The organism is Pantoea cypripedii (assembly GCF_002095535.1).
GTDB lineage: Bacteria > Pseudomonadota > Gammaproteobacteria > Enterobacterales > Enterobacteriaceae > Pantoea > Pantoea cypripedii.
On record NZ_MLJI01000003.1, the window covers coordinates 172221 to 286906 of the forward strand.

106 protein-coding genes and 2 pseudogenes (2 of these 108 cut by a window edge) are annotated in these 114686 nt (G+C 53.5%); 63 read left to right on the forward strand and 45 right to left on the reverse strand.

The window, feature by feature from the left end; all coding sequences use genetic code 11:
- From HA50_RS28855 to HA50_RS28865, 3 genes are all read right to left on the reverse strand, one after another.
- A protein-coding gene (locus tag HA50_RS28855) for a helix-turn-helix domain-containing protein (protein ID WP_084880733.1) crosses the window boundary here: on the reverse strand, positions 1–739 show its 5' portion. Its footprint begins 197 nt before the window's first position; only the first 739 of its 936 coding nucleotides appear in the window; the start codon lies at positions 737–739; its stop codon lies beyond the left edge, outside the window.
- A 119-nt stretch (positions 740–858) separates the two neighbouring features.
- Positions 859–2256 carry an amidase gene (locus HA50_RS28860; RefSeq protein ID WP_244193716.1) on the reverse strand — a complete coding sequence of 466 codons (1398 nt, stop codon included), beginning with the start codon at positions 2254–2256 and terminating at the stop codon, positions 859–861.
- Positions 2257–2360: 104 nt separating this feature from the next.
- Positions 2361–3263: a LysR family transcriptional regulator gene (locus tag HA50_RS28865; RefSeq protein ID WP_084880738.1), complete on the reverse strand. Its 903-nt coding sequence runs from the start codon at positions 3261–3263 to the stop codon at positions 2361–2363.
- A 99-nt stretch (positions 3264–3362) separates the two neighbouring features.
- Here HA50_RS28865 and HA50_RS28870 point away from each other — a divergent pair, with 99 nt between their 5' ends.
- The 7 genes from HA50_RS28870 (at position 3363) to HA50_RS28900 (ending at position 10370) form a co-directional block, all read left to right on the forward strand.
- Positions 3363–3752, forward strand: coding sequence for a carboxymuconolactone decarboxylase family protein (locus HA50_RS28870; RefSeq protein WP_084880740.1), 390 nt, complete (start codon positions 3363–3365; stop codon positions 3750–3752).
- A 326-nt stretch (positions 3753–4078) separates the two neighbouring features.
- Positions 4079–5254, forward strand: a complete 1176-nt coding sequence (locus HA50_RS28875; RefSeq protein ID WP_084880743.1) for an SfnB family sulfur acquisition oxidoreductase — start codon at positions 4079–4081, stop codon at positions 5252–5254.
- Between the two features lie 9 nt (positions 5255–5263).
- Entirely contained in the window at positions 5264–6454 is a 1191-nt protein-coding gene (locus tag HA50_RS28880; protein WP_084880745.1) for an SfnB family sulfur acquisition oxidoreductase, read from the forward strand.
- The gene (locus HA50_RS28885; protein WP_084880748.1) at positions 6451–7812 is read left to right on the forward strand and encodes an LLM class flavin-dependent oxidoreductase; all 1362 of its coding nucleotides are present in this window, start codon (positions 6451–6453) and stop codon (positions 7810–7812) included. The genes HA50_RS28880 and HA50_RS28885 overlap by 4 nt, the downstream gene beginning before the upstream one ends.
- Before the next feature lie 23 nt (positions 7813–7835).
- On the forward strand, positions 7836–8633 hold the full coding sequence (locus HA50_RS28890) for a MetQ/NlpA family ABC transporter substrate-binding protein (RefSeq protein ID WP_084880750.1): 798 nt from the start codon (positions 7836–7838) through the stop codon (positions 8631–8633).
- A gap of 2 nt (positions 8634–8635) precedes the next feature.
- Positions 8636–9736, forward strand: a complete 1101-nt coding sequence (locus HA50_RS28895; protein ID WP_084880753.1) for a methionine ABC transporter ATP-binding protein — start codon at positions 8636–8638, stop codon at positions 9734–9736.
- Complete coding sequence (locus HA50_RS28900; protein ID WP_084880755.1) at positions 9720–10370, forward strand: methionine ABC transporter permease; 651 nt, start codon at positions 9720–9722, stop codon at positions 10368–10370. The genes HA50_RS28895 and HA50_RS28900 overlap by 17 nt, the downstream gene beginning before the upstream one ends.
- Here HA50_RS28900 and HA50_RS28905 read toward each other — a convergent pair.
- Positions 10367–11269 (reverse strand): LysR family transcriptional regulator, encoded by a 903-nt coding sequence (locus tag HA50_RS28905; protein WP_084880757.1) that lies wholly within the window; start codon positions 11267–11269, stop codon positions 10367–10369. The genes HA50_RS28900 and HA50_RS28905 overlap by 4 nt on opposite strands.
- A 100-nt stretch (positions 11270–11369) precedes the next feature.
- Between HA50_RS28905 and HA50_RS28910 the strand changes: the two genes are divergently transcribed.
- From HA50_RS28910 to HA50_RS28930, 5 genes are all read left to right on the forward strand, one after another.
- Complete coding sequence (locus tag HA50_RS28910) at positions 11370–12434, forward strand: SDR family oxidoreductase (RefSeq protein ID WP_084880760.1); 1065 nt, start codon at positions 11370–11372, stop codon at positions 12432–12434.
- 280 nt (positions 12435–12714) lie between these two features.
- On the forward strand, positions 12715–12870 hold the full coding sequence (locus HA50_RS28915; protein ID WP_084880763.1) for a Hok/Gef family protein: 156 nt from the start codon (positions 12715–12717) through the stop codon (positions 12868–12870).
- Positions 12871–13225: 355 nt separating this feature from the next.
- Positions 13226–14152 (forward strand): DUF7916 family protein, encoded by a 927-nt coding sequence (locus tag HA50_RS28920; protein WP_084881213.1) that lies wholly within the window; start codon positions 13226–13228, stop codon positions 14150–14152.
- Between the two features lie 320 nt (positions 14153–14472).
- Positions 14473–16392, forward strand: a complete 1920-nt coding sequence (locus HA50_RS28925) for a hypothetical protein (RefSeq protein WP_084880765.1) — start codon at positions 14473–14475, stop codon at positions 16390–16392.
- A gap of 66 nt (positions 16393–16458) precedes the next feature.
- Positions 16459–16836: a type III secretion system chaperone family protein gene (locus HA50_RS28930; RefSeq protein ID WP_084880767.1), complete on the forward strand. Its 378-nt coding sequence runs from the start codon at positions 16459–16461 to the stop codon at positions 16834–16836.
- Positions 16837–16917: 81 nt separating this feature from the next.
- Here the strand turns inward: HA50_RS28930 and HA50_RS28935 are convergent, their stop codons facing one another.
- From HA50_RS28935 to HA50_RS28950, 4 genes are read right to left on the reverse strand one after another with little or no spacing between them, the layout of a single operon-like run.
- Positions 16918–17547 (reverse strand): NrsF family protein, encoded by a 630-nt coding sequence (locus tag HA50_RS28935; RefSeq protein ID WP_084880769.1) that lies wholly within the window; start codon positions 17545–17547, stop codon positions 16918–16920.
- Positions 17540–18091 carry a sigma-70 family RNA polymerase sigma factor gene (locus tag HA50_RS28940; protein ID WP_084880772.1) on the reverse strand — a complete coding sequence of 184 codons (552 nt, stop codon included), beginning with the start codon at positions 18089–18091 and terminating at the stop codon, positions 17540–17542. The genes HA50_RS28935 and HA50_RS28940 overlap by 8 nt, the downstream gene beginning before the upstream one ends.
- A gap of 16 nt (positions 18092–18107) precedes the next feature.
- On the reverse strand, positions 18108–19340 hold the full coding sequence (locus HA50_RS28945; RefSeq protein ID WP_084880774.1) for a protein-disulfide reductase DsbD family protein: 1233 nt from the start codon (positions 19338–19340) through the stop codon (positions 18108–18110).
- Positions 19341–19355: 15 nt separating this feature from the next.
- Entirely contained in the window at positions 19356–19934 is a 579-nt protein-coding gene (locus HA50_RS28950) for a peroxiredoxin (protein ID WP_084880776.1), read from the reverse strand.
- Between the two features lie 192 nt (positions 19935–20126).
- Here HA50_RS28950 and HA50_RS28955 point away from each other — a divergent pair, with 192 nt between their 5' ends.
- The 3 genes from HA50_RS28955 (at position 20127) to HA50_RS28965 (ending at position 24925) form a co-directional block, all read left to right on the forward strand.
- Positions 20127–20870, forward strand: coding sequence for a hypothetical protein (locus HA50_RS28955; RefSeq protein ID WP_084880779.1), 744 nt, complete (start codon positions 20127–20129; stop codon positions 20868–20870).
- The gene (locus tag HA50_RS28960) at positions 20857–21225 is read left to right on the forward strand and encodes a hypothetical protein (RefSeq protein ID WP_084880781.1); all 369 of its coding nucleotides are present in this window, start codon (positions 20857–20859) and stop codon (positions 21223–21225) included. Before HA50_RS28955 ends, HA50_RS28960 begins: the two co-directional genes overlap by 14 nt.
- Before the next feature lie 193 nt (positions 21226–21418).
- Positions 21419–24925 carry a dermonecrotic toxin domain-containing protein gene (locus HA50_RS28965; RefSeq protein ID WP_139811092.1) on the forward strand — a complete coding sequence of 1169 codons (3507 nt, stop codon included), beginning with the start codon at positions 21419–21421 and terminating at the stop codon, positions 24923–24925.
- A gap of 27 nt (positions 24926–24952) precedes the next feature.
- Here HA50_RS28965 and HA50_RS28970 read toward each other — a convergent pair whose 3' ends face one another.
- A complete protein-coding gene (locus HA50_RS28970; protein ID WP_084880786.1) occupies positions 24953–25615 on the reverse strand; it encodes a TetR/AcrR family transcriptional regulator in 663 nt (220 codons plus the stop codon).
- An 80-nt stretch (positions 25616–25695) separates the two neighbouring features.
- Between HA50_RS28970 and HA50_RS28975 the strand changes: the two genes are divergently transcribed.
- Both HA50_RS28975 and HA50_RS28980 read left to right on the forward strand, forming a co-directional pair.
- Positions 25696–27210, forward strand: a complete 1515-nt coding sequence (locus tag HA50_RS28975) for an MDR family MFS transporter (protein WP_084880789.1) — start codon at positions 25696–25698, stop codon at positions 27208–27210.
- A 121-nt stretch (positions 27211–27331) separates the two neighbouring features.
- Entirely contained in the window at positions 27332–28690 is a 1359-nt protein-coding gene (locus HA50_RS28980) for an 8-oxoguanine deaminase (protein ID WP_084880791.1), read from the forward strand.
- A gap of 119 nt (positions 28691–28809) precedes the next feature.
- On the opposite strand, the gene HA50_RS28985 is transcribed toward HA50_RS28980, so the two are convergent.
- Positions 28810–30228: an amidohydrolase family protein gene (locus HA50_RS28985; RefSeq protein WP_084880793.1), complete on the reverse strand. Its 1419-nt coding sequence runs from the start codon at positions 30226–30228 to the stop codon at positions 28810–28812.
- A gap of 8 nt (positions 30229–30236) precedes the next feature.
- Entirely contained in the window at positions 30237–31205 is a 969-nt protein-coding gene (locus tag HA50_RS28990) for an ABC transporter substrate-binding protein (RefSeq protein WP_084880795.1), read from the reverse strand.
- 582 nt (positions 31206–31787) lie between these two features.
- Here HA50_RS28990 and HA50_RS28995 point away from each other — a divergent pair.
- From HA50_RS28995 to HA50_RS29005, 3 genes are all read left to right on the forward strand, one after another.
- Positions 31788–32768 (forward strand): isopenicillin N synthase family dioxygenase, encoded by a 981-nt coding sequence (locus HA50_RS28995; protein ID WP_084880797.1) that lies wholly within the window; start codon positions 31788–31790, stop codon positions 32766–32768.
- Between the two features lie 272 nt (positions 32769–33040).
- Positions 33041–33577 carry a C40 family peptidase gene (locus tag HA50_RS29000; protein ID WP_084880800.1) on the forward strand — a complete coding sequence of 179 codons (537 nt, stop codon included), beginning with the start codon at positions 33041–33043 and terminating at the stop codon, positions 33575–33577.
- A 136-nt stretch (positions 33578–33713) separates the two neighbouring features.
- Complete coding sequence (locus tag HA50_RS29005) at positions 33714–34787, forward strand: GGDEF domain-containing protein (protein WP_084881214.1); 1074 nt, start codon at positions 33714–33716, stop codon at positions 34785–34787.
- Positions 34788–34790: 3 nt separating this feature from the next.
- On the opposite strand, the gene HA50_RS29010 is transcribed toward HA50_RS29005, so the two are convergent.
- The 6 genes from HA50_RS29010 to HA50_RS29035 all read right to left on the reverse strand — a co-directional run bounded on the left by HA50_RS29010 (position 34791) and on the right by HA50_RS29035 (position 42495).
- Positions 34791–35978, reverse strand: coding sequence for an OmpP1/FadL family transporter (locus HA50_RS29010; RefSeq protein ID WP_084880803.1), 1188 nt, complete (start codon positions 35976–35978; stop codon positions 34791–34793).
- A gap of 16 nt (positions 35979–35994) precedes the next feature.
- Entirely contained in the window at positions 35995–36294 is a 300-nt protein-coding gene (locus HA50_RS29015; protein ID WP_084880805.1) for a YicS family protein, read from the reverse strand.
- Between the two features lie 14 nt (positions 36295–36308).
- Entirely contained in the window at positions 36309–37583 is a 1275-nt protein-coding gene (locus tag HA50_RS29020) for an anaerobic sulfatase maturase (RefSeq protein WP_084880807.1), read from the reverse strand.
- Positions 37584–37617: 34 nt separating this feature from the next.
- Positions 37618–38625, reverse strand: coding sequence for an HAD family hydrolase (locus HA50_RS29025; protein ID WP_084880810.1), 1008 nt, complete (start codon positions 38623–38625; stop codon positions 37618–37620).
- A gap of 58 nt (positions 38626–38683) precedes the next feature.
- A complete protein-coding gene (locus HA50_RS29030; protein WP_084880813.1) occupies positions 38684–40378 on the reverse strand; it encodes an arylsulfatase in 1695 nt (564 codons plus the stop codon).
- Between the two features lie 143 nt (positions 40379–40521).
- Positions 40522–42495, reverse strand: coding sequence for an alkyl/aryl-sulfatase (locus HA50_RS29035; protein ID WP_084880818.1), 1974 nt, complete (start codon positions 42493–42495; stop codon positions 40522–40524).
- A 438-nt stretch (positions 42496–42933) separates the two neighbouring features.
- On the opposite strand from HA50_RS29035, the gene HA50_RS29040 reads away from it, so the two are divergent.
- Positions 42934–43200 carry a YdgH/BhsA/McbA family protein gene (locus tag HA50_RS29040; RefSeq protein ID WP_084880820.1) on the forward strand — a complete coding sequence of 89 codons (267 nt, stop codon included), beginning with the start codon at positions 42934–42936 and terminating at the stop codon, positions 43198–43200.
- A 41-nt stretch (positions 43201–43241) separates the two neighbouring features.
- On the opposite strand, the gene fhuE is transcribed toward HA50_RS29040, so the two are convergent.
- The gene (fhuE, locus tag HA50_RS29045) at positions 43242–45440 is read right to left on the reverse strand and encodes a ferric-rhodotorulic acid/ferric-coprogen receptor FhuE (RefSeq protein ID WP_084880823.1); all 2199 of its coding nucleotides are present in this window, start codon (positions 45438–45440) and stop codon (positions 43242–43244) included.
- A 434-nt stretch (positions 45441–45874) separates the two neighbouring features.
- On the opposite strand from fhuE, the gene HA50_RS29050 reads away from it, so the two are divergent.
- Positions 45875–46969, forward strand: a complete 1095-nt coding sequence (locus tag HA50_RS29050; RefSeq protein WP_084880825.1) for a YncE family protein — start codon at positions 45875–45877, stop codon at positions 46967–46969.
- 86 nt (positions 46970–47055) lie between these two features.
- Here HA50_RS29050 and HA50_RS29055 read toward each other — a convergent pair whose 3' ends face one another.
- Positions 47056–48675 (reverse strand): hypothetical protein, encoded by a 1620-nt coding sequence (locus HA50_RS29055; RefSeq protein WP_139811093.1) that lies wholly within the window; start codon positions 48673–48675, stop codon positions 47056–47058.
- A 206-nt stretch (positions 48676–48881) separates the two neighbouring features.
- A complete protein-coding gene (locus HA50_RS29060) occupies positions 48882–49061 on the reverse strand; it encodes a hypothetical protein (RefSeq protein ID WP_244193717.1) in 180 nt (59 codons plus the stop codon).
- Positions 49062–49073: 12 nt separating this feature from the next.
- On the opposite strand from HA50_RS29060, the gene HA50_RS29065 reads away from it, so the two are divergent.
- The 10 genes from HA50_RS29065 to HA50_RS29105 all read left to right on the forward strand — a co-directional run bounded on the left by HA50_RS29065 (position 49074) and on the right by HA50_RS29105 (position 55707).
- Entirely contained in the window at positions 49074–49502 is a 429-nt protein-coding gene (locus HA50_RS29065) for a PTS mannitol transporter subunit IIA (RefSeq protein ID WP_084880831.1), read from the forward strand.
- A 27-nt stretch (positions 49503–49529) separates the two neighbouring features.
- Positions 49530–50471: a sugar phosphate isomerase/epimerase family protein gene (locus HA50_RS29070; protein ID WP_084880834.1), complete on the forward strand. Its 942-nt coding sequence runs from the start codon at positions 49530–49532 to the stop codon at positions 50469–50471.
- A gap of 164 nt (positions 50472–50635) precedes the next feature.
- On the forward strand, positions 50636–50851 hold the full coding sequence (locus HA50_RS29075; RefSeq protein ID WP_084880837.1) for a YdgH/BhsA/McbA-like domain containing protein: 216 nt from the start codon (positions 50636–50638) through the stop codon (positions 50849–50851).
- 194 nt (positions 50852–51045) lie between these two features.
- Positions 51046–51255 (forward strand): YdgH/BhsA/McbA-like domain containing protein, encoded by a 210-nt coding sequence (locus HA50_RS29080; RefSeq protein ID WP_013508023.1) that lies wholly within the window; start codon positions 51046–51048, stop codon positions 51253–51255.
- 83 nt (positions 51256–51338) lie between these two features.
- Positions 51339–51485 (forward strand): hypothetical protein, encoded by a 147-nt coding sequence (locus tag HA50_RS31590; protein ID WP_167379277.1) that lies wholly within the window; start codon positions 51339–51341, stop codon positions 51483–51485.
- Between the two features lie 82 nt (positions 51486–51567).
- The gene (gene pagP / locus HA50_RS29085) at positions 51568–52125 is read left to right on the forward strand and encodes a lipid IV(A) palmitoyltransferase PagP (protein WP_084880839.1); all 558 of its coding nucleotides are present in this window, start codon (positions 51568–51570) and stop codon (positions 52123–52125) included.
- A 15-nt stretch (positions 52126–52140) separates the two neighbouring features.
- Positions 52141–53667: an alpha/beta hydrolase gene (locus HA50_RS29090; protein WP_084880842.1), complete on the forward strand. Its 1527-nt coding sequence runs from the start codon at positions 52141–52143 to the stop codon at positions 53665–53667.
- Positions 53668–53830: 163 nt separating this feature from the next.
- Entirely contained in the window at positions 53831–54367 is a 537-nt protein-coding gene (locus HA50_RS29095) for a tetratricopeptide repeat protein (RefSeq protein ID WP_084880845.1), read from the forward strand.
- 54 nt (positions 54368–54421) lie between these two features.
- Positions 54422–54910 carry a sigma-70 family RNA polymerase sigma factor gene (locus HA50_RS29100; protein WP_244193733.1) on the forward strand — a complete coding sequence of 163 codons (489 nt, stop codon included), beginning with the start codon at positions 54422–54424 and terminating at the stop codon, positions 54908–54910.
- Positions 54907–55707: an anti-sigma factor family protein gene (locus tag HA50_RS29105; RefSeq protein WP_084880849.1), complete on the forward strand. Its 801-nt coding sequence runs from the start codon at positions 54907–54909 to the stop codon at positions 55705–55707. The genes HA50_RS29100 and HA50_RS29105 overlap by 4 nt, the downstream gene beginning before the upstream one ends.
- Positions 55708–55710: 3 nt before the next feature.
- Here the strand turns inward: HA50_RS29105 and HA50_RS29110 are convergent, their stop codons facing one another.
- The 4 genes and pseudogenes from HA50_RS29110 to HA50_RS29125 all read right to left on the reverse strand — a co-directional run bounded on the left by HA50_RS29110 (position 55711) and on the right by HA50_RS29125 (position 59333).
- Entirely contained in the window at positions 55711–56472 is a 762-nt protein-coding gene (locus HA50_RS29110; protein WP_084880852.1) for a dimethylarginine dimethylaminohydrolase family protein, read from the reverse strand.
- Between the two features lie 55 nt (positions 56473–56527).
- The gene (locus HA50_RS29115; RefSeq protein WP_084880855.1) at positions 56528–58243 is read right to left on the reverse strand and encodes an ABC-F family ATP-binding cassette domain-containing protein; all 1716 of its coding nucleotides are present in this window, start codon (positions 58241–58243) and stop codon (positions 56528–56530) included.
- A gap of 437 nt (positions 58244–58680) precedes the next feature.
- Positions 58681–58974: pseudogene (locus tag HA50_RS29120) on the reverse strand (Hcp family type VI secretion system effector); the annotation flags it as partial.
- A gap of 41 nt (positions 58975–59015) precedes the next feature.
- Positions 59016–59333, reverse strand: coding sequence for a hypothetical protein (locus HA50_RS29125; RefSeq protein WP_084880859.1), 318 nt, complete (start codon positions 59331–59333; stop codon positions 59016–59018).
- A gap of 186 nt (positions 59334–59519) precedes the next feature.
- On the opposite strand from HA50_RS29125, the gene HA50_RS29130 reads away from it, so the two are divergent.
- Positions 59520–60461 (forward strand): bifunctional helix-turn-helix transcriptional regulator/GNAT family N-acetyltransferase, encoded by a 942-nt coding sequence (locus HA50_RS29130; RefSeq protein WP_084880861.1) that lies wholly within the window; start codon positions 59520–59522, stop codon positions 60459–60461.
- On the opposite strand, the gene HA50_RS29135 is transcribed toward HA50_RS29130, so the two are convergent.
- Complete coding sequence (locus tag HA50_RS29135; protein WP_084880862.1) at positions 60454–61203, reverse strand: DeoR/GlpR family DNA-binding transcription regulator; 750 nt, start codon at positions 61201–61203, stop codon at positions 60454–60456. The two genes, HA50_RS29130 and HA50_RS29135, sit on opposite strands and share 8 nt — an antisense overlap.
- 81 nt (positions 61204–61284) lie before the next feature.
- Between HA50_RS29135 and HA50_RS29140 the strand changes: the two genes are divergently transcribed.
- The 4 genes from HA50_RS29140 to HA50_RS29155 all read left to right on the forward strand — a co-directional run bounded on the left by HA50_RS29140 (position 61285) and on the right by HA50_RS29155 (position 63959).
- Positions 61285–61884 carry an NUDIX hydrolase gene (locus tag HA50_RS29140; protein ID WP_084880863.1) on the forward strand — a complete coding sequence of 200 codons (600 nt, stop codon included), beginning with the start codon at positions 61285–61287 and terminating at the stop codon, positions 61882–61884.
- Entirely contained in the window at positions 61878–62237 is a 360-nt protein-coding gene (locus HA50_RS29145) for an NUDIX hydrolase (protein WP_084880864.1), read from the forward strand. Before HA50_RS29140 ends, HA50_RS29145 begins: the two co-directional genes overlap by 7 nt.
- Positions 62238–62456: 219 nt before the next feature.
- Positions 62457–63107, forward strand: coding sequence for a LysE family translocator (locus tag HA50_RS29150; protein WP_084880865.1), 651 nt, complete (start codon positions 62457–62459; stop codon positions 63105–63107).
- 24 nt (positions 63108–63131) lie between these two features.
- Complete coding sequence (locus tag HA50_RS29155; RefSeq protein ID WP_084880866.1) at positions 63132–63959, forward strand: substrate-binding domain-containing protein; 828 nt, start codon at positions 63132–63134, stop codon at positions 63957–63959.
- A 36-nt stretch (positions 63960–63995) separates the two neighbouring features.
- Here HA50_RS29155 and HA50_RS29160 read toward each other — a convergent pair whose 3' ends face one another.
- Together HA50_RS29160 and HA50_RS29165 are read right to left on the reverse strand one after the other, a co-directional pair.
- Positions 63996–64781, reverse strand: a complete 786-nt coding sequence (locus HA50_RS29160; RefSeq protein WP_084880867.1) for an SDR family oxidoreductase — start codon at positions 64779–64781, stop codon at positions 63996–63998.
- Positions 64782–64833: 52 nt separating this feature from the next.
- Positions 64834–65730 (reverse strand): GntR family transcriptional regulator, encoded by an 897-nt coding sequence (locus tag HA50_RS29165; RefSeq protein ID WP_084880868.1) that lies wholly within the window; start codon positions 65728–65730, stop codon positions 64834–64836.
- Positions 65731–65915: 185 nt separating this feature from the next.
- Between HA50_RS29165 and HA50_RS29170 the strand changes: the two genes are divergently transcribed.
- The 7 genes from HA50_RS29170 to HA50_RS29200 are packed head-to-tail and all read left to right on the forward strand — an operon-like array spanning position 65916 to position 72602.
- A complete protein-coding gene (locus HA50_RS29170; protein ID WP_084880869.1) occupies positions 65916–66728 on the forward strand; it encodes an ABC transporter substrate-binding protein in 813 nt (270 codons plus the stop codon).
- A 30-nt stretch (positions 66729–66758) separates the two neighbouring features.
- Positions 66759–67484 (forward strand): amino acid ABC transporter permease, encoded by a 726-nt coding sequence (locus HA50_RS29175; protein WP_084880870.1) that lies wholly within the window; start codon positions 66759–66761, stop codon positions 67482–67484.
- On the forward strand, positions 67481–68227 hold the full coding sequence (locus HA50_RS29180; RefSeq protein ID WP_084880871.1) for an amino acid ABC transporter ATP-binding protein: 747 nt from the start codon (positions 67481–67483) through the stop codon (positions 68225–68227). The genes HA50_RS29175 and HA50_RS29180 overlap by 4 nt, the downstream gene beginning before the upstream one ends.
- Before the next feature lie 13 nt (positions 68228–68240).
- Positions 68241–69416 (forward strand): M20 family metallopeptidase, encoded by a 1176-nt coding sequence (locus HA50_RS29185; RefSeq protein WP_084880872.1) that lies wholly within the window; start codon positions 68241–68243, stop codon positions 69414–69416.
- Complete coding sequence (locus HA50_RS29190) at positions 69413–70513, forward strand: mandelate racemase/muconate lactonizing enzyme family protein (protein WP_084880873.1); 1101 nt, start codon at positions 69413–69415, stop codon at positions 70511–70513. Before HA50_RS29185 ends, HA50_RS29190 begins: the two co-directional genes overlap by 4 nt.
- Positions 70500–71669 (forward strand): M24 family metallopeptidase, encoded by a 1170-nt coding sequence (locus HA50_RS29195; RefSeq protein ID WP_084880874.1) that lies wholly within the window; start codon positions 70500–70502, stop codon positions 71667–71669. The genes HA50_RS29190 and HA50_RS29195 overlap by 14 nt, the downstream gene beginning before the upstream one ends.
- A gap of 9 nt (positions 71670–71678) precedes the next feature.
- The gene (locus HA50_RS29200) at positions 71679–72602 is read left to right on the forward strand and encodes a dihydrodipicolinate synthase family protein (RefSeq protein WP_084880875.1); all 924 of its coding nucleotides are present in this window, start codon (positions 71679–71681) and stop codon (positions 72600–72602) included.
- Here the strand turns inward: HA50_RS29200 and HA50_RS29205 are convergent.
- Positions 72586–73662 carry a glutamine amidotransferase-related protein gene (locus tag HA50_RS29205; protein WP_084880876.1) on the reverse strand — a complete coding sequence of 359 codons (1077 nt, stop codon included), beginning with the start codon at positions 73660–73662 and terminating at the stop codon, positions 72586–72588. The genes HA50_RS29200 and HA50_RS29205 overlap by 17 nt on opposite strands.
- Positions 73663–73730: 68 nt before the next feature.
- Here HA50_RS29205 and HA50_RS29210 point away from each other — a divergent pair, with 68 nt between their 5' ends.
- A complete protein-coding gene (locus tag HA50_RS29210; RefSeq protein WP_084880877.1) occupies positions 73731–74939 on the forward strand; it encodes a pyridoxal phosphate-dependent aminotransferase in 1209 nt (402 codons plus the stop codon).
- 332 nt (positions 74940–75271) lie between these two features.
- A complete protein-coding gene (fdhA, locus tag HA50_RS29215) occupies positions 75272–76471 on the forward strand; it encodes a formaldehyde dehydrogenase, glutathione-independent (protein WP_084880878.1) in 1200 nt (399 codons plus the stop codon).
- 132 nt (positions 76472–76603) lie between these two features.
- Here the strand turns inward: fdhA and HA50_RS29220 are convergent, their stop codons facing one another.
- Entirely contained in the window at positions 76604–77440 is an 837-nt protein-coding gene (locus HA50_RS29220) for an oxidoreductase (RefSeq protein ID WP_084880879.1), read from the reverse strand.
- 107 nt (positions 77441–77547) lie between these two features.
- Between HA50_RS29220 and HA50_RS29225 the strand changes: the two genes are divergently transcribed.
- On the forward strand, positions 77548–78483 hold the full coding sequence (locus HA50_RS29225) for an AraC family transcriptional regulator (protein ID WP_084880880.1): 936 nt from the start codon (positions 77548–77550) through the stop codon (positions 78481–78483).
- Between the two features lie 79 nt (positions 78484–78562).
- Here the strand turns inward: HA50_RS29225 and HA50_RS29230 are convergent, their stop codons facing one another.
- The 6 genes from HA50_RS29230 to HA50_RS29255 form a co-directional block, all read right to left on the reverse strand.
- Positions 78563–79678 (reverse strand): M20 family metallopeptidase, encoded by a 1116-nt coding sequence (locus HA50_RS29230; protein ID WP_084880881.1) that lies wholly within the window; start codon positions 79676–79678, stop codon positions 78563–78565.
- A complete protein-coding gene (locus HA50_RS29235; RefSeq protein WP_084880882.1) occupies positions 79675–80433 on the reverse strand; it encodes a glutamine amidotransferase in 759 nt (252 codons plus the stop codon). Before HA50_RS29235 ends, HA50_RS29230 begins: the two co-directional genes overlap by 4 nt.
- 11 nt (positions 80434–80444) lie before the next feature.
- Entirely contained in the window at positions 80445–81524 is a 1080-nt protein-coding gene (locus HA50_RS29240) for a phosphotriesterase family protein (protein ID WP_084880883.1), read from the reverse strand.
- 3 nt (positions 81525–81527) lie between these two features.
- Complete coding sequence (locus HA50_RS29245; RefSeq protein ID WP_084880884.1) at positions 81528–82538, reverse strand: ABC transporter permease; 1011 nt, start codon at positions 82536–82538, stop codon at positions 81528–81530.
- Between the two features lie 10 nt (positions 82539–82548).
- Positions 82549–83295, reverse strand: coding sequence for an ATP-binding cassette domain-containing protein (locus HA50_RS29250; RefSeq protein ID WP_167379281.1), 747 nt, complete (start codon positions 83293–83295; stop codon positions 82549–82551).
- A 353-nt stretch (positions 83296–83648) separates the two neighbouring features.
- Complete coding sequence (locus tag HA50_RS29255; protein ID WP_084880886.1) at positions 83649–84671, reverse strand: LacI family DNA-binding transcriptional regulator; 1023 nt, start codon at positions 84669–84671, stop codon at positions 83649–83651.
- Between the two features lie 368 nt (positions 84672–85039).
- Between HA50_RS29255 and HA50_RS29260 the strand changes: the two genes are divergently transcribed.
- Positions 85040–85924, forward strand: coding sequence for an ABC transporter substrate-binding protein (locus HA50_RS29260; RefSeq protein WP_415860492.1), 885 nt, complete (start codon positions 85040–85042; stop codon positions 85922–85924).
- 15 nt (positions 85925–85939) lie between these two features.
- Here HA50_RS29260 and HA50_RS29265 read toward each other — a convergent pair whose 3' ends face one another.
- A complete protein-coding gene (locus HA50_RS29265; RefSeq protein WP_084880888.1) occupies positions 85940–86809 on the reverse strand; it encodes a PfkB family carbohydrate kinase in 870 nt (289 codons plus the stop codon).
- 24 nt (positions 86810–86833) lie between these two features.
- On the opposite strand from HA50_RS29265, the gene HA50_RS29270 reads away from it, so the two are divergent.
- Positions 86834–87679 carry a BtpA family protein gene (locus tag HA50_RS29270; protein WP_084881215.1) on the forward strand — a complete coding sequence of 282 codons (846 nt, stop codon included), beginning with the start codon at positions 86834–86836 and terminating at the stop codon, positions 87677–87679.
- Positions 87679–88320 (forward strand): TenA family protein, encoded by a 642-nt coding sequence (locus tag HA50_RS29275; RefSeq protein ID WP_244989295.1) that lies wholly within the window; start codon positions 87679–87681, stop codon positions 88318–88320. Before HA50_RS29270 ends, HA50_RS29275 begins: the two co-directional genes overlap by 1 nt.
- On the opposite strand, the gene HA50_RS29280 is transcribed toward HA50_RS29275, so the two are convergent.
- Positions 88317–88823 carry a phenolic acid decarboxylase gene (locus tag HA50_RS29280; protein ID WP_084880890.1) on the reverse strand — a complete coding sequence of 169 codons (507 nt, stop codon included), beginning with the start codon at positions 88821–88823 and terminating at the stop codon, positions 88317–88319. The two genes, HA50_RS29275 and HA50_RS29280, sit on opposite strands and share 4 nt — an antisense overlap.
- 99 nt (positions 88824–88922) lie before the next feature.
- Between HA50_RS29280 and HA50_RS29285 the strand changes: the two genes are divergently transcribed.
- Positions 88923–89825 (forward strand): LysR family transcriptional regulator, encoded by a 903-nt coding sequence (locus HA50_RS29285; RefSeq protein ID WP_084880891.1) that lies wholly within the window; start codon positions 88923–88925, stop codon positions 89823–89825.
- Here HA50_RS29285 and HA50_RS29290 read toward each other — a convergent pair.
- A complete protein-coding gene (locus HA50_RS29290; protein ID WP_084880892.1) occupies positions 89796–90311 on the reverse strand; it encodes a GNAT family N-acetyltransferase in 516 nt (171 codons plus the stop codon). The two genes, HA50_RS29285 and HA50_RS29290, sit on opposite strands and share 30 nt — an antisense overlap.
- Positions 90312–90408: 97 nt before the next feature.
- Between HA50_RS29290 and HA50_RS29295 the strand changes: the two genes are divergently transcribed.
- The gene (locus HA50_RS29295; protein ID WP_084880893.1) at positions 90409–91293 is read left to right on the forward strand and encodes a LysR family transcriptional regulator; all 885 of its coding nucleotides are present in this window, start codon (positions 90409–90411) and stop codon (positions 91291–91293) included.
- 543 nt (positions 91294–91836) lie between these two features.
- Here the strand turns inward: HA50_RS29295 and HA50_RS29300 are convergent.
- The 4 genes from HA50_RS29300 to HA50_RS29315 form a co-directional block, all read right to left on the reverse strand.
- Positions 91837–92172, reverse strand: a complete 336-nt coding sequence (locus HA50_RS29300; RefSeq protein ID WP_084880894.1) for a hypothetical protein — start codon at positions 92170–92172, stop codon at positions 91837–91839.
- 248 nt (positions 92173–92420) lie between these two features.
- Positions 92421–94520 (reverse strand): FUSC family protein, encoded by a 2100-nt coding sequence (locus tag HA50_RS29305; RefSeq protein ID WP_084880895.1) that lies wholly within the window; start codon positions 94518–94520, stop codon positions 92421–92423.
- Between the two features lie 355 nt (positions 94521–94875).
- Entirely contained in the window at positions 94876–95589 is a 714-nt protein-coding gene (locus HA50_RS29310) for a substrate-binding domain-containing protein (RefSeq protein WP_084880896.1), read from the reverse strand.
- A complete protein-coding gene (locus HA50_RS29315) occupies positions 95558–96628 on the reverse strand; it encodes an ABC transporter substrate-binding protein (protein ID WP_084880897.1) in 1071 nt (356 codons plus the stop codon). Before HA50_RS29315 ends, HA50_RS29310 begins: the two co-directional genes overlap by 32 nt.
- A 175-nt stretch (positions 96629–96803) precedes the next feature.
- On the opposite strand from HA50_RS29315, the pseudogene HA50_RS29320 reads away from it, so the two are divergent.
- The 5 genes and pseudogenes from HA50_RS29320 (at position 96804) to efeB (ending at position 104422) form a co-directional block, all read left to right on the forward strand.
- Positions 96804–98929, forward strand: a pseudogene (locus HA50_RS29320) (TonB-dependent receptor).
- Between the two features lie 13 nt (positions 98930–98942).
- Positions 98943–99962 (forward strand): ABC transporter substrate-binding protein, encoded by a 1020-nt coding sequence (locus tag HA50_RS29325; protein ID WP_084880898.1) that lies wholly within the window; start codon positions 98943–98945, stop codon positions 99960–99962.
- 353 nt (positions 99963–100315) lie between these two features.
- Complete coding sequence (gene efeU, locus HA50_RS29330) at positions 100316–101908, forward strand: iron uptake transporter permease EfeU (RefSeq protein WP_084880899.1); 1593 nt, start codon at positions 100316–100318, stop codon at positions 101906–101908.
- A gap of 30 nt (positions 101909–101938) precedes the next feature.
- A complete protein-coding gene (efeO, locus tag HA50_RS29335) occupies positions 101939–103153 on the forward strand; it encodes an iron uptake system protein EfeO (RefSeq protein WP_084880900.1) in 1215 nt (404 codons plus the stop codon).
- A 3-nt stretch (positions 103154–103156) separates the two neighbouring features.
- Entirely contained in the window at positions 103157–104422 is a 1266-nt protein-coding gene (gene efeB, locus HA50_RS29340) for an iron uptake transporter deferrochelatase/peroxidase subunit (protein ID WP_084880901.1), read from the forward strand.
- A gap of 51 nt (positions 104423–104473) precedes the next feature.
- Here the strand turns inward: efeB and HA50_RS29345 are convergent, their stop codons facing one another.
- Positions 104474–104779 carry a YdgH/BhsA/McbA family protein gene (locus HA50_RS29345; RefSeq protein WP_084880902.1) on the reverse strand — a complete coding sequence of 102 codons (306 nt, stop codon included), beginning with the start codon at positions 104777–104779 and terminating at the stop codon, positions 104474–104476.
- A 540-nt stretch (positions 104780–105319) separates the two neighbouring features.
- Between HA50_RS29345 and zinT the strand changes: the two genes are divergently transcribed.
- Positions 105320–105967, forward strand: a complete 648-nt coding sequence (gene zinT / locus HA50_RS29350) for a metal-binding protein ZinT (RefSeq protein ID WP_084880903.1) — start codon at positions 105320–105322, stop codon at positions 105965–105967.
- On the opposite strand, the gene HA50_RS29355 is transcribed toward zinT, so the two are convergent.
- Entirely contained in the window at positions 105964–106872 is a 909-nt protein-coding gene (locus HA50_RS29355; protein WP_084880904.1) for an alpha/beta hydrolase, read from the reverse strand. The genes zinT and HA50_RS29355 overlap by 4 nt on opposite strands.
- Before the next feature lie 290 nt (positions 106873–107162).
- Here HA50_RS29355 and HA50_RS29360 point away from each other — a divergent pair, with 290 nt between their 5' ends.
- The 4 genes from HA50_RS29360 to HA50_RS29375 all read left to right on the forward strand — a co-directional run bounded on the left by HA50_RS29360 (position 107163) and on the right by HA50_RS29375 (position 111813).
- Positions 107163–107729 (forward strand): sugar dehydrogenase complex small subunit, encoded by a 567-nt coding sequence (locus HA50_RS29360; protein ID WP_084880905.1) that lies wholly within the window; start codon positions 107163–107165, stop codon positions 107727–107729.
- A gap of 30 nt (positions 107730–107759) precedes the next feature.
- Positions 107760–109415: a GMC family oxidoreductase gene (locus HA50_RS29365; protein WP_084880906.1), complete on the forward strand. Its 1656-nt coding sequence runs from the start codon at positions 107760–107762 to the stop codon at positions 109413–109415.
- Complete coding sequence (locus tag HA50_RS29370; RefSeq protein WP_084880907.1) at positions 109412–110812, forward strand: c-type cytochrome; 1401 nt, start codon at positions 109412–109414, stop codon at positions 110810–110812. Before HA50_RS29365 ends, HA50_RS29370 begins: the two co-directional genes overlap by 4 nt.
- Before the next feature lie 89 nt (positions 110813–110901).
- Positions 110902–111813 (forward strand): LysR family transcriptional regulator, encoded by a 912-nt coding sequence (locus tag HA50_RS29375; RefSeq protein WP_084880908.1) that lies wholly within the window; start codon positions 110902–110904, stop codon positions 111811–111813.
- A gap of 5 nt (positions 111814–111818) precedes the next feature.
- Here the strand turns inward: HA50_RS29375 and HA50_RS29380 are convergent, their stop codons facing one another.
- Entirely contained in the window at positions 111819–112994 is a 1176-nt protein-coding gene (locus HA50_RS29380; RefSeq protein WP_084880909.1) for an MFS transporter, read from the reverse strand.
- A 442-nt stretch (positions 112995–113436) separates the two neighbouring features.
- Between HA50_RS29380 and HA50_RS29385 the strand changes: the two genes are divergently transcribed.
- Positions 113437–114686, forward strand: partial view of an MFS transporter gene (locus HA50_RS29385; RefSeq protein WP_084880910.1) — the 5' portion only. Its footprint extends 64 nt past the window's final position; only the first 1250 of its 1314 coding nucleotides appear in the window; the start codon lies at positions 113437–113439; its stop codon lies beyond the right edge, outside the window.

Here is a 114686-nt window from a genome sequence, read left to right on the forward strand (position 1 = left end):
GGGCGGCAAATACCCGGCTGACGGTGCGTGGCGAAACATGATGTGCATTGGCGATTTGCGCTACGGACAAATCATGCTCGTGCAGATTCAGCCGCAAAAAACTCACCATGCGCGAGAAAAGATCCGGTCTTAACGCATCATCGCTTTTCTGCAAATTGAGGCTGACGGAAATCATATTCAGCAACGTGTTGGCGAATTGTTCCGTGAGAAAGGCATTCTCGCGCTCGGCGTTAAAGGAGAAGGTTTCGGTGAGCATTTGCCTGAGCGACAGCATGCCCGGACGGGTGAGGTCCAGCGCTTTTCCCGCCAGCCGGGCGATGGCCGGGGCCTCTTTTTCAATCATCGGACGGGGCAAATGGACGATATTGATCGCGACATTGTCCATCGCGAAATCAAACGGCGTGGCAGCATCATAAATCACCACATCCCCGGCACTGACGTGTGAATGATTGTCGTTCTGACTGAGCGTGCCGGAACCGCTACAGATATAGCCAAGATAGAAATCGTGATTAGGATGGCGGCGAATGCATTCACGGGTGCGTTGCCACACCAGCGCGGTACGGGAAATATGGTTGGCGATATCCACATGTCCCAGCATCGAGTAACCAAAACTCCCGGAAAATTCCCCGCTATGGGTTTGTCTGGCTTCAGCTTTGATCAGTCGTGAACATACCGCATCACGCCAGGCATCAAAGCGATGACGGTTTTCCAGGTTATCGGTGGTGAAATTTTCTTTCATGACAACGTCCCCTAAACATGGCGAAAAGGGCGGCAGTGGGAGAAATAAAGCAATTTTTGGGCCATGAAAGCGACAAAAAAAGCCGCCGCGTCGGGGCGCGGCGGGAAACCGGGAGAGTTTTACAGAGCCGGATGTTTTTTATGCCAGTCGGTAACCTGTTGATAAGCCCACGCGCCCTGAATCATGGTGGCTTCTGCAAAGTGGGCGGCTACCAGCTGGAAGCCGATAGGCGCACCGGCCGCGGTCATGCCGCAGGGCAGCGTGATGGTGGGGTGGCCGCTGGCATCGAATGCACTGGTATAGCGCAGCACGCCGTTAAACAGTGCCTGATCGGTGCCAAAACGGGTCATGGTGTCCCAGGTTAATCCGGCGAAGGCGGTGGCGGGGGCCAGAATGAGATCGACTTTGCTGAACAGGGCAGAGATATCCCCGCGCAGTGCCGCACGGCTAAGCAGCAGGCGTTGATATTCCAGCGCCGTGACCTGATGTCCGAGGTCCAGTAACCCCGCGAGGCCCGGACCGTATTTCTCTTTCTGCGCCGGGTAGGTTTCTTCATGCGCCAGCGCGGTTTCTACCGCGCACAGGGCGCTCCATTCAGCGGCGGCTTTCTCAGTATCCGGCATGGTGATATCGACAAAGGTGGCACCAAGTTCGCTTAGCGTGGCAATGGCCGACTGCAACGCGGCGCGGGTGTCATCATCCACCTGATCCAGCGACCAGGCTTTATCAAGGCCGATACGCAGTTTGCTGACGCCGCGGGTCATCAGTGCCAGGTAGTCCGGCACGGGTTCACTGCTGGAGGTGGGGTCTTTCTCATCCCGTCCGGCAATCGCCTGCAACATCGCGGCGGCATCTGCGGCGGAGCGTGCCATCGGGCCAATATGGTCGAGCGACGCGGCCAGTTCACAGGCACCGTGCCGGGTGACACGGCTCCAGGTGGGTTTGATGCCGGTCAGGCCGTTGGCGTTCGACGGGAAGCGGATCGAGCCGCCGGTATCGGTCCCTATCGCGCCGTAGCACAGACCCGCAGCGGTGGCGACGCCGGAGCCACTGGAGGAGACGCCGGTCCACAATGCCTCACCCCATGGATTGGTCGGGCGGGTGATCTCCGGATGGTGATCGGCGAAGGCGCTTTCGGTTTGCGTCAGTTTGCCCATGATCACCGCGCCGGCCGCACGGAAACGCTCCACCACCGTTGAGTCTTCCGCCGGATAGTGATCTTTGTGGATGATCATGCCGTGGCTGGTGGGCGCGTCTTTGGTCCAGATCAGATCTTTCAGTGCGATGGGCACCCCATGCAGCGGGCCACGTAGCGTGCCGCTGGCAATCTCGCTATCCGCTTCGGCGGCCTGTTTTAACGCGCTTTCACGCATCAGGTGAAAATAGCTGTGCAGCGTTTTGTCCAGCGTATCGATACGCGCCAGCAGGGCGGTGGTGACCTCAACCGAGGTGATTTCACGCGACTGAATCAGGCGGCCAATTTCCAGCAAACTTTTGTAGTGCAGGTTGTTCATCATGCGCTTCCTCGCAGAAAAATGTGGATGAACAACAACGTAAAGCAGACGTGTCAGCCTGGCTTTGTTAAGCCGGACAACCGCTGTGCCAGGAGTGACAGGAGATGTCAGGTAAGAATCAGCGATTGGCTGAGGTGTTGACGCAAATGTTCAACGTAATAGCGAATTTTTGGCAACTGCTGCCGATCCGCAAAGGTGAGGAGATGCACGGGTTTACCGGGCGTGGTTATGTGGCTGAACAATTCAATTAATCTTCCGGATCTTACATCCTCAGCCAGCAACACTTCGGGTTGCATGATAATGCCCGCGCCGTTCAGTGCAGCCTGGCGTAGCGCTTCGCCATTGTTCAGCGACATCACCAGCTTGACTGGCACCGAGAGCGATTTGCCTTCCTCAATAAACTGCCAGGCACTACTGGCGAGGGGATGAGCATAGCCAAGGCAGCGGTGCTCAATAAGCTGCGAGGGATGTTGCGGCACGCCGTAAGTGGCCAGATAGCCGGGTGATGCACAGACCAGGGAACGATAGTGTGCTAAGGGGCGGCCAATCAGGGAATTAACCTGTTCAGGCTCGCCGATTTTCAGCATGACATCAATACCTTCCTCTGCCATGGCGACGGCTCTGTCACTCAGGCGCATATCCAGCGTGACGTCGGGCCAGGCTTGAAGAAACTGTGCATTCAGCGCTGATAATACATGGACTCCCAGGGTGACCGGGCTGGCAATCCGCAGCAGTCCGCGCGGGCGTTGGTGCAGGCTGGAAGCGAGAGATTCCGCCTCATCGATATCCGTCAGAATTTGCTGGCAGCGCTGATAGTAGTCGTGACCAAAATCGGTCAGGCTTTGGCGTCGGGTGGTGCGGTTCAGCAAACGAACACCGAGATAGTTCTCCAGCCCCTTGATGTGCAGACCAACCATCGTACTGCTGATGCGCATCTCCTCGGCAACCGCGGTGAAACTGCCTCTATCCACCACGCGCACAAAAACCGCCATACTTTCCAGCTTGTTCATGATTACAAAGTTTCCTTTGATAGTGATGCAAGTTTTTTGCTGTTTTTCGAAGTTTAGCATTGAGTTTAAATCAAGGCTTCACGCTACCGGAGAAGAATGATGATCACGCAACCTGAATTACGTCAGCGCGGCCTGGCGCTGTTTAATGAACTGTATGGCAATGGCGCCGGAGAGGCGCTGCGACAGGATATGGCGGATATCTGCCCGGATTTCACTGACATCAGCATTGAATGGGCGATGGGAGGCATTATGAGTCGTGCGGGCCTTGATCCCATTACGCGTGAGCTGGTGGTGATTGCTTCCTGCGTCACGCTGGGGCATACGGTGCCGCAGCTCAAAGCTCATACCCAGGCAGCGCTCAATGCCGGAGCCAGCCGTGAGCAGATTATTGAAACCATTTTGCAATTGCTGTTTTATGCCGGAGGGGCAGCGGTGCGTAATGCGCTGGTGCATGTGCGGGAAATCCTCAATAGCCCGCAAGATAAATAAACTTGCGGGTATGGTAGCGGCGCGATTTATCGCGCTGTTGTTTTTGTGCGTAAACTTAAGGGCGCGCGATAAATCGCGCCGCTACAGTTTTATGTGAAGTTGATATATATGTTCTGCCATTACTTAGCGATATTTCTTCTTAAGAAAAAGATTATCGTTATTACTATTAAGATGCACGTATCTGCTCCTGGAATAAAAGTTATCTCAATAATGAAAACCCTTGTGCGGATATAGCATAACCGCGCTATTTACTTGTTTTATACCCGCTGCTTATTATCGCTTCCATCCGGTTATTTCCCCCAGATTCGCCAAAAGTGAAATAAATCATGACGAAAATATTGAGTAATGACGCTGAAGCGCTTGATGCTGCACGCCATCTGGCGGAGCAGGCTAAAGCGGGCGCGGTTGAGCGCGATCAGCAACGTATTTATCCCACTGCCTTGTTGAATCAATTCACCCAGCTGGGACTGGGCAGTATCAGTGTGCCGCGCCAGTTCGGCGGGGCCGGTTTATTATTCCGGACCGTGGCGGAAGTATTCCGCCTGATTTCTGCCAGCGATCCGTCGCTGGGACAAATTCCACAAAATCATTTCGGCCTGATTCAATTCATCCTCGGTGAAGGAACACCAGAACAGCAGCAACGTTTGTTAAGTGCCGTGGTCAGTGGCAAGCGGCTGGGCAACGGTGGACCAGAAAAAAATACCCGTCATACCCGTGATGTGCAGGCACAACTAGTGACAACGTCACAGGGATTGCAACTGACTGGCGAGAAATTCTACTCCACCGGGGCGTTATTCGCCGACATCCTGGTGACGACCGCGATTCATGATCAACGGCCGGTGATGGCGTTTATCCCGCAGCCCGCCACAGGGGTGGAGATTGTCGATGACTGGTCGGGGATGGGGCAACGCACCACCGCCAGCGGGACGGTCCGATTGCAGCAAGTGGCGGTGGATCCCCAACTGGTGATGCCGTTGCCAGCGCCGGAAAAACCTACGTTGCGCGGCGCAGTCTCACAACTGATTCAGGCGGCTATTGATGCCGGTATCGCCCAGGGGGCGCTGGATGATGCGCTGGTGTTTGTACGCAGCAGCTCTCGTCCGTGGGTGGATGCCGGTGTCACCCGCAATGCAGACGATCCCTACATCATTGCCGATGTTGGCCGCCTCAGTACCGAGCTGACGGCGGCAAATGCCTTGCTGGCACGCGCTGCACAGGTGCTGGATAGCATCGATCAACAATCGCTGACGGCGGAAAATTGTGCACAGGCATCGATAGCGGTCGCTGAAGCCAAAGTGCTGACCACCGAAGTTGCGCTGCGCGCCAGTGAAAAGTTGCTCGAATGGGGTGGCAGCCGCGCCACTTTGCTGCGGCATGGCCTCGATCGCCACTGGCGTAATGCGCGCACTCACACCCTGCACGATCCGGTGCGCTGGAAAACCCATGCCATTGGCAACTACTACCTCAATGCCGTGCTACCGGCACGCCATGCCTGGATTTAAGGAACAACCATGACGCAGGTTCAGCCCAAACAGCCCGCTGCGCGCCTTGCTGATGCGCAACAGGCACTGGCGACAGCGCAGCAACTGGCAGCGCAATATCGGCGCGATGCCGCGCTGCGTGACCGCGAACGCCAGTTGCCCCATGCTGAGTTACAGCAGTTTTTTGCTGCTGGCCTGGGGGCGATTACTGTGCCCCGGGCCTATGGTGGTATAGCCATCCCCTCGGGATTACTGGCGCAGATTGTTGCCATTGTCAGCGAGGCGGATGCTGCCATCGGCCAGGTGCCGCAAAATCACTTCTACGCGCTGGAGGTGCTGCGCGTTAACGGCAGCCCGACGCAGCAGCAGCGCTTGTATGACGAAGTGCTGGCGGGCGTGCATTTGGGTAATGCGCTGGCGGAGTTTAGCTCCCCAACGGCGCATCAGCGCAGCACGCGCATCGCGGCTGGGCGGCTCAATGGTAACAAGTTTTACGCCACCGGCGCGTTATTTGCCGACCGTATCCCCACCGCTGCGCGCGGTGATGACGATAAAGAACAACTGGTGTTTGTCCCGCGCCATCAGGCGGGCGTCAGCGTTATTGATGACTGGAGCGGCTTTGGTCAACGCACCACCGGCAGCGGCAGCGTGCAGTTTGTGGATGTTGCGGTCAGTGCCGACGATGTGGTGCCATTCCAGACCGCTTTTGAACGACCCACGACGGTTGGCCCCTTTGCCCAGATCCTGCATGCGGCCATTGATCAGGGCATCGCGCGCGCAGCTTTTAACGACATGCTGGATTTTCTGCGGCAGCGGGCGCGTCCGTGGCCGGACAGCGGTGTTGAACGTGCCGTTGACGATCCGCTGACGCTGGATCGCACCGGACGCCTCGCGGCACGCTTATCCGCCGGTGATGCGCTGCTTGCGCTGGCGGGCGATGCTGTCGATAGCGCACAACAGCAACCTACGGCAGAAAGCGTGGCCACGGCCTCAATCGAGGTGGCGAAAGCACGCGCGTGGACCACGGAAGTGGCGCTGGAAGCCGGTAATTTGTTGTTTGAACTGGGTGGCTCGCGGGCCAGTCTGCGTGAACACAATCTTGATCGTCACTGGCGCAATGCGCGCACCCATACCCTGCATGACCCGGTGCGCTGGAAATATCCGGCGATTGGTAACTACCTGCTGAATGGCGTGTTACCGCCGCGTCGGGGGACATTATGAGCCACAAGCAGATTCTGCTGAACGCTTTCAATATGAACTGCGTCGGCCACATCCATCACGGCATGTGGACGCATCCGCAGGATCGTTCCATTGATTTCAATTCACTGACCTACTGGACCGATCTCGCCCGTCTGCTGGAGCGCGGCTTATTCGATGGCATTTTTATCGCCGACATCCTTGGCGTCTACGACGTTTATCAGCAGAGTATTGATCTCACGGCCAGCGAGTCGATCCAGTTGCCGGTGAACGACCCGCTGATGCTGGTTTCCGCGATGGCGAGCGTCACGCAACATCTGGGTTTCGGCGTCACCGCCAACCTGAGCTATGAAGCGCCATACGCTTTTGCCCGCCGTCTCTCAACGCTCGATCATCTGACGCAGGGGCGCATCGGCTGGAACATTGTCACCGGCTATCTCGATAGCGCCGCCCGCGCGATGGGCCAGCGCCAGTTACTGGACCACGATCGCCGTTACGATCAGGCCGATGAGTTTCTGGATGTGGTGTATCAGCTGTGGGAAGGCAGCTGGCAGGACGATGCGCTGGTGGTGGATCGGCAACGACGGTTGTATGCCGATGCGCAGAAAATTCATCAGGTAAACCATCAGGGCGAGTTTTACCAGGTACAGGGTTATCACCTGAGCAGCCCGTCGCCACAACGTACGCCGTTGTTATTTCAGGCGGGTAGCTCGGCGCGGGGTATGCAGTTCGCGGCACGCCATGCCGAATGCAGTTTTGTTAACGCCAGCTCCCCGGCAGCGATGCGTCAGCAAACCCAGCGGCTGCGTCAGGCGGCAGTGGATGCCGGGCGACTGGCTGAGGATATGCGCATTTTTATGGGGGTCAGCGTGATTGTCGCCCCCACCGAACGCGAAGCGCAGGAGAAACATCGCAGCTACCTCGCCTATGCCAGCCCGGAGGCGGGGATCGCTCACTTCTCCAGCTCGATTGGCATGGATCTGGCCGCTTTTGGGCTTGATGAGCCGATCACCAGCGGCGACACGCGGGCGATTGAGTCGGTAAGTAAAGCCTACAGCGGCTGGACGCGTCGGCGGCTGCTGGAACAACACGCGATGGGCAGCCGTTATCCGCTGGTGATTGGCACCCCGGCACAGGTGGCTGAGCAACTGATCAACTGGATCGACGAGGGGGATATTGATGGTTTTAACCTGACGCGCATCCTCAATCCACAAAGTTATCAGGACGTTATTGATTTAGTGGTGCCGGAACTTCAGCAGCGTGGACGCTATAAAACCGCCTATCAGCCTGGTTCACTGCGTAAAAAGATTTTTCAGCATCAGGACCGTCTGCCCGATCGCCATCCGGCGGCACGCTGGCGGCCTGATACCAACCTTCGTTAATTCATGAACCTCAGGGAATTGCTATGAAAATTGCGTTAAAACTGGCCGCCGCGTTGCTGGCTGTGAGTTCCGTGGCGAGTGCTGCTAATTACAGCGGCCCGTTAAAGGTCGGCACTACGGCAGCCTTTGCGCCGCCGCTGGAAACCGCCGTTGCTGAAGCGAAAAAACAGGGGCTTGATGTGCAGCTGGTAGAGTTTACCGACTGGACCGCACCGAATGTCAGCGTGGAAAATGGCGATATCGATGTCAATTTATTCCAGCACAAACCTTTCCTCGAAAATGCCAACAAAGAGGGCGGTTTCCATCTGGTGCCTTACGCGCCCGCCATCATCAATAACATCGGCCTGTACTCAAAAAAACATACCTCGCTGGACCAAATCCCGCAGGGCGGCACGGTCGCCATTGCCAATGACCCGATTAACGGCGCACGCGGTCTGCTGCTGTTGCAGAAGGCCGGGTTGATTACCTTAAAACCCGGCGTCGGCCTCAAAGCCACCGTTGATGATATCGCCAGCAACCCAAAAGATTTGAAGATTATCGAAGTCGAGGCGGTGCAGCTGTCGCGCTCACTGGATGAAGTTGACCTCGCGCAGGGCTATCCGCACTACCTGCGCCTGGCGAAAACCATCGATCCGGAAAAAGCCTTGCTGTTTGATGGCCTGGAACACCCGGAGTATGTCATTCAGTTCGTGATTCGTGATGGTCATCAGGACGACCCGCGTCTGGCGAAATTCGTTGATATTTACCAGCATTCGCCGGTGGTGCGCGCCAAACTGGACAGTTTCTACGGCAAGCTGTACCAGCCTGGCTGGAGCCAGTAAGCATGGTCAGCCTGACGTTGCCCGGCGAACAGGATGCCTTGCTGGAACAGACGCGCGAGGGATCGGGAAAGGCGCATGTGCAGATCCGCGAGTTAAGTAAACGCTACGCCGGGCAGACGCAGGAGGCGTTGAAAAACATCAACCTGCAAGTTAAGCGGGGGGAGATTTTCGGCATTATTGGTCGCAGCGGAGCCGGTAAATCCACGCTGATTCGTTGCCTCAATCGACTGGAAGCGCCGACGGTCGGGCAGGTGGTGATTGACGGCATTGATATCGGCACGTTGAGCGATCGGGAGTTGGTGCAGTGGCGACGCCGTACCGGCATGATCTTCCAGCATTTCAATTTATTGTCGGCGAAAACGGTACGGGAAAACATCGAGCTGCCGATGAAGGTGGCCGGGGTGCCCGCGGCACAACGTCAGCGCAAAGTGGATGAATTGCTGGCACTGGTGGGGCTGGAACAACGCCAGCACGCCTGGCCCGCGCAACTTTCGGGCGGGCAAAAGCAGCGCGTCGGCATTGCCCGCGCGCTGGTGCATGATCCGGAATTGCTGCTGTGCGATGAGGCGACCTCGGCACTGGACCCGGAAACCACCCGCGCCATTCTGGCGTTGCTAAAGAAAATCAATCAGCAACGTCATATCACCATTGTGCTGATCACCCACGAAATGGACGTGGTGCACGATCTTTGCCATCAGGTGGCGGTGATCGATCAGGGTGAGATTATCGAACGTGGTCCGGTGTGGCAGGTGTATAGCGATCCACAGCAAGAAACCACCCGCCAGCTGCTCAACCCACAACATCAGGCGCTGCCGGAAAATCTGGTGCCGCTGCTTACGCCGCAACGCCAGCAGACCGATTCACGTTTGCTGGTACGGCTGCGCTATACCGGGCAGGGCGCGTTCCCGGATATCGGTGCACTCAGCCAGCGTGTCGCGGGGGAAGTGACCTTGCTGTTTAGCGCTATTGAATGGGTGGAAAACAAGCCCACCGGCCAGCTGCTGGTGCTGCTTGATGCACGTCATGACACAGCGGACGCGCAGCAGGCACTGAGCGGCATTGCCGACCAACTGGAGATTGCAGGTTATGTCACTGGGCTTTGAACGTTTATGGACCGGGTTACTGGATACGCTGTTAATGGTCGGCGTATCGTCGCTGTTTGCGCTGGCGCTGGGTTTACCGATGGCGGTGATTCTGGTAGTGACGGGGCGCGGTGATCTGTTCCCCAATCCGCTGCTGAATCGTCTGCTTGGCTGGTTGGTGAATCTGTTCCGCTCTATCCCGTTTCTGATTCTGATGGTAGCGCTGATCCCGTTTACCCGCTGGGTGGTTGGCACCACCTATGGCGTGTGGGCGGCGACGGTGCCACTGACGCTGGCGGCAACACCTTTTTTCGCGCGGATTGCCGAGGTCAGCCTGCGTGAAGTGGATAAAGGGCTGACTGAAGCGGCGCAGGCGATGGGGTTTCATCGCTGGCACATTGTCTGGCACGTCTTGTTGCCGGAAGCGCGCCCTGGCATCGTCAGCGGTTTTACCATCACCCTGGTGACCATGATTAACGCCTCCGCGATGGCAGGCGCGATTGGTGCAGGCGGTTTGGGTGATCTCGCCTATCGCTACGGTTATCAGCGCTTTGATATGCAGGTGATGCTGACGGTGATTGTGGTGCTGGTGGCACTGGTCACGCTGCTGCAATTCTTTGGCGATCGCTTATCCCGACGGCTGAATCATCGTTAACGAATGGGCAACTGACTGAGCGCGTTGAGTAACGCATCCACCTTCGGCAACAATTGTTTGCGGCGCGGCCAGACCAGGGTTAGCGCCAGCCCATCGGGTTGATGTTCGGGCAGGATAATTTCCAGCTCTCCGCGCGCCAGCTGCTCACGCACCAGCCATGAAGGCATTTGCCCGACGCCCAGCCCGGCACAGACCGCCTGTACCTGCGCATCCACATCACCCAGCGCCATGCGATGCGGTACGTTGCGCCATTGCAGATGGCCGTCCTCCGCTTGCAGCAGCCAGGGTTTGGTGCTGCCATCAACGCGTTCATACATAATGGCCCGATGCTGCATCAGTCCGGCGACATCGGTGGGTCGTCCGATACGTGCCAGATAATCTGGCGCGGCGCAGAATACCATCCGCTCACGTCCCATCTGACGACAACCAAGCGAGGCAGGCAGATCCGGGGTGTCACCGATGCGCACCGCTACATCAATCCCTTCTTCGAACAAATCGACAAAACGATCGGAGAAACTCAGGCTGAGTTCCAGCTCCTGATGTTGCAGGCAGAAGGGTAACAGCTGCGGCATCACCGCCAGTCGGCCATAGGTGTTGGGCACTGCCAGCCGCAACCGGCCGGAAGGAATGCTGCGCTGGGCTGCCAGCACCGCTTCAGCCTCCGCCAGTTCCTCCATAATACGAATACAGGTTTGATAGTAAGCGGAACCGGCGTCCGTCAGTTTCAGGCTGCGCGTGGTGCGTTCCAGCAGACGCGAGCCAAGGCGCATCTCCAGGCGGGTGACGCTTTTGCTGATCGCTGAACCGGTGAGGTGCAGCCGTTCCGCTGCTGCGGCAAAGCTGCCACTTTCCACGCTGGCAACAAACGGGACGATGTCCTTCAGTCGTTGATCGTGCATCTATTCATGAACTCAGGTTAGGAATGATGTGAATTAATGCCAGAGATGGGAATTAAATTCTCTATTACGCTAATGATTACGCAAACAGAGGAGAATTGAAATGCAAAAGCAGGCGTTAATTGTCGGGATCAGCGGCGTGATTGGTCGTGCGCTGGCGGAGAAATTGATCAGCGAGGGCTGGCAGGTGACGGGCCTGTCACGCGGACGTGGGGCAGTGCCGGAGGGATGTCGCAGCCTGACGGCAGATCTGACCGATGCGGAAGCGGTCCATACGGCGCTGGCCGGGGTGAAACCGGATGCGCTGTTTTTTAGCGTCTGGTCACGTCAGGAGAATGAAAAAGAGAACATTCGCGTTAATGGCGGCATGGTGCACAACGTGATTAACGCGCTGGGCGATCGTTTGCAGGGGGCGCATGTGGCGCTGGTCACCGGACTGAAACACTATCTCGGTCCATTCGAAGCCTATGGCAAAGGGGTGGTACCGGTCACGCCTTTCCGTGAGGAACAAGGGCGCCAGCCAGTCGATAATTTCTATTACGCGCAGGAAGATGAAGTCTTCGCCGGGGCGGAGAAATTTGGCTATCGCTGGAGCGTGCATCGTCCCCATACCATCATCGGCTATGCCCTGGGTAACGCGATGAACATGGGCCAGACGCTGGCAGTGTATGCCACGCTGTGCCGGGAAAAGGGCTGGCCCTTTATTTTCCCCGGCTCGACGGAGCAATGGAACGGTCTCGCGGATGTGACCGATGCTGGTTTGCTGGCGGAGCAACTGCTGTGGGCGGCGACATCTCCTGCTGCGGCTAATCAGGATTTTAATGCGGTCAATGGTGATGTGTTCCGCTGGAACTGGTTATGGCCGCGATTGGCGAGTTATTTCGGTATCGAAGCGGCAGCGTATCCGGCGCAGATGATGCCGCTGGAAGGGCGGATGCAGGATGCAGCGCCAGCATGGCGTGAGATCGCGCAGCGTGATGGCTTACTCGAAGCCGATATCAACAAACTTGCCTCGTGGTGGCACACCGATGCCGATCTGGGCCGTCCGATGGAGGCTTTCACAGATATGAGCAAGAGCCGTAAGGCCGGGTTTACCGGGTATCGCAGCACGCTGGATTCGTTTACTCAGCTGTTCGATAAACTTAAGGCAGAGCGGGTTATTCCATAACGTTGCATAAGAATCTGTCACGGATCTCAGAACGCAGAAAAAAACGCGGGTTAGCGTAACGCATGGGATAAAAATTTGGGATAAGTCAGGCGGTTGGATTAGAATCGCGACGGGTGCTTGAGGCTTTCTGCCTTAAGCATTTGCCAACGGCAGAAAGAGAAAAGCCCCAGTTAACATATGACGTCTTGCAGGACGTTTAATATTAAGCTGAGGCCACTTCTAAATGCTACACACATATAGAGTAGCCTCTTACGGACCTTCGGGTCAAGGAGAGTAGGCTATGAAGCAGCATAGGGCGTTTCTTGTCGCGCTGATCGTTATCTGTACCACCGTTTTAATGGCGGTGCTGGTTTTGAGGAAAGACCTTTCTGAGGTCCGAATCCGAGCTGGCAATACGGAGGTCGCTGTCTTCACAGCCTGTGAATCTGTCAAGTAAGAGACCCGGCGGGGAGTGTTACCCTCCAACTCTTTAGGTTGTTGCGGCTGGCCTCAATGCACCCGTTCTTCAACATTCGTTCCCTTTACGTTATCGCTGCCCAGCGTTTCCCTGGTTATTCGATAAAAAGAAGGCGGAGCAGGTGATGCCAGGATAAACAGAATAATTTTTCAGATTCGTCTCTACATTATTTGTCTCATATTGCTGATGTGTTAAATACATATCAAAATAATAAGTTATGGAAGGAGGAACTGGCTGGATTGTCAGGGCGTAATAACATAATGTAGTCATCAGGAAAGGCCGTGGCACATTAATGAATTGTAATCAGGATAATTATTTTTTAAAAGGGAATGTTATGAAAAAGAGAATGCTTGATTGTAGTGCGTCTGATCTCCGTAATATGAATAAAGAATCCTTGCTGTACGCTATTCGTGCCAGCGAAGGAAGGGTGTTAGTGAGCGAAAGTATTGGTATTGTTGAATCTCTTCTTAATAATGTGACTAATGCTGAGCTGGCTGCTTCAATGGGAGCAGATATGTTGCTCATCAATATGTTTGACGTAAATAATCCGACAATCAAAGGGATGCCTAATGGCATAACTTCGGAAAATATTTTGTCAGAGTTACAACGTCTGACAGGAAGAATTATTGGTGTTAATCTTGAAGCAGTAGATCCCGAGCATGCACAAAATCATAATGATTTTTGGGCAATGAAAGCTGGGAGACTGGCGACAGCCGAAAATGCCAGGAAACTTGTTCAGATGGGTGCTAAGTTTCTGGTTCTGACCGGGAACCCTAATAATGGTGTAAGTAACCGTGCATTGGGTCTTGCATTGACAGAGATTCGTGATGCTGTAGGGGATGATATTATCCTTATAACAGGAAAAATGCATGGTGCAGGCGTGGTCAGGGAAAGTGGGGCCAGTATCATTACGCAGAATGATATTATGCATTTTGCTAAAGATGGTGCTGATATCATATTGCTTCCTGCTCCGGGTACAGTGCCAGGAATGAGTCAGGAGGTGGTCAGCGAATTGATTGCATGTGTTCATCAATCCAAAAAGTTAGCAATGACTGCCATTGGTACTTCCCAGGAAGGGGCTGATACCGATACTGTGAGAAGGATCGCGCTCATGAGTAAAATGGCAGGTGCAGATCTCCATCATATCGGTGATACAGGTTTTACAGGATTAGCGCTGCCAGAAAACATCATGGCATATAGTATTGCCATTCGTGGCGTAAGGCATACTTATACGCGGATGTCACGTTCTGTTAACAGATAACAGCTAAATTAATTTAATAAGCTGTCTAAAAAAAAGCGAGACTTTAAAGTCTCGCTTTTTTATTAAAATCCAATGATGATTTTTAACATTCATAGGTGATTCATACTGGGTGAATGTCACAGAACAGCAACATGACTCTAAATTAATATCGATAACAGGATGGCATCATCGAGTTATTTCTCTGATGTGTATAAAAACATAAAAAATAGGACAAATTCGAAAGTTATCATCTTCAGTATGGGTAACCTACCTCATAGCGACATGTTTTATTGGATGAAATATGTTGCTTCTTTTGAGTGATTAATTTCGAAGGTGATGATATGCCGATTAATAATACACAGTCCTCAATTTATGTACCCTGCTCTAATGGTATTGAAAATAATTTAAGTGTGAAGTTAAATAAAGAAAATGGTCTGGAAGTTGACGGAGCATTTAATACGGCGGAGGCTAAGTTTAAAGATGATATGCCTAAGATTTTGGTTGTTGGTTATTCTCCCACAGGAGGAGGCCATACCGCCAGAACATTAAACATAGTTGAAGAAGCCTTAAACAGTGGTTCCTTGCCTGAGGGTAGTCTGGTATTTATCCATGTTCCTCCTGTTTGGGAGGGAACGCCACGTCCACAGCTCTTAAATGCTCTGGCCGATAAACTATTGGCGAAAGGCGTGCAGGTAAAATTTGCAGAGTCCGACAAACCAGTTTATGGCTATCTCGATGCTAAAACCGGAGGTTCCGATGACCCGGAAATATTGAAAAGAATTGCGCTACACCCATTGCGTAATGATGATCAAAGTGGAAAAAATCAGTTTTTGAAAAAATACTTTTCAGCTGGAGATAAAGTTAAGTCTGCTGAACATGTTGAGAATCATACCACCGGTGGAAAAGTCGAAAACCTGAAAAGAATATCAGCCAACGATCTGATGAAAAGTTATGCAGGGAATAAGAATCTGCATGTTTTATCTGATATGGACCCTGCATTACAAAAAGCATCTTATAATACGGGTGTTCCATCTTCTAAACGTGTTGACCAACAAAATCATGCAATCCTGCTTGATCCGACAAATAAAAATAACAATCAGTTATCAAAATCAGTGCTTGCAAAAGTGCTTGATGCACGAGGTGGACAGATTTCTCATATTGCGCTGGGAGGGAAAAATACGCTGAGAGAAGTGTTGCGGGCTGCAAATAAGCTTGGAATTGATGACAAAACCTCACTCAAGGGAGGCAAGGCAGCTATCAATAAAGTATTATTCTCTGCAGCAAAACATCCTGATACAAAGGTACAGGATATTGTTAAGGGGTCAGTATTGATTGGTCAGGGAGTGAAGGCTCCTGATGATATCAATAAAGTTGTCTACGTTTATGCGCATAAAAAAATGCCGATCATTGCCGAACATATTAAGCAAGGGATAAATGCCGGAGAAAAAGATTATAATGATAAAGCCTTTGTGTTTTGTGGTAAAGACGCCACGCCAGGACACAATGCAATGCACCTCGCATATTTAGCTGACGCAGATGGCATGACGACTTCAGGGGCAGGAACCTGTGGTGAATTCGCTTATCTGCATCGTGAAGCAGGAGCGCAGTCGAATCTGCTTATTTTGCCTATTGAAGGTCATAATGAACAAGAGGCAATCGCAGACTCATTATGTCAGGAGTTCCCGAACAATATGTTACGCTTAAGTCCTGGTGAAAAACTGGAGCAGGGAACAAAGATCGATCAATTGGTAGCAAGGAAGCAAAACACTAAAAACGACAGTACGAAGAGTTATCATGACGTAATAAAAGCGATAAGCCAGGAAAGTACCTATGTAAATCAGGCGCATGATATATTATTTGGTGTCAATGATATGGCTGGACAAGACAAGATCTATCAAACCATCGAGAGGGGAATGTATAACGATCCGGATATGAAAGCGACTCGGCATTATCTCAAATTGTATTTTCAGTTGGAGAGTTATTTATCTCAGGACGTGGTTCAATATCCAATTAGTATTAAGTTTAAAGAAGCTGGGGCGCCGGGAGTTACTTTTAAAAACTTTAATGAGGTTAAAGACCTCCTCAAAGATGATGGTCAATTGAAAAACCTGTTGGGGATGTCAGATAAAGTGAAAGTAAAAGAACTTCCCATGTTAGAGGAGTTAAGAGGGCTTGTGACTTCGACTGATAGCACCTCACTATCGGAAAAATTCAAAGATTTAAATGTTAAGATGGGTCATCATATGGTGACAGGATTTTGATTTAACGTTTTGACTTTATAAGTCCCCCATTTCTCTAGCAGATGTGGGGGTATCAGGGAGGTCCTTATGAATCATAATTTCATGGGGGTAATTGACGATTTTTTTGCTAAGCAAGAAAAAAACTGTTTGGTCGATTGTCATTCCCCCATCAGGATTGTAATGAAAAATAACACAATCATTAATATAGATATAAGTGAGGAAATGATAGTGTTATGGGCGGCGATCGCTGATTATAATATGTCAGAAATCGAACGAGTCGCCCAAATGTTCGACGAGACTCGACTGGGTTTTGAGAATAAAACGGGTGAGGTTTCTGAGTTGAACATTATTGATGGGGAAATTGTCTTAAGTTCCTGCATCAAAATGGAAAATATCCTATGTATTAATGCTTTCTCCGAAAGAATTTCGGCTTTCTCTCAATGTAATAATGAATTGATGTATTAAATATACTGGATAGCATTCTCTTATTGTGTGTATGTTATGGAGGAGGAGCAGCCCATCACCGGACTGCTCCGGGTTATTCAACTAGCTCAGCTCAACCCAGCGTTTCCCCAGCAGTACCGTTAACGCCACAATGGTGACAATCGCTGCCAGATGCATCACAAAGTCCTCTTTATGCAGATGCACCGGATGGCAAAAGGCCAGCAAGGTGACTGCCATGCAGGCAACCCCAAAGCCCGCCATCGACAGACTGCGCACCGGATGTAGCGCACGGGTACGGCGCAGGCTGGCAATCATCATCACTATCATCGGCGTGCTGACCACCAGCAAAAATGTGTAGCAGTTGGTGCCATCGCCCACATGCAATGGCGGTTCGACGCGTGGAATGTTAAGAATACTCAACCCCAGCCACAGCAAACCCAGAGGCAACAAGGCTTTCCAGCTGATGCTGTGACGTCCGGCAATGCTCATCGTAAAGGCGCTACGAATAGCCAGCGTACCGAGCAAAAAGGCCAGTGCCAGTTGTAGCATTGCCCAATGTGCACCCGGTTGTGACCAGTCAGTCAGGCTGCGTTGCACCAGAAAACTTGCCAGCACGCCGCAGGGCAATGCGCCAGCCAGCCAGCTCAGCACCCGCCAGCCCGTGGCGCGCGGACGTTTAACCGGCTGCGCCGATTGGCTGAGTTTTTCAATCAACAGGTTGTGATCAGTCATGATGTGCTCCAAAGCGGCGTAGATTGATCAGCGCACGATGCAACAGCGATTTCACCGCTGCGACGCTCAGATTGTTATGCGCTGCCGCCTCTGTCAGGCTCATTTCGCGTAAATGGACATGTTCGACAATCTCCCGCTGGCGTGAAGGCAACTGTCGCAAATATCCCGCCAGCTCCTCCTGTGTATCCTGACGTTGCGTATCCGCCGGGGCGGAAGCTTCCGTCAGATGTTCCTCTGCCACTTCCCAACGCTGATGACGCCCCCGACGGCGCAATGCATCCACGGCGCGCGCTGAGATGATCGCCATCAGCCAGGGCAGGAAGGGATAAGCGGGATCATAGGTATGACGGACCCGATGCACTGTCAGCAGCACATCCTGAATCACGTCTTCGATCAGCACGTCGTCAGCGAGCTGTTTTCGTACCTGCGAACGAATCACCGGCACCAGCGCTTGCAGCAAGCGTGTATACGCCAGCTGATCGCCTGCCTGCGCCCGTTCCATCAGTGCAGGCCAGCTGTTGCGCCCGGTATCGCTTGTATCCATATTCCGCCTTGTTGGGTCAGGCTTTTTTGTTCGCCGCCTGAGTCAGCGCGTCAACCACGATGCCGGGGGTTAACACCTGCGGCAACACTTTTGGCGGTCCGCCATCGGCTGGATACACCAGGTACATCGGCAGACCACCCTGACCAAACTGTCCCAGTGCATCATCGACATCAGGATTAAATTTGGTTGAGTCGGCCACCATATACAGCGTACCGGTTTTCGCCAGTGCGTCTTTAACCGCCTGGGTCGAAAGCGTGGTTTTCTGATTAACCTGACAGGTTATACACCAGGATGCAGTGAAATCCACGAAGATGGCTTTGCCATGGCCGCGTTCTGCCGCAACGGTTTGTGGCGTCCATTTTTCCTGGGTGATGGTTGCTGCCACCTGGTCGCCCGGCAGCCCCGATCCGGATTTGATCATCCCTGGCAGCGGAGCGAGCACCGCAATAACCAGAACGGCAGTGACGGCGAACAGAATTTTATGGCCTTTTCCGGCGAAGCGCCGTTTTTGTGCCATGCCGTACAACCACCCGGCAAAGCCCAGCACCACCGAGCCAGCCAGTAAGGTTGCCAGCGCGCCACTACCTGACTGTTGCGCCAGTACCCACACCAGCCAGGCATAAGCGCCGAACATAGGAAACGCGAGGCCACGTTTCAGAACATCCATCCATGCACCGGGACGCGGCAGGAATTTTGCCAGCGCCGGAAACAGCGATACCAGCGTAAAAGGAGCGGCAAAACCCAGCGCCAGTGCAAAGAAAATCACCAGTGCAACGGCTGGGGGCTGGACCAGTGCATAGCCGATGGCGCTCGCCATAAAAGGTGCGGCGCACGGTGTGGCGACAATAATCGCCAGTGCTCCCGTCAGGGCTGAACGAACGAAAGCACCACGTCCGATGTCGATAGCGCCCACCTGCTGCACAGACAAACCGACTTCAAACACGCCAAGCAAATTGAGTGCAGCCGCGAGGATCACCAGCGCCAGCAGGGCGATAACCAGCGGTGATTGCAGCTGGAAGCCCCAGCCGACCGCTGCGCCGCCAGCACGCGCCGCCAGCAGAATCCCCGCCAGGGCCATCATGGTCACGACCACACCGAGTAAAAACGCCAGGCCTTCACGGCGCGCGCTGGCGCTGTTATCAGAATGGCGTAACAGGCCCAGTGCTTTCAGTGACACCACCGGAAACACACATGGCATAAAGTTGAGAATAATGCCGCCAATAAAGGCGGCCAGCATGGCGGTTAACATCGCTGGCCTCGTCGATTAGTTAGTCGCGGTTTGCGGATGGGAGTCGCTGTACTGTTTCACGGCGGCGAGTGCTTTCTCGATATGGGTATCCGGGTTTCTGTCAGTATAACTCAGCAGGATGTCACCATTTGGCGCGATGACATAGGAGGTACGGTCAGACAGGGTTTTGCCCTTCATCTCCATGGTGGTTTTATATTCTGCTGCGACTTTGGCACCTGGGTCGGCCGCTACCGTGAATTTATCGCGGCACTCCAGTTTGGAGAAATCGCTGACCTGGTCGGTGTTGCCGGCGGTCACGCCAATCACTGTCGCACCCATCTTTTTGAAGCTGTCAGTGGCTTCAGCAAAATCATGCGCTTCCAGGGTACAACCCTTACTGAATGCCGCCGGGAAGAAGTAGAGCACCACCGGGCCTTTCTGTAGCGCCTGTTGCAGCGAGAAGGTCAGCGGTTTACCTGCCAGGGCACCTTGCAATTCGAAGTTGGGGGCTTTGGCTCCGACGGGCAGTGCGGCCTGCGCAGTGATGGCGGTGGCGGACAGGCCCAGCACGGCAGCCAGGGTCAGGGTACGAACGAGGTTTTTCATGGGTTTCATTATCTGCTCCTGCGGGTTAGAGGGTGTTCCGGTTTTATGACTCTGTTAATCAGTTCGCTGGGAGTGCAGAGAAAGTTTCGGTCAGATGAAAAAAATTCGACATATGGGTGTTAAAGACCCGGCAATAAATGCCGATAACACGGCTGCAGCAGTTTATCAATTTTCTCGGGATATATTTTCAAAGGAGCAGGCATGCAAGGGTTGGTGGTTCTCGTCATATGTATTGCAATCACGATTTTAAGCTATAAAAAGATAGCAAATCGTTGCCGTGATAAAGGCCGTGGAAAGTTCAGAACCTTTCTAACCGCAGCAATAGCCAGTTTCTTTATCTTTGTGGTAACGATGGGCGTGGGGGTGGCTAATTTCTTTCCCAAAGATCCGAACTCAGACGTTGTCGATGTGCCGAAAGTCCCGATGATTAAATGGACAGAAGCGAAGGACATGTCACTGGTCCATACCTTGATTGCGAAGGATATGAAAGAAAACCCTGCTCTGACCCAGGAAATTCTGAAAGAAATTTCTACCTACGCCGAAAACTCTCTTGATCGGGGAATGGCCGAAAGTAATTATATTGATTATGGCGTTAGTAATAGTAAGTATATGACAGCTATAGAGAATTCAGATTGTCGCCAGCAATATAAAGCACAGCTTGCGCCTTATAAAGCATGGCGTGATGCGCAGGACTGGCGTCCTTTTTCCGAATTCCCCAGAGAGATGGTGAAGCAGGAAGTATACAGAAGAGACCAGGTAACGGCCGAATATCTCAATCAGGCAAATAAAGTCGGCAACGTCTTAAATAAATGTACTTTCGCCCTTATTAGTTCCATCCCTCATCTTTCACGACCTGATGCGAAGCCAATTTTTATACCACCTTATGAATCAGCAGGTTTGAAATGCGTAAGGGATAATGGAGGAAATTATAATGTGTGTTATTAGTAAAGTGATTTTTCCTGCATTGATGGCGCTGGTATCGGCATCTGCTTTCGCCGCACCGATTGACGGTGTGGCTGGTGAGCCATTTAAGGTTAACAACGAGGTGATCTGCCTGAAGGAAATACAACAGCAGATGACACCGTATCTTAAATCCTTCGAAGAAGAGAAGGGTGTTAAATATAAATTCATCGTCAAGGCCGGATTGAGTTACAACGACATGGCAGGGCTGCGCCTGGAAGTGAAACGGGTTGATGCCGGGCTGAATGATCATATCGCCGATATAGATTATTACTGGATTCAGGAGCGCGGCAGCATGTGTCAACCGGCTTATCTGATTCTCGATAGAACGGAAAAGTAACATCCCATAATGACAACGTGCCCCCCACGCGGTGGCACGTACCATCTCCATTCACTTACGCGATCTCCCCGTTTTTCTACCAGCTTTATAAGCTGATTCGTATCGTTTAATACGTTAAGGATTCGTGCGGTTCCATCGAGGGACGACTAAGCTAATTCTCCCGGAGAGAAAATCTCTCTTTAAAAGGAGTTTTATGATGAAAGAAGGAATCCGCTATTCATCTCTGTTAAATATCAATCTGCCGTTTACACAGGCTATATCCAGCTATAACTGGTCAATGAATAAGATCAGCCATGTTACAAATGCACCTTTTGCACCGTTGTCGCATTCGGTGGGGAAGGGGATTTCATCTCTATTCTCACATTTTTTTTCTGCGACTGATAAAAGAGCAGATGATTACCGCCATCAAACCATACCCTATGAACGTTTTATTTATTTAAGCACTGCGTTACGGCTTTTTAAAATAAAGGACAATAGGGAGTTACTGCTTCACTTATTTACCCCTTCACCTTTCCCCCCTCCCGAGAAACTGGCTGACAATAAAAACGGAACAATAATCGCGGATTTTTTGGCGGTTACCGGCGTTGCCAGAGTGACACCCCTCGCGGTAAATCCATCGGTGTTTAAGCAATTAGTCCTGGTGTTAAAGCAGGGGAATGCGCTGAAAGAGGAGGACCTAAACGGGAGTTACACCTCCACCTTTGCGCCGGAATGGGTGCTGCTTAACTTTTTTGCCTCGTTAATCCCGGCCAACAGGGAAATGTCCTCTGCGATTACCGTTGCGATAAAACAGGTATTCTGGTCGGGACTTTGTCAATTGCTGCCTCAGGCCAAATGGTTTTGCTGGCTGTACGACGCAGCCAATCCTTTGCATTGGATAACGCAGGAAACCGATATCAGTCAGATCCTGCGCATGGCAAAAATGCAACGCCATCTCGTCGGGTCAAAACCCACAAAAACGCCAGTTGTTATCCCCATGACTGACAATCAGGGGCTACGATTCCCGGCGGCTGATGCCGCTAACCCATTGGCCCGCTTTAGCGAATCCTGGTGGAACACTCCTCGCGCTACGCGAATAAGGCGATCCATTGCCATTGCCCGAACCGGGAATGAATTACAGGCACCGCCCGCAAACGTAACTGCGCCAGCTCCGTTTAAAGTGAATGCCAGAGATGAAGCAAACTGGCAGGCGGACTGGAAAACCTACGTGAATACCACCAACGAGGTGATTGATAAATTCCAGGGGATTTTTGATTTTATTGGCGAGGAGGTGAAAAAGGCGATTAAGACATGCTGCGATATCGACCTCGACCCACACCATACTTATTACCATAAATTCAGGTTTGCCAGTTCTTCACAATACACCGTTACCGGCTGGGAGCATGTCGGGCCACCGGAAAAATCCCGCACATTGACTGAAAAAGCCATGGAAAACTTTAATGCCGATGAACGGATTGATGATGATACGCTAAATGGCAGTGCCGGGATTTATAAGGATGATAATAAGGCGAAGTTCTATAACCAGACAAATGAGGTTGCGATTACACCGAGGAAATTGAAAGACGTGTTCATCAATATGGATTTCGCCAATGATTTTCAGCAGTTTCAGATTGATTACTGGAGCAAATACTCGGTTGGGACCAGACTGATGGCAAAAGGAAAGGCGATTAGCCAGGCTATGAAACAGCGGGTGGATAAAAAATTATCACCGGAGGGCCTGGACTTACTGGATAGCGCTATTTTCGGCAATGTGCTGAAGAATTCTAATATCTCCATGAAGACACTAAAGGAAGAAGTGAGTAGCAGGGCAGGCGTCACACTGACCACCTTCGATATTAATGGTTATCCCGCCAGTAATATTTTTATGCTGCGTAACCGTGAAGGGAAAATCATTGTCTATCTGCCCGCAGAAGATGGATATTATCAGGAGTTTGACTCTGAGCAGGACATGAAACAATGGTTTGTCGACCAAATTAAAGATCCACGTAAGGCAGAGGCACTGGCGAGACATTTTACCTTGCTTAATCGCCAGGATGGTATGCTGGTCACCGGGGTACTTTCCGCGATGAAAAAAATCCAGAAAGGAAACTGGGGAAGTGGGGCGATTAATATCAATCCACAGACCATCACCGTCGATGCTTTTACCTGGCTGCGGGATAGGATGAAAGATCGTATTTTTAGTGATGCCGAAGTCCTGACCACCTCAAATCATGAAGTTTTGAAACAACAAATCATTATGAATATCGAGGCCGCGAAAAGCACCGTTGGCACGTTGTTTATTGTTGCGCCAGCCTTTGGTGCCGTTGCTTATCTGGGAATGGATATCGCGGAAGCCGGTTTGGATCTGGATCAGGCGATTAACGGCGATACCTATGCACAGCGTAAAAAGGCGATTAAAAGTCTGTTTTGGGATGCCGCAGCCATCTTATTCGACGGTATCGCTGCTCTGGAAAGTATTGGTGTAAGGGAAAACAATGGCCTGCGCTTTGGTAGCAACTTTGTTTCTGATGAAGTTAATATTTTTAAATATCCACGCAATATGGAAGCAGCCGGTGAAATTAAAGCCGAAACGGCAGCCGCCGCCAATACACGTCCGATACTGAAAGACATAAAGTTAACTTTCTGGGAGAAATACTTCCTGTTACCGAGCAGCAGAATCGCGGTGATTGCTGGCAGCCTGAAAAAACTCTACAAACGCAGTCCGCAGCGTGGGGAAATGTTGAATGCGGCGATGGTAAAGGCGGTGCCCACCTTGCAAAGAGCGCTGGAAGTGCTCAACACGCCCAGAGGGAGGGAAATCCTGTCATTGCATCTTGGTTATATTGAACGCACTGAAGATTTCCGCGCAGTGGTTCGTGAATTCGATACTTTTACGCCGGAAGATCTGAATATAATCAGGAAGTACATAAAAAAAGATTCGGCAACCCATTATTATACTATTGATACCACTACGACACCGATCGGAAAAATAGCGGATACTCTGGATAAAATAAGCCAATTAAATCTTGATGAGATGCGCTCGCTGCTGCATGAAATTAAAACTCTGGAAGGATATGATTTAGGCAATCGTTTCAATCAGTATCTTGAACAACTGACTGTGAAGGATATCGCTGATGCTAAAGCACGCATTGAAGCGATGCTTGCCAGAGCGAAATGGGCACTGGCGAACGATAAAAGTTTCCGCTACGACATCATCACTGACAAGACTCACCAGAACATTATTGCCGCCTGGCATCAGAGTGATAAATGTTTCAGTGTCACGGAAGTCTTTATGACCTTAGAACCCGATGCTCAGTTGCAAACTATCCTGCATGAATATGTCCATCCGAGCATATTGGTGGATGGCAAGCCGTCCCCCGATCTGATTTATATGCTGCCCAGATTTGGTGGCAGCAGTGCGGGTTTTGTCAAAGCCAAGCGTGACAAATCCATTTTGTTCGCCAGGGGAGATTTCGACACGCAATACATTACCGGTGGGGGCGATCATGTGAAAAACGGTGAATTTGCCAAAAGATTTGATCCTGAACATCACTCTGCTGTGATAGCGGGCTTACGGGTCAGGGAAAATCATGCGCTCCGGCGTCAGGTATTTTGGGAGAATGCGGACTCATTTTCCCTGTTTGTTGCTGAAACAGGCGGTGCAATCAGCGGGACGACCAATCAGGATGGTACGCTCAATACGCCTTTCCGATCGGTATAATCCGCATTTTGTTATTAAAGCGGCCAGTTATGCTGGCCGCATTCCATTACAGAACAGGCTAAGGGTATGCTGCACAATCATGTCGCGGTTGAAAGCGGGATCGCCAGCAAAACGGGTGAACGGCACCAGCACCATACTCAGAATGGATGTCATCAGCAGCTGTGGTTCCAGGTCGGCATTGAGCAGACCTTGTTGTTGCCACCCCTCGATCAAGTTTTTCACTTTATCGCGCTCCGCATGCCCAAAGCGGTTTTTGATGTGATGGCCTAACCCGCCCTGGCCTTCGGTGACTTCCTGCATCCACAGCGGGGCGAACCAGTTATGGGTTTCAATGATGTCAGCAATCTCGCGGATAAACGCGCTAAAAGTTGTGACAGGGTCACTCGGCTCATGCATAAAGTGGCCAACGAGGCGCTGGCGCAGCGGCAGAAAACGCTCCTCAACCACCACATCCAGCAATGCCTCGCGTGACTGGAAGTAATAATTCAGCATTGCCGGGCTGACGCCCGCTTTGCGCGCAATTGCGTTGAGTGATGTCTCGCTAATGCCTTTCTCTGCGTACAGCGCCAGGGTGATATCCAGCAGATGTTCGCGCTGCTGCGCATTAATGGCGCCACCGCGTGGGCGGCCTGGACGACGCGGTTCGGATTTCGCTGATTTTGCGTCTAAAGGGACTTTCTGTGCGGTCATTTTTGCGTGCTCACTTGTTTCCTGCCAGACTACGATCAATATTAATTGTGTATTTAATTAATTTCAATATGGTGTTTCCTATGAAAACCAATTCTCTGGTACAACCCGCTGCCAGTGCCAACACCAGGCACCAGTCATTTGGCTGGTTGCTGGGCGCGCTGCTGCTGGTTATGTTGCTGTCCGCTCTGGACCAAACCATTGTTTCTACGGCTTTACCGACCATCGTCGGTGAGCTGGGCGGATTGGATCGCCTGTCGTGGATCGTCACCGCCTATATGCTGGCCTCAACCCTTGTTGTACCGCTCTACGGTAAATTTGGCGACTTGTTTGGTCGTAAGCCGGTGCTGCAAATTTCCGTGATTCTGTTCCTGGTCGGCTCAGCGTTATGCGGACTGGCACAAAACATGGAACAGCTGATTCTTACCCGTGCCTTGCAGGGACTCGGCGGGGGCGGCCTGATGGTGGTCAGTATGGCGGCGGTTGCTGATGTGATCCCGCCAGCCGATCGCGGTAAGTATCAGGGCCTGTTTGGCGGCGTATTTGGTCTGGCGACGGTCATTGGTCCGTTGCTGGGTGGATTTATTGTGCAACACGCCTCATGGCGCTGGATTTTCTATATCAATCTGCCGCTGGGCTTATTTGCGCTGCTGGTGATTAATGCGGTCTTCAAAACCGACAGTAAACGCAGGGCGCATGAAATCGACTATCCCGGTGCTTTCTTCCTGTGCCTGGCGCTGGTGGGTATTACGTTATTCACCAGTGAGGGGGGATCGGTGCATGCCTGGTCTGACCCGCAGCTGTGGTGCATTTTCGCCGTTGGTATCGTGGGGCTGATTGGCTTTGTCTATGAAGAACGTCGAGCCTGGGAACCGATCATCCCGCTTTCGTTATTCCGTAACCGCAGTTTTCTGCTCTCCAGCCTGATTGGCTTTATTGTCGGGATGTCGCTGTTTGGCAGCGTCACATTTCTACCGCTGTATTTGCAGGTGGTGAAGGCCTCGACACCGACGCAGGCCGGTTTGCAATTGTTACCGCTGATGGGTGGGTTGCTGGTTACCTCAATTATCAGTGGTCGGGTGATCAGCCACACCGGTAAGTATCGTATGTTCCCGATTGCCGGTACGCTGCTGGCGACCATTGGCATGGCGCTAATGACCACGCTGACCCTGAATACTCCGGTCTGGCATATTTACCTGTTCTCCAGCATTTTAGGCATGGGAATGGGCATGGTGATGCAGGTGCTGGTGCTGGCTGTGCAGAACACCGTCTCGCCTGACAGCATTGGCGTAGCGACGTCCTCGGTAACGCTGTTCCGTTCGGTCGGCGGCTCCATTGGGGTGGCGTTGTTTGGTGCGGTGTTCAGCCAGGTACTGAAATCCGGGCTGACAAAGCTGGTGGACAAGGGCGCTGAATTGCCGCGCAGTCTCGATCCCGAGGCGATCCACCATCTTGCTATGGATGTGCAGATCCCTTATTTGCAGGCATTTGGTGATGGGGTGCATGCGGCATTTCAGATGGCGGCAGGGGTGATGTTGCTGGCGTTTATTTTGTCGTTGTTTATGCCGGAATCACCGCTACGTAAAAAAGCCGCTTGATCGCTTTTCAGGTCGTCGTTGATGCGGCATAGTAGTGCCGCATCGCGATGCGCCTGGATCAGCAGACAGGCAATAACTGAGCTGGCTAACCCTTATGTTTAACCACTGAGAGGAGCCAGCCATGTGCGCTGCCCGTATCTGGATCAAAAACCCCCTTGCCGTATTTCTCCCCGACAACCTTGATGGCCGTGGCGGCCTGGTTATTGAAGGCTCGCGTATCAGCGAGATTCTGCGTCTGGGACAAACCCCGTCGCAGTCTTGCGACAGTGTGGTCGATGCTCGTGACCATGTGGTGTTACCCGGTCTGATTAACGCCCATCATCATTTTTATCAAACTTTAACCCGCGCCTGGCTTCCGGTGGTCAATCAACCGCTGTTTCCGTGGCTGAAGACCCTGTATCCAGTGTGGGCGCGTCTGACCCCCGAAGCGTTGCATCTGGCGAGCCAGGTGGCGATGGCCGAGCTGTTGCAGTCTGGCTGCACTACGGTGAGCGATCATCACTACCTTTTCCCCCAGGGGATGGAGCAGTCGCTTGATGTGCAGGTGGAGGTGGTACAACAGCTGGGGATGCGTGCGTTGCTGACCCGGGGTTCGATGAATCTGGGCGAAGAACAGGGTGGCCTGCCGCCGCAGCATACCATTCAGGATGCCGACACCATTTTGCAGGATAGCCTGCGCCTGATTAAGCAGTATCACCAGCGACGCGAAGGGGCACAGATTCAGATCGGCCTCGCCCCCTGTTCCCCGTTTTCCGTCACCACTGATTTGATGCGCGAAATCGCCCGCCAGGCGGAGCAGCATGATGTTCGCCTGCATACCCATCTGGGGGAGACGCTGGATGAAGAGGCGTTTTGCCAGCAAACCTTTGGTATGCGCACCGTTGATTATCTGGAACATGTGGGCTGGCTCAGCAATCGAACCTGGCTGGCGCATGGCATTCACTTCAATGAAGACGAAATCAAGCGCCTGGGTGCCGCCGGCACCGGTATCTGCCATTGTCCGGTATCCAATATGCGTCTGGCTTCAGGAATTTGTCCGACGGTAGACCTGGAAGCGGCGGGCGCGCCGGTTGGCCTGGGTGTGGATGGTTCGGCCTCGAATGATGCGTCGAATTTGATGTACGAGGCACGCCAGGCACTGTATCTGCAACGGCTGCGCTATGGTGCGGAACAGATTACCCCGCAGCGCGTACTGCGTTGGGCGACAGCCGGGTCGGCGCGCTTGCTGGGACGCACGGATATTGGTGAACTGGCGGTGGGCAAACAGGCGGATCTGGCATTATTTAAGCTGGATGAGTTGCGCTTTAGCGGCAGCCACGATCCGCTTTCTGCGTTGATTTTATGTGGCGCCGAACGGGCGGATAAAGTGATGGTGGGTGGGGAATGGCGTGTGTCAGACGGTGAGATCATCGGGCTGGATGCGGCAGAATTGATGGTGAAACATCGTGCCGCAGCAAAAGCGCTGATCGCCGGATTGTAATCATCATGGCCGTAGCGGCGCGACGCATCGCACCGGGTTGTAGCGGCGTGATTTATCACGCGGGGTTTGCCGGCACAGTGCAAATAATTGCGCGATAAATCGCGTCGCTACGCGTCAGGTTACGTTGTCACGCCTGCGCGCTGCTGAAGGGTTTTCACCGCCTCAGCGGCAGCACGCCCCAGCTCTGGCAAATCGACGCCCGGAATCACATCATCCTGCATGATTATTTTTCCCTGACAGAGCAGCGCTTTGATACGCGCCCGCCCGCCACAGGCAATCGGCCCGATGGCCATATCGTGCAAGCCAAAGTAGCGCGGATCATCGAGTTGATAGACCGCGATATCCGCCGCCATTCCCGGTGCAATCACGCCAGTGTTCAGCCCCAGCACCTGTGCGCCGCCGTGGGTGCCCCAGCGCAGCACATCTTCGATGCTGGCGGCATCGCCACCGCCTTCAAAAGTGCCACCGGCATAACGTGGTTGCGCCAGCATCCCTTTACGGGCGCGTTGCAATTGCCAGGCCGCATGGGTTTCGCTCTGCATGTCTGCGGCTTCATTGGATGCCGCGCCATCAACACCAATCGACACGGTTACCCCGGCCTGCTCCAGGGCCACCAGGTCAGCAATGCCGCTACCGAGGCGAGCGTTGCTCTGCGGACAATGGGCGATACCGCTGCCAGCCGCGCCGAGTAAGGCGATCTCTTCCGGCAGTAACTTCACCAGATGGGCGAACCACACATCGCGGCCGATCCAGTCATGTTCGGCGCAGAATTGCAGTGGTGTCATACCAAATTTGGCTTGAGCGGCATCGAGATAATCAACCGTTTCGGACAGGTGACTGTGCAGACGAATGCCAAGCTGGCGCGCCAGGCGGGCACTTTCCCGCAGCTCCTGCGGGGTGGTGGAATGCAGCGTGGTGGTGGGGGCCATCACCACCTGACGCATGGCAAAGGCATCGGGTTGATGATATTGCGTCACCAGCCGCTCAACATCGTCCATCATCGTCTCGAACTTTTCCGGGCGCAGCGCGGTGGGTAAATCGCTCTCCAGTCCACGGCTTTGGGTGGCACCGCCACGGCATAACACAAAACGCACGCCGAGCTGCTGCGCTTCCTCAAACAGGACTTGCGCGCCATCAAACGGCATCTCAGGCCAGTAAAGATAGTGGTGATCGGCAATGGTGGTGCAGCCGGAACGCACCAGCTCCACCAGACCAATGCGCGCTGCGATGCGGAAAGTTTGTTCATCAAACGCCCCGCGAAAACGGTAAGGTGTGGCGGCCAGCCAGGCACCGAGGCTTTGATTCAACCCCTGCGGCTCGCCTTTCAGCAGCGATTGAAACAGATGATGATGGGTATTGACCCAGCCCGGATAGACCACGCAATTGCGTGCGTCGATCACCTGCTCATCGTCCTGCGCCTGAAGAGAACCCAGCTCGTGGATCAGGCCGTTTTCGATACGAATATCGCGCGCGGCACTGCGGGGCTGCTGTATATCGCCGGTGAGGATGGCCTGGCAGTTTTTAATCAGAATTTTCATGCTGTCCCTTACATGGCCGCCTGACGATAGAACTGGGTGGTGAAGGCTTTTTGCCATGGCGTGGCGGCATCCAGCAACCCAGCTTTCACCATAAAATCACGCGTGGTTTGCCAGCGTTTTTCCGTCATCACCCCCAGGCCCTGTTTCGCTGCATCGCCACCATCGATTAGATGCAGCGTTTTCATCTGCGAAACGCCAAATGCCAGGATCGCATCGGTCATCTGCGGGTTTTCTTTTTTGATCAGTGCATCACCGGCAGCAGGATTGGCCAGGTAAGATTTCCAGCCCTCCATTGAGGCCTCGACAAAACGTTTCATGACATCCGGTTTTTGCTGCAACAGGTCATCGCGCGTCACCAGAATGCCGCCATAGGCGGGGTAGCCGTAATTGGCGAAGAGATAAAATTTGCTGTCCGGCTGTACTGCTTTAATTTGCTGAACTTCTGAAGTGGCGTAGGCCTGCTGGGCGGTATTTTTATCGGCGAGGAACGGCTGCATATTAAAAGTATAAGGACGCACCTGGCCATCGCTGAGTTGATATTTGCTTTTCAGCCACGGCCACCAGCTGGCCTGGCCGCTGGCGGAGACCAGCACGGTTTTGCCCTTCAACCCCGCCAAATCCTTTACATCACCGTGAGTGATAATGCCTTGCGGATCGAACTGGAAGGGGGCGGCAATGGCTTTCAGCGGGAAGTTACGCTGGATACCCTGCAACACCTGAAGATCATAGCTGACGATAACATCGGCACGGTTCGCCAGCAGCAGCGTCATATTATTCAGCTGCGGCCCGCCCGAACGCACTTCCACATCCAGACCGTATTTTTTATAGATCCCGGTGGCGACAGCCTGGTAATAACCGCCTTGCTCAGCCTGTGCTACCCAAGTGGTTTGCAGCACCAGCTTGTCTGCCGCATGGGCAAGGGAAGATGCGCCGATAAGCGCGGCGAACAGGGACAAACGGAAGGACGACATTGACATAAAAACCCCCAAAGCAAACGCAAAGTGTGTTCGTGTTCAGGGGATGATGCGGTGTATGAGCCTGCTCACGATGCATAGCACCGTCCCCTGACGAGGTACAGCCGAAGCTGTAGAGCAATGTTCCGCATGGCAGGCGCGCCACGCTAACCGCTTATACTCTGCTGTGAATTTAGCAAAGCCCATGCCATCCACAATGTTTTGTGTTTATTATTCTGATTTTATTGAATAAATCGTTTTGCGACGTCATGGATTGAAAGGATGTTTGTGAAACTTTGCTCAGTTGTGAGTCATTAGTTGCTGATTTGCATTGTTATGGTGCAACAAAACCGTATTTAACCCGCCGCGGCGTGATTGATCACGCGTCGTTGAGCCGAAGCACTGCAACAACCGCGCGATAAATCGCGCCGCAACGGGATCGTGCGATTTATGGCATAGATATTGCCAGATTGTTATTGAGTAGAAGCTGTCAGCCGTGGTCGTTGCCCGGTGGGTCATTGCTCGATCGCCCAGTGAATGGGCGCGGGGATGACCTGCCAGTTGCGGTGCAGGTCATCCGTTATCTCTTTATAACGAGGTGCACCAATGGAAAAGACAACGGCTTATACCCTGCATGAACTGGCTAAAGAATCGCGCATGGGCGCACGCGGCAGTGAAGCGGTGCGCGAAGTGCGTATCATCGATCTCGCTGATTTTGACCAACGTAAACACGAAATCGCCGACCAGCTGTGGCAGGCGGCCATCGACATCGGGTTCTTCCAGGTTTCCGGACACGACATCCCCCTCGACGATATCAACGCCGCGTTCGCCAATGCGGAGCGTTTTTTTGCGCTGCCGGAAAAAGAAAAAGCCCGCCACCCGCTCAGCCGCAATGCGGGCTGGGAATACCGTGCACAAATCCGTCCTTCTACCGGTAAACCCGATCAGAAAGAGTCATACCAGATCACGCTGCCACGTATGGATGGCCTGTGGCCGGATGATGACACCCTGCCAGGTTTTCGTGATGAGGTGATGAAGTTTGAGCGTCAGTGCTGGGCAGTGGGCATGAAGCTGCTTTCATGCTTCGCGCTGAAACTTGGCTTCCCGGAGGACTTCTTCAGCCACGCACATGAACCGTCACGCGCCACTTACCAAAGTACCTTACGTATGCTGCATTATTTTGCGATAACCGGTGAGGTGGATGGCCCGTGGCGTGCGGGTGCGCATACCGATTTCGATTGCCTGACTTTGCTGTTCCAGCGTGATGGGCAGGGCGGTTTGCAGGTGTGTCCGGGTAAAGAGATGGAGGAGCAGGTCTGGACGCCAATCGCGCCGCTGGATGGGCTGATTACCTGTAATATTGGCGATATGCTGATGCGCTGGAGCGACGATAAATTACCGTCCAATTTCCATCGCGTGGCGAATCCGTTACCCGGTGAGTCGGTTCCGGCGCGCTATAGCCTGGCATTTTTCTGCCAGGCAAATGAAGATGTCATGATCGAAGGGCCGGAAAAAAAATATCCACCGATTTCGGCGAAGGATTATCTGGCACAACGAATCAGTGCAAACTTCTCCGGCAAATATTGAGCGCACAAATAATACCGTTTCGCTTCATCAATCAGCGCTGAATTATTTTTAAGCCAAATTTGTGTGCAGGATGTGCAATTGCATCCTGCACCTGTCGATTAATTCACCATAAAGTGATTTAACTATTTACCTGCGGAAATATCCTGGTATTGTAGTGTAAGCCTGAGTAAGTGAAGTGTAAGGTACTGCAAGTCTGAGCGGTTCTGATTTTTCCGGCGTTCATTACTGCGGTATAAACCTGAAACCAACTTCAATGAGTGACACACGACACCATGAATTCCCCTGCAATGTTTAAGGCACTGGCCGCTCTGGTTTTTCTCTCTCTCGCAGGGTGCTCATCCCATTCTGCCCATCGTGACTCACAGGCCGATAATGACAGCGCGCAAAGCCAGGAAGATCTTATTCCGGTTATTGCCGCGTTACATGACCAGATGCATTCATGGCAGGGAACACCCTATCAATGGGGCGGTACGCAATTATCCGGTGTCGATTGTTCCGGCTTCGTTTGGCGCACCTTAAAAGATCGTTTCAATATTCCGATGGATCGCGTCACCACGCGTGAATTAATTCAAATGGGCGAACGGGTCCAGCCTGACCATATGCAGCCCGGCGATCTGGTATTCTTCCGCATCAATCATGAATTGCACGTTGGTTTTTATGACACCGATCAACAATTCCTGCATGCATCGGCCAGCCGTGGCGTGATGCGTTCATCTCTGAACAATCCTTACTGGAAATCGGTATTTATTCAGGCGCGTCGCTTGCACCGGGAATACAACTCCGAAATCACCCTCAACAAAACCACCTAGTCGCGATGTCTCTTCCGGCAACTTTGCGGTAAAGGAATAAACTGTATATCAGGGTCGTCAATCTGAAGGATGCCTGGTGAATAACAACCCAAGAGAACGTCGGCAGGAAATGCCACGCTGGAACGAACGTGGTGATATGGTCAGGCAGGCGCTGTCACAAAGCCTGCCCTGGTTTGCGTTTGTGAATATCAGCTTTGCTTTATTAATCGCCTTGCGTAACCGGTTATTTATCGATTTTGATGACCATGTACTCAGCCATAATGCCTTGATTCCGTTTGTCGAGCGCGGCATTTATCTGGTTATCGCCGCATCCCTGTTGCTGATACTGGTGGGGTGGCTAAGCGCGAAACAACCTTCGATCTCGCTACAAGGGTTGGGTCTGACGCTGGTGGCAGTGCTCAGCCTGATCTGGGCGTTCAGCTGCTACTGCTTCGTGGTTTTCTGGCATCTTCCGATTGCTTATCCGCTCGGCACAATTTTGTTGCTGACGGCAATGGCCGCACTCTATTTTTATCCGCAGGCATTGTTAACTTATGTCCTACCGTTGTGGCTTTCTCTCCCCCTTGCCAGTTACCAGTTAAATAATGGGATGAATACACGCTTTGCTCTCATCTGGTTGATCCTGACACTGATTTTGCTCTATGGGCGCTATATGCTGATGCGCTGGTTCAATGAAGCCTGGTGGCGCTATGAGCAGAACCAACTGCTGATTTCGCGGCTGGATATGCTGGCACATCAGGATGGATTGACCGCCACGGCCAATCGCCGTGCACTGGAAAATCACCTCAGGGAGGCGATGACACAGCAGCGACCTTTCAGCCTGATTATGCTCGATGTCGATTACTTCAAACGTTACAACGATCATTATGGTCACCAGGCTGGCGATGAATGCCTGACAGCGGTAGCGGCCGTATTGAAGGAGTCGGTGCGCACGCCGGAAGACGTGGTGGGCCGCTACGGCGGAGAGGAGTTTGTTGTGGTGTTGCTGGATGCCTCAACAGATGAGGCGGAGCGCGTTGCCGCCCGCATTCAGCAACGTCTGCAACAGCGGGCATTGGCACATGCTGCATCAGAGGTCTCAGCACAGGTTACCGTCAGCATGGGAATCGCCAGCACCACGTCAGATTGCAGCGCCGAACAATTGATCGCACACGCAGATGAGGCGCTGTATCGTGCGAAACGGCAGGGGCGCAATCGCTGGTCTTTCTGAACGTCAGAAGCGATAACTGTAATTCATGGTGAAAAAATAGATATTGGGATCCTGATATCCCCCTTTCACCAGCGGCGATGATACTGACGATGATTCCATATGCAGATATTCGAATGCAGCACCGATATTGCTGGACGGCGTGAGCTGATATTGGGCACCAATGCCATAACGCCATGCCGCCCCTGATGGCATCGTCATCGCGGTATCGTCCTGGTTTTTATAAAAGCTGCTGTCATAGGCAATACCGGCATTAAAGCGCCATTGATCATTGGGACGGAATTGCACGCCGAAGGCAGTATGCCAGGTATCGTTCAGGCGATTTTCCCGCGCCAGCGGCTGGCCGGAAACCTGAATCTGGTTGGCCCCGTAGCGGCTCCAGTCCTGCCAGCCCAAATCACCCAGTAACGACCATTGCTGATTCAAATCATGCACCGCACTCAGCATCAGCTGCGCCGGGGTATTAATTTGCGCCGCAATTGGCAGGGTATAAGAAACATTATCCAGCTGCGGGAAACGTGCCTCGCCATTAATATTGAAGTGGTATTCCGTTTTGCTGGTATAAGTCAGGCCGATACGCGTGGCTTGCGTGACTTGCATCAGCAAACCGGTACGGAAATTCAGCGCCCAGTCGTGGTCGGTGGCTTTCTCATCCTGCCCATCGACATCACGCGTTAGTGATAGAAAACCATAGTTGATGCCAAGACCCAGCCCCCAGGAAAGTCGCTCATTAATTTTCCAGGCCATCGCCGGGCTAAGTGTCATCCCCACCAGAGTGCTTTTTTTGATCAGGCGGTCACCCGCCCAGTCACCAAAATCCAGCCCAAGGCCGTAATTGCCATACAGGCCAATGCCAGCAGACCAGGCATCATTGATACGCTGATGGTAAAAAACGCTGGTACCGGGGAACCAGCCAATGGTGTTGCCCGGACTGTTGCCCTTCAGGAGGGCATCGTTATCCAGTTGGTACGGCGTGTCGCCATACAACGCTTGCAGGCCGCCCGTGATCATCCGATCGGGCAGGCGTGTCATCCCGGCGGGATTCGTCATCAATGTGGAAGCATCCTGCGCACGCGCCGCCTGGCCTGCACCCGCCAGCCCAACATCTTCCGTCGCGATTTCATACAGATAGAGGCCACTGGCGCTGACAGGTAGCGGCGACATGACAGCCACGAACAGAACAATATGGCGCATAATGGCTCCCGGTGGTTTATTTGCTCGTCAAATCGGTTGGGCAGGTCACGGCTGATATTTTTTGCTGGTAAAGCTGTTTTTTACCGCTTTTAAGCTCGTAAGCGGCGCTGGTAATGGCGTCGTGGCTAGCCGGGTTATCCATAAAATGTTTTTTCATCACGTCATCGGAAATGGTGCTGCTGACATGGCAATGGGCGCGTAAATCCTTGAGGATGGTTTGTTCGCGCAATGCCGTGGCGAGGCTGTCATAAGGTGATGCGGCCAGGTGCTGAATGGGTATCACCGCGAAAATGATCATCAGTAGAGATCGGCGCATGTTGTACTCCTTGATTACTCTTTGAGGTTGTTAAGGATGCTGGCGATTTGCTCTAAAGCGGGCATGGCTGATTTAAAGAATGTTTTGATGCCGGGACATAAATAATTAAGTCCCAGCTCACCATCGGGCGCACGCACGATGCGGTTTTTGGGGCATTCACCCCAGCACAGTTTCAGGTAAGGGCAGGTTTTACAGTAGCGGGGCAGCGTGTCTCTTTTCCCGGTGCCGAACTTGCGTTGCCGTTCGGAGAACACCAGATGCGCCAGTTTATGCGTGGTTACATTGCCCAGCCGATATTCCGGATAGACGTAATGATCGCAGGAAAAGACGTCACCATTTTTCTCTATCGCCAGGCCTTTGCCGCAAAATTCTGCGGTGATGCAAAGTTGCGACGGCAGTCCCATGGTTTGCACCACGGCGGTTTCGAACAGGTTAACCTGCACGCGTCCTAAGTCTTTGCTCATCCACTCCTGAAAGGTGACCTTGAGAAACTGTCCCCAGTCTTCGGGATCCACTGACCAGTCGGTGACGATGGAGTCGAGGTCGCCAGGTTTCGCCCGACGGGAACCGGTCACCGGAATGGTATCGTCGCACCAGAATTGGGGGGCCGTGCTTTTAAAATCGACCGGCTCGACACAGGGATTAAATTGAATATAGGTCGCCCCCAGCTCCTGGGTTAAAAACCGATACACTTCCAGTGGAAACCTGGCGTTAGTCCGGTTCACCACCACCAGGGCATTAAAAGGCACACCGTGGCGCTTTAATGCGTCGATACCTTTCATTACGCGATCAAAGGTCGGTTTTCCACTGCGAGTGACGCGGTAGCGATCATGCAGTTCGCGTGGGCCATCAATAGATACCCCCACCAGGAAACGATGTTTTTTGAGAAACGCTGCCCACTGATCATTTATCAGCACGGCATTGGTTTGCAGATCGTTCTCAATTCGCTGATTTCTGGGCTGATATTTTTTCTGTAAGGCGACAACTTTTTCAAAAAAGGCCAGCCCCATCAGCGTGGGCTCTCCGCCTTGCCACGAGAAAATAATTTCCTCGCCATCCTGGCTGGCGATGTACTGACGAATAAAATCTTCCAGTATTTCATCGGTCATGCCGCTATCGCGGTGTTGATGGAGTAAGTCTTCTTTATGCAGGTAAAAGCAATAACTGCAATCCAGGTTGCAGGTGGAGCCAGAAGGCTTAGCCATCACGTGATAACGACGTTTGTAATTCACACCCAGCTTTTCAAAGGTAAGAATAGGGGTTAGCGGGACGGTGGTGCTGTGTTTCATCTCGTTCCTCACTTAGCCTGATTGGCCTGATGTGTTATTGCGGAAACACCACTTTCCAGTCCGTTTTCATGCTGACAACCGGCCAGCCTTTTTCCCTGGCTTCATCCAGCCCTTTATCCAGCTTGCCAAAACTGGATTTGCGGTCGTAGGCATATTCACGGTCAGGGTCATCATGATGCAGATAAAGAACAAGACGGGTGCCAGGCGCAGAGGAGACATATTGCAGCATCGGCAAATCGCCATCGGAATTACCAAAGGCCAGGATTGGCATGCGGCCAATATAACGATGGATGGCAACAGGTTTATTTTCTCCATCGTCAATAAAGTTGATGGCACCTTGTTTAATCAGTTGTGGCTGGCCCTGTTTATTCCGTTCGAATTTAATGTTATCGGTTGAGCCAATCACCTGTTCTGGCGGAATACCGTAGATTTTTTCCGTCCACGGACGCATAAAATCGGCACCGCCACCGGAAACGATATAGGTTTTAAAACCGTTGGCCCGCAGGTAATCCAGCAGCTCCAGCATCGGCTGATAAACCAGTTCGGTATAAGGGCGTTTGAAACGCGGATCGCGTGCGGTGGCTAACCATTGTAAGACGTTGGCCTGATAAGCATCGGTGGTCATGCCAGCATCAGCGGCGTGTTCAATTGCCATCAACCCCTGATTTCCTGTTGCGGCGACAGCATGCAAATCGTTTTCCAGGATGCCCTTAAAAGGTTGTTGGTTTTTCCATTCAGGATGCTGTGGGGCCAGCGTTTTAATCCGATCAATCAGATAGACCAGCTGGACATAAGCTGGCTGTTCGGTCCAGAGCGTGCCGTCATTGTCGAATACAGCAATACGCGCCTCCGGTTTGACATAACCCGCGTCACCTTCATGCGTCACTTTTTGCACGAAAGCGATTATTTTTTCCCGGGCTGAGGAATTATTCCAGGAAGGCAGATCGGTTGCCGCATGGACGCTTTGAAAGGCGAAGAAAATACACAGAGTCAGGGCTATTGCCCAGGTCTGCTTACCGGCCCGACGAACGAAAATAGTCATCTCAATGCCTTAGTGAAGGAGAGAATAATGGCCCGATAATGATCGGGCCAGCGATTAATCAGTTGCCAGTCGGTAATCCCAACTGAAAACCTTCTTTATCGAGCTGATCGCGCACATTCTGGAAACGTTGATACTGGCTGATGGTGATCGGACCGGTATAGGATTCACTCTGCGCCGGACGTGGTGGATATTTGGCATAGGTTTTCATCAGGTCACCGATAGCCTGATTAAACGTCACCAGCGTCCAGGTGTGCTCGGTGTAGTTATTCATAAAGATGTCGTAGCGTTCCTGCGGGTCCTGCCAGAGATCAAAAATCTGCGGCACGGTAGCAACATAGGACGATGGGCCTTTCCAGCCTAAGTTACTGTCCACTGCCAGGCCTCCGGTTGGCATACCATTGTCACCGCGCAGATTAAATACCGCTTTGTAATGCCCAACGCGAACCGCTCCCGGCGTCAGTTCATTTTCGGTGAAGTAGAACCATGAGGTACGCGGGTCCGGGCCTGTGCCGAACAGCACCGGGGAGATGTCGTAACTGTCGAAAACAATCGGTTTACCTGCCCGGTCATTTTTTGGCAGTTCCTTAATGCCCGCAACCGAAGCGAAGGTCGCCATTAAATCCAGTCCGCCCACAATGTCGTGGTTTTTTACATCCGCTTTGATTTTGCCTGGCATCCAGGCGATGGCTGGAACGCGACTGCCACCTTCGCGGTCGGTTCCTTTGGTGCCACGGAAGGGGGTATAGCCAGCATCGGGATAGACATCCTGCCAGGCCCCGTTATCGGTGGTGAACACCACCAGGGTATTTTTGTCCAGACCCAGTGAGCGAACTTTATCCATGATATGACCGACCCGGGCGTCCATTTCGACCATCGAATCGGCATATTTCGACTTGGACATCGATTTCCCAATGAAATCGGGATCCGGCATATTCGGTTGATGGTTTTTCATAAAATTGATGCTCATGAAAAAGGGTTTGCTATCTTTCGCATGAGCGTCGAGATATTCCAGAGACGCTTTTTCTACATAGCGATCAAAGAAAGGAATGCCGACCACACCCTCTTTGCCATTAATTTCAGGGGTATTGACGTACTGACCATTTACTTTGAAATCTTCATGAGGTGCTTCACCAGCTTTACCCGATAACGCCCCACGGGTCACGCGGGCGAACATTTCGCGCAGTTTCGGATCCATATCCGGGAACCAGGTTGGATCGGCGTAGGTATAGGCATTGAGATGGTAAAGCCCGACATAGCGCATCTCGTCATAACCCTGGGCGTTAGGCAGGGCATAGTCCGATTCCCCCAGGTGCCATTTTCCGGTAAAGAAAGTATCGTAACCCGCTGTTTTCAGGACTGAAGCCAGCGTCCATTCTTCTTTTGGCAGTCCGCCACCTTGCCCCTGGAATGCCACGGTGGTCATGCCGCTGCGGTTAGGTATGCGGCCGGTTTGCATTGCCGCACGGCCTGGGGTGCTGCTTGGCTGCCCATAAAAACTGAAGAAGGTCATCCCTTCCTGGGCCATTTTATCGAGATTAGGTGTTGGCATACCCCGGCCTTCACCACCCCCATAGGCTCCGAGATCGCCGTAACCGGTGTCATCAGCAACGATTAGAATGATGTTAGGTTTATTACCCTCACTCTGATTCTCAGACACATTTTTCGCTGGTTCTTCCGCCCGGCTGGCACCGGGGAGCAATATTGAACCAGCAGCCAGTGCCAGAACGCCGACGCCTTTGTAGGATCTGTTCATCGTATGAATCCTTAGAAATAGCGGTTGATGAATAAAAATTAAATTCAACAGGGGTACTGAAATTGAGCGAAATACTGGATCGGAAATATTTATAAAAATAAGAAATGACGGGCTGCTAAATAATTCAGCAGCCCGTTAAACGATTACGGTGTCACCATATTGAACCAGAACTCGAATTTATCCATGTAACCCAGCAGTTCATCGACCTTGACAGAATTGCCGCTGATTTTGACTTCACCTTTATCCTGCGCCTGCTTCAGCGTTTCTTCCTTCAGGATGATTTTGTTCAATGTGTCGCGGTTGAGGGTAAGGGTGGCATCCGCGTGCTGCGCCTGGGCATCGGACGTGTGGTTGAGTACACCATTTTCCAGCTCCAGCTTGTATTTGCCGCCATCATCGCCCAAATCGACGTTAATCACTGCCTTCGCATTACCCGCTTTCTCGCCATTGATATGCACTGCGAGGAAATCGAAGAACATTTCCGGTGTCATCGCTTTGACCGTATCCGGGCTGGCGGTATTCGGCGTTGGCAGTTTCATTACGCCATTGCGTAACTCCTGAGCACCGGTCAGATAAAAATTACGCCACGGGCCGGATTCCGCCTGATAACCCAGCTGTTCCAGAGCATCGGCCTCCAGATCGCGGGCGGCTTTGTTTTCCGGATCAGCAAAAACCACTTTGCTGACTACCTGCGCTACCCAGCGGTAATTACCCTGATCGAAGTCGGTTTTGGCTTTTTGCAGGATATTGTCCGCGCCGCCCATATATTCAACGAATTTCTTCGCCGCTTCTTCCGGAGGCAATTCATCCAGCGTGGCCGGATTGCCATCAAACCAGCCAAGATAAAGTACGTAAGTGGCTTTAACATCGTGACTGACGGAGCCGTAATAACCCCGGTTCGCCCAGGTTTTTGCCAGTCCATCCGGCAGCTTGAAGTTGGCGGCGATTTCGTCACGCGTCAGGCCTTCATTTGCCATCCGCAGCGTCTGGTCGTTGATGTAGCGATAGAGGTCGCGCTGGGTTTTCAGCAGATTGTTGACGTTATCATTGCCCCAGGTTGGCCAGTGATGTTGGGCGATAATAATCTCAGCTTTATCGCCCCAGCGGGTAATCGCATCATTGATGTATTTTGACCAGGGCAGGGGCTCACGAATTTTTGCGCCGCGCAGCGAGTAGGTGTTGTGCAGGGTATGAGTGACATCTTCTGCCGCCTCAATCATTTTCTTCTCTTCGACATACCACAACATCTCTGATGGCGCTTCAGAACCCGGTGCCATCATAAATTCATAGGTCAGGCCGTCGATGGTGTGCTTCTCACCGGTTTTCGTGATGGTGTCCGTTGGGGCAATCAGGGTGACGGTTCCTGCTGACGTGGTGGTGCCTAGCCCGGCACCGACCTGGCCTTTCGGATCGGCTTGCAACAGGTTACCGTACATATAACTGGCACGACGGCTCATCACGTTGCCCGCCATGATATTTTCAGCCACCGCGGCCTCCATAAATCCTGCCGGGGCGTAAATTTTCACTTTGCCGGATTTCACATCCGCTTCATCGACCACACCGCGTACGCCACCGTAGTGGTCAACGTGGCTATGGGTGTAAATCACCGCCACCACCGGCTTTTTGCCACGATGTTTGTAGTAAAGATCCATCCCCACTTTGGCGGTTTCAGCGGAAACCAGCGGGTCAATAACCGTGATGCCTTTATCACCTTCGATGATGGTCATATTGGAGAGGTCAAGATTACGGATCTGGTAGACGCCATCGGTGACCTGAAACAATCCGCTGATATTGATTAACTGCGACTGACGCCAAAGACTGGGGTTAACGCTATCCGGCGATTTCTCTCCCTCTTTAATAAACGCGTATTGGCCCGGATCCCAGACCACATTTCCCGCTTCGCCTTTAATCACCGCAGCAGGTAACGCAGCGATAAAACCTTTATGGGCATCGCTAAAATCGGTTTTATCAGAGAATGGCAGTTGATTGTACAGCGCGTCATTGGTTTCTTTAGTCGCTGTGGTCGCATCTTTGCGTAAATCCTCGGCAGCAAAGGAATTAAATGCGTTGGTTAACAGCGTAGCAAGTACAAGGCAATGCAGGTATTTCCGTTTCATTGATTGACCTCAACTGGATGGACTAAAAAATTTTAATCATGTTTGAAGTCTGGTGAATTTCAGGCCAGTAAAAAGTAGAAAATCGGCCGGAAAATATCGATTTAAGATGTGTAAAATTATTAATATTTTGATGTAAACGTAGCCGATGGATTACAGTAATCAAGCGAAGCGTAAATAATTTATTTCTTTTTAAGTCAGTCAAAAAATTTAAAGACCATCGATTTAGTAAAGGCATCCCACAGCCGGTTGAGGCTATCTTGTTGCAACTCATGCAGTTTTTTCGTTATGTCGCTTCGTTAATAAATAGAGATAATTGGTTGGGTGATGTTGAAAAAAATACGGCGATGCGTATCGCGCAGTTGCAATATTTCCAACCCGGTCTAAGAATTTAATTGCTGCAATGCAGAGTCCATTCTCAATCATCTCTGAGGTGTGATAATGAAAAAAATCCTGACCGGAATGATAGCGTGTATTACCGCCTCGCTAATTTGCTTTTCAGCTTTCGCTGCAACGGAAATCAGTAAACAAGAGGCGAAAAAGCACCAGAAAGTAGGCACCGTTAGTTCCACTAAAGAACATACTTCACCGCGTGCGGTGATGGAGGAAATTTCCAAAAAGGCTGATGCAATGGGAGGTAAGTATTTTGTTATTACCTCCGGCAATGAAGGCGACAAAGTGCGTGCGACGGCAACGGTATACAAATAAAAACACTGCGCCCTGTTAATCCAGGGCGCAGCCATCAGCTATCAGAATTGATATGACACGCTGACCGAGAAATTACGTGGTTCACCGTAGACATAGTTATTCATGTAGCTGTAGTAGGTACGGTCGAACAGGTTATCGACGTTAGCCTGGACAGCCACCTGTTTGGTGACCTGATAACGCGCAAACAGATTAGCCAGTGGGTAGCTGCCCTGATAGACACGTTGGGTGCTGCCATCGGGTGCGGTGTCATCCTCAAACACGCGGTTCTGCCAGTTGATGCCGCCACCGATCGTCAGCTCTGGCAGCATAGGCAATTGGTAGCGGGTGAACAGCTTAAATTCAGTCTGCGGTTGACCGGGGTTGTAACGGCCATCGGCATCACGCGCCACGTAACGTGTTGCGCCAAAAGTCATTTGCAGATTGTCAGTCAGTGCACCGTTCAGCTCAAATTCGGCCCCTTTGCTACGCGCACCTTTGGTGGCGGTATAAGCCTGCTCGCTGCTGTTGTTGACATAGACGCCATTGATTTCCTCACCGACGTTGTTCTGTTCAATGCGGAAGATCGCCATCGTCGCGGTCAGTCGGCCATCGAACCAGGCGGATTTCAGGCCGGTTTCATAGCTTTTGCCGGTTACCGGCGTCAGGTAATGGCCGCTGGCGTCACGGTAGGTTTGTGGCTGGAAGATTGAGGTATAGCTGGCGTAAGCCGACCAGGTATCGTTGATGTCATACACCACACCTGCATACGGCGTAATGTTGTTTTTCTCCATATTGCCGCTGCTACCATTGGTGCTGTACTGCGTGTAACGCGCACCGACAATCAGCGACAACGGATCGGCCAGTGAGAAACGCGCGGCGGTGTAAGCGGATTTCTGCCGTACCACGTCATCGGCGTTTTGATACCAGTCGCTCCACTCAGGCTCCGCGATATTGCCATTCCAGTGGTTATTAAATACACCGATATCGCCAGTGGCGATGTCGTAGGCGTCTTCATCGGTGACACCATCGCTGCTATAGGTGCTGTTGTGCTGACGGCTGTAGCTAACGCCTGCCATTAACTGGTGCTGACGACCGAACAACTCAAAGGGGCCGCTGGCATAACCATCTACTGAAGTCAGTTCACGTTTACCGCGGTCCTTACTGCCGAAACCATCGGCACCTTCACCGGTAGTCTCATCCGGATAAGCCATATATCCCACATACAGCAATTTATCGCTGAAGGTGTTTTCAGCGTGTGTACCGTTCAGACGGAAACTCCAGCCATTATCAAAGTTATGCACCAGGTCGGCATACACTTTGCGCACGGTGGTGTGGTAGTAAGTCCAGTCGGCGGAAGAGTTCAGGCTGCGGCGGTAATGCGTCAGAGAACCATTGCTGTAAAACACCGGGTTGCCACCCCAGGTGGGGTCGCGGGTGTCGGCGTCCTGATAATCGTAAGCGAGCGACAGGGTGGTGTTATCGGTGAGATCCGCATCAAGGGTGCCGTACAGGAATTTGGTGTTTTTGTGATAGCGATCCAGCCAGCTGTCCTGATCCTGATAACCCGCAATCACGCGGCCACGTACCGAGCCTGATTCGTTTAATGGCGCTGAAAGATCTGCGACATAACGCTGTTTATTCCAGCTCCCGTAGCTGGCACTTACCGTTCCGGTGAAATCTTTGCTATCCGCATGTTTACGCACCATGTTGACTGACGCTGCCGGACTGCCTGCGCCGGTCATCAGGCCAGTGGCCCCGCGCACGATCTCGATACGATCGTAAATGGCAGTATCCGAAGCGGTATCCCCATAGTTCCACGAATCACCCATGGAGGTGGGAATACCGTCAAAGGTGAAGTTGGTCAGCTGGAAACCGCGTGAATAGTAATAGGCGCGTTCGCTGTCATCCTGGCTGCTGGTGATGCCGGTGGCGTTGTTCAGCACGTCATTAATGGTTTGCAGTTGCTGGTCCTGCATACGCTGCTGGGTGACAACGCTGACTGATTGCGGCACGTCACGCGGCGTCAGCAACAGTTTGGTACCGGCACGGGTGGTTTTGACCTGATAGTCCTGCTTATCCTGCGCGGTGTTGTCGCCGCTGGTGGTGGCATCCACCACCAGATCTTGCTGAGTATTGCTGCTGTTATCCGCCGCCTGAGCCGTCATCGGGTTGAGAAGGGCGTGTACTGCCATTGCCAGCAATGAAACCGTAAAGGTTTTGCGCAGGCCGGACGCGTGTATATCCCTGCAAATCAAAGACATGATATTTCCCGTCAAAAAGAGCGTGTTTGTTATCGCTTCTGTTTTTTATTTAGCCGCACCATCCTGCGGCATTTAACGCAAAGAAGCGCATTAATTGAGAAAGCCAATGATAATCATTTGCTTTAAAAATTCTAAAAAGGTTTCATTCAATTATGTAAATATTTGTATAAATTAAGGTAATCATAAGGATAGGGTGGCATTAGGCCCTGTAGTTACTGATGTTAACGTTTTTGTGGACGTTAAATTGCCTGTCAGATAGCGGGTTTCTCAGGCAAAAATAGCGTTTATGGCGTCGCCGAGGGGATTCTTCTAACCCGTTGTTTAGCGGCGATTTGCTAAGTTTTCGTTAATGCGTATGATTCTCATTCTTTCTACGATCCTTTCCGTGCGGGCTACAGCCTGCCGGAAACCGTTATCCATTGATGGAGTTCAGAATGACATCGTTTTTCAGTCCGCGTCGGGCAGCGCTTGCCGCTGCGGTGATTGCCGCATTTAGCCTGACAGCCTGTCAGGCACCCGCCCAGAAAGCACAGACACCTGCTGTCGCCGTGGCGGCAAAACCCGCTGACAACCAGGTTATCCAGCGTGTGATTGGTGATGGCTTGTATGAACTGGCTTACTCTCCGGTAGCCAATGCGTTGTATGTCGCCAGTGCGCAGAGCTTCAAAGACGTCAACGGTGGCATGTTGTATCGCCTCGATCCGACCACGCTGGCGACCAAAGGGGAAACCCATACCGATCTGAAAAACTTCGGTATGGCTATCGATAGCGAAGGTAGCGTGTTCTACACCACCAACTCGCTGGATGGCGGGGTGTCAAAAGTTGATGCACAGAGCGGCAAAGTGCTGCAACGCCTGATGCTGGGTGGTAAGAAGGATAAAGACGGTGACGTGCCGGGTGCGCGTGAGATGCTGCTGCATGGCAACGAACTTTACGTGGGCCGTGTCGCCGATCCGGGCTTTATCTCGGTGGTGGATACCAAAACCTTCAAACCCAAAACCACGATCAAAAATGTCGGTAAATGGGTAACGGGCATCATCTATTCCCCGCTGACTGAGCGCATCTACGCGGCCAATGGTGCAGGGGAAATCGCGGTCATCAATCCACGTACGCATAAAATTGAACAACGCTGGACGGCTGGCGATGGCAAAGAGTACCTGTTCCTGAATATGGCAGAAGATCCGTCCACCGGTCGCCTGTTCGTGACCGATGATTCCAAAGGCAAGACCACGCTGGTGTTTGATGAGCATAGCGGCAAGGTGATCAAGCGTATCCCAGGCGACGCGCTCGGCATCAAGTTCAACGCGAAACGCAATGAGATTTACATCAGCCAGCGTGAGTCGAAGAAAGTGCTGCAACTGGATGCCACCAGCTATGCGGTGAAAAACAGCTGGTCATTCGATACCAACCCGAACAGCCTGCTGGTGTCGCCTGATGGTGAAACGCTGTATGTTTCCCTGAAGCAGGCGTTTAACAAAGACAACTCTACTCAAGGGCCGGATAGCGTGGTGCGCATCGCGCTGAAATAACCGGGAAAAATCTGTAGCAGCGCAATAGTCTATGCTCCCGATTGCGCTGCTACTCAAGGTGACTCTTAGATTCCGGCTCCCGGCTCTCAGCTCCAGACTTTGGCTGATTGGGCAAAAGAGGCTTTCTTCTGCGAAAGGAGCATAGCAGCTGTTTCCAGGATAAGTTTTGGCGACGCCCGGCACGATTGTGGGTTTTTTAAACATTTTTCCACATGCTCAATAAGTTCATCTTCACCGGCCCGGCCACTGCAAAGCTTTTTAAGATCGTCAACCGTAGACACTGCATCCTTTGATAAGTCTATCTTCAACTCTCCGCAGGTTTTTTTACTTTTTGTCATCATACTTTCTTCAAAAGCTTCACTAAAAGGACTGGCTGTATCGTTATACATATTCAGACCAAATATATTTCCCCATATGAGGGACATGCTATGAAGGTCTTCACTTGCTCTCTGATTTGGGTTGAAAGATCTGAGTGCATTAGATAAGTAATGTACGTCGAATATGGGATCTTGTGTTATATGCCCTTCAACATATCCACGTCCGCACATATGTTGCTTTTTAAATACATCCCGGATAATAAGGGGGGCGGGGTTGAAAAATGTCTCGGTGCCGCTTTGATCGGATAATATATTGTGCGGATTGAGAAAACCATAAGAAGGAAAAGCCAATTCTTTATCCTTATGCAATTTATCTAAACATTCATGGGTTTTTTCTAATGTGCTCAGAGTGTCAATAAACTTTCCCTTTTTATTCCCGTATGCAACTGCTGCGGAATCGAGTGTCCAGGGCGTATTTTGCTTATCCTGGTCACCCATATATTGGTCCATGGTGACTAAATTGGTTCGGTCGAATAGGGTGACAACTTGAGTCTGAGTCTCCCCTTTTTCATTGGGAAGGTTAATATCGCTCACTTTAGTCCCCCTGTTCCCTTGATACAACGCTTCTATGACCTTTTTGGCGTTATTGATATTGATACGATTTTTACTATCCTCGCTATCAATTAAGGTTGCTTCAAAAACTTTCCCATTCTCATCTGTTAAGTGATAGCTTTCTATGCTGAGATCTTTTTTGTAGTTATTTTCATAGGGGGTAACTCGCAGATTCTTACTTTCAGGACTTAAATCTTTGACTATAGATTTCAGAGCTGAAATTTTTGCCTGTCTTTGGCTATTAAGTGCTTTTAGCATATTTTCGTGCTGTGCAATGAGATGTTGTGTTTTCATCGCTCGACCTTTTTTAAAGGTATAATTACTCGCTAAACAGGATAGTAATTTTCTCTCATGCTCATTTTTCATATCGGGTGTTCTCATTTCAAAGCCCCGAGTAAAATTTTGCGCCAACTGCATGGCGGAGTAGTCGTTGTTTTCCATCCCATTATCGAGCAGCGTCAGTAACGCATTAAAATGAGCGCGATGAATATGGTTACCATATTTGAATTCGGTAAGCATCGAGTTTAATTCAGCACCAGGGTTATCTTGATTCTTGTAAAATAATATATTCAATTTCTCCATGATTGTTTCGGGTGTGGTGGTTTTCTTTATCAATAAATCGTGTAGGGATTCGGGGCCCAGTACCGGAGAGGGTGATGATCTTATGGTTTGTGAGGTGTTAGATGCATTTGTGACAGGAATATGGTTTTGTTGATTATCTGGGATAGCCTGGGTTTGGGCTGGCGTACGGACAGTGGAAGAATTTATTTTGAACATGAATATTTCCGGATAAATAATTAAATAATGATTAAATGAAGTTTATTTTTACCCGGTGATTTCAGGTTGAGCAATGGGGAAATTCTTGCCAAAAATAAGTGTTTTGTGGGAGGAGAAAAAGATATGTCAGGCAGGGTGCAGAAAGACCGAAACAGCTGGCAGGCCAGAGAGGCATAGCCTGCCAGCGGGGGAAAACCAGCGTGGGGTTAGCCCGTATAACTGCGCATATTCTCAATCACTTGTTTGGCTAACTCTGCGTGATCCATTTCCCAGCGTGCCGGGCTAAACAGTTCTGCCGACCATACCCCATCAAACCCGGTGGCTTTGACCGCATCGGTCCATGCCTGCACATCAATATCGCCTTCGCCCGGCATATAAGCGCGCAACACCGTCTCAATATGTTGCAACTGAATGAAAGCGATCTTTTTCTGCAATGTCAGGCAGCAAATAAAGTCGAGGCAATGCAGATCGCTGCTGAAGAACTAGAAAAAGCGGGATATGTCAAAACCGGATTTCTCCAGGAGATGATGACGCGGGAAAAAAGTGTCTCTACTTATATTGGTGCTGGTATTGCCTTTCCACACTGCGCAAAAGAGAGCGCTGACCTGGTGATTAAAACCGGCTTTCAGGTATTTCAATTTCCCCACGGCGTCAGTTGGGGAGCAGGTAAGGTGGCTTTTATAGTGGTCGCCGTGGCTGCACAGCAGGACGAACATATTCAGGTGCTGGCTGATATTGCTGATTTATTGGGTGACGAAGTTAAAACGACGTTATTAGCCAATGCCAGAACTAAAGTCGGATTTATTGAGCAATTTGAAAAAGCCTGATTTTATCTACCAGATAAAGGAATTGTTATGAAACTCACATTATGTACCGATGTATTGGCCGATTTATCCTTTCCAGCCATGCTGGATAAAGTTAAAAGCTATGGTATCAGTGGCGTGGAAATGACCGCAGATGGCTGGTCGCCCTGTCCGCATGTCAAAACCGAAGAATTACTGGCGTCGCCGGAAAAATTGCAGCAGTTCCAGACGGAGTTGTCTCAGCGGGAAATACGCATCGTGGCGCTGAATTGTTCCGGTAACCCGCTGGCACCGGGCGAGCTGGGTGAGAAGCACACACACAGCAGTTATCGCGCGGTTGAACTGGCGGGCAAGCTGGGGGTGAAAAAGATCGTCATGATGAGCGGGCTGCTAGGCGGGGGACCGAACGACAGCGTCCCTAACTGGATCACCTCGACGGTCTCCTGGCCGGATTATATGCCGGGCGTAATCGATTATCAGTGGAATGAAGTGGCGATTCCGTGGTGGAAAAAGTTTGTCCAGCATGCGAAAAAGCACGGCGTCGAACAAATCGCCATCGAAGAATTTCCCTGCCAGCTGGTTTACAACCCTTCAACGCTGCTGCGCCTGCGTAATGCCGTGGATAATATGATCGGCATTAATCTCGACCCATCGCATCTGATTGCCATGGGGGCTGACCCGATTGCTGCTGCACGCAAGCTGGAGGGCGCTGTCTTCCATGTACACGGTAAAGATGCGCGTATTGAGCGCGGGCTGGCTGATGTTGACGGGCTGATGGAGTACCAGCCAGTCACCCATACCAAAACCCGTACCTGGAATTATGTGGCCGTGGGCTGCGGTCAGGACCTCAAATGGTGGAAAGAGTTTTTCTCGGTGTTGCGTATGACGGGCTATGACGGTGACGTGTCGCTGGAAATGGAGGATCTTACCATGAGCGTTGAAGCAGGCTTGCAAACCTCCATTGATGCGCTGAACGCCACGATCAGCCGGTAAGTAAAGCAGGTGGCCTGCGGGTGTTGTCATGGGCAGCGGCGAGGTGATAATTATCACGATCACAATGATCGCACTAATTATCAATCATGAAATGATAACTATAGTTATTATAACTTCCATCGAAGGCGTAAAGCCTTTTAACAAATAAACGAAGGAAGAAGACCATGAAAACCATTAAAACCATGTCCATCGCCGCTGTCGCTGCGCTTTCACTGATGTCATTTGGCAGCTTTGCTCAGAGCATCTCCGTCACCTCTTCAACTCTGGACGGTGCGGAAGCGAAAATCGCCGCTCAGGCAGCACAGCAGGGCGCGCAGTACAAAATCACTGAAGCCAACACCAATAACCGTGTGCATATGACCGCTGAGTTATACAAATAACAGCGAGTGATGCCCGGAAGCACCGGAAAGGGTCGCCGTGGGGTGGCCCTTTTTTTGATGGTATCAATCTTTATCAATTTTTTTGATTTGTTTCAGCAAAACGCTCAGCTTTTATCCTCCGGGTGACAGGTCTATTCTTTCTCACATCGGGGCACAACGCCTCACAACTTAAAATAATCTCTGAGGAAATGACCATGAAATCTATCAAAACTTTCGTTGCAGTTGCGGCCCTGTCACTGGTTTCTTTCGGCAGCTTCGCACAAAGCATTACCGCTTCCGCCTCAACCCTTGATGGTGCCGAAGCCAAAATTGCCGCTCAGGCCAAACAAGCGGGCGCATCTTACAAAATCACCGGTGCGCGTGTAGATAACGGTGCTTACCTGTCGGCTGAACTGACCAAATAATCATGGTCGCAAAGGGAAGTGCCGAAGAGGGCCGTCCTGGTACGGCCTTTTTCGCCCTTCACCCGTAATGAGGAGTTAATGCCATGCATCACAACCACGAAATCGCAGCCCAGGCAGCGGCATTTGTCCAGTCTCTCAAATCTCATCGCCACGCCAATATGCCTGCTATCCGTTTTCGCCATTGGCCGCAGTTCATTTCGACCGTGCGTGAATTAATGGAAAAAAACTAACTTCCTGCAATTCAGATTTGCAAATCCTTCAGATTGTTCTCAGACTTGAGGCTCAATGTGTGAGTTTTCAGAAGGATAAATCATGCGAAGTTATCTGGTGGCTTTGTATGTAACATTGTTTATCTGTGCGACTCCGGCACAGGCAGAAGGAACCATTAGTTCCGGGTGGAACTGGTTAACCAACGACATCTCCCAGACCTGGGAACAACCGCAAAATTACGATCTCTATTTGCCATTTATCGCCTGGCATGCCCGCTTCGCATACGATAAAGAAAAAACCGATAACTATAATGAAATGCCATGGGGCGGTGGTTTTGGTGTGTCCCGTTACAATGAAGAAGGTAACTGGAGCACGCTGTACGCCATGATGTTTAAAGATTCGCATAATGAGTGGCAGCCGATCGTCGGCTACGGTTGGGAAAAGGGCTGGTATCTCGATAACGCCCGCGATTTTCGCCTCGGCCTCGGTTTTACTGCCGGGATTACGGCGCGTGATGATTTCGCTAACTATGTACCGTTACCCATCGTATTACCGCTTTTCTCGGCGGGTTATAAGCGCGCAACCGTGCAGTTCACCTATATTCCAGGCACCTATAATAATGGCAATGTGCTATTCGCCTGGCTGCGTTTGGCCTTTTAACCGACGGAAGATGCTATGGCGAGAAACCATCTTAACGGCTGGCTGAAAAAAACCGGGTTAACCGTTGCCAGCCTGGCAAAAATCATCCTGGTGGGGCTGCTCGTCGTCGTCATCGTTTTCTTTATTGGTCGGATTTATCAGTCAGAACGCGGTGCGCCACTCCATCGCTGGCATACCTGGTCAGCGGATGAAATGAGTGAAAAAGAGATCGACCGCGCCAGTTTTTCTGATTATCAGGCACGGGAAGACGCCATTTTCCGCGATATGAAGCACAGCATCACCGACACGCTCAGTGACGACGAGAAAACGACGCTGAACCGTTATTACGCGCAAAGCCCGGTTTATCCCGCCCGTTTTCAGCCTGACTGGAATCGTTCTTTTATTCTGATGCCACAGGGTACCCCGCGCGGTGCGGTGGTGTTGTTACATGGCCTGACCGACTCACCCTACAGCATGCGCTATCTGGCGGAGGATTACCGACAGCAGGGCTTTGTGGCGGTAGTCCCGCGCCTGCCAGGACATGGCACCACGCCAGGTGCGCTGACCACGGTGAACTGGGAGCAATGGCTGGCCGTCGCCCGTTTGGCGGTGCGTGAAGCCACACGTCGCGCCGGACCTGACGTTCCGCTGCATCTGGTGGGCTATTCCAACGGCGGTGCGCTGGCAATGAAATACGCCCTTGATGCCCTCAACGATCCCTCGTTGCGCCAGCCCCAGCAGATTGTATTGATGTCACCGATGATCGGCGTGACGGCTTTTGCACGCTTTGCCGGGCTGGCGGGGTTGCCTTCGCTACTGCCTGGATTTGCCAAAGCGGCATGGCTGAATGTGGTGCCGGAGTTCAATCCCTATAAATACAACTCTTTTCCGGTTAAGGCGGCACGCCAGTCCTGGCTACTGACCCAGGCACTCCAGCAACAAATTTTGCAGGAAGCACGTAATCAACAGCTGGCACAACTGCCGCCCGTGCTGACGTTTCAATCGGTAATGGATTCCACGGTCAGTACCCGCGCGGTGGTGGATTCGTTGTATCGTTATCTGCCAGGTCGCGGAAATCAGCTGGTCATTTTTGATATCAACCAGGCCTCTGATTTGCGCGCGCTGTTCCGGCCAGCGTTGTACACCGCCGTGAGCAACCTGTTGCCGGCCGCACCACGTCATTACGGCACCACAGTGATCACCAATGCAACGCCAGCCACCAGCGAAACTGTCGCCCGCAACACAGCAGCGGATCAAACCACGGAAACCGTTCAGCCATTAAATATCGCGTGGCCGCCTGGCATGTATTCCCTGTCCCATGTTGCGGTGCCGTTTCCTCTCACGGATTCGCTCTATGGTCTGGAACCGACGGAAAAGAACCAATCGGGTATCAGCCTCGGCACCATCTCATTACGCGGTGAAACCAACACGCTGATCGTCGGGCTGGATACCCTGATGCGCGCCAATTCCAACCCGTTTTTTGACTATATGATGACGCGTATTAATCACCACATTGCCTGTAGCAACCAGCCTGATGTTGCCGCATGCCTGCAAAGCTGGTGACCGATCGCGAAAAAAAGAAAATTTTTCCCGAATAGAAATCGCCATTGAGGTGTTTACCACCAGACAAGGTGATTTTTCGGCGTCCTTCTCCCGGTGAACCTTGCCTCCGGTCGGTGTGAAAACACTGGCCGCCTTATTCCATGCCACTTTGCGAGGTTCAATGATGAAAACGATCAACTCTGTTCGCTGGTTGGTTCTGCCTGCCTTGTTACTGGCCCTGCACGCACCCGGTGCCTGGGCAATGGGGGATGATGACAGCAACAGTAAGACGCCGGACTGCCCGAAAGGCCAGGTATATGACAGCAAATCGAAAAGCTGCGTACCGGATAAAACCAGTTCACTCAGCGATGAGGACAAGACCAACTACGCCTACCATCTGGCCAAAAAAGGAGAGTATCAGGCAGCGCTGAATCTGCTGGATACGCTAAAAAATCCCAACACCAAAGAAGCCTGGAATTACCGGGGCTACGCCACGCGTAAGCTGGGCCGCACTGATGAAGGGATGAGCTACTATCAACGATCAATCGCCATCGATCCGCATTACGCCAAAGTGCGTGAATATCTCGGTGAAGCCTGGATGATCAAAGGCCGTCCCGATTTGGCGAAGGAGCAGCTTGCCGTCATCAAAACTTTGTGCGGCGTGAGTTGTGAAGAATATCGCGACTTGCAGGCCGCGATTAATGGACATCCTGAATCCTGATAGCGGTGTTTAGCGGAGGGTGGAAAAATCACCAGCACTGAAGTCCGACAGCATCTGGCGGCACATCTGGCGCGCTTATGGCGTTACGCCATGGTGTTGTCACGTAACCGGGATGTGGCCGAAGAGCTGGTGCAATCCACCTGTGTGCGGGCGCTGGAGCGCAGCGCGCAATTCACGCCCGGCACGCGGATTGATCGCTGGTTGTTTAGCGTGCTGCATTCAGTGTGGATCAATGAATTACGCGCCCAGCGGGTGCGTATGGGACAGGGTTTTGTCGCCAGTGATGAACTGATCGCCCCGGATCATCAGCAACCTAATGAGGAACGCATGCAGTATCTCAAGGTGATGCAGCGCGTTGGGCAGTTGCCGGAAGCACAGCGTAATGCGGTGTTTCTGGTGTATGTCGAAGGCTTTACCTACCAGGAAGCGGCTGAGACGCTGGCCGTGCCGGTGGGGACGATTATGAGCCGCCTGGCTGCGGCGCGCACCACGCTGGCCAATGCCGTCAATGCCGGGTCTTCGGCACAGGAGAAACGTTTGTGACTGCGATACGTTTTAGTTCACCTTACCCGGATGAAGCTATCGTTGCCTGGCTGGATGGCGAAATGCGCGCGGATGACGTCCAGGCATTTGAGAAGGAACTGAAACGCAGCCCGGCATTATCTGCCCGTACCGCAGAACTGATGAAAAGCAATCAACCCTTTGCCGAGGCGTTTGGTGTGATGCTGGAACAGGCCCCGGAACAACGTATGCAGCAGCAACTGGCACAGTTGCTGGCGCAAACGCCAGTGCTGCCCGAGCGACGATCGGTACAGGTGAGTCGGCGGGCGTTAATCGCGGCATCGTTGGGTTTGCTGCTGGTGGGCGGGAGTGTCGGCTATCTGCTGCGTCCAGTGACACAACCGGATGAAAGCGCAACCATCCGTGAGCTGGAAGCACAATATATGTCGTTATACAGCCCGGAAACGCTGGCGGATGTCGATAACTCACCGCAGGTACTGCAACAGGCGCTGGCACGCACCGCGCGCGACCTGGATCTCCATCTGACACTGACGCAACTCACATTGCCAGAAGCGGATCTGAAAAGCGTCAGAATGCTGCGCTATGACGATGCGTTAATCAGCCAGATTGCCTGGAATCACGCCAGCTATGGTCCGATGGCATTGTGCATTTCACGTCAGGACCCGCAGCCCTCCAGCACACTTAATCAGGAAAAACGCCACGGTATGAACCTGGTGTGGTGGCATCGTGACGGTTATCAGTTTGTGTTGATAGGACGTAATCCGGCGGAACAACTGATGAAAACCGCGACTTTGCTCAGCCGCGGTTTGGTGGTGTGACGGTCAGAAGCGCAGTGAAAGGCAGGTCAGGCCGCCGTCCATTTTACGGATCTCACTGGTATCCAGTTCGATAATTGGCATATCCAGCGTGCGCAGTTGTGCCAGGGTGGCCGGATAACCCGTCGGGGTAATTAGCGTGCCGTTAATCAGCAAAGTATTACCGGCGTAAATTTCTTCGTCGGGAATAATCAGGTGCTGATAGTGGGAGAATTGCGGCAGGCGGGCAAATTTCTCTGTCGAGATCAGGGTATTTTTACCGACATAATTGATCGCCGATTTAAGATGCAAACCTTCGTCAACCTCAACCGCCGTGACACTGTAACCATAAGGCTCCACCAGGCTGGCAAACTCGCTGATACCGGCCTCATTGGTGCGGGTCGTCAGTCCGATATAAAACGCCTTATCGATTAACATGACGTCGCCGCCTTCGAGCGTTCCGTGCTCGCTCATCACTTTCAGCGGGCGAAAATCCTTCAGCACCGCTTTGATTGACTCGACTTCGCCCGCCCGCTGTGGCGCGCCGGGATGGGTGATCACTGCCAGTTCCGGCAGGACCACGGCGGTATCTTCGACAAAGTGCGCATCGGGAAAGTCCGCTTCTGCGGGTAGCAGTGTTACCTTCAATCTGAGCGACAGCATCGCGTTCAGATAATCCCAGAACTGCCTGCGGGTGAGTTCAGCATCCGGCGCGCCGAGAGAAGCGGTAGTCAGCCCTGCCGCGCAATTGTCAGCCGGGAGTCTTGCAATGATTTGAGTAAAAGCCATCTGTCATTCCTTTAATAATGGTTGTGCCTGCCATTCAATCTAACTTGCAGGCGACTCACAGTAAATCAAGCCGCGCATGCAGCACGGCGATCTGCTGTCGCCACTCTTGCTGTAGTGCCGGTTTCTGGTGCTTTGGCTTACGGCTGAGGTCATCAGCCAGTTTTTGCTGTAAATCCAGCAAGGTTGCCAGCATCGTATCTTCATCATCGCCTGGCGTATCCACAACCTGAGATACGTCTTGTCTGCACGGCGGCACAGGTTGGTCAACCCCCAGTTTGGCTGTCATGGCGGGCAGATCCTGCCACTCGGTAAGCTGCTGTTGATCAATCAACCAGAATCGATTGCAGCTCTGCTCCATCAGTAAACGATCGTGTGTGATTAATAACACCGCACCCGCGAACTGATTTAGTGCTGCGGCCAGCTCCTCTTTGCCTGCGATATCAAGATGGTTTGTCGGTTCATCCAGTAACAACAATGAGTAGCGTGCAAGGGTCAATCCGACAAACAACAGCCGCGAGCGCTCGCCGCCACTGAGTGAATCCACCCGTTGTTGATGGCGCGCATAAGGGAAACCGGCGGCGATCAGCGCCATTTTGCGCTGGTCAGCGCTGAGAGAGACGAAAGGTACCAGCGCATCGCTTAAGGTAGCGTCATCCGCTAACTGCATCAGATTTTGATCGTAATAACCAAGCCGGACACGGGGATGAAACATGCCAGACGCTGGCTGCTGCCAGCTCTGCCACAGATGACGCAACAGGGATGATTTACCTGAACCGTTGCGGCCAGCCACGGCGATGCGATCGCCACTTTTCACCTGTAAAGCCGGTAATCTGAACAACACCGCTGCTTGCGGGGCCGGGCGCACCGTCATTTCCGGCAGTGCCAGCACGCGATCGGCATCCAGTGCTTCTCCTTGCAATTGCAAACGCCAGGGGCTGCCGTCGGTGAGGGTGGTTTGTGCTTCCCTCAGCCAGTCAACCCGTTTCTCCATCTGCTGCGCTTTGCGTGACAGACCTTCGTTATCATAGGTGCGTCCCCAAATCGCCAGCCGATGCGCGCTTTTAGCCAGCCGATCGATCTCCTTCTGCTCGCTGTGAAAACGTTGCGCGTCGGCTTCATCCTGGTCCGCCAGGGCGGCACGCGCGGCGCTACAGGGCAGGTCAAAGAACTGCAAAGTTTTATCCCGCAACATCCAGCTGCTGGTTGTCACGCGGTCCAGCAGGGTGCTGTCATGCGACACCAGCACAAAGCTGCCATTCCAGCTATTGAGGAAGGTTTCCAGCCACAGCAACGTGGGGAGATCGAGATGGTTGCTCGGTTCATCCAGCAGCAACAGATCGGGTTGCTGAATCAGCGCACGAGCCAGCAACAAACGCATATGTTGGCCACCGCTCAGGGTTGCGGCGGTTTGTGCTTGCTGGTCCACGCTGAATCCGAGGCTGTCGAGCAGAGCTTCCGCACGCCAGCGTTCACTCAGTTGCAGCGAGGGCGGCAGCTGTACCACTACGCTAGCCAGTAGCGTTGCCTGCGCAAGTGATGACGGCAGGTGTTGCTCAATTCTTGCCAGTAAGCAGTGGCTGGCCTGCACGATGTTACCCCTGCTGACATCCAGTTCGCCGCTGAGGATTTTTAGCAGAGTACTTTTGCCGCTGCCGTTTGCCCCCAGCAGACCAATGCGGTCGCCTTTTTGCAGACTAAAAGTGATGTTGTGAAAAAGGGTGCCGAAGGCATTATCAAAGCCGACAGCCTGTGCTGATAGTAAAGTGCTCATGTGCTTACTCATAAGTTGCAGGCGCAAAAAGGCCTGACGTCAAACAACGCTGACGACAACCCGGTAAGCCGGAGGGAAGGGAGTTAAATTTTCAGTGACTTCGCTCAGGACGCGGATTATCGCAGCACGATACCGGTGACGCCTGAGCACGACCAATTACTATAGAGGTGTGAGTAAATAAACAATTCACACGTCAGCATAGTAATCCTCCTTAGTTATCAGTGGGTGAAGGGATGAGCTGATATTAATCCTTGCCCGATACATAATCCAGATAAAAATGCCAATGTGACTATGATTAGGAGGATTAAATCTAGCCATCTATTTATTTAATGGGTAAATACAGTATGTCAATGCTGGGAGGAATATTTCTGCCCTGTAGCTGGGTCACGTTAATTATTCTGTAAAACATAATCCATTGCTATAGGGCCTCAATACACTTATTCGCGATTTTCCTTAATATTCCAGCTGGATTGAGATTCTGCACCTTTACCGCCACTAGCAGACTGCTCCCAATACTGTGTTTGTACCTTAGCTGCCTGGAACTGATATGCCATACCAATAAGATCAGTATGCGTTGTACCATTGAAAATGGCATTGGTAATCAATACGTCTTCTAAGGTTATGCGGCAATATTCGATTTGTGTACCGCCAGCTTTGCAAACAGAGAGTTCTACTTTGTTGATATGTTTGCCATTAGCGGTGCTGGCGCTGCTTATAAAGGCACTAAGGTTGGCGTGAATCTTTATGATATGCATAAAGAGAAACAATGAGTTTACCTTTTGCTCGCAATATACTTGCGAGCTTTCCATGCCAGATTAATAGGTGTGATGAAGTAAACAACGACTAATCCAAACACAATTACAATTACATATGCAGATGTATTTTCAGCGCTATCTTTGAAAATACCTAAAACGGCAACGAATGCCAGAACAATCATACATATGATGCCACCCCAGAAACGTTTACTGAGGTCAATAATTAATGATGATAAAGTCTGGCCTCTGTTGTGCGGCTTGGATAGTATTTGTTTTAAACGAATTAAATCCTTTTCGGAGAATCCTTTCTCTCTGAGTTCATTTTCAATAGTCATGATCCTTCAACCTTAAAATGTTCTGATAGTTCAACGTACCTTATCATATATATAGAAGTGGCACTATTTTCTGTTGCATCGGGTCTGACGCTTTTACTGCTCGATACACAACCCAGTACCCCCCTTGACAACTTCATCCGCAAAATGGTTGTATTATACAACCTTATTTCACACCGAATGCTAACCATGACCGATCCCACCCTTATCCAGACTATCCGTGCTTCATCGCGCCTGATGGTGCGCGAGCTGGGATTTATGAACACCACCCTTGCGGCGACCGAATATTCTCCCTCGGCGGTGCATACCCTGCTGGAAGTTGCCAGCCATGACGGGATGACCGCCGCGCAGCTGGTACAAATCCTTGGGCTGGAGAAATCCAGCGTGAGCCGTATGCTGGGCAAATTGATCAAAGCAGGCGAATTAACCGAAATACCGTCGGCGCAGGATGCGCGAGTGAAGCAGCTGGCACTGACCGATCAGGGAAAAATCAGCGTTGCCCGGATTAATGAATATGCCAGCAGCCAGGTGATCACCGCGCTGGCGCATCTGAGCGTGCCGCAACAGCAGGCGGTTGCACAGGGGCTGGCGGCCTATGCTGGAGCATTAAAAGCGCGCCGCGATCAGGCTGAGGTGGTGCCGGAAATCGCCATCACTACCGGTTATCAGCCGGGCTTGATCGGTCGGGTCGCGGAAATGCATGGTCGCTACTATGCGCAGCAGCATAGTTTTGGCCACTTTTTTGAAGGCAAAGTGGCAACAGGTCTGGCGGAATTTGCCGGTCGGCTGGATTCACCACGCAACCAAATCTGGGTCGCCAGCCAGCAGGGGCGTATTGTTGGCTCGGTTGCCATCGATGGTGAGGACCTGGGAAATAATCAGGCGCATCTGCGCTGGTTTATTCTCGACGATGGCTGCCGTGGGGCGGGCGTCGGCAGAAAATTACTGAGTGCCGCGATGGCGTTTTGTGATGCACAGGCATTCCCTGCGGTTCAGCTCTGGACATTCAGCGGACTGGACGCTGCCCGTCGTCTGTACGAATCCTTTGGTTTTACCCTGACACAGGAGTGGCAGGGCGACCAGTGGGGAAAATCCATGCTGGAACAGCAATTTACCCGCGTGGCTAAATAACCGTGATCTGTTTTTGCGCCAGTAATCGCGTCATCGCGTCATCAAGCGGATCATCAACGATCAGCGTGCTGGCAAGCGACAAATCGCCAATCGCAAACGCTGAAGCGGAGTTCATTTTCTCTTTCGAGACCATCACCACGGTCTCGGCAGCTCTGGCAGCCAGTGCACGCTTCACGCCAGCTTCTTCATAATCTCCTGTGGTGAGGCCAGCGGTTTTATGCACGCCGGTCACGCCCATAAAGAACAAATCGGCGTTGATGCGTGCGATCGACTCCAGCATAGCCGCGCCGACAGTCACCACCGAATGGCGGAATAAGCGCCCGCCGATAATGATTACCTCAACGCGTGGGTAGGGTAACAGCCCCATGGCAATGCTCGGGCTGTGCGTCACCACGGTAAAATCCACATCCTGCGGCAGCAGTTTGATCATTTCTTCTGTGGTGGTGCCACCATCGATAATCACCACCTGGCCGGGCTGAATCAGCCGCACGGCTTTCTGTGCAATCTGCTGTTTTGAGCCTATTTGCACGTTTTTGCGTGTTTCAAAAGGCGCAATGGCTGCTGATACCGGCAACGCCCCACCGTGCACACGTTGCAACAGCCCTTCGGCGGCTAACTCCCTTAAATCACGACGGATTGAGTCTTCAGAAACGCGGAAGCGCTGGCTCAGTTCGCTGGAAAGTACCTGCTTTTCGGCGGTCAGAATATCAAGGATTTGCTGTTTTCGCTGACTGGAGAGCATGCGTTTTTATTCCTTTTTTTTCTTGTATGTGCACGATTATGCATGATAGCGTGATTATTGTCACCTTCAGGAGAGTAAAACATGCAATCAACATCACCACGTGTGCGGCATATCCACGAACAATTGCTATCGGATAACTGGTACACGCTAAAAAAATACACCTTTGAGTTTTTGCGGGCTGATGGCAGCTGGCAGGAACAAAGCCGCGAATCATACGATCGTGGCAATGGCGCGGTAGTGCTGTTATTTAATCGCGCAAAAAGCAGCGTGGTGCTAACGCGGCAGTTTCGTTTTCCGGTGTTTATCAACGGACACAACGGCTTTTTGATTGAAGCGGCGGCGGGCTTGCTCGACAACGCGTCACCCGAAGAACGCATCATTGCCGAAGCGCAGGAAGAAACCGGTTTTCGTATTCAGCGTATCGAAAAGGTGTTTGAAGCCTTTATGAGTCCGGGGTCAGTGACCGAGAAACTCTATTTCTTTCTCGCGGAATATCAGGACAAGGATCGCCATAGTTCGGGCGGTGGCCTGGCAGAAGAGGGGGAAGACATCGAAGTGCTGGAGTGGCCTTTAGCGCGCGCGCTCAGGGCGATTGAAAGCGGTGAAATTATGGATGCGAAAACGATTATGTTGCTGCAACACCTGGCATTGCGCCTTAATACGGAGATGAAATCATGCTGATTCTGATCGCGGGCCCGGTCCGCAGCGGTACGCAGGGCGATCAGGCGCTGATCCACGCAAACCTGCGCAAAATGGAACAGGTGGCGCTGGCGGTGTATCAGAAAGGCCATACGCCGGTGATTGGTGAATGGCTGGCGTTGCCATTGGCACGGGTGGCAGGTTCGGAGAAAATTGGCGATGAAATCAGTGAACAATTTCTCTATCCGGTGGCGCATCGTCTGATTCATTGCTGTGAGGCAATTCTGCGTCTGCCGGGTGCATCGCAGGGCGCGGATAATGATGTGCAGGTGGGACTGGCCGCAGGTCTGACTATCTTCACCAGCGTTGATGATATTCCTATCCAACAAGCCTAAAATTAATCGCACGGAGCCGTAGCGGCGCGATTTATCGCGCAATTTTGTGCACGATGCTGGAAAAACCCGCGTGATAAATCACGCCGCTACCACCCGGCCCGATATTTCACTGCGGGGTTCAATTATGCCGCTATCCTGGCATCTTTTTCTCTTCTGCAGTGCTAGCTTCCTGTTGCGGGTTGGTTAAAATCAACCTTTGGCCACTGACAGGAGCGCTCCATGCTGGACATCACCCACTTTCCTCTTTTTCTCGCCTCAGTCTTTTTACTTTGCATAACCCCCGGCCCTGATCTGGCCTACGTGGTCGGGCAAAGCGTGGCGAATGGGCGACGTTCCGGGGTGATCTCAGCCGCAGGAGTGGCGTTAGGCAGTTGTACTCATGCGGTTGCCAGTGCCATTGGCCTCACTGCCTTGATTGCCGCCTCGCCGCTGCTGTTTACGGTGATTAAATATATTGGTGCTGCCTACCTGCTATTTCTCGGCAGCAAAATGGTGTGGGGGACGTTTGTCAGCCGCAGTGCCACGCACCAGGAAGGTGAGGCTGCCGTCAAAATGCCTGTCAGTGCGCGTAGCCTGTTAACTCGCGGGCTGATTACCTCGGTGACCAATCCGAAGGTGCTGCTATTTTTCATCGCCTTCTTCCCGCAATTTGTCGTGGTTGATGGCGATCACCATGCGCAATCTTTTCTGATCCTCGGCCTGACTTACGCATTGGTGGGTTTGACCACCGATACCCTGTTTGCGTTGTTAGCCGGTGGCGCCGCCAGCGCGGTGGCGAAAAACGCCGCGATGCAAAAGTTACTGGATCGGGTGGTTGGCGTCACCTTTATTGGTCTTGGAATTCGTCTGGCCTTAACCCGTCGTGGTTAAACCTGGTTACAGAAGGAGCCGTTCATGGCAGCAAAGCACACAATCATCGGTATCGTCAGCGGTGAGTTCGCCAATCCCAACAGTGTAAAAATGCTGAATGAAGTGACGCGACAATTGAATGCGCGTGGATGTTTGTCATTGTTGCTCAACGTTGATTCACGCGAGCATTACTTGCCGTTACTCAGTAAGGCTACCGAACTGGGCGTTAGTGGATTGATCTTCCTCACCTCTCTTTATCGCCAGGAGGAATTACCTTTCCCGGCGATCTGGCTGAGTGGGGAGAACGCGCTCAGGGCGGATAACTATGATGCAGGTGCTGAGATTGGCCGTCTGCTGCTGGCGCAGGGGCATCAGCGTTTTGGTTTTATGCGCGGCGAAGATTCTGCAACCGAACCGCGCCAGATGCAGGGCTTTGTCGCGAGCTTAACTGCGGCGGATAAGACCCTCGATCAGCGACTGATTGCCGGTACGAATGATCGTGAACGGGCTTATCAGGCGATGATGACATACCTGAAAAAGACACGCGCTGCTGAACGCATCAATGCGCTGTTCTGCGAAAATGACGTGCTGGCCTTCGGTGTCATGCAGGCAGTGCGCGACTTTGGTCAGGGTGTACATATTGGCGTGGTGGGTTTTGATGATGTCGACGAGGCTCGCTCTCCGACCTGGCATCTGACCAGTTGGGCGCAGCGTGGTGATTTGCTGGTGGCAGAGGCGTTAAATCGCTTGCTGGATAACAAAGCAGATGACAGCGGAGCGTGGCAGCAGGGTGAATTGCAGGTACGTCACTCGCATCATGGCAAACATGTACACGGTGAGATGTCAAAGTGCGGCTGTGCCAGCCGCCATTGAACCGGTCGGCAGTCATGCCGACCCCATGCTTATCTATCAAATCGCATCAATCATCCCGCCATCCACCCGCATGATGGTGCCGGTGATATAGCTGGCCTGTTGGCTGGCGAGAAACGCCGCAGTGGCGCCGTACTCTTCCGGTGCACCATAGCGGCCCGCCGGAATGCCCTGACGGCTTTTCTCCGCCACGGCATCCGCAGTGCTGTTCTCACGTTTCGCCTTGATGGCATCCAGCTGGCTGACGCGATCGGTAGCGATACGCCCCGGCACCAGCACGTTAACCGTCACACCGTCCGCCGCCACTTCACTCGCCAGAGTTTTTGACCAGCCAAGTAAACTCATACGCAGGGCATTGGACAGCGCCAGATTAGGGATCGGGGCAATCACGCCAGACGACGTCGAGGTGATAATACGGCCCCAGCCGTGTTGACGCATGGCGGGCAGCACTTTGTCCGTCAGCTGGATCAGTGAGGAAACCATCAGGGAAAACTGCTGCTGCCAGACACCGGCATCGGTACCCTGAGCGGTGGCAGGAGGTGGGCCACCGGAATTGTTGACCAGAATATCCACATCACCCCAATGCTGACGAATGTCATTCAACACATCATCAAAGGTTTCGGGTGCAGCCAGATCCAGCTGCCAGGCCTGCGCGGTGCCGCCTTGCTGCTGGATCAATGCCACCGTTGCAGCCAGCTTTTCCAGGTTGCGGCCGGTCACCGCGACTTTTACCCCTTCCTGCGCCAGAGACAGCGCCATCGCCCGGCCTAAACCACTTCCCGCACCACAAACCAGCGCGACCCGTTGTTGAATTTGCAAATCCATAAACTACTCCTGATTGTATTTTCAGGATCATGATGTGCAAAAATTATGCCGATTATTTACGGGGCCGCTTAATATTTACCTGGTCGTAGGCGAATTGCAGATGCTGCTGCATCAGGCTGGCGGCCAGTTCCTGCTTGTTTTCCCGTAGCGCATCAATGATCGCCACATGTTCTTCACACCATTCTTTGACGCGACGCTTGTTGTGATAGCTGCCGAATTCCATCAGGCGGCGTAAGCGGTTCTGCTGTTGAATCGCCTGTAACACAAACAGATTGCCGCTGGCTTCCGCCAGTAGCTCATGAAAGGAGGCGTCGGTTTCGAAGATGTCCTTCGCCGGGACCTGGGTGATATCCGGGTGAGTAATCAGCCACAGATGCTGTGCACGCAGCCGTTTGAGTAACTGGCGATCGACATGTAAATGCGGCGTCAGCAGGGCGGCGGGTTCAATCATCAGGCGGAAACCGTAACTGTTGCGCAACGCCACATCCGAGTTCAGCGTTTGCAGGAAGCGCCAGCCATGCCCGGCATTACGTGCAATCAGGCCATCTTCCGATAGCTTCACCAGCGTGCGCGTCAGTATTCCGCGGTCCACCTCATAGCGCTGCACAATTTCGGTCTGGGTAAAGGACTCAGGCAGCGTACCGGCAATACGATCGCGGACCAGCAATTCATACAAATTTTGATCATTACTTTTGGGTTGTTCGATACTCAGCTGTTGCAGTTCATCGGCGCTCTTTAACAGAAAGAAACCCTGATTGGGCCGGGCTTCCACTGCGCCAAGGCGGGTCAGTTCTTTCAATCCGGCGCGCACCGGCGTGCGCGAAACGCCCAGCGCATCGGCAAGATGTTGTTCACGTAAATGATGACCTGGATCGAATCTTGCTTCATATATCAGGTCAAGGATTTGCCGGGCGATCCGGCGACTGCTCGCAGTTGAGTCAGGCTGCATGGAGAACGTTCCCTGAAAGTGTATTGTTGTGGTCTGAATATACAATAACACGGGAAAAGTTTTGCAGCGAAATAAAGCAGGAACTGCACGATAAGCGTGCAAGTGCACCAGGAAGGGACGTGTTTTTGTCATCATGATTGTATTTGTTGATTCATAAAATCCAAAATATTAACCAGGAGACGACTATGTCCAGCTCGTATTTCACTAAAGGCCGCATGCGCGGATTGATGTTCACTCTGGCGCTGCTGCCACTGGCCAGCCATGCCGCAGGGGAAAGCGTCACCCCCGGCAAACTAACTTATGGCACGGCTGCCACCTTTATGCCGTTCGAATTCGTCAAAGACGGCAAGCTCACTGGCTTCGATATCGACCTGATCACGGCACTGAGTAAAGAACTCAAACTGACGCCAGCCCCAATGGCGATGGAGTTCAAAGGTCTGATCCCGGCTTTGCAGGGTAAACGCCTCGACATCATCAACTCAGCGATGTACGTCAACCCAACCCGCGCCACCCAGGTGGATTTTGTGCCTTACCTGAAGATCGGTAGCCGTGTGGTGGTGCGCAAAGGTAATCCGGCGGGTATCACCGGCCGTGATATGTCGCTGTGCGGCAAAAACGTCGCCGTCACCCTTGGCGGTATCGAAGAGAGCCAGGCGCGCGTGGACAACAAAAACTGCGTAGCTGCCAGCAAAGCCGCCATCAACGTGCTGACCTTCCCGGCAGCCACCGACTCAGCCGTCGCCGTCGCTCAGGGCCGTGCCGATGCGGAATACCTCTCTACGCCGGGCACTGTGGCGCTGTTCAGCGAGAAACCTGGCATGTTCGAAGCGGTAGGGGCGGAGTTTGAAGCCGACACCCATATCGCCTTTGCGGTACGTAAAGGCGACAGCGAAACCCGAGCACAGCTGGAGAAGGGCCTGCAAGCCCTGGTGAAAGATGGCACCTACAAGCAACTGATTGAGAAATGGAACTTCCCGGATTCCGTTGCCATTTTTTAATGCGTTTCAAGCCGTTAACCGGAGATAGCTATGTCGATTGATTTAATGTGGCAGTACTTCCTTTCCCCTGAGTTCTTGCAGGGTGCGTGGATGACACTGCTCATCACCCTCTGCTCACTGTTGTGTGGCGTGGTGCTGGGTCTGGTACTGGCCCTGCTACAGGAGGCTCCTTTCCGCGCCGGAAAAGCGCTGGCCTTTTTCTACCTGTGGCTGTTTCGTGGCACGCCAGTGCTGTTCCAGATCATCTTTGTCTACAACGTGCTGCCAGGCTTCGGCTTACGCTTCTCCGCGTTTACCTGTGCAGTGCTGGCGCTTTCACTCAATGAAGGCGCGTATATGGCTGAGATCCTGCGTTCTGGTCTGCAGGCGGTGAAAAGCGGCCAACGCACCGCCGGTATGGCGCTGGGTATGACCAACGCACAGATCATGCGCAAGATCGTATTACCGCAGGCGGCACGTATCGTACTGCCGCCGATGGGTAACCAGATGATCAGCATGCTGAAATCGAGTGCGCTGGTGTCGGTGATTGCGGTGCAGGAGCTGCTGCTGGTGGCGAATCAGGCTGCCAGCGCCAGTTTCCGCTACTTCGAAGCGCTGTGCGCTGCCGGTATTTACTATCTGCTGCTGACCACGCTGTTCATGATTTTCCAGTCATGGCTGGAGCGCACCCTCGACCCGAAACAGCGCCGCCGCAAAAGCCAGAAAGCACAATCCCATGAAATGAAGCTGCCTAAACCTGCCCGGGAGGTGTCATGAACCAGGAACGTAAACCGCTGCTGGAAATGATCGGCATCGATAAAACCTTTGGTCGTCAGACCGTACTGAAAAACTGCTCGCTGAGCGTCAATCGCGGTGAAACCGTGGTGCTGATTGGCCCGTCCGGTTCGGGCAAATCGACCCTGCTGCGCTGCGTCAATCTGCTGTCCCCGGCGGACAGCGGCGATGTGTTTTTTGCCCGGCAAAACATCAGCCGTGGCGAAGTCCCGCCGCATCAGCTGCGCCAGCGTATTGGCATGGTGTTTCAGAACTACGAGTTGTTTTCCCATCTCACTGCGGCGGAAAACATCATGCTGGCCCCGATGACGGTGCTGGGCGTCAACCGCATTGAGGCGCGCAAACAGGCCGAAATGCTGCTGGCAAAGGTGCGTATCAATGAGCGCGCCGACCACTTCCCGGATGAGCTTTCCGGCGGCCAGCAGCAGCGTGTGGCGATTGCCCGCGCGCTGGCGATGAAACCGGAACTGATGTTGTACGACGAACCGACCTCAGCACTGGATCCGGAGATGATCCGTGAAGTGCTGGATGTGATGGCAGAGCTGAGTGCCGAAGGCATGACCAGCATGGTCGTAACCCATGAAATGGGTTTTGCCCGCCGCGCTGCCAATCAAATTCTGTTTATGGAAGAGGGCGAAATTCTCGAACGCGCCAGCGCCCAGGACTTTTTTACCGGCCAGGTCAGTGAACGTGCCAAACGTTTCCTCGACCAGATCTTACATTAATAGCGGAGTACCTATGAGCAGTTACCAGGCAGACAGTGTGCGCATGAAGCGGGATCTTACCGCGCTGGTCGCCATCAATACCGAAAACCCGCCCGGTCACGAACGTGAGGCCGCCGAGTGCGTAGCAGGCTGGCTGCGCGAAGCGGGTTTTGACCTCTCGTTCAGCGAGTATGCGCCAGGGCGCACCAACGTGATTGCGTTGCTGAAGAACGGCGACGGACCCTGTTTTGCCTTTAATACCCACCTCGATACCGTCCCGGCCGGGACCGGTTGGGCGAGCGATCCCTTTACCCTGACCGAGCGTGAAGGGCGTTTATATGGTCGCGGTGCCTGTGATGCCAAAGGCCCGCTGGTGGCGATGGTAGAAGCGCTGCGCATGCTGGCGGCCAATCGTCACAGCTGGTCCGGCACGCTGATGGGCGTGTTTACGGCGGATGAAGAAGTGGCGAGTGAAGGGGCGAAGTTTTATGTGCGCGATCAGCCGCCCGCCATCGACTTTGCGGTGATTGGCGAACCGACCTCCAACGCCACCTTCTCGGCCCATAAGGGCAGCCTGCGCCCGCGTGTGCGGGTGAAAGGCGTGACGGCGCATTCCGGTACGCCGGAGCTGGGTATCAACGCGATTTACCAGTCGGCGAAACTGCTCGGGTTGATCGAGGAGGCGCATCATCAGCAGGTGCGCTGCCGCTGCCACGCGCTGGTGGGCAACGCCAGTTTGACCGTCACCCGCGTGCACGGCGGACACGCCGATAACGTGGTGCCGGATAACTGCGAGCTGCTGCTGGATCGCCGCATGGTGCCTGGCGAAGACGAAGCCGAGGTGAAAGCAGAACTGCAACAGCTGCTCGATCACGCCAGAGAACAATCCGGTGTGGAGGCGGAAATCATCGCCTGGCAACCGACCACCGGCGGCGCAACCGAAACTGACAGCAGTGAAGCCATTGTGCAGCACAGCCTGGCGGCCTGCCGTCGGCATGGTCAGCCGGAACCTGGCCCGTTTGGTTTCCAGGGCGGTTGCGATCTGGTGCATTTCCGTACCCTCGGTGCCAAAGGCGTGGTGGTCGGCCCCGGTGCGCTGGCAGTAGCGCATAAGCCGGACGAGTTTGTCCCGGTGGCGGAGTTTATCGCTGCGGCCTACATCTATCTCGATATCGCGCTGGCGATGCTGCCTGCGGAGGCTGAGGCGTGAAGGCGCAACTGTGGCGCGGCGATCTGCATTACGCCGGGGTGACGCTGCATACCGCAGCATCAGGCGCGGTGCATGCGCTCGATACCCTGTGGCTACAGCTGGAAGATCAGGGCGTGCAGGGCATCGGTGAAGTGCGGCTTAACATCGCTTATCTGCATGGCTACAGCGAACAACAGGTGCTGAACAATCTGCTGGCGACGCTGGCGCAGTGGGAATGGCAGGCCGATGCGCACAGCATGCTGGCCGCCGTGCATGCCGAGGATAGCCCGCTGCTGGCTCCGTCACGCATGGTGCTGGATATGGCACTGCATGACCTGCTGGCACGTCAGCAGGGCGTCAGTCTTGCCGCCTGGCTGGGTGCTCCGGCGGCGGCATTGGGTTTCGCCACCAACCAGACGCTGTTCTGGGGCAGCGAAGCGCAACTGCTGGACCAGGCGAAAGGATATGTCGAACGCGGTTTCACCCAGCTGAAGCTGCGCACCGGGGTGGCGGATTTCGCCACCGATTTGGCACGATTGCAGAGGCTGCGCGAGACCTTCGGCGACCAGATCTCACTGGCGATCGACGTTAACGGCCAGTGGTCGCTGGCGCAGGCTCATCAGGCGCTGCCGCAGCTGCAAGCGCTTCAGTTGAGCTATATCGAGCAGCCGCTGGCAGTCGCTGATGATCAGCATCTGGCGGAGCTGTACCCGTATGCCATCCCAATCATGCTCGACGAAAGCCTTAACAGCAGCGCGTCCATCGATCGCCTGATCGCCGCCGAAGGGGCGCTGTGGGGCCATCTCAAGCTGGTCAAATTGGGTGGACTGGCACCGACGCTGGCGGCGGCGCGTCGCCTGCAAAATGCGGCGGTTCCTTTCATGATTGGTCAGATGAACGAAGGTCATGCGGCGACGGCAGCGGCACTTCAGCTGTGTCGCGTGCTGCAACCGGCGTTCGCCGAACTTTATGGCGCTGATGGTTTAACCGATGACCCGGTCAGCGGCCTCACTTATGCCCACGGCCAGGTCACCGTGAATGATTCTCCCGGCCTGGGTGTGCAATTTTCTGCCGCCCGCGCCACTTTCCTCCAGGAGTTTAGTGATGCAACAGCTTAATAATGTGGTTCAGGGCAGCGAATCTGCCTTCAGCGCGGATGAGTATGCACTGCGTATGCAGCGCACCCGTGAGCGTCTTAGCGCCGCCGGTGTCGATGTGATGATCGTCACCGGGCCGGAAAATATCTTCTGGCTTACCGGTCAGCAAACCCCCGGTTATTACACCTTCCAGGCGCTGCTGCTGCCGGTAGAAGGGGATCCGGTGTTTGTGATTCGCCAGCTGGAATACTTCAACTTTATCGCCAACACCTTTATTTCTGACGCCGCCATCTATCAGGACGGCGATAACCCGGTGGATTTCCTTGTCGGCATGCTGCAACAGCGTGGCTGGCTGAATAAACGTATCGGGCTGGATAAACGCGGCTGGTTTCTGCCGATTGCGGTTTATGAACTGCTGCAAAGCAAGCTTGGCACCATCGCCGATACCGCCGGGGTGATCGAACCGCTGCGTGCGGTGAAGTCTGCGGCAGAAGTGGAAAAAATCGCTACCGCAGCACGTTATGTCGATGCAGGTATGCGTGCCGGTATGGCGGCGATTCGCAGCGGCAGCGATGAGAACGCGCTGGTTTCCGCAATGATGGGGGCCGCCATTGCGGCCGGTTCTGAATATGTCGGGATGGAGCCGCTGGTGTCCACCGGACCGCGCAGTGGTGTGCCGCACGGTACCTGGCGTCGCCGCGTGATGCAGGATAATGAGCCGGTATTCCTCGAAATGGCCGCCTCTCATGATCGCTACCATGCCGCGCTGATGCGTTCGGCGTGGATTGGTCGCCCACCGGCGATTGCGCTGGAGATGGAAAAAGTGTGCCAGGAAGCGTTGCAGGCGGCACTGGATGCCATCCGTCCGGGTGCCACCTGTGCCGAGCCGCATATCGCCTGCCAGAAAGTGATCGATCGCGCCGGTTTCACCGAACATTTCAAAAAGCGCACCGGTTATTCCATCGGTGTCTCTTTCGCACCGGACTGGGGCGAAGGCGGCATTCTCAGCCTGTACAGCGGTGTCACCACCGAATTACAACCGGGCATGACTTTCCATATTCCACCGGCCCTGCGCATTTACGGCGAATTCACCGTTGGCGTCAGTGAAACCGTGGTGGTCACGGAAACCGGTTATCGCCAGCTTGGCAGTCTCTCTCGTCCATTAACTTTGCTGTAAGGAATTTCCATGAAAGATATCAACGAATGCCGTGAACGCCTGCGTGGCATTTTCAACATTACCGTCACGCCGTTTGATGCCGCCGGTGCTATCGACTTCGCTGCCCTGCGGGAAAACATTGAGCGCGTCATTGGTCTTGGTTATGACGGCATTCTGATTGGCGGGACGTATGGCGAGTTTCCGGTGATGTCACTGGCTGAGCGCCGTGAATTGTTCCATCAGGTTATGGACTGCGTGCAGGACCGTATCCCGGTAATGCTGTGCAGCGCCAGCTCAGACCCGCGTGATGCGCGTGAACTGACCATTCTGGCGGGCGATCTGGGTGGTTTACCGATGGTCACTGCGCCGTACGTTAGCGAAATCACCGACGCGCAAATCCTGGCTTATTTCAAAGAGATGGCCCCGTTGTCGAAAACCGGCATCCTGGTCTACAACGCACCGGGTATTGGGATCACGCTGTCACCGGCTTTGCTGGAGCAACTGGCGGATGTCGCCGGCGTGGTGGGGATCAAACAGGGGGATCTTAACCCGACCGCCATCGACCAGATCGCCAACCGTCTGCGTGGGCGTCTGCGTCTGTTCTGCGCTTCGGACCTCGCGTTTTTAGGTCCAATGATGGCCGGTTTTGATGGTATCAGCACCACCAACAGCGGCGCACTGCCGGAGCTGGTGTTGGCCACCTTCCGCGCGGTGGAAAAAGGCGATGCGGGTACGGCGCGCGATCTTCATCAGCTGTGGTACGACTACCGTGCCCTGGCGCGTCAGCATGGTCAGCCGCAGCTGGTAAAAGCGGCAATGGCGCTGCGTGGCTTTAACGGTGGTCGCGTACGTGCGCCGCTGCTGGATATTTCTGCCGAAGCCCAGACAGCGCTGACCAGCGTGATGCGCAAACTGGCCAGCGATGCGCGTACTGGCGTTACCCTCGCTGAGTAAGCGCCACCTGTAGAAACGCGGTGATCAGCGGGTGCGGGGCGTCCGGACGCGATGCCAGTTCGGGATGGCCCTGCACCCCCTGCCAGAACTGATGATCGGGCAGGGTTATCCCCTCAACGATATCGTCGGTCTGCGCGTTGACCTGCACGCCACTGGCGCTGAGTTGTGCCAACAGCTGCGGGTTGAAGCGATAACGATGGTTGTAGTGCATGACACCGTCATGAAATGGCAGCACCCCGCAACGGTGACGACCATCGGCAAAGGCGACAAAGCTGTGCAACGCGGCATCGGGGGCGACCTCCGCCAGAATCGCCTGTTCACAGGCTGGCTGCTGGCGCACGGCAGCCGTCGCCATACTCTGCATCCCGAGGCACAGCCCGAGGGTGGGGAGTGGGCGGGTCACCGTGGCTTGCGCGACGCGGATTTGTCCCTGGACCGCCGCCATCGATGAGCCACCCGGCAGCAACACGCCGTGCAGCCCCTCCAGCTCATCCAGGCTGGCGGAAAGCGAGGCGGGTGGCAGGAAGTGGATGTCGAGCGCCAGATGTAATACGGATGCCGCATCACCCAGCGCCGCCAGCGTCGCCGGATAAGCCTGACGATGGTCCGCTTCGCGGCCAATCAGGCCGATGCATAGCGTGCTTGTGGCCTCAGTGGCTGGCGCGGCAGACCAGCGACCATAGTGGTCGGCATGCAGGGTGAGCAACGGCTGGGTGTCATCGCGCAGTACCAGCGTCTGACCGCTGTCGTGGCTGAACAACCGGATGCCGGGCAGGTCGGCAATCTCTGCGGCGCGTGCGCTGGGCAAGACGATCACTGCGCCAGCGTTCGGTAGCGAGTCGGCGCTGCTGACCTCCTGTTGCAGCGTATCGCTGCGATACAGGCCGCTGGTGACGCAGTAACCGGCGGGAATAACGTGTTGATGGCTATCGGGTACATCGCCGTTAAAGCTGGGGCGCAGGCTCCACAACGGCAACCCGTGTTGATTGGCCCACAGGCTGGCGGTGACACCGTAACGGGCCGGTAAGGGTGAATCATCGAGAATGAATATCAGTGACACGGCAATTTTCCTGCTGATGTTGGATGAATAATTGTATTAGTTGAATCATCAGATACAAAAGAGGATTTATGAATAACAGTCAAACGGCCCGGCGCATGCAGCGGGTACGACCTTCGCCAACCGCGACCATTTCTGACCAGGTACGTGAACTGGAAGCAGCAGGAAAAGCGGTGATCAATCTGGGCGAGGGTGAGCTGGATTTCGCCACCCCGGCGTCAATCAGCTATGCCGGTATCGAAGCCATTGTGCAGCAGCAAACCAAGTACACCGCCGTGGCGGGTACCGCAGCATTGAAGGCGGCGATTGCCGGTAAATTTGCCCGTGACAATCAGTTGCAGTTCGCGCCAGATGAAATCATCGCCGGTAGTGGGGCGAAACAGTTGATTTTTAATGCGCTGCTGGCGACGGTGGATGCCGGTCAGCAGGTGATCATTCCCGCCCCGTATTGGGTTTCTTATCCGGACATGGTCACGCTGGCGGAAGGCGAGCCGGTGATCGTCCCCTGCACTGAGGCGGACGGCTGGAAGCTGCAACCGGCGCAACTGGCGGCGGCCCTGACGCCGGAAACGCGCTGGGTGATCCTCAATTCACCGGGCAATCCAACCGGTGCGATTTATAGCGCCCAGGAGTTGCGGGCGCTGGCAGATGTGTTGTCCGATCATCCGCATGTGCTGATTATGGCCGATGATATTTATGAACCGCTGCGTTATGACCAGACGCCGTTCGCGACCTTTGCCGAAGTGGCACCCCAACTGGCACATCGCACCCTGACGGTGAACGGCGTGTCAAAAAGCCATGCCATGACCGGCTGGCGTCTGGGTTATGCGGCGGGTCCGCGCTGGCTGATTGCCGCGATGCAGGTGCTGCAATCGCAAAGCACCTCCAATGCCAGCAGCATCGCCCAGGCGGCGGCGGTGGCAGCGTTGAATCAACCGGCTGATTTTCTGCTGGGCTGGCTGGAAAAACTGGCGCAGCGCCGTAACCAGGTGCTGGCGATGATTGCGGCAACCGACGGACTGAGCGCCAGCGCGCCACAGGGCGCGTTTTATGTGTTCGCCAATTGCCAGGGGCTGATTGGCCGCCGCACGCCGGGTGGGGAGGTGATCAGCGACGATAAAGCGCTGGCCTCCTGGCTGCTGGCAGAAGCCCAGGTGGCGGTGCTGCATGGCTCGGCATTTGGGACGCCGGGTTATCTGCGTATCGCCTATGCAGTTGATGATGCGCTGCTGGAAACGGCGTGCCAGCGGCTGGGACAGGTGTGTGCCAGTTTGCAGTGATGGCCCCAGGTGCGCAGTGATGCGCACCCTTATTTATCCTGTTTTGATTACAACATACTACAACATCGACTAACAAAAACCGGCCACAGCGTCGCTGTGATTATGCTGCATAAGCGAAGCAGTAAATAAAATTCATTCCGTATAAATCCCGCACTGAAATTATCCACAAGTTGAATGATGTTTAATTTAATTGTGACGCTTTGCACACATCAGGAATAATAAATGCAGAAAGCCAAACCGCCTGCGGGGGAGTCATTAAGCTTAGAGGCGCGAGTATGATTCTATGCTCAACGGCGATATTTAATACTTAATACTTTCTGAAAGGTGCTCACATGTCTGAAAACCGCGGAGTGGTATACAAAGGTAAAGGCCAGGTTGAAGTTGAGTCGATTGATTATCCGAAAATGCACGACCCCAGGGGCAAGAAAATAGAACATGGTGTGATCCTCAAAGTGCTCTCCACCAATATATGCGGCTCTGACCAGCATATGGTGCGCGGGCGCACCACCGCCCAGGTTGGGTTAGTGCTGGGGCATGAAATCACCGGGGAGGTGATCGAAAAAGGTCGCGATGTGGAACGCTTTGAGATCGGTGATGTGGTCTCAGTGCCGTTCAACGTCGCCTGCGGGCGCTGTCGTTCCTGTAAAGAACAGCACACCGGCGTGTGTCTGACGGTGAATCCGGCGCGTGCCGGTGGGGCTTATGGCTACGTGGACATGGGAGATTGGGTCGGCGGCCAGGCCGAATATGTGCTGGTGCCTTATGCCGATTTCAACTTGCTCAAGCTGCCGGATCGTGAGCAGGCACTGGAGAAAATCAAAGACTTAACCTGTCTTTCCGATATCCTGCCCACTGGCTTCCACGGGGCGGTGACGGCGGGGGTAGGACCAGGTAGCACTGTCTATGTCGCGGGCGCTGGCCCGGTGGGTATGGCGGCGGCTGCCTCGGCCCGCCTGCTAGGCGCGGCGGTGGTGATTGTCGGCGATATGAATGCAGCGCGCATCAAACATGCGGCAGAACAAGGTTTTGAAGTGGTTGATTTAAGTCAGGATACACCGCTGCATGAGCAGATTGCCGCCATTCTCGGCGAGCCGGAAGTGGATTGCGCCATTGATGCCGTGGGCTTTGAAGCCCGTGGACACGGCCATGAAGGCGCACAGCACGAAGCACCGGCAACCGTTCTCAATGCGCTGATGCAGGTGACGCGAGTCGCAGGCAAAATCGGTATTCCTGGTCTGTACGTCACGGAAGATCCTGGTGCTGTCGATAAGGCGGCAAAAATGGGCAGCCTGAGCATTCGCCTGGGACTGGGCTGGGCCAAATCACACGCCTTCCACACCGGGCAGGCACCGGTAATGAAATATAATCGCCAGCTGATGCAGGCTATTCTGTGGGATCGTATTCCGATTGCCAAAATAGTCGGAGTAGAAGTGATTTCACTGGAAGATGCGCCGCGTGGCTACAGTGAATTTGATTCTGGCGCACCGAAAAAATTTGTTATCGATCCGCATTTCTCCTTCTCGAAACCCTGATCAAAGAACCTATTTTCTGTGCGGCAATAGCGTCGGATAAACTTTAATAAACTGCGCCAGCATTAACCAGAGAAATAAGGTGCTGGCGCATCGTTCATTCAGCTGAAATTATTTACACAAGCTGACAAAACATTATTCACCGTCGGTGGAACGTGTCAGTTTTTCCCAGCGATTAATATCCTCATTCAACGTGGCTAATTTATCGCGCACCAGCGCCAGGGCATCACTTCCCAGCAAAAGATGCGCCGGAGGGTTGGCGCTGTCGATAATATCCAGCATCGCCAGCGCGGCCTTTTGCGGGTCACCCAGTTGTTTACCGCTTTTTTCCACGCGCGCCTGGCGGATGGGGTCAAACAGCGCATCGTAATCAGCAATGCTTCTTTCACTGCGCACCATCGAACGACCCGCCCAATCGGTGCGGAACGATCCCGGTGCGACGGCAGTGACAAAGATGCCGAAGGGCTGCACTTCTTTACCCAGTGCTTCGGAAATCCCCTCCAGCGCGAACTTGCTGCCGCAATAATAGGTGATACCCGGCATAGTGATAAATCCACCCATCGAGGTGATATTGATGATGTGGCCGCGACGGCGTTGGCGCATAAACGGCAGCACCGCCTTGATCATGGCGACGGCACCAAACACGTTGACATCAAACTGACGACGCATCTCCTCCAGGGAAGATTCTTCCATCACCCCTTCATGGCCGTAACCGGCATTGTTGACCAGCACATCAATTGGACCCACTTCCTTTTCCAGCGTAGCAACGGCGCTGTCGATGGCGGCGAAGTCGGTCACGTCCAGCAGGCAGGCGGTGGCAAAGCCAGGTTTGAGCGCTTCAAATGCCTCTCCCGCAGCCTGATTACGCACGGTGCCGATCACCCGATGACCCTGGCTTAACGCCTGTTGTGCCAAAGCACGACCAAAGCCGCTGCTGACGCCGGTGATGAATAATGTTTTGCTTGATGACATAAGATTGGCTCCCGCTAAAAGTGAGAATGCATAATATTCTTCCTTCGTGCTTGTGCTGAGGCCGTATCTTCTGCTTTTATTGCCTAATCTTATGAGTGGGTGATTTTATGAGTGAGCAAATTCAAACCAGCATGGTGGCATTGCTGCGTGCACTGGCACCGGAGGAGGGCTATAACCTGACCGCACTGGAGCAGGTGCGTATCCTGCGATCCGACCGTCCTCTGACACGCACGCCGGTGCTGTACGATCCGGGTATCGTTATCGTCTGCCAGGGGTGTAAGCGCGGTTATTTGGGCGATCGGGTTTATGTCTATGATGCCCAGCACTACCTTGCGGTTTCAGTGCCGGTGCCCTTTGTGATGGAAACTGATGCCAGCCCGGAGCAGCCATTGCTGGCTATTTATCTGCATCTGGATTTCACGGTTGCGGCGGAGTTGATGCTGCAGCTCGATCAACAGGGCGGGACCGAACCGATACCGGCACCGCAAAGCATGATGTCCAGCCCGATGGATGCGGTGATGCAAGATTCTGTACTGCGTTTTCTGCAAACGCTGCATCATCCGCGTGATGCGGCCATTCTGGGGCCAGCCCTGATGCGTGAATTGTATTACCGGGTGCTGACCGGCGCGCAGGGCAGTGTCATGCGTTCGGCACTGACGCAGCAGGGGCAGTTTGGCAAAATTGGCAAAGCGCTGCGCCAGATCCATGCCACCTATGCCCAGGCGCTGACGCTGGCACAGCTGGCATCAGAAGCAGGGATGAGCGTGCCCACCTTCCACAGCCACTTCAAGACCATCACTGGTACCGCGCCGATGCAGTATGTGAAATCGGTACGGCTGCATCAGGCGCGGATGTTGATGGTGCGACAGGAGATGACTGCCGCTGCCGCCAGCTTTGCGGTGGGTTATGAAAGCCCGTCGCAGTTTAACCGTGAATTTAAGCGCCTGTTTGGCCTGCCACCCGCTGAGGAGAGCCGCAGAATGCAGCAGCATTTTGCCGTGCCACCCGAGCATCGCGACGCGGCGTTTGTTTCCTCGCATTGATGCACCGGATTGTTGCGGCGCAATTTATTGCGCGGGGTTTACCGACACCGTGCAGCGAATTGCGCGATAAATCGCGCCGCTACGTGGCCATCCACGCCTCAATCAATGCCCCATATAAATTCTCTGCCTCTTCCAGCCGTGACAGCAGGCAATATTCATCGGTCTGATGGGCCATGGTTGGCTCACCCGGTCCGAGAATGACGCACGGTGGCGAACCCAGTGCCGGTAGCAGCAGCGATGCGTCGGTAAAGTAGGGCACAATCCGCGCAGTCAACGGCTCGGCGTGGAGAGGCTGACATAGCTGGAACACCTGCTGCATCCAGCGATGTTCTTCTGCGCTCAGCACCGCAGGCAAATCGACCAGCGTGGTGATGAACACGCTTTCCCCGAGGGCAGTTGAGAGGCGCTGGCGGATTTCGCCATGTTGCAGATTTGGCGCAGTGCGGATATCGACATCAAAGGTGGTGCGATCGGGCACCGAGTTGATGTTCAAGCCACCCTGAATGCGTCCCACGTTCAGCGTGGGTTGCTTCATCAGCGGATGCGCCGCGCCAGGCGAGAAGTGCTGGATCTTACCCAGCGCCTCTGCCGCCAGATAAATAGCGTTAATGCCCAGATGCGGCATCGCGCCGTGCGCGGTTTTCCCCCTGGTTTCGCAACGCAGCCACAACGCCCCTTTATGCCCAATCACCGGATAGTTAGCCGTAGGTTCACCGACGATCAACGCGCCCGGCTGAGGCAGCGCGATGTCACCGATCAGCGCCCGTGCGCCATCGCAGCCGGTTTCTTCACCGCCGGTCAGATACAGCACCACGCCGCACCCCGCCATGATCGCGGGTTGGTGACGCTGGCAGGCGGTGATAAACGCGGCGATCGCTGCCTTCATATCGCTGCTGCCACGGCCATAGAGGCGGCCATCAATAATATCCGCACCGAAAGGGTCATATTGCCAGTCAGCCACGCCCAGCGGCACCGTATCCAGATGCCCGGTAAAGCCGAGTGGTTTTCCTTCGGCTTTACCCGGTAGCGTGGCGATCAAATTGGCACGTCGATCGCCAAAACTATGTTGCTGCACCTGGAAACCGGCAGCGCGGAGGTAATCCGCCAGCCACGCCATGCATGCCGCTTCGTCGCCGGGGGGATTGATGGTGTTAAAACGCAGCAATTGCTGCGTCAGGTCGAGTAACTCGCTCATGCGGGCGATCCGGTCAGCCAGTCGAGGCAATTGATCCACAGCTGGCGGAATCCGGGCCACTGGGCAAATTCCGGTGGCAGCCAGTGCGCAGACATATCACTGGTCCACACCAGCGTGCGCCCCTGCTGATATTCACGTACCGCCAGTAGCGGATGCGTGGTGCCTGCGATGGTCGCCAGTAACTGCCCTTCGGGCTGCATTTCGACTTCGTTATAACCCAGCAGCCACGGCATCTCCGCAGGCAGGTTTTCCAGAATGCCATGCGTCTGGCTTTGCTCCAGGTAACAGCCTTCAGGACGCTCGACCCGGTCATCCCAGGCGAGGCAACGTACGGGCAGCGTGTGTTCAACCGGCGTGTTGCGATAACGAGCGCCGCCATTGATACCCTGAAAACTGTAATAACCGCCAATCATCATCAGCGCGCCGCCCTGGGCGACATAGTCATGCAGCAACGTCAGACGGTTGGCGGTGCGCTGGCTTTTCAGCCAGGTCGCCGGGTGCAGCAGCAGGGTATTGGCCCCGATATCCGACAGAATGATCACATCCCATTCCTGCAACGTGGCAAGCGTCAGCGGGAATTGTTCAGGGGCTTCATGTACCGGCATATGGGTGACCTGGTAAGCGCTATCCTTCAACGCCGCCAGAAAATCCACCGCGCCATTGTGCCAGGTGGCGGTGGCAAATTGATCGAAACCTTTGATATGTGTCGAGGTGCTGGTCCAGGATTCACCCACCAGCAGAACCTTTTTCGTCATGATTTTCTCCATTACGCGCCAAATACCCGCTGTGGGTTGGCGATCATCAACGTTTCTAACTGTTCCCCGCTGACGCCGTGACGGCGCAGACGCGGTACGAAATTTTTCAGGATGTGGCCATAGCCGTGGCCGCCATAACGCGTCAGCATGGTTTTGAGGAACACGTCCTGTGACAGCAAAATCTGGTTGAGATAGCCGTCATCGATCAGTGCACAAATCGCGTTAGCATTTTCTTCATCGGAGGGGGATTGCGCCTGTTCATCGGCGTAGTAGTAACCCATGCCGATCATGTCGTATTCGAGATACGCACCGCGATCGGCCAGTTCGCGCTGATAACTTTTATCCGCGTGGCTGGGGTTCATATGGCACAACACGGTATGCCGCAGATCGGCACCTTCCTGCGCCAGAATATCCAGCACCTTGTGGCCAAGACGTTCCCAGCCAGGCAGATGAACCTCAATCGGCACCCCGGTGGCCGCACTGGCGCGGCCCGCCGCCCGCAGCGATTTCTCTTCATCGGCGGTGAAGCGGCTGGATACGCCAATCTCGCCGATCAACCCGGCCAGTACCTCAGGTTTTTCCGCCAGTCCACCGAGGTCATAAATCAGTTTTTCCGTCAGCTGTTCCACGCTGGTGGTTTTTACCCATTCCGGGTGCGACGGTTGCAGATATAAGCCGGTGCCCATGATGATGTTCAGGCCGGTGAGACGGGCGATACGTTGCAACGCTTTCGGGTCGCGACCAATACCGATATTGGTGGGATCAACCACGGTTTCTCCGCCCAGCGCGCGGTATTTCATCAACTCTTCAATCGCCACATCAACGTCAAACAGCTGGCAGTTATCACGGCTCATCAGCGGATTGAGCGACAATTCACCGAGATTTTCGATGCGTACCGGCATCTCGGCGATATGGCGCTCACTGCAACAGCAGGGTGGTACCCATTTGCCTGAGGCATCCAGCAAAATGTGTTCATGCATCAGCGTGACACCCATCTGGTCCAGCGGCAGCGGGCCGAGGACCGTCATCACATAACCGCTTTGTACGCCGAGCGGCAGCGGTTCGGGATGACGAAAAATAGAACCTTTCATCGGCTATCCTTTGGCAGAGGCGCGTGCCGGGTTGAGAATGCGGGTGTTAATCCAGATGGCGAGCAGGATGATCGCGCCGGTAGCGATTTGCGTGTAGAACGGTGAGATGTGCGACAGAATCAAGCCGTTCTGGATAATGGCGATGGAAAGCGCACCTAATAACGTGCCGATCACCGTGCCAAAACCACCGAACAGGCTGGTACTGCCGAGTACCACGGCAGCGATCACCTGCAACTCAAACCCTTCGCCCTGATTAGACGAACCGCTGCCGAGACGGGCGGTGATGATCATGCCTGCCAGCGCGGCAGCCATACCGCTGATGATGTAAACGCGCATCACCACCGCTTTGGTATTGATACCGCTGCGGCGGGCACCTTCGGCATTAGCACCAATGGCAGTGACATAGCGGCCAAAACGCATATGGTTAAGCACCACATGGCCGACAATCAGCACCACAATGCCGATCATGGCGGGCATCGGGATACCGATTACCCAGGCGCGGCCCATAAAGGTAAACGGACTATCGCCGGGTACCGGGATCGAGTAGCCCTGGGTGATTAACAGCGCCACGCCCCGCACCACCGCCAGGGTGGCGAGGGTGACGATAAACGCCGGAATCCCCTCGTAAGCGATAAAGAAACCATTAATCGCGCCAACTAATGCCCCCATTGCCAGGCCACCAATCAATACGCAGTACCACGGCCAGCCCCAGCTGTTGAGGGCAATGGCGGACAAAGCGCCCACCAGCGCCAGCGTCGATCCGACCGAGAGATCAATGCCGCCGGTGGTGATCACCAGCGTCATCGCCGTCGCCACAATCAGCAGCGGTGCGCTCTGGCGAATAATGTTGAGCCAGTTGGGCGTGGTGAGAAAGTTACTGGTGATCAGCGAAAACACCACGCAGCAGAAGACAAAAAACAGCGCAATGCTGACCACGCCAGAATGGTTATGTAGCAGGCGTCGGGGCAGCGAATGCTGGATCATGCGTGTACCGGAGAGGTTAACCATACTCATACTCGTTCCCTTAATGGGCGTGGGCGGACGGCGCGCTAAACTTCTCGCCGACAATCAGGTTGACGATTTCGCTCAGGCTGGTGTCGGCCACCCGGCGATCCGCCACGTTGGTGCCCTCGTACATCACCATGATGCGATCGCACACCAGGAACAGGTCCTGCAAACGGTGGGTAATCAGAATGACACTGACGCCACGGGCGCTGACGCGTTTGATCAGCTCCAGCACCGCTTCCACCTCGGCCACTGCCAGTGCTGCGGTGGGTTCATCCATAATCAGCACTTTCGGGCCGAACGCTGCCGCACGGGCAATGGCGATCGCCTGACGCTGTCCACCGGACAAATTACGCACCAGCAGGCGGGTATCAGGAATGGAAATCCCCAATCCCTTTAGCATTTCACGCGCATCGGCATGCATTTTTTGTTGATCGAGGAAGGGCACGCCCAGCCAGTGTTTCATCGGTTCGCGGCCCATAAACAGGTTCCCCGCGACATCCACGGTGTCGCACAGCGACAGATCCTGATAAACCATTTCGATATGGCAACGTCGGGCATCGGCGGGATTCGCAAAGCGCTGCTCCTCGCCATCAATGCGAATCGCCCCGCTGGTAGGCACCACGGCACCGGATAGCACCTTGGTCAGCGTGGATTTACCGGCACCGTTGTCACCGACCAGACCCAGCACTTCACCGGGTGCCAGCTCCAGATTCACGCCGCGTAGTGAGCGAATCGAGCCGTAGGTTTTGGTGATATTGACCATCTCAACCCGTGCCGGGGCGGCACGTTGCTGCTGTTTCATCTCAACACTCCCCTTGTCATTCAAACGGAGACGTTGCATCAGCGGACGCCTTACGCGGTAAAGGTTTACATCTTGTAAACCGGTTTACCCGATGCGCGTAATACGTGTCGCTGACCAACGCATGTCTTGCAGAGATATTTGTTCGCCACTGGAAAGATAGCAGAGACTGTGCCAGGTGAAAAAATCACCGCATGCAACCTTGTGCAACCCAATGTTTACTTTGGTGAAATATTTTTTTCACTCAGGTAAACCGGTTTACTTGATGGCGGAAATTTTAAGCGTGATGGGCCAGCAGGGTGCAACGATGCGCCAATTTAGCGCACGTTGTGCAGAGGGCTGATGGAGTCGCGCGCGATCCACTCCACCGGTAAACGGGTTTCCTGCGGCAGCGGCAAATCGCCATGCAGCAGATTCAGCATCTGTTCAACTGCTGCGCGCCCCATTTCACGCGCGGGCTGACGAATGGTGGAGATACGCGGCTGGGTGAAATCGGCATAGCTGGCATCATCGAAACCCACCAGCGACAGGGCTTCCGGTGCACGCAACCCACGTTCACGCAGGCCATCCAGCAGCCCGAGTACCAGGTAATCACTGGCGGCGAACACCGCGCTGGGGCGGAGTTCTGTGGCAAAGAAGTGGTGCAGGGCCTGTGCGCCAAAACTGCGTTCGTATTTGCCGAACATCACCCATTCCGGCACCATTGTCAGCCCGGCCTGTTGCATCGCCTGGCAGAAACCCTGGTACCGTTCCCGCACGCTCATCAACGCATCGGGACCGCCAACAAAGGCAATTTGCCGATGTCCGGCGGCGATCAGTTGCTCTGTCGCCAGCTTGCCGCCCTGGACGTTATCGGCGAAGACTTTCGGCACGTTGCTGCCGGGAATATCTTCATCCAGCAAGACGATACGCTGCTGGCGTTGCACCTCTTTGCGCAGCAGGCCATTGTCCGGGCGGTTGGTGGTGAACAGCAGGCCATCCACCTGGCAGGTATCCAGCCAGCGGATAAACTGACACTCCTTGTCCGGGTTGTTGCGAGTGATGCAGAGCACCAGGCTGTAGCCACGCTGCGACGCCGCTTCTTCAGCGGCATCGGCCAGTTCGGCAAAGAAGGGGTTAGTAATATCGGGCAGCACCAGGCCGAGTGTTTCACTGCCGCCTTTGCTTAAGCGGCGTGCCAGCGAGTTGCCGCGATAATCCAGCTGACGGATCGCGTTTTCGATCCGCGTAACGGTATCCTGCGGCAGAACCAGCGAATGATTGAGATAGCGCGACACGGTTGCTTTTGACAACCCCGCCAGTTGCGCCACATCTGAAAGTAAAACGCGTTTTTTTGTCATGAGTGGACACCTTTTATCGGCCACAGCATTAACACATTTTTCCCTGCCAGCGACAGACTTTTTACTGCGGCTGCGCTTAAAATATTCGCTTGACATTTTATTGCGTTCAGAGAATGTTAATACCCAGTTTATCCGATGCCGTTTTTCCTTTAGCGCTTTTCTCCTAATCACTGAACGGAGTTCATGACGGAAAAGTAATAAAGGCCGCCCATGCAGGCAGCAGACATTATGTTTGCTGTTACAGATATTTGTCCCGCAAAAAAACTTACCCACCAGGGTGCAGACACTTTTTGATGAGGGCAACGATGATGTTATTTAACACCAGCAAGAAAAGCGTTCTTTCCTGTGTTGTACTTCTCTCTTCGATAATGACCACTTCCGTTATGGCGGCTTCGGCTGATTATGCGTTGGTGCAAATCAATCAGCAGGCGTTATTTTTTAATCAGATGAATAAAGGCGCGCAGGAAGCGGCAAAAGCCAGCGGTAAAAATGTCGTTATCTTTAACGCTAACGATAATCCTGTTTCACAAAACGATGCGATTGAAAACTATATTGAACAAGGCGTGAAAGGCATTATGGTTGATGCCATCGACGTCAATGGCATCATGCCCGCAATAAAAGAAGCGGCAGCAAAAAATATTCCGGTGATTGCTATCGATGCGGTATTACCTGCTGGCCCACAAGCGGCTCAGGTGGGGGTAGATAACGTTGAAGGCGGTAAGATCCTCGGCAAATATTTCCTCGGTTATGTTGATAAAAGTATGGGCGGCAAAGCGCGTGTCGGTATTGTTGGCGCGCTGAATTCTGCCATCCAGAATGAGCGCCAGAAAGGCTTTGAAGACACCATCAAAAGCAATAAAAACATCAGCGTGGCCGATGTGGTTGATGGCCGCAACATCCAGGATGACGCGATGACGGCGGCGGAAAACCTGATTACCGGCAACCCGGACATGACCGCGATTTATGCCACCGGAGAACCGGCACTGCTCGGCGCGATTGCGGCGGTAGAAAACCAGGGGCGTCAGAAGGATATCAAGGTGTTTGGCTGGGACCTGACTGCCCGCGCCATCAGTGGTATCGACCAGGGTTATGTGGTGGCGGTACTGCAACAGGACCCGGAAAAAATGGGTGAAGAAGCCGTGAAAGCTCTGAATGCCATCAGCGCCGGTAAGACGGTGCAGAAGCACATCCAGGTCCCGGCGACGGTAGTGACCAAAGAGAACGTGGGCAGCTATCGCGCCATGTTCAAATAAACCGCAGGCCCGGCATTAACGCCGGGCCAGAATGGCCTGTAACTCGGAGCGGGTGGGAAACGCGCCCCAGGTCCCCCGGCGGCTGACGGTAATGGCTGCGGCCGCAGTGGCATGATGCAATGCCAGCGCGTCCGGCAGGGTCTGACGCAGCAGGCTGGAAGCCAGCATCACGGCAAGGAAGGTATCACCCGCGCCGGTGGTATCGATAACCTCGGTTTTGACGGCGGCAACCTGCCAGCTCTGCTGGTCACGCTGTAATTGCGCACCGGCGGCACCCAATGTGGTGATCAGGCTGCCGTGTGGTGGCAGTGTCGGGGTCAGTAAGGCGGCTTCTCCCTGATTGACGACCGCGATATCTACCCAGGGCCAGCAGTGGGCAAAATCGGGGTTGACCGGCGAAGGGTTAAATACCGTGATCATGCCACGGGATTTAGCCTGCTGGAACAATGCCAGAGTGGTTTGTGGGGTGAGGTTTCCCTGCTGTAAAAAAATATCTCCTGGCTGCGCCACGGTTAAATGTGCGCTAACCGTTTCCGGGGTCAGACTATTTGCGGCGGCATTGCTGGTCATGATGGCATTATCACCCTCCGCCGTGGTGAAAATAACCGAGTTGTCGCTAAACGGAACGGTTGCAGCAGTCGGTAACAGTGCCAGTCTTTCGTGGCTGACGCGCTGGCGTAACCATTCACCCTGTGAATCTGCGCCGGTAGCCGTAATTAATGTGGTGGCAATACCACAACGGGATAATACCATCGCCTGGTTAGATCCTTTGCCACCCACGTCACTGTGAACTTTATTTCCCAGGGCGGATTCACCCTCGGCAGGAAAATGATCAACCTGCCAGAATTCATCAACGGTAATATTACCGCATACATAAATATGCATGGTTTTCTCGAAAAGGTGATTAAGATGGCTGTTATCTCATCAGAAAAGAGTGACGCAATTCAAGCAATATTTTCACGTTCCAAAGCAGTGATAGGGGTTATTCATTGTGATGCCTTTCCTGGTTCACCAAAATACCGTGGCGCACCTGTTGCCGATATTATCGATCGCGCACTAATGGATGCGGAAAATTACCTTTCAGGTGGCGTACATGGTTTGATTGTTGAGAATCATGGCGATATTCCGTTTTCGAAACCGGAGGATATCGGCCCGGAAACGGCAGCATTCATGGCGGTGATTACCGAGAACATTCGCAGCCGCTTTGGCGTGCCGCTGGGGATTAACGTGCTGGCGAATGCGGCGATCCCGGCACTGGCAACGGCGCTGGCGGGTGGCGCGGATTTTATCCGGGTCAATCAATGGGCCAATGCCTATGTGGCAAACGAAGGTTTGATTGAGGGGGCAGCGGCCAAAGCGTTGCGCTATCGCAGCCAGCTACGCGCGGAGCACATCCGGGTGTTTGCCGACAGCCATGTGAAGCACGGCAGCCACGCGATTGTCGCCGATCGTTCCATTCCTGAGCTCACCCGTGACGTGGAGTTCTTTGAAGCGGATGCGGTGATTGCCACCGGGCAGCGCACCGGCGATAGCGCGACCTTAAGTGAAATCGATGAAATCCGCAGTGCCACCTCGTTGCCGCTGCTGGTGGGGTCGGGGGTTACGCCGGGTAACGTCTGCGAAATTCTCGGCCGTACGCAGGGTGTGATTGTGGCCAGTGCGCTGAAACGTGATGGGGTTTGGTGGAATGAAGTGGAACTGGCGCGGGTGAAGCATTTTATGAACGTGGCTAAAGCCGCGCTGGGGGAGGAATAATGTCATTCACCGATCGTCTGTTACAGGAACATCAGGCTATCTGGCAGGAAATGCAGCAACATCGTTTCGTGCTGGATATTGAACAGGATCAACTCGATGAGGCGGTATTTAATCGTTATCTGGTGTTTGAAGGCAACTTTGTTGCTACCGCGATCGCCATCTTTGCGCTGGGCATCAGCAAAGCGCCCGGCATCCGCCAGCAGCGCTGGCTGATTACGGTGTTGAATGCGCTGGTTGATACGCAGATTGCTTGGTTTGAAGAGGTTTATGCGCGGCGCAATATTGATCCGGCCAGCGTGCCGGGTGATCTGCCGGGGGTAAAACGTTTCGACCAGGGGATGCTGCAAACGGCGCAGCAGGGCAGTTATGCCGATATCATCACCATCATGTTTGGTGCCGAATGGATGTACTACCACTGGTGCGCGCGGGTGGTCCAGCAAACCCAAAGCGATGCGGATGTTCGCCGCTGGGTGGAGTTGCATGCCGAGGAGGCATTTTATCAACAGGCATGCTGGCTGAAAGCCGAACTGGATGCCTGTGCAGCGACGCTGCCGGAAAGCGAACGGCAGCGGCTGTCAAAGCTGTATGCGGAGGTGTTGCGCTGGGAAATCGATTTCCACAGCGCAGCCTGGCTGGATTAGCGTAAGTTGGCCGGGAAGTCGGCGGGCAGTTCGCTCGCCGCACAGGCAATTACGCTCTCGTCATCGGGACCGCAGTCGCGCACAAAGGTAATGGTGGCGAATTCATCAATCACGGTGGTTGGATATGCCGGTCCCTGTTCACGCAATGCCGCCATTTCACTCAGATGATCATTCTGGAAGCAGACAGTTTTTTCCGGATTCAGCATCACCCACTGCGGGAAGAAAATGGTGCCGTGAAACACAAGGTCAGCGAGGTTGGCGATCAGGCTGACGTCGGTGCCGGTCGGTTCGGTCCAGGAAATTTTATACACCGCGTCGGCGACTCGCACGATGTAAGCCTGCTGATCTTTCACCCAGCGATTCCCCACCAGACCGCTGTGAATACGGTAGTCGAGGGTGGTGGCATTTTTCACGTAGATCTCGTAATTCCAGCCATTGTCGTAGGTGTAGACCAGGTGTTTGCCGATAAAACCACTCAAATCTTGTTTGTCAAAGTTGCTCATTTTTTATCTCCTTCAGTTTATGGACTTACGATACCTCTGTAAAAATTGAATGAATAACGCTAATTTTGGATGGTTTTAATCTAAATATTGGATGTATTCATGTTTAAGACCACGCTGGAACAATGGGCGATCCTTGATAAGGTCGTCGAGCTTGGCGGATTCAATCAGGCGGCGGAAGCGATGAATCGTAGCCAGTCATCCGTCAGCTACAACCTTTCGCTGTTACAGGAACGCCTGGGGATTTCATTGCTGCGCATTGAAGGCCGGCGAGCGCTGTTGACCCCTCCAGGGGAAACCCTGCTGGCACAGGTGCGTCCATTGCTGAATGCCTTCCATGTGCTGGAGTCGCGCGCGGCAAGTTTGCACGATGGCGCGCGTACTCAGCTGGAACTGGTGGTCGACAATATTTTTCCCCGTCAGACGCTATTTCGCGTGTTGCAGCAGTTCCAGCAACAATATCCGGCGACGCAAATCCAGCTGACCGAGGTGCTGGAATATGACGATCCGCTGCATCCGGCGGTGCCTGACGCGGATGTGATGGTGATGACGCGCCGTGAAGATGTCTCCGGGCGCGGGCAGTGGCTGATGAATGTGGATTTTCTGGCGGTTATCCATCGCGACCATCCGTTGCTGAGCTTAGCGCAGCCGCTGACGGAATATGACCTGTCACGCTATCCGCAAATCCGCATCGGCACTTCGCGTGCGCAAGCGCCGAATGCCTCGGTGGGGCAATCGGAACAATGGTTCTTTTCGACGGTAGATACAGCGGTTGAAGCGGTGATGCACCAGGTGGGGTATGGCTGGCTACCGCAGGAGCGCATTTCTGAAGCACTTCAGCAGGGCGTATTGCAACCCTTACCCTTAAATCATGGAGGTCGCCGCAGTACGCCGATGCATCTGATTGTGAAAAAGGAACTAATCCCGCTGGATGACCAGGTGATTGCATTGGTGGAGCTGTTTACCCGCTATTGTTCAGGGCAGGGTGCTGTTCCCGGCACCTAATTCGCGCTGCATAATCACCGTATCCAGCCAGCGACCGTGTTTGAATCCCACCGAGCGTAGCGTGCCGGTGACAGTAAAACCGGCTGAACGGTGCAGGGCGATGGAGGCATCGTTTTCACTGTTGCCAACCACGCCTATCATCTGACGATATCCGTGCTGTTCGGCCCATAACAACGCTTGCGCCAGCAATTTTCTGCCGATACCGCGTCCGGTATAACGCTGGTCGATATACACCGAATCTTCGAGGCTAAAGCGATAAGCAAAACGTTCGCGCCAGCGCGACAGGTAGCAATAACCCAATACCACGCCATCTTCGATTGCCACAAACCACGGCAACCCGGCGGCGTTAATGTTTTGCAGGCGAGCCAGCAGGGTGGCTTCATCGGGCGGTTCGGTTTCAAAGGTCGCGCAGCCGTATAACACGTGGTGCGCATAAATTTGTTGGATAGCGGGGATATGTTGTTCTTCTGCCAGCAAAATTTCCATCGTACGGCTCTCGTTTGTTATCTGTATTCAGGCTAACCTGTTGCCTGAATCTGTGGCAGCCCGGCGCGCTTATCCGCGCTATAAGGAATTTTTAGAGATGGCCAGTCTCAATCTCGATCATCTGGATACCTTCCGCCTGGTTATCAGTCGGGGCAGTTTTTCCGGCGCGGCAGATGCGCTGGGTTTGTCGCAACCGGCTGTCAGCCTGCAAATCCGCCAGCTGGAACAATCACTGCAAACACGGCTGATTGAGCGCACCGGGCGTGGAGTCAGGGCCACCGCAGCAGGGCAGGTGCTACTTGAGCACAGTGAACATATCACCAGTGCGGTTGCCACGGCACGGGCCGCTGTCACCCAGCATGCTGATGAGATCAGCGGCACGGTGATCATTGGCACCGGCGCGACTGCCTGCATCCATTTATTGCCTCCGCTGCTGCAACAATTACGTCAGCAGCATCCACAGCTGAAAGTGGATGTGAGGACCGGTAATACCGCCGCCATTATACGCGCGGTGGAGGAGAATCAGGTGGATATTGGCCTGGTCACGCTGCCGGTAAGCAGCCAAAGCGTGCATGTCAGCCCGTTATATGAAGAGGATTTCAGGCTGATAGCCTCCAGGGAAACATTGGAGTCGGCAGCCACGCCAGCGGCGCTGGCCTCGCTGCCATTGATCGTGTTTGAACCGGGTAGCGGTACGCGCGCGGTTATCGATGCCTGGTTTCGCGAGGCGGGCCTGCGTCCGACACCTGTGATGGAATTGGGAAGCATTGAAGCCATCAAGCGCATGGTGCGCGCCGGTTTAGGCTACAGCCTGGTGCCAGCGATGGCCCTGGCGCAGCAGGAAGATCGGGCAGGGTTAAACGTGTTTGCTCCGCAACCCGAATTGCAACGCAGCCTGGGTATCGTAATGCGGCATGACCGTGTGGTGAGCCGGGGAATGACGGCGGTGCTGGATGGGTTGCGGATGACAAAAGCTGGTTAAGATGGTCAGCGCGGCCTCATCAATTTATTGCCATGGCGCATCGCGTAATAATTCCTGACAACAATCTGGCAGTGATTCTACATTCCCCCACCAGATGTTTGAGGCTTCTTTTCTGTTATGAGTTTTAATAGCACCAATAACAGGGGATATATCCTGGTGGTTTTTATGCTGCGTCTCAATTTCATTCGCAATCAATCGCATCGCGTAATTAGGCGTTTGATAAAAATCTGCATTAACGGTGGGGATCAACGCTGTCAATACAGCTGTGGAATATTTTTTACTTTGAATGATGGCGTATAAAGCGATGTGGCGTTGTTGTTTGTGTAAAAGGTACGGGTAATGATGTGGAACACATAGCGGTTTATGATATCTGCTACGTGGTGCTTTCTCTCATTGAAACTGCTAATGGTTTTGTTGATATTTTGTATTTCATTTTGATTGCCTTTCAAACTCGATTCGAGCGATTTATAAATCGTCTTATAGGTAATGGCCGCGCAATCAGTGGCATTTTTCTTCCGGGTTGTATTTTTTATCTGTTGTTTATCATTTTTTTATCAATTTGTTGAGGCACTTTTCCTCACTGGTTAGTGTTCTTCTTATTTTGCTTCCATTATGTTCACTGCTGATATCTTTAATCCTCCAGTCAAACTTTATTGCCTCACGAACAAAAAGATCTTCTTTATGCTTCAGAAGTTCAAACTCATAGAAAACGCTCTGTTGCAGAAGGGAAAGGTTAGCCATTTCGTAGTGTATATTCCCTGCATTATCTCTACAATCAATCGATGTTAAATGTGATGCCACCTGAGTCTCGGGTTCTTTTTCTTCTGGCAAAGTAGAAATGAGACTCTGACTTTTTGATGCAATGGGGGTAATATTCATCCTGCACCTCATTTTAACTATAGGTTTTATGAATCAACGTTGCGGAAGAATTTATCACGCTGTATTCAGGTGGTTTGAAATGATCTAAAACCTGCGCGATAAATCGCGCCGCTACAGAATGTGTCAGATAATTATAGGTCTTACGGATTGTCTTCTTTCTTTCAATCCTATGCATGGCTCCCACATGGCACCATGCAAAGAATATGAAGTATCCCTGATAATCGAATGATCAGTGAATATTGGCGGGATTACCTTGGCGGCAGACGATACATTTTCTGCTGCATCAGCTCAGCCTGGCGTGCATTCATCACAGGCCATGCATGTTGTGGAAACAAATACAGGCGCACGCTGGCAAGATGAAACATCGGGGTTAACAGATTTTCGTCCCACATCGCCAGGCGCTCCAGCATCAGCAGCAAGGTATCGATTTCATCCAGCAGGTCGGGGTGCGGAGCAGTTTGCAACGATTTCAGACGTCGCTTCAGAAACAAACCCAGCTCGTGGAACATTTGCCCGCTATCGAGGTGATATTTCGCCAGCAAATCCTTATGCCGTGCATAGTAGTCAAAGCTGTTAACCCCCAGCCATACCTCATTCAGCAGCATACCCGCCGAGGTCATATCAGGTTGCGGATCGAGTCGCAGACGCGGCAGTACCACATTTAATTTGTCGAGCATCAGGCCGATAAAACGTTGCCGTCCCAGCAGCGACGAACCGTTACGTTCGGTTTCTTTGATAAACCGTAACAGTTCGCGCAGACCAATGCGCACCGCGCGGCGTGCGGTCCAGGACGGTTTTTTATTGCGCAGGATGGCGGTGAGGATGACGGCAAATAACACGCCGGTCATCGAGGAGATGGCGGTATTGGTCAGTGCCACCAGGTCAGGCCGCAGATGGTGGCCCAGACCAATAAAACCAGGAATTTGAATCGCGACGCTCAGGCCAATCATGTTGGTCGTGGGGCGGGCAATCATCAATCCGAGCAGCACCAGACCGGGTGCCAGACAAATCATCAGCGCCTCAAAGGATGTCGCCTGCGGCAGCAGGATAGCCACGTAAATCACGCTGATAAAGATGGCAACGATAACGCCACGGATAAAGAGCTTCATCGACGTGAGCGGCGTATCAAGGCTGGCAAAAAACGAACTCAGAATGGCCGCCATCACCGGAGCAGATGCGCCATCGCGCCAGCCTGTCGCCATCCACAGCAGGCAGGATCCGAAGGTGGCACAAAAGGCGGTGAGGGCGGATAGCCGAATCAGCCCCTTGTCAAAAAAGCGGTGGGCACGTTTGCCGCGCGCCAGGGTGGTATCGCCCGAAAGATCGCTCACCAGGCCACCCACGCTCTGATAGGCTCCGGCGATACGCACAAAGTCCGTCAGACGCTCCAGTACACCGATCAGTAACAGGTGGGATTCGGTAGGTAACTCGCCCAGACGCCAGGCGTCATTAAGCTCCTTCTGACAGGTAGCCAAAGCCTGCTGGATATCGCTGGTTTCACCCACCGCCTCACCGTCATGTAACCACAGCAGAAACTGACGGAAGGTTTGCGCCACATTTTCCGGGAAGGGGATTTGCAACGCTGACAATTTTTGCAGACGAATTTCAATCGCGATAAGCGTCGGGATCAGATAAGACAGATGCTGGTACTGCACGCTGACCAGACGAATCAAACGACGCGCCGCATCCCCTTCGTACACGCAGTGGGTGATAAGAATTTCTACCTGCTGCGGATTGGTTGCCATGCGGATCAGAATGTCATCACGTTCAGGGGATTTATCGGTGGGGATACCGGACAACAGATCGCTACACAGTTTGCGTCCGTTGAGATACCACTGGCTGACACTTTGCTCCAGCAGGCTGCGCATCGACACCGGAAACAACAGACCATGTACCAGGCTGCTGCACACGATGCCCAGGGTTATCTCTTCAATGCGCGACAACACGGTATTGGTGATCGCCAGTGGGGTGGTGACTTCCGGAAATCCCATGATCGCCGCGCTGTAACCGGCCAGCATAAAGACATAACTTTTTGGTGTGCGATCGTGCAGCGACAGATATAAACAGACGCTGACCCAGAGCGATACGCACAGGCTAAACAGCAGCGGATGCTCCACTGTCAGCGGAAAGATAAAAAAGATAAACACGCCACCCAACAAGGTGCCCATCAGGCGGAACACCGATTTGGAGATGGTGGAGGCTGAATAAAGCTGCGAGGAAACAAATACCGTGGTCAGTGCCCAGGCGGGTTTATCCAGGTTCAGTTCCAGTGCGAAATATAATGCCAGAAAGGCGGCCAGACAGGTTTTAACAGCAAAAAAAACGGCGTTTTTTGAAAACCACGGCATGACAATAATAAGACCAGGAGGAGGCGCTAAGTGCGGCGTATCCTGCCAGAATTAAAAAACCGCTCACCCCGTTAAATATGACAAATTGTTTCGCAATCAAAAATGATGTTCTTACACAGTGATCAATTCGCGATTAATTATTAAATATTTCTTATGCGGCAGAGGGAAGGAAAGGCCGGGAGAAATGCCAATATGGCGTTATTTTGTTCAGGTTTTGCCGTTTTTCGGCTTTTAACCCCAGTCTGCCATCAATATGTTAAATGTGATCTGGATCATGTTTTTGCCAATTCCCACAATTTTCGTGTTGCCACCATAAAATAATTTCGCGCTGACTGAGGTGATTCCCTGCGCGAGATCAATCCATTACCGCTAAAAATCCGTATTGCCTGAGAATCTGCTGAGCAGCCGGGGATTGCAGGAAATCGGCCAGCGCCATTGCCTGTGGCTGACACAACGCCCAGGCATATTCGGCCAGAATGTTATAGGGGGCCGGGATGCTGAAAACCTGGAGTGCCGGAAAGGATGTCAGGCGCGGGGCGTAACTGGCATAACCAATAAACATATCGGCGTGATTTTGGGTCAAAAGCCAGCTGGCGGCCAGTTCACCCGGCGGAACTGTCAGGCTGTCTGTCCCGCCGACCAGGCAGCGGGCTTTGCCCTGAATCTGCTGACCTACGCCAGGGTGACGTTGCTCGATGGCGCTAAACAGCTGCCAGGTATAGTCACCCGAGGGATCGCTGTGCGGTGTCGAGGTGGCGAGCGTCAGATCGGGGCGTGCCAGCAACGAAAGCCAGTCATCCTGTTCGGTGACGCGGTCACGTTTCACCGTCAGACAGAGCGCGTTGGCCGCAAAGCGGCCAGTTTTCAGCGCCAGTCCGCGCTGGAAGAGATCTTCAGCGTGGGCGAGATTGGCGGAAGCAAACAAATCGCAATGCTCGCCTGCCACAATACGTTCACGCAGCAGGCCCGCCGGGCCGAAATCGGTTTCAACAGCCGACCCAAATTCTGTCATTAAGGCAGGCCATACCGGTTTCAGGCTACCGGCTGCCAGAATGTGCAGCGTTGTCATGATAATGCGTCCGGTAAAATTGTTGATACCATTGGTCAGCCTGTTTCTGCATATCAATATCGCGGAATTTTTCCGGATAGAGTTTCTTCGCCATCCACAATTCTCCCAGCCCAATGGCTTCAGGCATCGGATAGCCCCAGGCTTTGGCATATTCCGGCATTAACCACACACGATGATTTTTCACCGCATCGATGGTTTGCCACTGCGGGTTATGGGTAATTTCATCCACCACCTGCGGGTAGCGATCCTGGACAAAAATCACCTGTGGGTTCCAGGCAATCACCTGCTCCAAGCTCACTTGTTTAAAGCCCTGGATAGTCGAGGCCGCCACATTGAGCGCCCCCGCGTGGGCCATCATCAATCCGGTATATTTGCCGGAGCCATAAGTGGTGAGGTCCGGGTTTGCCATATAGGCACGCACGCGTTGTTGTTCGGGAACAGATCGCAAACGATCGGTTACCAACTGGCGGCCAGCAAAGGCCGCTTTGATCAGTGCTTTCGCCTGTTGCTGCTTATTCACCACCTCACCGATCAGCGTGATGCCTTCCTTAATACCCAGATTATAGGCCTGTTCCTCATCCTGCATGGAGGGATTGATTTTGCCCTGCTGGCCAGCATCGTCGTGGCGCAGGGAGATCGCAATCACCGGAATTCCCAGCGCGGAGATTTTATCGATCATCTCCTTTGGCGCGTAGTTGGTCACAAATACCACCTGCGGATGGAGGGCCACCAGACTCTCGACATCCACATGGGTAAGGTCGCCAAGCATGGCTTTGTGGTTGAGTTCCGGCACCAGCGTGGCGTAACCGTCACCCAATTGCTGCTTCCAGTTGGCCAGGATGCCGACAATTTTGTCGGTGGCGTTCAGTTGCACCAGCAAATTCAGGGTTTGATGTTGCAGCACCACAACACGATCCACCTTGTCGGGAAGGGTGACCTGGCGACCAATCTGGTCAGTGACAATTCGGTTGGCAAAGCTGTGCAGTGAGGTAAGCAGTAAAACGCCAGCTAAGGCAAAGCGGGAAAAAGGGCGGTTCATAATGGCTCCTGATAGCGATATGAACAGGATTATATAGCGATATGTGCCATGACTAAATATGCGATTGCTCTTTTAAAATTTAACGATATATAATAATTTACATAGCGATAATAATAACCTTACAAAACAATACCATAAATCAATCTTTTTTATTCAGTAAAGCAATGGCCAGGAAATGAAAATTAATTCTCGTAATACCCCGGTTATCAGTTTAATAAGCTTAAGCGTACTGATAGCGATTAATGCCAATGCGGCAGAAAATACCACAGAGCAACCTGCTCTCACCGTCACCGCAGCACCCAATCAAGCCCCTTCATCTGTCGATAAAAAAGCCACCTTAGGTAATTTAGGCAGCCAGGAAATACGTAATACCCCGTGGTCGGTTGAGACCGTTTCTCCGCAATTAATGAAGCGGCAGCAACTGAAAAGCATCACCGATATCTATCGCTATATGCCTTCGGTACAGGGGGATGGCGCGCGTCCGCAGACGCGGGGTATGCAGGGCAGCGTGGTACAAAACAGTATGATCGATGGATTGAATGTGGTCTCAACCACCGATTACGCCGCCGAGCAGTTTGATCATCTGGAAGTGCTGAATGGTCTGGCGGGTTCGCTGTATGGCCCCGCCAACCCGGCTGGCTTGTTCAATTTTGTCAGCAAACGTCCAACCGATACGCCGCAGCATAGCATTACGGTCGGGGGCGGAACCGGGCTCAGCCATCTGCTGTCGGGCGATTTTAGTGGCCCGCTGGATGACAACGACCGGCTGCGCTACCGTCTGAATATGCTGGATGATGAAGGTAATGGGTACGTAAAAGGCAGTAAGAAACGACGCCAGTTAGTCAGCCTGGCGCTGGATGCTAACCTTACCGATAAGACGGTGCTGGAGACCAACTTCAGCTATTACCATTTCTATGACAAAGGCTTGCCGGGTAAATTTGCGCTGGGCAATGGCCTGACATTCCCCGCCGCGCCCGATCCGAAAACTGCGCATCTGGGCCAGTCCTATGCCGGTGACAATAACCACACGCTGACCGCAGGTGTGCATCTGAAGCACGATTTTGACGGCAACTGGCAGGGTGAAATCGGCGTGTTGCGGCAAATCGCCGATCGCGAATCGACGGCGGTTACCAATACCTTTACCGACAATAAAGGCCATTACACCACCACCACGTCCTCGGCCACCGCCAGCCGTTTTACCATCAACAGCTATATGGCGAATTTGAACGGTGAAGTGGATACCGGCTGGATTCATCATCAGATTTCCACCGGTCTGCGCGGTTTTGTCTGGAAAAATATGAATCCGATAGCGGGGGGACGTCGACGCTGGGCAGTGCCTCGCTGGACAATCCGCAGGCCTTTGCTGAACCTGATTACCCGGATTTCACCGATCGCTACCATTCGGCCACTGCCACGCAACACGCCTTCCTGTTGAGCGATAACCTGTCGTTTTCGCCGCAATGGAGCCTGTTGCTGGCGGGCAGCGAAAGTTTGCTCAGTTCGTCCAACTACAACAAGGCGGGCAGCCGTACCAGCGAGTCGTCGAACAGCGGCTTTAGCGGCTCTGCCAGTTTGATGTACAAGCCGGTTGACCCGCTGACGCTGTATGTCAGTTACGCCGATAGCCTGCAACAGGGGGATACCGCACCAACCGGATCGAATAACGCCGGAAACATCCTCGCGCCTTACCGCAGCCGTCAGGTGGAGATGGGCAGTAAACTGGCGATTAACAGCAAACTTCTCCTCACCGCTGCGGTATTCCAGATCAAGCGTCCGTACGCCTACACCAACGCCAACGGCGACTATGCCATCGATGGGGAACAGCGTAACCGGGGTATTGAGTTGATGGCTGACGGTGATGTCACCGATCGCTTACATATCTACGGTGGCATGACGTGGCTGGACCCGCGTTTGTTAAAAACTGCCAGCAAACAGACCGAGGATAAGCAAATCGTTGGTTTGTCGCGCTACGTCGCCAGCTTGTTTGCTGCCTATGATCTGCCGATGCTGAGTGGCACGGATATCCACGGCGGCCTGCATTATGTGGGGCGGCGCAGCACCGATAACCAGAACAATGGCTGGGTGAGTGGTTATACCACGCTGGACGCTGGAACGGCATGGAAGACGCAACTGTTCAACACCGCCACCACCTTCCGCCTGGATGTGACCAACCTGACGAATCGCCACTACTGGACCAATATCGTACCGGGTGGACTCAACGGTTACAGCGGTTCGGGTTACGCCAGCGCCCAACTGGGCGAGCCGCGTATGGTTCAGGTATCCATGCAGCTTAACTTCTGACGGGAATACACCGATGTTGAAACCGATTTGCCGGTTGGCGCTGATGCTGCCGTTATTGCTGGCTAGCGCCACTTCCCTGGCGCAAACCGTGATTGACGATCGCGGCAATCATGTGGAAATCACCCATCCGGTCAACCATATTGCGGATGCCTGGTTTGCCCATCATTCGTTACTGATGACGCTGGGTGCAGGTGACCGCATTGTCGCGACGGTAAACCATCCGGCAGATCGGCCGTGGATGTTTAAGGTTCAGCCGTCTCTGAACCAGGCTTTACAGGCGCATGGTAAAACCTTCGCCAGTGAAGCGCTGGTGGCGCGCCATGTGGATGCGGTCTTTGTCCCGGCCAATGATCCGGATGCCCAGTCTTACCGCCTGGCGGGCATTCCGGTGCTGGAAATGCAGTTTGATGACTTTGACTCGATGAAACGTTCACTTACCACCACTGCGGCGGTGGTTGGCACGCCTGAGGCGCAGGCACGCGCGGTGGCCTACAACCAGTATCTGGATCAGCAAATCGCCAGCATTCAGGCGAAAACGCAGGGCTTGACCAGTAGCCAGCGTCCAACGGTGCTGCATATTCAGTCGCTCCATCCATTGAAAGTGGATGGCCGCAACACGCTGATTGATACCTGGATCAACCTTGCTGGTGGGCGCAATGTGGCGGCGGGGATTGATGGCAATATGAAGCCTGTTTCTCCGGAGGATGTTATTCGCTGGAACCCGGACGTGATTATCATTGGTGCCGGTGCGGGCAATCTGGCGGATTCTGATTATGCCGGCCTGTTCAATAGCGTGAAGGCGGTGCAGAACCATCGTGTCTGGCAGAATCCGGCGGGAGTATTCCCGTGGGACCGTTATGGTACGGAGGTGGCGTTGCAGATTCAGTGGGCTGCCGCGAAGCTCCACCCGGAACTGTTTCCCGCCCTGGACATCAATGAGGCGACGCGACGTTTTTATCGCCAGTTTTATCAGTACCCGCTGAGTGCCGCCGAGGCCGATCGGATATTGCAGGCGCTGCCGCCAGCCTCCTGATAAATAAAATCCCTGTCATATCAATCTGTTTCCTTTACATATCTCTACAATCGCAAAATAACCTCTGCCAGCTGGTGAGTAACCCAGCTGGCAAAATTTAACGGGTGTGTATTTTTAATACAGAAAAACGCCCAGGCAAGAGCCCTTGATTAATCAGGGGCTTCCTTAAGGTTAACTTAATGTTGTGATGTTCGTCACGATGGTTTGCCAGATAATATATGGCGAACCATGGATCAAAGAGTGTTTTTCCTTTTTTTACTGCGTCGCTGATGGGGAATATTTATTATTTTCATGTGTAGTGATACTAATAATTATTATCATTACGCTTTTAGCGACTATCTGGAGCACTCTACTTGCTGGCGACGTTCATTATCGCATTGCGCGAAGGTCTTGAAGCTGCACTAATCGTAGGTATTATCGCCGCTTTCTTACGCAAAAATGGCAAACCGCTGACCGCCATGTGGGTGGGCGTGGTATGTGCTGTCATTCTCTCCCTTGCCGTCGGTTTTGTACTGAACCTGACTGAAAATGCGTTACCGCAGGCGCGTCAGGAGATGATGGAATCCATCATCGGCCTGGTCGCAGTGTTCTTTGTCACCGGCATGGTGATGTGGATGAACTCCCATGCTCACAACCTGAAGCGTCAGCTGGAAACCGAAGCCGCAGAGGCGATAACACGCTCCAGTGCGATGGCGCTGGCGAGCATGGCCTTTTTGTCGGTGCTGAAAGAAGGCTTCGAGACCAGCGTCTTTTTACTGGCGACGTTTTCTGCTTCGCAATCGGCCACCTGGGCGGCGATAGGTGCGGTGCTGGGCTTGCTGGTGGCGGTGCTGGTGGGATGGGGCATTTATGCCGGTGGGATTCGTATTAACCTGTCCCGTTTCTTCCGTTTTACGGGTCTGTTCCTGATTCTGGTTGCCGCCGGATTAATTATCTCCGCCTTACGCAGTGCGCATGAAGCTGGCTGGCTCAATGCCGGGCAGCAGCGTGTTGCCGACCTCACCTGGCTGGTGACACCGGGCACGGTGCAGTCTGCATTGATCACCGGGGTACTCGGCATCCCGGCCGATCCCCGGCTGGTGGAGTTCGCGGGCTGGCTGATTTACATCGTCGCCGTTGCGGCCCTGATCTACTGGCCAGCACACCTGCGACCTGCGCCCAAGCGAGCGGCGCAGTTTACCACCGTGACCGGGGCAGGCCTGGCGCTCACCGCGTTGCTGCTGTTTCTGGTTTACCCGGCACCGAATGCTGATATTCCCGATGAAATTCCGCTGGTGAGCCGCACGTCGCAGCAAACCGTAGGCCATATCAGTAGCCAGCCTGCTGCGGGCAAACCCCAGTTTGCCGTTACCCTTGAGGGGCTACCTGCCGCAGCGCTGACGGTGCCTGATGATCAGTTAAGCAAAGTCACCACTTCCGGTAAGCAGGAGTGGCAGGCGGATTACAGCTATGAGCCAGCCGACGCCAGCTCGCCACTGACGCTGGATCAGGTGATGGAAGCCTATGGCAACCGCATTCCGGTGGGATTAAGCCCGGCGCAGCATCCTGGCCCGTATCAGGCGAAATGGACGGTGAATTGCAGCGTGGACGCTACCATGATGCGTGGCGTAGTGGTAACCGCAGAATCGCACTCGTCAACCTATATCACTTTATCCGGCAGTGGCCTGCAATCGCCGCGCACCATTAGCGCCCGCGCCCGTAATGCAGAAGCGGGCTGCGACTGGCAAATCAGCCCGGCGTTTTCGCAGGATATCGAGCAGCGCCTGCGTGATGCGGTGGCTGCGCAGGATGTCTACCACTTCTGGGCTGTTATTTTACCTTCGCTTTTTGCCATTCTGGCCTTCACCTGCTTTTTCTCAGCCAGTCGTCAGTTCAGACGACTAAAAGGTGTTCGTGCCCGAGGACGCAGCAAACAGGGACTGCTGGACAGTTCAACTCACCAATGATATTGCCTGAAAAACAAACAGGAAGGCACGATGAAGACAAAACCGTTCACCAAAAAATATGCGCTCATTGCGGCAGGGATTTCCGCGGCTCTGCTGCTTTCGGTTGATGCGCAGGGCGCAACGCAGGCACCTGTGAAAAACGGTGTTTCGCAGGTCAATATCACCATGACCAGTGAAGGCGATGGCACCTGCCATATCGACCACACCACCGCGAAAGCCGGTCCGGTCACCTTTACCGTCGTGAATAAAACTGCGACGTCACTGACTGAGCTGGAGCTGCTGAGCGACAACCGTATTCTCGGTGAAAAAGAGAACCTGGCACCGGGCCTGCCGGCGGTGAAATTCACCCTGACGCTGGACGGTGGCACTTATCAGATTTATTGCCCCGGCGCGAAGCAGGAGCTGACTAACTTCACCGTGACGGGCAAGAGCGCGGCGGCACCATCAGGTAGCGCAGCGACCTTACTCAACGAAGGTGCGAAAGGTTATGGCGCTTATGTCAGCGGCGTGGTCGATGCCATGGTGGTGGCGGTCGATCGTCTGAAGGCGGATATCGACGCGGGCGACCTGGAAAAAGCCAAAGCGGACTATGCCAAAGCGCGTCCCTTCTATGAACGTATCGAATCTGATGTCAGTGGTTTCGTGCTGCCGGGCTTCAAAGCCACCGATAATGCGGGCAACCTCGACTATCTGATCGACATGCGCGCGTCTAACCTCGACCCGAAAGTGGGCTGGCACGGTTTCCATGCGATTGAACGCGACCTGTTTGAGAAAGGCGCTATCACCGCAGAAACCAGGCAAACTGCGGCGGAACTGCAAACCAATGTCGGTAAACTGGACAAGCTGATCAAATCCATCAACTTCAAACCGGAAGACCTGGCGAATGGCGCGGCGGATCTGCTGGAAGAAGTACAAAGCACCAAAATCAGCGGTGAAGAAGAAGCGTTCAGCCATCTTGACCTGATCGATTTCGCTGGCGACATCGAGGGGGCCGAGCAGGCATTTGCCTTCCTGAAACCGGGCCTGGAAAAAATCGATCCCGACCTGACCAAACGCGTGAGCGATCAGTTCGCTGCGGTACATGCATTACTGGAAACCTACCGTGACCCAGCGATTCCGGGGGGGTATAAATACTACACCGCCGAGCTGAAAGCCTCCGATGGCGCAAAACTGAGCCGTGCGGTGCAGGCGTTGCAGGAACCTTTGTCAAAAATCGCTGAAAAAGTGGCAACCAGCGGAAAATAATCGATGAACGATAAGTCAAAACCGGCCAGGGAGGCCGGTAATTTCACCCGACGCGATTTGCTGAAAGGGGCGGTGGCCAGTGCGCTGGCCGTTCCGGCCATCAGTGCAGCGCATGGACAGAATGAAGCGATCCACAACCCTGAGGATCGCGTTGATCTTTCTCGTGAGCATGCTTTTTATGGCACTGCGGGTCAGGTGGGCATTGAGACGCCACCGCAGCGTCATATTATGTTTATGACCTTTGATTTAACCTCGCATAATCCGCGAGATTTGCAGGTTTTGCTGGCGCGCTGGTCATCCGCCATTGCGCAAATGATGCGTGGCGAAACCATAGGTCAGGTAGAACCGACCCGCACCAGCGGCGTGGGCAATGATACCGGCGAAGCGATGGATCTGGGACCCGCCTCGTTGACCGTCACCGTGGGCCTCGGGCCGCGTATTTTCAGCGAAGCGATGGGGCTGGCGGATAAAAAGCCAACGCTGATGCGTGAATTGATTCAGCTGCCAAGCGACAATTTCAGCCCGGAACTGACCGGCGGTGATCTCTCCATTCAGGCTTGTGCGGATGACCCGCAGGTGGCTTACCATGCGGTACGCAACCTGGCGCGTATCGCCAAATCGACGGGCACGGCGGCCACGCGCTGGTCGGTATTGGGCTTTGGTCGTGCCTCGGCAGGGAAAGGGCAATCGACGCCGCGTAACCTGTTTGGTTTCAAAGACGGCACGCGCAATATCACCGAAAAAACCGATTTTAATCGCCATGTGTGGATCAAAGATGATGGCCCGGTCTGGCAGCAGCAGGGTACTTACCAGGTGGTGCGGAAGATTCGCATGCACATTGAAAACTGGGATACCGACCGCGTCAGCGATCAAAACAATGTGTTTGGCCGCCATAAGCTTTCTGGCGCACCGCTCAGCGGGCACAAAGAGTTTGATCAGCCTGATTTTGCAGTAAAAGATCAAAGCGGAGAACTCGTTATTCCGGCAACGGCGCATATCAGCCTGGCCGCGCATGAGAATAACAAGGGCATTCGGATACTGCGTCGTTCCTACAATTATACCGATGGTCTTAATAACCTTGGCTTGCTGGATGCGGGGCTGCTGTTTATCAGTTATCAGAATGATCCGGCGCACTTTGAAACACTACAGGCCAAACTGGGCGCGGCAGATGCGCTGAATGAATATATTTCACATATTGGTTCCGGCATTTTCTTTATTCCACCGGCACCGGCTGAAGGTTCCTATATTGGCGCTGAGTTATTCAGCTAAATAACCACACATCGCCAGGAGAAGCGTACCTGGCGATGTGTCTCACGCGCGTTAGCCATATGCCACTTTGTCATTGATGTGATACAGCGTTGCGGTGGCCGCCATCACATGCTGACCCTCATTGCCATGCTTATGGGAATCCACATTGGTGATGTGGTAACCCACTGCACCGGCTTCCAGGGCCTTTTTCACAAAGGCGTCGTTGAGTTCTTCCATTGATGTCACCCAGCTCACGCTGGTCACGCCTACGGGGTGGATCGACGCAATTTCACGGTGAGACAATCCTGAGCGGACCAGTACCGGATTAATTGTCTTTTCGGTAAAAATAGAAATGATGTCATTCACTAATGCTTTCATATCTGACTCCTCAAACGCTACTGTTAAGCCAGTTATACGTATGGTATCGGGTTGTTGTCGTTTAATCTTCGTTGATAAAAATCGACGGTTGCGCACGGCAGGTAATCACCACCGTTAGGAATAATAAATACCTTTTAGCTGGATGACTTTTAGCTTTAACTGCTAATTAACACGCAAGAAACCTTCTGCCACAACTCAATTAACTTTGTGCGAATATTTTTTCATTTGATTACAATTAGCGGCGGCGACAGCGCCTAACAACATCACTTCGCACCATATTATAAATAAGTTGTTAAGCATTGGTTTAATGTGGGTTTGCCTGATGAGAAGTATGTAAATATTTCTCCATGCCACATCATAATAAACATTCTCTACGTCCGATTGGCCCAAAATGAATTTGGGCTTTTTTTTGCCCGGCCTGCTGTGCGGCGCTTTTTGTCCGTCTTTTCCTCAGTTAGCAGGATGTGTCTGAGCAAACTTTGCGTTACAAATTGTTATGATATAACATCACTATTTTGGCCAATGGAGAGTTCAGTTGTGATGGGTACATTTAAAAAAATAGCGTTATCTCTGGGACTTATGACCATCAGCGTTCAGGCGTTTTCACACGGCGATCATGCGCATGGCAAACCCCTGACGGAGAAGGAGCAGCAGGCGGCAAACGGGATTTTTGCTGATCATGACGTGCAGGACAGGACGTTATCAGACTGGGAAGGGGTGTGGCAGTCGGTTTACCCTTTACTGGTCAATGGCGACCTCGACCCGGTGCTGCGAAAAAAAGTGGAGAAGGACAACAGCAAAACCTTCGCCCAGATCAAAGAGTATTACCGCAAAGGTTATGCCACCAATGTAGATACCATTGGTATTGAAAATGGGGTGATGGAATTCCACATCGGCGATCAATCCAGTTCCTGCCATTACGCCTATGATGGGCACAAAATTCTGACCTATGCCTCGGGCAAGAAAGGCGTTCGTTATCTGTTTAGCTGCAAGGACGCCGCCAGCCACGCGCCCAAATACGTTCAGTTCAGCGATCACATCATCGGCCCACGTCAGTCGTCCCATTTTCATATTTTTATGGGCAACACCTCACAGCAGGCGTTGCTGAAGGAAATGGACAACTGGCCAACCTACTATCCGTGGCAGATGCAAAAGGCTGAAGTGGTGGACGAGATGCTGCACCACTAAACCCGGCGCGATAGCCACTTTTCATACAGGCCCGGCCACGCCACGGTAGGGGTGCCGGGCCTTCCCATACCAAAGCCATGTCCACCCCGGCTGTAACGATGTAACTCAACGGCAACGTGCTGCTGTTGACAGGCGTGTTCCATAATCAGGGTGTTTTCAGGGTTTGATACCGGGTCATCCTCTGCCTGTACCAGAAAAAAAGGCGGTGACTGAGGACGCACATAACTTTGCACTGACCAGGCCGCATTCTCTGCGGCAGATGCATGCGGGCCAACCAAAATCCGGTGGGTGGAGGTGTGGGTGTAGGGTTGCTCAAGCGTGATGATGGGATAAATCAGTGCAGCCCGGTCAGCACGGGCTGGCAGCTGGTCGAGATCATCCAGTGGGGCATAGGAAGGAAAATCAGGGCGGGTTGCGGCCAGCCCGAGAAGGTGAGCGCCCGCCGAAAAGCCCAGTACGCTGACCTGTTTTTCGCGTTGCCGAACCATCCGCAGCGCCCGTTGCGCATCCTGTAGTGAGACCCTGTTGCCATCTTTCCATCCTTCACCCGGCAAACGATAGCTGAGTACATAAGCAGCGATACCGCGTGCCACCAGCCACTCAGCAGCAGGCCACGCCTCTTTACCCATCTCAATGCGTTTATAGCCACCGCCCGCAGCGATCAGCACGGCCTGACCACGCGCAACCGCTGGCCTGATCACCGTCAGGGTGGGGAGGGCGATATTGCGCTGAGCACCGGTTGCGGAAATGCTCAGGTTGCCAGTCGGTCCGCCACCGCCGGGCGGTTGTCCCTGCCACAGAGGAATGACTTCACGTGAAACTGCCGGGGCGGCAAAAGCCAACCGGGTATGCCCCGCAACGAAAACGCTGGCAGCAAGCCCGGTCAGAAAGTGGCGACGATTCATAGCAACTCCTTGTTAATGCGACAGACCTCCATCCCGCCATACAATCCGGGAGAAATGATGAAGTATTCAGCCCGCTGTGTAACAAAATGAATCGCGGGATCATCGTGGTGCTTATTTGTTGTCTGTTTGTTGCCTGGAAATTAATCGATTTCACAATGGGTTATCATTTAGTGCTATTCCCCCTGTGAATATGAGGTGTTTTATAAAAACCTGTTAACAGTTTTGAAACTTAACCGGTAGGATGTTACCCGTAACTTTATTGTTCCTTTCGCATTAACATCAGGTAACCCATGAAACGACAAATTCCAGCTGAAACCGTTTCTGTAACCAAAAATGGAACCGGTTCCACTCGCAGGGAATTCCTCTTTGCGACCCTTGGTCTGACACTCACCGGTGCGGTCGCCACCCTGCCGGGCAGGGCCTTCGCCGCCAGCGTCCTCAGTGCCAGCGATGCAGTGAAGGAGTTCATCAGCATTTCCCAGGCCATCACCGAACATAAGCATCTGGATACCGTGCTGGCCGCGCGTTTTTTTCAGGCATTCAGTCAGCGTGATGCGCAGTTTGGCCCGCGTCTCACCCAGTTGGCGCGGCTGCTGCAACCTGGCATGAGCGCGCAGCAGTTGCTGGATCAGGCCGATAATGCCGGTCTGCACGATTTCCTCTACCAAATCGTTACCGCCTGGTACACCGGTACGGTGGGGAATGACTATCACGGCACCCTGGTCGCCTATAAACAGGCGCTGATGTATCAAACCGTCAGCGATGGCCTGATTGTGCCGACTTATTGTGGTAACGGTCCGATCTGGTGGACCGCACCGATTCCGGATGAGCACAGCAGTCTGATTGACTCGCTATAAATTTCCCTTTCATAAAAAACGACGAAAATCATGAAAAAACCGATTTTTTCTGCGCAGGGTGATGCTGCCGCAGACATTGTTATTGTTGGCTCCGGAGTGGTGGGTGGCTTGATGGCGAATGAGCTGGTCAGCCAGGGCTATTCCGTACTGGTACTGGAAGCAGGTTTACGTATTGATCGTGCACAGGCAGTGGAAAACTGGCGCAACATGCCGTTTGCTAACCGTGCTGGCTCTGATTTTCAGGGGTTATATCCGCAATCGAAATTTGCCCCGGCGCCGCTTTATTTCCCACCGAATAATTATGTGAATGTCACCGGCCCGGATGCTGGCAGCTTTCAGCAGGGCTACCTGCGAACCGTTGGCGGCACCACCTGGCACTGGGCGGCATCGTGCTGGCGTCACCACCCCAGCGATTTTGTGATGCAGTCAAAATATGGTGTGGGTCGCGACTGGCCAATCAGCTATGACGAGCTGGAACCCTGGTATTGCCGTGCGGAAAGCGAAATTGGCGTGGCAGGTCCGAACAATGTGGCGATGCAATCGCCGTCGGAGCGTAGCCAGCCTTACCCGATGGATATGGTGCCTTTCGCCCACGGTGATAATTATTTTGCCAGCGTGGTTAACCCGCATGGCTACAACCTGGTGCCTATCCCCCAGGGACGCAGCACGCGCCCATGGGAGGGCCGTCCTACCTGCTGTGGTAACAATAACTGCCAGCCCATTTGCCCGATCGGGGCGATGTACAACGGTATCCACCACATCGAACGTGCGGAGCGCGCCGGTGCCGTGGTGCTGGCCGAAGCCGTGGTTTACAAAATTGATACCGACGGTAATAACCGCGTGACGGCAGTGCACTGGAAAGACAGCTCCGGCGCATCACATAAAGCCACCGGCAAAGCCTTTGCGCTGGCCTGCAACGGTATTGAAACGCCACGTCTGCTGCTGATGGCGGCGAACGGCGGCAACCCGAATGGTATTGCTAACGGTTCGGATATGGTGGGACGTAACATGATGGACCACTCTGGCTTCCATTGCTCGTTCCTGACCGAAGAACCGGTGTGGCTGGGTCGTGGCCCGGCACAAAGCAGCTGCATGGTGGGCTATCGCGATGGTGACTTCCGCCGCGACTACTCCGCTAACAAAATGATTCTTAACAATATCTCGCGCGTAGTTGCTGCGACGCAGCAGGCGCTGAAAAAAGGGCTGGTCGGGAAAGCGCTGGATGAGGAAATCCGTTACCGCTCGATTCACAGTGTCGATATTTCTATCAGTCTCGAACCGCTGCCAGACCCGGAAAACCGTCTGACCTTAAGCAAAACCCGCAACGATCCGCATGGCCTGCCTTGCCCGGATATCTATTACGACGTCGGCGATTATGTGCGTAAAGGTGCTGAAGTTTCCCACGCCCAGCTGGAGCATATTGGCCAGCTGTTTAATGGCAAGGAGTTCACCATCAGCAAAGGACTGAATGCCAATAACCATATTATGGGTGGTGTGATCATGGGTAAAAGCGGCAAAGACGCGGTGGTGGATGGTAACTGCCGCGCCTTTGATCACGAAAATCTGTGGCTGCCGGGTGGCGGAGCGATCCCGTCAGCGAGCGTGGTGAACAGTACCCTGACGATGGCGGCTCTGGGTTTGAAAGCGGCACAGGATATCGCCCAGCGGATGAGGACAATGGCATGAAGACGCTAATCGTCACCGGCTTTGCGGCTTTGGTCACCTTTGGCGCGCAGGCTGATTCCCTCGATACCAACCTGCTGAAGCAGGGTGAACAGGTTGCCATCGCGTCAGACTGCCAGGCATGCCATACCGCGCCGGGCAGTAAAACCGCGTTCAGCGGAGGTTATGGTATTGCTTCACCGATGGGGGTGATTTATGCCACTAACATCACGCCAGCCAAAAGTGGGATCGGGGATTATACCGAAGCCCAGTTCTCGGCTGCGGTCCGGCATGGTATACGCGCTGATGGTGCGCAGTTGTATCCGGCGATGCCTTATACCTCCTACAGCATGATGACCGATGCCGACCTGCACGCCCTGTATTATTACCTGAAGCACGGTGTACCCGCTGTCGAGCAACATAATCCGCAAACGGACCTGCCGTTCCCGTTTAGCCTGCGTTTTAGCATGCGTTTCTGGAACATGATGTTCGCTAACGACAAAATGTGGCAAAACGATGGCAGCAAAAGTGCGGAGTGGAACCGGGGTAATTACCTGGTTAACGGTCTGGCACACTGTAATACCTGTCATACGCCGCGTGGTTTCCTGATGCAGGAGCAGCAGGATCGTCCGCTGGCTGGCGGACCGCTCGGTAGCTGGTATGCGCCAAATATCACCTCAGACCCGGTAAGCGGTATCGGTGGCTGGAGTGATGACGAGCTGGTGCAGTACCTGAAAACCGGTCGTGCTGCGGGCAAAAATCAGGCCGCAGGCGGGATGGCAGAAGCGGTTGAGCACAGCCTGCAATATCTGCCGGATAGCGATTTGCACGCCATTGCGGTTTACCTGAAAGGTACTGCCCCGATTCGTGATGAGGGTGAAACGCAACCGGCCTACAGCTGGGGCGCTCCGATGGATATCGAGAATAGCGTACGGGGCCGCAACCCCAATAACGCCAATCTCTCCCTGACCAACGGCGAGGCATTATTCAGCGGCAATTGCGCCAGTTGCCATCAGCCGGATGGCTCGGGTAGCGCCAATCAGGCTTATCCATCGTTGTTCCACAATACCGCCACGGGCATGCGCAATCCGAACAACCTGATTGCCGCAATTCTGTTTGGCGTACAACGCGATACCGCAGACCATCAGGTGCTGATGCCAGGCTTTAGCTCACCGTCATATGTTGATAAGTTGAACGATCAGCAGGTGGCGGATATCAGTAACTTTGTGCTGAAAAACTACGGCAATCCAAATGTGACCGTCACCGCGGAAGATGTTGCCTGGGTGCGCAAAGGTGGCCATCCGCCACTGCTGGCGCGCCTGCAACCGCTGATGATGCCTGCCATCATCGGGGGGATTATCCTGGTGCTGGCGATTATCGGCATTATTTGTCTGCTACGACGAAAAGCGAAAGCGCAGTAATCATGCAACGGGCCAGGCTAATACCCTGGCCTTTTTTATGATTACATGTTTTTATCCCGGCACTGGATAAAGAGGAATGACGCACGCTTATGCGGAAAACAGATCATCTCGGCAGCATCACCGCCTTCGTTACCACGGCGCAATTAGGTAGCTTCACGGCGGCGGCTGAACGGCTGGGATTAACCAAATCAGCGGTGGGTAAAAGCGTCAGTCGCCTTGAGGAGCGGCTCGGGCTGCGTCTTTTCCAGCGCTCCACGCGCAGACTGAGCCTGACACCGGATGGTGAACGCTTTCTCTCCAGCTGCCAGAATGCCATCGATATTCTGGAGCAAGCCGAGGCCGAGCTGACGTCCCATATTTCGCAACCTGCGGGCAGGCTGCGCGTCGATCTCCCGGCCGCCTTTGGGCGGCAACGTATTCTGCCCATTCTGCTGCAAATTACGCGTGACTTCCCGGAGCTGGCGCTGACGGTGACATTCAGCGAGCGCTTTGTTGACCTCATTGATGAAGGCATCGATCTGGTGATCCGCATTGGTGAGCTGGCTGACAGCAGCGGCCTGGTGGCCCGCAGGTTAACCACGCAGAAGCTGGTGATTTGTGCTGCGCCGGATTATCTGCAACGTCAGGGGGAACCGGCTGCGCCTGCCGAACTCAACCAGCACCAGTGTGTGGTCGGTTTCCGCCGTAATCAGCCTATTTCCTGGCTGCTGAAACAAAGCAATGGGCAGATGCTGCGTTTTACCCCGCCCGCGACGCATGAGTTGGCGGATGGGGATGCCATGCTGGCGGCCACGCTAGCCGGATGTGGCCTGGCGCAGCTACCGTTGTGGCTGGTGGGAAAATATCTGGCCAGTGGCGAGTTACGTGAGGTGCTTTCCGGGCATTCCGGCGGGGAAGTGCCCATCAGTGCGTTGTGGCCGAAAAGCCGTCAGCTGCTGCCGCGCATCCGTTATGTGGTGGATACGCTGGTGAAAGCGGCAGAAGACGGCTTGCTGGATTAATCAGGTTACGCCAGTTCCTCTACCAGCACGCTGGCGTGGTCGGCCCGATGTTTTATCACGATGCTGATTAACGCCAGAACGGTGAAAATCACGCTGCTCAGCACTACAGCATGGGTGCCGAGGTGCGCAATAAACCAGCCGCCCGTCAGGGAACCGATGGTGATGCCGAGATTTGAGAAAGACATATACAGGCTGTTAGCGAATTCCGGCGCTTTGCTGGCTTCGCGCATCAGCCAGGTCTGACTGATCACTAATCCCGAGGAGTGGAACGCTCCCCAGAAAACCGTCAGCAGACACATACTCAGCGGTGAAAAGCCAAATAACCACACCAGCAGAAAAATCACGCTAAAGAACACCGGATAGAGGTGGGTGGTTTTTACCACATTTTTCTGCAAAAAGTGGCTAAAGACGAAATTGCCGACAAAACCACACACACCAAATAAAATAAGCATCGCGCTGATGGCATTGTTATGCAGCTGCGTAATGTTTGACAGATAATCGGCGATATAACTGAAACTGGAAAACATGGCGGCGAATATCGACGTCACGGTGGCGATAGTGAGCCACAATTTACCGTTACGTAATACCGATAATTGGCTGGCGAAGGATACTTTTTGTGTGGCGGGCATGGAAGGCATGAGAAACAACACGCCAGCAAAGGCCAGCACACAGGCGGCAGCGCCGAAATAAAAAGCCGCAGCCAGGGAAATATGATCGGCAATTAATCCGCTCAGCGGTACGCCCAGCACCAGACCGATCGCCACACCGGCAAATACACGGGCGGTGGCATGCGCGGCTTGCTCTTTGGGCACCGAACTGGCGGCAACCACCAGCGCTACGGCGAAGAACACCGCATGGGCGAGAGCGGGCAGAATGCGGAACAACAGCATCAGATTAAATATGTCGGTGGTGGCGTAAATCAGGTTGGAAATAATAAATACGCCCAGAATGCTCAGTAACACCTTTTTCTTATTAAAACCGGATAACAGCAGCGTAATAAACGGACCCGTGACAGCGACAATTACCGCATAGATGCTCACCAGAAAACCGACCTGAGTCGGTGTGACATGAAGTTGTGAAACTAATTTTGGCAGCAAACCAATAATCGCAATTTCTGTGGTTATCACGCCAAATACGGCGACAGAAAGAGCCAGTAAAAGCAATGTGCTTTTATTTTGCATAGAACACCCTTACGAAAAAATCGCAAATGAAATAAAGGAAAAGCGGAATAGGGAACCTGACCTTTCCGGGACGGCTATCATCCTTAACTTTTGGTTGCGGGGAAACAGGCCTCTGGATGTTACTGAGGAGACATAAATTCAACTATGGATGTCATCGGGTGAGCAGAAGGCAACAATCCTGTTACAACCTGATGTTACAACTCCTGTGACTGAGCGCCGATTCTGAGCAGGAATGACAGTCGGAACTCGCGTCGCCAGATGGTTTTATTTTGTCATCGCATCTCGCCAGGCGTTTAACCACGCGCTTTGCACCGCCACATCACGCTGTGTGTAACAGCTTTCCTTAACACGATTTGCAGTGATTCAGATCGCAAAAATAATATCCAGATTCTCTTTAATAGAGTGCAGAACTACGAATCTACACGAAGGCGAAGGGGGCATTATGCAGGACCGTATTCCCGGAACACGTTGGTATCGCGTTATTGCACCAATTTTGATTGTTTGCATCGTCTCCTTCATGGATCGCGTCAATATCAGCTTTGCGCTCCCTGGTGGTATGGATCAGGACCTGGCGATTACCAGCCAGATGGCAGGTATCGTCAGCGGCATTTTCTTTATCGGATATCTGTTTTTGCAGGTGCCGGGTGGCCGGACGGCGGTGAACGGCAGCGGTAAACGTTTTATCGCCTGGTCGCTGGTTGCCTGGACGCTGGTCTCCATCGCTACCGGTTTTGTCACCAACCACTATCAATTACTGGCGCTACGCTTTGTACTGGGCGTATCGGAAGGGGGGATGTTACCCGTGGTATTAACCATGGTGAGTAACTGGTTCCCCGAGAAAGAACTGGGCCGTGCCAATGCTTTCGTGATGATGTTTGCCCCGTTAGGTGGCATGTTTACCGCACCAATCTCCGGCTACATCATCAACGTACTGGACTGGCGCTGGCTGTTTATTATTGAAGGCTTGTTATCGGCGGTGATCCTGCTGATCTGGTGGCTGGTGGTCAGCGACCGTCCGGAAGAAGCGCGCTGGCTGCCTGAGAAGGAAAAAGCCTGGCTGCTCAGTGAGCTGGGACGTGAGCGTGCGGCGGTGCGTGCCATCGCGCCCGTCAACAAAGCGCCCTTAAAAGCGGTGTTTCGTAACCGGGGCCTGATGAAGCTGGTAGCACTGAATTTCTTCTATCAAACCGGGGATTACGGTTACACCCTGTGGTTGCCGAGTATTCTGAAAAACCTGACCGGATCGAATATGGCGGGTATTGGTTTGCTGGCGGCCTTGCCGTTTGTCGCGACCATTCTGGGTATCTATGCGATTTCATGGTTAAGCGACCGCACCGGAAAACGTCGTCTGTGGGTGATGGTGTCGTTGTTCTGCTTTGCGGCGGCGCTGCTGGCCTCGGTTATCCTGCACAGCAACGTGGTGGCGGCCTATATCGCGTTGGTGGTGTGTGGTTTCTTCCTGAAGGCCGCTACCAGCCCGTTCTGGTCTATCCCTGGCCGCATTGCCGCGCCGGAAGTGGCGGGCAGTGCGCGTGGGGTGATCAATGGTTTGGGTAATCTGGGCGGATTCTGCGGGCCGTATCTGGTCGGGATTATGACCATGCTTTATGGACAGAATGTCGCGGTCTGCTGGCTGGCGGGTTCGCTGGTGGTAGCCGGTCTGCTGACCACCACGCTGCCCAAAGCCTGTGA

Excerpts from the sequence above, each read along its gene's own strand:
- HA50_RS29280 (WP_084880890.1), bottom strand. The coding sequence starts at position 88,823 with ATGAGCAACTTTGACAAACAAGATTTGAGTGGTTTTATCGGCAAACAC.
- HA50_RS28915 (WP_084880763.1), top strand. The coding sequence starts at position 12,715 with ATGAAGCAGCATAGGGCGTTTCTTGTCGCGCTGATCGTTATCTGTACC.
- HA50_RS29090 (WP_084880842.1), top strand. The coding sequence starts at position 52,141 with ATGGCGAGAAACCATCTTAACGGCTGGCTGAAAAAAACCGGGTTAACC.
- HA50_RS28975 (WP_084880789.1), top strand. The coding sequence starts at position 25,696 with ATGAAAACCAATTCTCTGGTACAACCCGCTGCCAGTGCCAACACCAGG.
- HA50_RS29255 (WP_084880886.1), bottom strand. The coding sequence starts at position 84,671 with ATGACAAAAAAACGCGTTTTACTTTCAGATGTGGCGCAACTGGCGGGG.
- HA50_RS29220 (WP_084880879.1), bottom strand. The coding sequence starts at position 77,440 with ATGTCATCAAGCAAAACATTATTCATCACCGGCGTCAGCAGCGGCTTT.
- HA50_RS29185 (WP_084880872.1), top strand. The coding sequence starts at position 68,241 with ATGAGCAGTTACCAGGCAGACAGTGTGCGCATGAAGCGGGATCTTACC.
- HA50_RS29175 (WP_084880870.1), top strand. The coding sequence starts at position 66,759 with ATGTCGATTGATTTAATGTGGCAGTACTTCCTTTCCCCTGAGTTCTTG.
- HA50_RS28865 (WP_084880738.1), bottom strand. The coding sequence starts at position 3,263 with ATGAACAAGCTGGAAAGTATGGCGGTTTTTGTGCGCGTGGTGGATAGA.
- HA50_RS29025 (WP_084880810.1), bottom strand. The coding sequence starts at position 38,625 with ATGACTATTTTCGTTCGTCGGGCCGGTAAGCAGACCTGGGCAATAGCC.
- HA50_RS29035 (WP_084880818.1), bottom strand. The coding sequence starts at position 42,495 with ATGAAACGGAAATACCTGCATTGCCTTGTACTTGCTACGCTGTTAACC.
- HA50_RS28960 (WP_084880781.1), top strand. The coding sequence starts at position 20,857 with ATGTGTGTTATTAGTAAAGTGATTTTTCCTGCATTGATGGCGCTGGTA.
- HA50_RS28940 (WP_084880772.1), bottom strand. The coding sequence starts at position 18,091 with ATGGATACAAGCGATACCGGGCGCAACAGCTGGCCTGCACTGATGGAA.
- HA50_RS28930 (WP_084880767.1), top strand. The coding sequence starts at position 16,459 with ATGAATCATAATTTCATGGGGGTAATTGACGATTTTTTTGCTAAGCAA.
- HA50_RS29005 (WP_084881214.1), top strand. The coding sequence starts at position 33,714 with ATGGTCAGGCAGGCGCTGTCACAAAGCCTGCCCTGGTTTGCGTTTGTG.
- HA50_RS29225 (WP_084880880.1), top strand. The coding sequence starts at position 77,548 with ATGAGTGAGCAAATTCAAACCAGCATGGTGGCATTGCTGCGTGCACTG.
- HA50_RS28905 (WP_084880757.1), bottom strand. The coding sequence starts at position 11,269 with ATGCACGATCAACGACTGAAGGACATCGTCCCGTTTGTTGCCAGCGTG.
- efeO (WP_084880900.1), top strand. The coding sequence starts at position 101,939 with ATGAAGACAAAACCGTTCACCAAAAAATATGCGCTCATTGCGGCAGGG.
- HA50_RS29325 (WP_084880898.1), top strand. The coding sequence starts at position 98,943 with ATGTTGAAACCGATTTGCCGGTTGGCGCTGATGCTGCCGTTATTGCTG.
- HA50_RS29125 (WP_084880859.1), bottom strand. The coding sequence starts at position 59,333 with ATGACTATTGAAAATGAACTCAGAGAGAAAGGATTCTCCGAAAAGGAT.
- HA50_RS29305 (WP_084880895.1), bottom strand. The coding sequence starts at position 94,520 with ATGCCGTGGTTTTCAAAAAACGCCGTTTTTTTTGCTGTTAAAACCTGT.
- HA50_RS28920 (WP_084881213.1), top strand. The coding sequence starts at position 13,226 with ATGAAAAAGAGAATGCTTGATTGTAGTGCGTCTGATCTCCGTAATATG.
- HA50_RS29130 (WP_084880861.1), top strand. The coding sequence starts at position 59,520 with ATGACCGATCCCACCCTTATCCAGACTATCCGTGCTTCATCGCGCCTG.
- HA50_RS28895 (WP_084880753.1), top strand. The coding sequence starts at position 8,636 with ATGGTCAGCCTGACGTTGCCCGGCGAACAGGATGCCTTGCTGGAACAG.
- HA50_RS29345 (WP_084880902.1), bottom strand. The coding sequence starts at position 104,779 with ATGAAAGCATTAGTGAATGACATCATTTCTATTTTTACCGAAAAGACA.
- HA50_RS29095 (WP_084880845.1), top strand. The coding sequence starts at position 53,831 with ATGAAAACGATCAACTCTGTTCGCTGGTTGGTTCTGCCTGCCTTGTTA.
- HA50_RS29080 (WP_013508023.1), top strand. The coding sequence starts at position 51,046 with ATGAAATCTATCAAAACTTTCGTTGCAGTTGCGGCCCTGTCACTGGTT.
- HA50_RS29075 (WP_084880837.1), top strand. The coding sequence starts at position 50,636 with ATGAAAACCATTAAAACCATGTCCATCGCCGCTGTCGCTGCGCTTTCA.
- HA50_RS29010 (WP_084880803.1), bottom strand. The coding sequence starts at position 35,978 with ATGCGCCATATTGTTCTGTTCGTGGCTGTCATGTCGCCGCTACCTGTC.
- HA50_RS28945 (WP_084880774.1), bottom strand. The coding sequence starts at position 19,340 with ATGTTAACCGCCATGCTGGCCGCCTTTATTGGCGGCATTATTCTCAAC.
- HA50_RS29000 (WP_084880800.1), top strand. The coding sequence starts at position 33,041 with ATGAATTCCCCTGCAATGTTTAAGGCACTGGCCGCTCTGGTTTTTCTC.
- HA50_RS29050 (WP_084880825.1), top strand. The coding sequence starts at position 45,875 with ATGACATCGTTTTTCAGTCCGCGTCGGGCAGCGCTTGCCGCTGCGGTG.
- HA50_RS28950 (WP_084880776.1), bottom strand. The coding sequence starts at position 19,934 with ATGAAACCCATGAAAAACCTCGTTCGTACCCTGACCCTGGCTGCCGTG.
- HA50_RS29145 (WP_084880864.1), top strand. The coding sequence starts at position 61,878 with ATGCTGATTCTGATCGCGGGCCCGGTCCGCAGCGGTACGCAGGGCGAT.
- HA50_RS29020 (WP_084880807.1), bottom strand. The coding sequence starts at position 37,583 with ATGAAACACAGCACCACCGTCCCGCTAACCCCTATTCTTACCTTTGAA.
- HA50_RS29315 (WP_084880897.1), bottom strand. The coding sequence starts at position 96,628 with ATGAACCGCCCTTTTTCCCGCTTTGCCTTAGCTGGCGTTTTACTGCTT.
- HA50_RS29150 (WP_084880865.1), top strand. The coding sequence starts at position 62,457 with ATGCTGGACATCACCCACTTTCCTCTTTTTCTCGCCTCAGTCTTTTTA.
- efeB (WP_084880901.1), top strand. The coding sequence starts at position 103,157 with ATGAACGATAAGTCAAAACCGGCCAGGGAGGCCGGTAATTTCACCCGA.
- HA50_RS29375 (WP_084880908.1), top strand. The coding sequence starts at position 110,902 with ATGCGGAAAACAGATCATCTCGGCAGCATCACCGCCTTCGTTACCACG.
- HA50_RS29155 (WP_084880866.1), top strand. The coding sequence starts at position 63,132 with ATGGCAGCAAAGCACACAATCATCGGTATCGTCAGCGGTGAGTTCGCC.
- HA50_RS29380 (WP_084880909.1), bottom strand. The coding sequence starts at position 112,994 with ATGCAAAATAAAAGCACATTGCTTTTACTGGCTCTTTCTGTCGCCGTA.
- zinT (WP_084880903.1), top strand. The coding sequence starts at position 105,320 with ATGGGTACATTTAAAAAAATAGCGTTATCTCTGGGACTTATGACCATC.
- HA50_RS29360 (WP_084880905.1), top strand. The coding sequence starts at position 107,163 with ATGAAACGACAAATTCCAGCTGAAACCGTTTCTGTAACCAAAAATGGA.
- HA50_RS29365 (WP_084880906.1), top strand. The coding sequence starts at position 107,760 with ATGAAAAAACCGATTTTTTCTGCGCAGGGTGATGCTGCCGCAGACATT.
- HA50_RS28870 (WP_084880740.1), top strand. The coding sequence starts at position 3,363 with ATGATCACGCAACCTGAATTACGTCAGCGCGGCCTGGCGCTGTTTAAT.
- HA50_RS29055 (WP_139811093.1), bottom strand. The coding sequence starts at position 48,675 with ATGTTCAAAATAAATTCTTCCACTGTCCGTACGCCAGCCCAAACCCAG.
- HA50_RS29235 (WP_084880882.1), bottom strand. The coding sequence starts at position 80,433 with ATGACGAAAAAGGTTCTGCTGGTGGGTGAATCCTGGACCAGCACCTCG.
- HA50_RS29135 (WP_084880862.1), bottom strand. The coding sequence starts at position 61,203 with ATGCTCTCCAGTCAGCGAAAACAGCAAATCCTTGATATTCTGACCGCC.
- HA50_RS29170 (WP_084880869.1), top strand. The coding sequence starts at position 65,916 with ATGTCCAGCTCGTATTTCACTAAAGGCCGCATGCGCGGATTGATGTTC.
- HA50_RS28990 (WP_084880795.1), bottom strand. The coding sequence starts at position 31,205 with ATGTCAATGTCGTCCTTCCGTTTGTCCCTGTTCGCCGCGCTTATCGGC.
- HA50_RS28985 (WP_084880793.1), bottom strand. The coding sequence starts at position 30,228 with ATGAAAATTCTGATTAAAAACTGCCAGGCCATCCTCACCGGCGATATA.
- HA50_RS28880 (WP_084880745.1), top strand. The coding sequence starts at position 5,264 with ATGACGCAGGTTCAGCCCAAACAGCCCGCTGCGCGCCTTGCTGATGCG.
- HA50_RS28935 (WP_084880769.1), bottom strand. The coding sequence starts at position 17,547 with ATGACTGATCACAACCTGTTGATTGAAAAACTCAGCCAATCGGCGCAG.
- HA50_RS28875 (WP_084880743.1), top strand. The coding sequence starts at position 4,079 with ATGACGAAAATATTGAGTAATGACGCTGAAGCGCTTGATGCTGCACGC.
- HA50_RS28995 (WP_084880797.1), top strand. The coding sequence starts at position 31,788 with ATGGAAAAGACAACGGCTTATACCCTGCATGAACTGGCTAAAGAATCG.
- HA50_RS29065 (WP_084880831.1), top strand. The coding sequence starts at position 49,074 with ATGTTGCAACTGAATGAAAGCGATCTTTTTCTGCAATGTCAGGCAGCA.
- HA50_RS29110 (WP_084880852.1), bottom strand. The coding sequence starts at position 56,472 with ATGGCTTTTACTCAAATCATTGCAAGACTCCCGGCTGACAATTGCGCG.
- HA50_RS29195 (WP_084880874.1), top strand. The coding sequence starts at position 70,500 with ATGCAACAGCTTAATAATGTGGTTCAGGGCAGCGAATCTGCCTTCAGC.
- HA50_RS29040 (WP_084880820.1), top strand. The coding sequence starts at position 42,934 with ATGAAAAAAATCCTGACCGGAATGATAGCGTGTATTACCGCCTCGCTA.
- HA50_RS29015 (WP_084880805.1), bottom strand. The coding sequence starts at position 36,294 with ATGCGCCGATCTCTACTGATGATCATTTTCGCGGTGATACCCATTCAG.
- HA50_RS29160 (WP_084880867.1), bottom strand. The coding sequence starts at position 64,781 with ATGGATTTGCAAATTCAACAACGGGTCGCGCTGGTTTGTGGTGCGGGA.
- HA50_RS29140 (WP_084880863.1), top strand. The coding sequence starts at position 61,285 with ATGCAATCAACATCACCACGTGTGCGGCATATCCACGAACAATTGCTA.
- HA50_RS29240 (WP_084880883.1), bottom strand. The coding sequence starts at position 81,524 with ATGAAAGGTTCTATTTTTCGTCATCCCGAACCGCTGCCGCTCGGCGTA.
- HA50_RS29370 (WP_084880907.1), top strand. The coding sequence starts at position 109,412 with ATGAAGACGCTAATCGTCACCGGCTTTGCGGCTTTGGTCACCTTTGGC.
- HA50_RS28955 (WP_084880779.1), top strand. The coding sequence starts at position 20,127 with ATGCAAGGGTTGGTGGTTCTCGTCATATGTATTGCAATCACGATTTTA.
- HA50_RS28885 (WP_084880748.1), top strand. The coding sequence starts at position 6,451 with ATGAGCCACAAGCAGATTCTGCTGAACGCTTTCAATATGAACTGCGTC.
- HA50_RS29300 (WP_084880894.1), bottom strand. The coding sequence starts at position 92,172 with ATGAATATTACCCCCATTGCATCAAAAAGTCAGAGTCTCATTTCTACT.
- HA50_RS28965 (WP_139811092.1), top strand. The coding sequence starts at position 21,419 with ATGATGAAAGAAGGAATCCGCTATTCATCTCTGTTAAATATCAATCTG.
- HA50_RS29070 (WP_084880834.1), top strand. The coding sequence starts at position 49,530 with ATGAAACTCACATTATGTACCGATGTATTGGCCGATTTATCCTTTCCA.
- pagP (WP_084880839.1), top strand. The coding sequence starts at position 51,568 with ATGCGAAGTTATCTGGTGGCTTTGTATGTAACATTGTTTATCTGTGCG.
- HA50_RS29275 (WP_244989295.1), top strand. The coding sequence starts at position 87,679 with ATGTCATTCACCGATCGTCTGTTACAGGAACATCAGGCTATCTGGCAG.
- HA50_RS29180 (WP_084880871.1), top strand. The coding sequence starts at position 67,481 with ATGAACCAGGAACGTAAACCGCTGCTGGAAATGATCGGCATCGATAAA.
- HA50_RS29245 (WP_084880884.1), bottom strand. The coding sequence starts at position 82,538 with ATGAGTATGGTTAACCTCTCCGGTACACGCATGATCCAGCATTCGCTG.
- HA50_RS29115 (WP_084880855.1), bottom strand. The coding sequence starts at position 58,243 with ATGAGCACTTTACTATCAGCACAGGCTGTCGGCTTTGATAATGCCTTC.
- HA50_RS29250 (WP_167379281.1), bottom strand. The coding sequence starts at position 83,295 with ATGGTCAATATCACCAAAACCTACGGCTCGATTCGCTCACTACGCGGC.
- HA50_RS28860 (WP_244193716.1), bottom strand. The coding sequence starts at position 2,256 with ATGATGAACAACCTGCACTACAAAAGTTTGCTGGAAATTGGCCGCCTG.
- HA50_RS28925 (WP_084880765.1), top strand. The coding sequence starts at position 14,473 with ATGCCGATTAATAATACACAGTCCTCAATTTATGTACCCTGCTCTAAT.
- HA50_RS29355 (WP_084880904.1), bottom strand. The coding sequence starts at position 106,872 with ATGAATCGTCGCCACTTTCTGACCGGGCTTGCTGCCAGCGTTTTCGTT.
- HA50_RS29230 (WP_084880881.1), bottom strand. The coding sequence starts at position 79,678 with ATGAGCGAGTTACTCGACCTGACGCAGCAATTGCTGCGTTTTAACACC.
- HA50_RS28980 (WP_084880791.1), top strand. The coding sequence starts at position 27,332 with ATGTGCGCTGCCCGTATCTGGATCAAAAACCCCCTTGCCGTATTTCTC.
- HA50_RS28900 (WP_084880755.1), top strand. The coding sequence starts at position 9,720 with ATGTCACTGGGCTTTGAACGTTTATGGACCGGGTTACTGGATACGCTG.
- HA50_RS29030 (WP_084880813.1), bottom strand. The coding sequence starts at position 40,378 with ATGAACAGATCCTACAAAGGCGTCGGCGTTCTGGCACTGGCTGCTGGT.
- HA50_RS29210 (WP_084880877.1), top strand. The coding sequence starts at position 73,731 with ATGAATAACAGTCAAACGGCCCGGCGCATGCAGCGGGTACGACCTTCG.
- HA50_RS31590 (WP_167379277.1), top strand. The coding sequence starts at position 51,339 with ATGCATCACAACCACGAAATCGCAGCCCAGGCAGCGGCATTTGTCCAG.
- fhuE (WP_084880823.1), bottom strand. The coding sequence starts at position 45,440 with ATGTCTTTGATTTGCAGGGATATACACGCGTCCGGCCTGCGCAAAACC.
- fdhA (WP_084880878.1), top strand. The coding sequence starts at position 75,272 with ATGTCTGAAAACCGCGGAGTGGTATACAAAGGTAAAGGCCAGGTTGAA.
- HA50_RS29295 (WP_084880893.1), top strand. The coding sequence starts at position 90,409 with ATGGCCAGTCTCAATCTCGATCATCTGGATACCTTCCGCCTGGTTATC.
- HA50_RS28890 (WP_084880750.1), top strand. The coding sequence starts at position 7,836 with ATGAAAATTGCGTTAAAACTGGCCGCCGCGTTGCTGGCTGTGAGTTCC.
- HA50_RS29270 (WP_084881215.1), top strand. The coding sequence starts at position 86,834 with ATGGCTGTTATCTCATCAGAAAAGAGTGACGCAATTCAAGCAATATTT.
- HA50_RS28970 (WP_084880786.1), bottom strand. The coding sequence starts at position 25,615 with ATGACCGCACAGAAAGTCCCTTTAGACGCAAAATCAGCGAAATCCGAA.
- HA50_RS29200 (WP_084880875.1), top strand. The coding sequence starts at position 71,679 with ATGAAAGATATCAACGAATGCCGTGAACGCCTGCGTGGCATTTTCAAC.
- HA50_RS29165 (WP_084880868.1), bottom strand. The coding sequence starts at position 65,730 with ATGCAGCCTGACTCAACTGCGAGCAGTCGCCGGATCGCCCGGCAAATC.
- HA50_RS29290 (WP_084880892.1), bottom strand. The coding sequence starts at position 90,311 with ATGGAAATTTTGCTGGCAGAAGAACAACATATCCCCGCTATCCAACAA.
- HA50_RS29285 (WP_084880891.1), top strand. The coding sequence starts at position 88,923 with ATGTTTAAGACCACGCTGGAACAATGGGCGATCCTTGATAAGGTCGTC.
- HA50_RS29260 (WP_415860492.1), top strand. The coding sequence starts at position 85,040 with ATGACCACTTCCGTTATGGCGGCTTCGGCTGATTATGCGTTGGTGCAA.
- HA50_RS28910 (WP_084880760.1), top strand. The coding sequence starts at position 11,370 with ATGCAAAAGCAGGCGTTAATTGTCGGGATCAGCGGCGTGATTGGTCGT.
- HA50_RS29265 (WP_084880888.1), bottom strand. The coding sequence starts at position 86,809 with ATGCATATTTATGTATGCGGTAATATTACCGTTGATGAATTCTGGCAG.
- HA50_RS29310 (WP_084880896.1), bottom strand. The coding sequence starts at position 95,589 with ATGACAACGCTGCACATTCTGGCAGCCGGTAGCCTGAAACCGGTATGG.